Origin of the sequence: Halomonas sp. HP20-15 (genome assembly GCF_033446685.1) — a bacterium.
Classification (GTDB): domain Bacteria; phylum Pseudomonadota; class Gammaproteobacteria; order Pseudomonadales; family Halomonadaceae; genus Modicisalibacter.
The window spans coordinates 57,522-172,864 of record NZ_JAWQLY010000004.1 but is presented as its reverse complement, the minus strand read 5'-3'; the positions used below and the strand labels follow the sequence as shown (position 1 = coordinate 172,864).

Annotated in this window: 100 protein-coding genes, 1 tRNA gene and 1 other RNA gene (2 of these 102 cut by a window edge); 40 read left to right on the top strand and 62 right to left on the bottom strand. The window is 65.5% G+C overall.

Annotated features, from left to right (window positions below; all coding sequences use genetic code 11):
* The 3 genes in view from R6258_RS07215 to R6258_RS07205 are tightly spaced (at most 16 nt apart) and all read right to left on the bottom strand, a layout consistent with a single transcriptional unit that may run on beyond the window.
* Positions 1–10: the beginning of a class II glutamine amidotransferase gene (locus tag R6258_RS07215; protein WP_318448989.1), read on the bottom strand. It extends 800 nt beyond the left edge of the window; only the first 10 of its 810 coding nucleotides appear in the window; it begins with the start codon at positions 8–10; the stop codon falls past the left edge of the window.
* Complete coding sequence (locus tag R6258_RS07210) at positions 3–1,826, bottom strand: vWA domain-containing protein (protein ID WP_318448988.1); 1,824 nt, start codon at positions 1,824–1,826, stop codon at positions 3–5. The genes R6258_RS07215 and R6258_RS07210 overlap by 8 nt, the downstream gene beginning before the upstream one ends.
* 16 nt (positions 1,827–1,842) lie before the next feature.
* Positions 1,843–2,265 (bottom strand): hypothetical protein, encoded by a 423-nt coding sequence (locus tag R6258_RS07205; RefSeq protein ID WP_318448987.1) that lies wholly within the window; start codon positions 2,263–2,265, stop codon positions 1,843–1,845.
* 52 nt (positions 2,266–2,317) lie between these two features.
* Between R6258_RS07205 and R6258_RS07200 the strand changes: the two genes are divergently transcribed.
* Positions 2,318–4,477, top strand: a complete 2,160-nt coding sequence (locus tag R6258_RS07200) for a S9 family peptidase (protein WP_318448986.1) — start codon at positions 2,318–2,320, stop codon at positions 4,475–4,477.
* A 10-nt stretch (positions 4,478–4,487) separates the two neighbouring features.
* On the opposite strand, the gene R6258_RS07195 is transcribed toward R6258_RS07200, so the two are convergent.
* The 7 genes from R6258_RS07195 to ffs all read right to left on the bottom strand — a co-directional run bounded on the left by R6258_RS07195 (position 4,488) and on the right by ffs (position 9,930).
* Complete coding sequence (locus R6258_RS07195; RefSeq protein WP_318448985.1) at positions 4,488–4,940, bottom strand: YcgN family cysteine cluster protein; 453 nt, start codon at positions 4,938–4,940, stop codon at positions 4,488–4,490.
* Between the two features lie 40 nt (positions 4,941–4,980).
* Entirely contained in the window at positions 4,981–5,271 is a 291-nt protein-coding gene (locus tag R6258_RS07190) for a YcgL domain-containing protein (protein WP_318448984.1), read from the bottom strand.
* 22 nt (positions 5,272–5,293) lie between these two features.
* Positions 5,294–6,442, bottom strand: a complete 1,149-nt coding sequence (rnd, locus tag R6258_RS07185) for a ribonuclease D (protein ID WP_318448983.1) — start codon at positions 6,440–6,442, stop codon at positions 5,294–5,296.
* Between the two features lie 32 nt (positions 6,443–6,474).
* Positions 6,475–7,080 carry a recombination mediator RecR gene (recR, locus tag R6258_RS07180; RefSeq protein ID WP_318448982.1) on the bottom strand — a complete coding sequence of 202 codons (606 nt, stop codon included), beginning with the start codon at positions 7,078–7,080 and terminating at the stop codon, positions 6,475–6,477.
* Positions 7,080–7,406, bottom strand: a complete 327-nt coding sequence (locus R6258_RS07175) for a YbaB/EbfC family nucleoid-associated protein (RefSeq protein ID WP_318449170.1) — start codon at positions 7,404–7,406, stop codon at positions 7,080–7,082. The genes recR and R6258_RS07175 overlap by 1 nt, the downstream gene beginning before the upstream one ends.
* A 59-nt stretch (positions 7,407–7,465) precedes the next feature.
* The gene (gene dnaX, locus R6258_RS07170; RefSeq protein ID WP_318448981.1) at positions 7,466–9,667 is read right to left on the bottom strand and encodes a DNA polymerase III subunit gamma/tau; all 2,202 of its coding nucleotides are present in this window, start codon (positions 9,665–9,667) and stop codon (positions 7,466–7,468) included.
* Positions 9,668–9,833: 166 nt separating this feature from the next.
* Positions 9,834–9,930: signal recognition particle sRNA small type (ffs, locus tag R6258_RS07165), an RNA gene on the bottom strand.
* A gap of 229 nt (positions 9,931–10,159) precedes the next feature.
* On the opposite strand from ffs, the gene R6258_RS07160 reads away from it, so the two are divergent.
* Positions 10,160–11,383: a carboxylate--amine ligase gene (locus R6258_RS07160; protein WP_318448980.1), complete on the top strand. Its 1,224-nt coding sequence runs from the start codon at positions 10,160–10,162 to the stop codon at positions 11,381–11,383.
* Positions 11,384–11,416: 33 nt separating this feature from the next.
* Positions 11,417–13,438 carry a hypothetical protein gene (locus R6258_RS07155; RefSeq protein WP_318448979.1) on the top strand — a complete coding sequence of 674 codons (2,022 nt, stop codon included), beginning with the start codon at positions 11,417–11,419 and terminating at the stop codon, positions 13,436–13,438.
* A 34-nt stretch (positions 13,439–13,472) separates the two neighbouring features.
* Here R6258_RS07155 and R6258_RS07150 read toward each other — a convergent pair whose 3' ends face one another.
* From R6258_RS07150 to R6258_RS07135, 4 genes are all read right to left on the bottom strand, one after another.
* Positions 13,473–14,507: an AbrB family transcriptional regulator gene (locus R6258_RS07150; protein ID WP_318448978.1), complete on the bottom strand. Its 1,035-nt coding sequence runs from the start codon at positions 14,505–14,507 to the stop codon at positions 13,473–13,475.
* Between the two features lie 116 nt (positions 14,508–14,623).
* Positions 14,624–16,135 (bottom strand): tripartite tricarboxylate transporter permease, encoded by a 1,512-nt coding sequence (locus tag R6258_RS07145; RefSeq protein ID WP_318448977.1) that lies wholly within the window; start codon positions 16,133–16,135, stop codon positions 14,624–14,626.
* Positions 16,135–16,587: a tripartite tricarboxylate transporter TctB family protein gene (locus R6258_RS07140; protein ID WP_318448976.1), complete on the bottom strand. Its 453-nt coding sequence runs from the start codon at positions 16,585–16,587 to the stop codon at positions 16,135–16,137. Before R6258_RS07140 ends, R6258_RS07145 begins: the two co-directional genes overlap by 1 nt.
* On the bottom strand, positions 16,587–17,573 hold the full coding sequence (locus R6258_RS07135) for a Bug family tripartite tricarboxylate transporter substrate binding protein (RefSeq protein WP_318448975.1): 987 nt from the start codon (positions 17,571–17,573) through the stop codon (positions 16,587–16,589). Before R6258_RS07135 ends, R6258_RS07140 begins: the two co-directional genes overlap by 1 nt.
* Before the next feature lie 217 nt (positions 17,574–17,790).
* On the opposite strand from R6258_RS07135, the gene R6258_RS07130 reads away from it, so the two are divergent.
* From R6258_RS07130 to R6258_RS07110, 5 genes are read left to right on the top strand one after another with little or no spacing between them, the layout of a single operon-like run.
* Complete coding sequence (locus R6258_RS07130; protein WP_318448974.1) at positions 17,791–18,411, top strand: helix-turn-helix domain-containing protein; 621 nt, start codon at positions 17,791–17,793, stop codon at positions 18,409–18,411.
* Positions 18,411–19,079 carry a response regulator transcription factor gene (locus R6258_RS07125; RefSeq protein WP_318448973.1) on the top strand — a complete coding sequence of 223 codons (669 nt, stop codon included), beginning with the start codon at positions 18,411–18,413 and terminating at the stop codon, positions 19,077–19,079. The genes R6258_RS07130 and R6258_RS07125 overlap by 1 nt, the downstream gene beginning before the upstream one ends.
* Complete coding sequence (locus R6258_RS07120) at positions 19,076–20,473, top strand: sensor histidine kinase (protein WP_318448972.1); 1,398 nt, start codon at positions 19,076–19,078, stop codon at positions 20,471–20,473. The genes R6258_RS07125 and R6258_RS07120 overlap by 4 nt, the downstream gene beginning before the upstream one ends.
* The gene (locus R6258_RS07115) at positions 20,470–21,621 is read left to right on the top strand and encodes an ABC transporter substrate-binding protein (RefSeq protein ID WP_318448971.1); all 1,152 of its coding nucleotides are present in this window, start codon (positions 20,470–20,472) and stop codon (positions 21,619–21,621) included. Before R6258_RS07120 ends, R6258_RS07115 begins: the two co-directional genes overlap by 4 nt.
* On the top strand, positions 21,618–22,385 hold the full coding sequence (locus tag R6258_RS07110; protein ID WP_318448970.1) for a TlyA family RNA methyltransferase: 768 nt from the start codon (positions 21,618–21,620) through the stop codon (positions 22,383–22,385). The genes R6258_RS07115 and R6258_RS07110 overlap by 4 nt, the downstream gene beginning before the upstream one ends.
* Positions 22,386–22,554: 169 nt before the next feature.
* Here the strand turns inward: R6258_RS07110 and mscK are convergent, their stop codons facing one another.
* Complete coding sequence (mscK, locus tag R6258_RS07105; protein WP_412176363.1) at positions 22,555–25,878, bottom strand: mechanosensitive channel MscK; 3,324 nt, start codon at positions 25,876–25,878, stop codon at positions 22,555–22,557.
* 186 nt (positions 25,879–26,064) lie between these two features.
* Here mscK and R6258_RS07100 point away from each other — a divergent pair, with 186 nt between their 5' ends.
* The 4 genes from R6258_RS07100 to R6258_RS07085 are packed head-to-tail and all read left to right on the top strand — an operon-like array spanning position 26,065 to position 28,079.
* Complete coding sequence (locus R6258_RS07100; protein ID WP_318448968.1) at positions 26,065–26,988, top strand: phospholipase A; 924 nt, start codon at positions 26,065–26,067, stop codon at positions 26,986–26,988.
* A 59-nt stretch (positions 26,989–27,047) separates the two neighbouring features.
* Entirely contained in the window at positions 27,048–27,389 is a 342-nt protein-coding gene (locus tag R6258_RS07095) for a glycine zipper domain-containing protein (protein ID WP_318448967.1), read from the top strand.
* Positions 27,389–27,781 (top strand): phage holin family protein, encoded by a 393-nt coding sequence (locus tag R6258_RS07090; protein WP_318448966.1) that lies wholly within the window; start codon positions 27,389–27,391, stop codon positions 27,779–27,781. Before R6258_RS07095 ends, R6258_RS07090 begins: the two co-directional genes overlap by 1 nt.
* Positions 27,782–27,788: 7 nt before the next feature.
* The gene (locus R6258_RS07085; protein ID WP_318448965.1) at positions 27,789–28,079 is read left to right on the top strand and encodes a YqjK-like family protein; all 291 of its coding nucleotides are present in this window, start codon (positions 27,789–27,791) and stop codon (positions 28,077–28,079) included.
* Positions 28,080–28,199: 120 nt separating this feature from the next.
* Here R6258_RS07085 and R6258_RS07080 read toward each other — a convergent pair whose 3' ends face one another.
* The 3 genes from R6258_RS07080 to R6258_RS07070 form a co-directional block, all read right to left on the bottom strand.
* Positions 28,200–30,059, bottom strand: a complete 1,860-nt coding sequence (locus tag R6258_RS07080) for a DUF3413 domain-containing protein (RefSeq protein ID WP_318448964.1) — start codon at positions 30,057–30,059, stop codon at positions 28,200–28,202.
* Between the two features lie 208 nt (positions 30,060–30,267).
* Positions 30,268–31,584: an ergothioneine biosynthesis protein EgtB gene (gene egtB, locus R6258_RS07075; RefSeq protein ID WP_318448963.1), complete on the bottom strand. Its 1,317-nt coding sequence runs from the start codon at positions 31,582–31,584 to the stop codon at positions 30,268–30,270.
* A gap of 121 nt (positions 31,585–31,705) precedes the next feature.
* Complete coding sequence (locus tag R6258_RS07070; RefSeq protein ID WP_318448962.1) at positions 31,706–32,887, bottom strand: NAD(P)/FAD-dependent oxidoreductase; 1,182 nt, start codon at positions 32,885–32,887, stop codon at positions 31,706–31,708.
* A gap of 269 nt (positions 32,888–33,156) precedes the next feature.
* On the opposite strand from R6258_RS07070, the gene R6258_RS07065 reads away from it, so the two are divergent.
* The 3 genes from R6258_RS07065 to R6258_RS07055 all read left to right on the top strand — a co-directional run bounded on the left by R6258_RS07065 (position 33,157) and on the right by R6258_RS07055 (position 37,825).
* Positions 33,157–34,215 carry an efflux RND transporter periplasmic adaptor subunit gene (locus tag R6258_RS07065; protein ID WP_318448961.1) on the top strand — a complete coding sequence of 353 codons (1,059 nt, stop codon included), beginning with the start codon at positions 33,157–33,159 and terminating at the stop codon, positions 34,213–34,215.
* Positions 34,215–37,316: an efflux RND transporter permease subunit gene (locus R6258_RS07060; RefSeq protein ID WP_318448960.1), complete on the top strand. Its 3,102-nt coding sequence runs from the start codon at positions 34,215–34,217 to the stop codon at positions 37,314–37,316. The genes R6258_RS07065 and R6258_RS07060 overlap by 1 nt, the downstream gene beginning before the upstream one ends.
* A gap of 92 nt (positions 37,317–37,408) precedes the next feature.
* Complete coding sequence (locus R6258_RS07055) at positions 37,409–37,825, top strand: STAS/SEC14 domain-containing protein (RefSeq protein ID WP_318448959.1); 417 nt, start codon at positions 37,409–37,411, stop codon at positions 37,823–37,825.
* Between the two features lie 26 nt (positions 37,826–37,851).
* Here the strand turns inward: R6258_RS07055 and R6258_RS07050 are convergent, their stop codons facing one another.
* Genes R6258_RS07050 through R6258_RS07040 form a run of 3 tightly spaced genes read right to left on the bottom strand, consistent with a single transcriptional unit; the run spans position 37,852 to position 40,059 of the window.
* The gene (locus tag R6258_RS07050; RefSeq protein WP_318448958.1) at positions 37,852–39,093 is read right to left on the bottom strand and encodes a Ku protein; all 1,242 of its coding nucleotides are present in this window, start codon (positions 39,091–39,093) and stop codon (positions 37,852–37,854) included.
* Positions 39,086–39,859, bottom strand: a complete 774-nt coding sequence (locus R6258_RS07045) for a Ku protein (protein ID WP_318448957.1) — start codon at positions 39,857–39,859, stop codon at positions 39,086–39,088. Before R6258_RS07045 ends, R6258_RS07050 begins: the two co-directional genes overlap by 8 nt.
* Positions 39,859–40,059: a hypothetical protein gene (locus R6258_RS07040; RefSeq protein WP_318448956.1), complete on the bottom strand. Its 201-nt coding sequence runs from the start codon at positions 40,057–40,059 to the stop codon at positions 39,859–39,861. Before R6258_RS07040 ends, R6258_RS07045 begins: the two co-directional genes overlap by 1 nt.
* A gap of 231 nt (positions 40,060–40,290) precedes the next feature.
* On the opposite strand from R6258_RS07040, the gene R6258_RS07035 reads away from it, so the two are divergent.
* Complete coding sequence (locus R6258_RS07035; protein WP_318448955.1) at positions 40,291–41,940, top strand: FMN-binding glutamate synthase family protein; 1,650 nt, start codon at positions 40,291–40,293, stop codon at positions 41,938–41,940.
* Positions 41,941–41,954: 14 nt separating this feature from the next.
* On the opposite strand, the gene R6258_RS07030 is transcribed toward R6258_RS07035, so the two are convergent.
* The gene (locus R6258_RS07030) at positions 41,955–42,548 is read right to left on the bottom strand and encodes a DUF4202 domain-containing protein (RefSeq protein WP_318448954.1); all 594 of its coding nucleotides are present in this window, start codon (positions 42,546–42,548) and stop codon (positions 41,955–41,957) included.
* A gap of 115 nt (positions 42,549–42,663) precedes the next feature.
* Between R6258_RS07030 and R6258_RS07025 the strand changes: the two genes are divergently transcribed.
* A complete protein-coding gene (locus tag R6258_RS07025) occupies positions 42,664–43,692 on the top strand; it encodes a potassium channel family protein (RefSeq protein ID WP_318448953.1) in 1,029 nt (342 codons plus the stop codon).
* Here R6258_RS07025 and R6258_RS07020 read toward each other — a convergent pair.
* The 6 genes from R6258_RS07020 to R6258_RS06995 form a co-directional block, all read right to left on the bottom strand.
* Positions 43,683–45,272, bottom strand: coding sequence for an ABC-F family ATPase (locus R6258_RS07020; RefSeq protein ID WP_318448952.1), 1,590 nt, complete (start codon positions 45,270–45,272; stop codon positions 43,683–43,685). The two genes, R6258_RS07025 and R6258_RS07020, sit on opposite strands and share 10 nt — an antisense overlap.
* A gap of 150 nt (positions 45,273–45,422) precedes the next feature.
* Positions 45,423–46,328 carry an ectoine hydroxylase gene (gene thpD / locus R6258_RS07015; protein WP_318448951.1) on the bottom strand — a complete coding sequence of 302 codons (906 nt, stop codon included), beginning with the start codon at positions 46,326–46,328 and terminating at the stop codon, positions 45,423–45,425.
* Between the two features lie 188 nt (positions 46,329–46,516).
* Positions 46,517–48,364, bottom strand: coding sequence for a protein kinase domain-containing protein (locus R6258_RS07010; protein WP_318448950.1), 1,848 nt, complete (start codon positions 48,362–48,364; stop codon positions 46,517–46,519).
* Positions 48,365–48,386: 22 nt separating this feature from the next.
* Positions 48,387–49,688 (bottom strand): 2-oxo acid dehydrogenase subunit E2, encoded by a 1,302-nt coding sequence (locus tag R6258_RS07005; RefSeq protein ID WP_318448949.1) that lies wholly within the window; start codon positions 49,686–49,688, stop codon positions 48,387–48,389.
* Positions 49,689–49,718: 30 nt separating this feature from the next.
* On the bottom strand, positions 49,719–50,696 hold the full coding sequence (locus tag R6258_RS07000; RefSeq protein ID WP_318448948.1) for an alpha-ketoacid dehydrogenase subunit beta: 978 nt from the start codon (positions 50,694–50,696) through the stop codon (positions 49,719–49,721).
* On the bottom strand, positions 50,689–51,894 hold the full coding sequence (locus R6258_RS06995; protein WP_318448947.1) for a thiamine pyrophosphate-dependent dehydrogenase E1 component subunit alpha: 1,206 nt from the start codon (positions 51,892–51,894) through the stop codon (positions 50,689–50,691). The genes R6258_RS07000 and R6258_RS06995 overlap by 8 nt, the downstream gene beginning before the upstream one ends.
* 350 nt (positions 51,895–52,244) lie before the next feature.
* Between R6258_RS06995 and R6258_RS06990 the strand changes: the two genes are divergently transcribed.
* Positions 52,245–54,179 carry an aconitate hydratase gene (locus R6258_RS06990; protein WP_318448946.1) on the top strand — a complete coding sequence of 645 codons (1,935 nt, stop codon included), beginning with the start codon at positions 52,245–52,247 and terminating at the stop codon, positions 54,177–54,179.
* Here R6258_RS06990 and R6258_RS06985 read toward each other — a convergent pair.
* The 6 genes from R6258_RS06985 to topA form a co-directional block, all read right to left on the bottom strand.
* The gene (locus tag R6258_RS06985; RefSeq protein ID WP_318448945.1) at positions 54,164–54,664 is read right to left on the bottom strand and encodes an NYN domain-containing protein; all 501 of its coding nucleotides are present in this window, start codon (positions 54,662–54,664) and stop codon (positions 54,164–54,166) included. The two genes, R6258_RS06990 and R6258_RS06985, sit on opposite strands and share 16 nt — an antisense overlap.
* Positions 54,665–54,693: 29 nt before the next feature.
* Positions 54,694–55,524, bottom strand: coding sequence for a transglutaminase family protein (locus R6258_RS06980; RefSeq protein ID WP_318448944.1), 831 nt, complete (start codon positions 55,522–55,524; stop codon positions 54,694–54,696).
* Positions 55,525–55,606: 82 nt separating this feature from the next.
* Positions 55,607–56,734: a cobalamin-independent methionine synthase II family protein gene (locus R6258_RS06975; RefSeq protein WP_318448943.1), complete on the bottom strand. Its 1,128-nt coding sequence runs from the start codon at positions 56,732–56,734 to the stop codon at positions 55,607–55,609.
* Positions 56,735–56,858: 124 nt separating this feature from the next.
* A complete protein-coding gene (locus tag R6258_RS06970) occupies positions 56,859–57,104 on the bottom strand; it encodes a hypothetical protein (protein ID WP_318448942.1) in 246 nt (81 codons plus the stop codon).
* Positions 57,105–57,219: 115 nt separating this feature from the next.
* Positions 57,220–57,678, bottom strand: a complete 459-nt coding sequence (locus R6258_RS06965; protein WP_318448941.1) for a DUF6586 family protein — start codon at positions 57,676–57,678, stop codon at positions 57,220–57,222.
* Positions 57,675–60,323: a type I DNA topoisomerase gene (topA, locus tag R6258_RS06960; RefSeq protein ID WP_318448940.1), complete on the bottom strand. Its 2,649-nt coding sequence runs from the start codon at positions 60,321–60,323 to the stop codon at positions 57,675–57,677. The genes R6258_RS06965 and topA overlap by 4 nt, the downstream gene beginning before the upstream one ends.
* Before the next feature lie 442 nt (positions 60,324–60,765).
* Between topA and pyk the strand changes: the two genes are divergently transcribed.
* Positions 60,766–62,238, top strand: coding sequence for a pyruvate kinase (gene pyk / locus R6258_RS06955; protein WP_318448939.1), 1,473 nt, complete (start codon positions 60,766–60,768; stop codon positions 62,236–62,238).
* On the top strand, positions 62,235–62,720 hold the full coding sequence (locus R6258_RS06950; RefSeq protein ID WP_318448938.1) for a methylglyoxal synthase: 486 nt from the start codon (positions 62,235–62,237) through the stop codon (positions 62,718–62,720). The genes pyk and R6258_RS06950 overlap by 4 nt, the downstream gene beginning before the upstream one ends.
* Before the next feature lie 108 nt (positions 62,721–62,828).
* Here R6258_RS06950 and R6258_RS06945 read toward each other — a convergent pair whose 3' ends face one another.
* From R6258_RS06945 to R6258_RS06930, 4 genes are all read right to left on the bottom strand, one after another.
* A complete protein-coding gene (locus tag R6258_RS06945) occupies positions 62,829–65,273 on the bottom strand; it encodes a DUF3141 domain-containing protein (RefSeq protein ID WP_318448937.1) in 2,445 nt (814 codons plus the stop codon).
* A 274-nt stretch (positions 65,274–65,547) separates the two neighbouring features.
* Positions 65,548–65,934 carry a DUF533 domain-containing protein gene (locus tag R6258_RS06940; RefSeq protein ID WP_318448936.1) on the bottom strand — a complete coding sequence of 129 codons (387 nt, stop codon included), beginning with the start codon at positions 65,932–65,934 and terminating at the stop codon, positions 65,548–65,550.
* A 156-nt stretch (positions 65,935–66,090) separates the two neighbouring features.
* On the bottom strand, positions 66,091–67,893 hold the full coding sequence (oadA, locus tag R6258_RS06935; RefSeq protein ID WP_318448935.1) for a sodium-extruding oxaloacetate decarboxylase subunit alpha: 1,803 nt from the start codon (positions 67,891–67,893) through the stop codon (positions 66,091–66,093).
* A 39-nt stretch (positions 67,894–67,932) separates the two neighbouring features.
* Entirely contained in the window at positions 67,933–69,348 is a 1,416-nt protein-coding gene (locus tag R6258_RS06930) for an acetyl-CoA carboxylase biotin carboxylase subunit (protein WP_318448934.1), read from the bottom strand.
* A 178-nt stretch (positions 69,349–69,526) separates the two neighbouring features.
* Between R6258_RS06930 and R6258_RS06925 the strand changes: the two genes are divergently transcribed.
* Together R6258_RS06925 and lipA are read left to right on the top strand one after the other, a co-directional pair.
* On the top strand, positions 69,527–70,522 hold the full coding sequence (locus R6258_RS06925) for a LysR family transcriptional regulator (RefSeq protein ID WP_318448933.1): 996 nt from the start codon (positions 69,527–69,529) through the stop codon (positions 70,520–70,522).
* A 111-nt stretch (positions 70,523–70,633) separates the two neighbouring features.
* The gene (lipA, locus tag R6258_RS06920; protein ID WP_318448932.1) at positions 70,634–71,686 is read left to right on the top strand and encodes a lipoyl synthase; all 1,053 of its coding nucleotides are present in this window, start codon (positions 70,634–70,636) and stop codon (positions 71,684–71,686) included.
* A 64-nt stretch (positions 71,687–71,750) separates the two neighbouring features.
* Here lipA and lipB read toward each other — a convergent pair whose 3' ends face one another.
* The 11 genes from lipB to R6258_RS06865 all read right to left on the bottom strand — a co-directional run bounded on the left by lipB (position 71,751) and on the right by R6258_RS06865 (position 82,191).
* Positions 71,751–72,452 (bottom strand): lipoyl(octanoyl) transferase LipB, encoded by a 702-nt coding sequence (lipB, locus tag R6258_RS06915; protein ID WP_318448931.1) that lies wholly within the window; start codon positions 72,450–72,452, stop codon positions 71,751–71,753.
* Positions 72,453–72,480: 28 nt separating this feature from the next.
* Positions 72,481–72,792, bottom strand: coding sequence for a DUF493 domain-containing protein (locus R6258_RS06910; RefSeq protein ID WP_318448930.1), 312 nt, complete (start codon positions 72,790–72,792; stop codon positions 72,481–72,483).
* 96 nt (positions 72,793–72,888) lie between these two features.
* Positions 72,889–74,130: a D-alanyl-D-alanine carboxypeptidase family protein gene (locus R6258_RS06905; protein WP_318448929.1), complete on the bottom strand. Its 1,242-nt coding sequence runs from the start codon at positions 74,128–74,130 to the stop codon at positions 72,889–72,891.
* 50 nt (positions 74,131–74,180) lie between these two features.
* Positions 74,181–75,164, bottom strand: a complete 984-nt coding sequence (locus R6258_RS06900; protein ID WP_318448928.1) for a septal ring lytic transglycosylase RlpA family protein — start codon at positions 75,162–75,164, stop codon at positions 74,181–74,183.
* Positions 75,161–76,207, bottom strand: coding sequence for a lytic murein transglycosylase B (gene mltB, locus R6258_RS06895; protein WP_318448927.1), 1,047 nt, complete (start codon positions 76,205–76,207; stop codon positions 75,161–75,163). The genes R6258_RS06900 and mltB overlap by 4 nt, the downstream gene beginning before the upstream one ends.
* A 65-nt stretch (positions 76,208–76,272) precedes the next feature.
* On the bottom strand, positions 76,273–77,418 hold the full coding sequence (gene rodA, locus R6258_RS06890; RefSeq protein ID WP_318448926.1) for a rod shape-determining protein RodA: 1,146 nt from the start codon (positions 77,416–77,418) through the stop codon (positions 76,273–76,275).
* Positions 77,402–79,297 (bottom strand): penicillin-binding protein 2, encoded by a 1,896-nt coding sequence (mrdA, locus tag R6258_RS06885; protein ID WP_318448925.1) that lies wholly within the window; start codon positions 79,295–79,297, stop codon positions 77,402–77,404. The genes rodA and mrdA overlap by 17 nt, the downstream gene beginning before the upstream one ends.
* A gap of 79 nt (positions 79,298–79,376) precedes the next feature.
* On the bottom strand, positions 79,377–79,841 hold the full coding sequence (rlmH, locus tag R6258_RS06880; RefSeq protein ID WP_318448924.1) for a 23S rRNA (pseudouridine(1915)-N(3))-methyltransferase RlmH: 465 nt from the start codon (positions 79,839–79,841) through the stop codon (positions 79,377–79,379).
* Positions 79,838–80,200 carry a ribosome silencing factor gene (gene rsfS / locus R6258_RS06875; RefSeq protein ID WP_031382947.1) on the bottom strand — a complete coding sequence of 121 codons (363 nt, stop codon included), beginning with the start codon at positions 80,198–80,200 and terminating at the stop codon, positions 79,838–79,840. Before rsfS ends, rlmH begins: the two co-directional genes overlap by 4 nt.
* A gap of 55 nt (positions 80,201–80,255) precedes the next feature.
* Positions 80,256–80,933: a nicotinate-nucleotide adenylyltransferase gene (gene nadD / locus R6258_RS06870; RefSeq protein ID WP_412176360.1), complete on the bottom strand. Its 678-nt coding sequence runs from the start codon at positions 80,931–80,933 to the stop codon at positions 80,256–80,258.
* A complete protein-coding gene (locus tag R6258_RS06865; RefSeq protein ID WP_318448922.1) occupies positions 80,914–82,191 on the bottom strand; it encodes a glutamate-5-semialdehyde dehydrogenase in 1,278 nt (425 codons plus the stop codon). Before R6258_RS06865 ends, nadD begins: the two co-directional genes overlap by 20 nt.
* A gap of 150 nt (positions 82,192–82,341) precedes the next feature.
* Here R6258_RS06865 and R6258_RS06860 point away from each other — a divergent pair, with 150 nt between their 5' ends.
* Genes R6258_RS06860 through R6258_RS06850 form a run of 3 tightly spaced genes read left to right on the top strand, consistent with a single transcriptional unit; the run spans position 82,342 to position 85,556 of the window.
* Positions 82,342–83,202: a hypothetical protein gene (locus R6258_RS06860; protein WP_318448920.1), complete on the top strand. Its 861-nt coding sequence runs from the start codon at positions 82,342–82,344 to the stop codon at positions 83,200–83,202.
* A complete protein-coding gene (locus R6258_RS06855; RefSeq protein WP_318448918.1) occupies positions 83,203–84,153 on the top strand; it encodes a diguanylate cyclase domain-containing protein in 951 nt (316 codons plus the stop codon). It abuts the gene before it with no gap.
* A 2-nt stretch (positions 84,154–84,155) separates the two neighbouring features.
* Entirely contained in the window at positions 84,156–85,556 is a 1,401-nt protein-coding gene (locus R6258_RS06850) for a bifunctional DedA family/phosphatase PAP2 family protein (protein ID WP_318449168.1), read from the top strand.
* 16 nt (positions 85,557–85,572) lie between these two features.
* On the opposite strand, the gene R6258_RS06845 is transcribed toward R6258_RS06850, so the two are convergent.
* Genes R6258_RS06845 through mpl form a run of 3 tightly spaced genes read right to left on the bottom strand, consistent with a single transcriptional unit; the run spans position 85,573 to position 88,179 of the window.
* On the bottom strand, positions 85,573–86,196 hold the full coding sequence (locus R6258_RS06845; RefSeq protein WP_318449167.1) for a LysE family translocator: 624 nt from the start codon (positions 86,194–86,196) through the stop codon (positions 85,573–85,575).
* Complete coding sequence (locus R6258_RS06840) at positions 86,196–86,819, bottom strand: flavin prenyltransferase UbiX (RefSeq protein WP_318448916.1); 624 nt, start codon at positions 86,817–86,819, stop codon at positions 86,196–86,198. The genes R6258_RS06845 and R6258_RS06840 overlap by 1 nt, the downstream gene beginning before the upstream one ends.
* Positions 86,812–88,179 (bottom strand): UDP-N-acetylmuramate:L-alanyl-gamma-D-glutamyl-meso-diaminopimelate ligase, encoded by a 1,368-nt coding sequence (gene mpl, locus R6258_RS06835; protein ID WP_318448914.1) that lies wholly within the window; start codon positions 88,177–88,179, stop codon positions 86,812–86,814. Before mpl ends, R6258_RS06840 begins: the two co-directional genes overlap by 8 nt.
* Before the next feature lie 200 nt (positions 88,180–88,379).
* Here mpl and R6258_RS06830 point away from each other — a divergent pair, with 200 nt between their 5' ends.
* Positions 88,380–89,639 carry a 6-phosphofructokinase gene (locus tag R6258_RS06830; RefSeq protein ID WP_318448912.1) on the top strand — a complete coding sequence of 420 codons (1,260 nt, stop codon included), beginning with the start codon at positions 88,380–88,382 and terminating at the stop codon, positions 89,637–89,639.
* Positions 89,640–89,800: 161 nt separating this feature from the next.
* On the opposite strand, the gene R6258_RS06825 is transcribed toward R6258_RS06830, so the two are convergent.
* The gene (locus R6258_RS06825) at positions 89,801–91,513 is read right to left on the bottom strand and encodes a protein kinase domain-containing protein (RefSeq protein ID WP_318448910.1); all 1,713 of its coding nucleotides are present in this window, start codon (positions 91,511–91,513) and stop codon (positions 89,801–89,803) included.
* A 156-nt stretch (positions 91,514–91,669) separates the two neighbouring features.
* On the opposite strand from R6258_RS06825, the gene ppa reads away from it, so the two are divergent.
* The gene (gene ppa, locus R6258_RS06820; RefSeq protein ID WP_318448908.1) at positions 91,670–92,200 is read left to right on the top strand and encodes an inorganic diphosphatase; all 531 of its coding nucleotides are present in this window, start codon (positions 91,670–91,672) and stop codon (positions 92,198–92,200) included.
* Positions 92,201–92,300: 100 nt separating this feature from the next.
* Here the strand turns inward: ppa and R6258_RS06815 are convergent, their stop codons facing one another.
* On the bottom strand, positions 92,301–93,527 hold the full coding sequence (locus R6258_RS06815; protein WP_318448906.1) for a DUF2333 family protein: 1,227 nt from the start codon (positions 93,525–93,527) through the stop codon (positions 92,301–92,303).
* 204 nt (positions 93,528–93,731) lie between these two features.
* On the opposite strand from R6258_RS06815, the gene dsbD reads away from it, so the two are divergent.
* The 7 genes from dsbD to purH all read left to right on the top strand — a co-directional run bounded on the left by dsbD (position 93,732) and on the right by purH (position 101,981).
* The gene (gene dsbD / locus R6258_RS06810; RefSeq protein WP_318448904.1) at positions 93,732–95,609 is read left to right on the top strand and encodes a protein-disulfide reductase DsbD; all 1,878 of its coding nucleotides are present in this window, start codon (positions 93,732–93,734) and stop codon (positions 95,607–95,609) included.
* Between the two features lie 387 nt (positions 95,610–95,996).
* Entirely contained in the window at positions 95,997–96,473 is a 477-nt protein-coding gene (accB, locus tag R6258_RS06805; RefSeq protein ID WP_318448902.1) for an acetyl-CoA carboxylase biotin carboxyl carrier protein, read from the top strand.
* Between the two features lie 29 nt (positions 96,474–96,502).
* Positions 96,503–97,843 carry an acetyl-CoA carboxylase biotin carboxylase subunit gene (gene accC, locus R6258_RS06800; RefSeq protein ID WP_318448900.1) on the top strand — a complete coding sequence of 447 codons (1,341 nt, stop codon included), beginning with the start codon at positions 96,503–96,505 and terminating at the stop codon, positions 97,841–97,843.
* A 109-nt stretch (positions 97,844–97,952) separates the two neighbouring features.
* Entirely contained in the window at positions 97,953–98,870 is a 918-nt protein-coding gene (gene prmA, locus R6258_RS06795; protein ID WP_318448898.1) for a 50S ribosomal protein L11 methyltransferase, read from the top strand.
* A gap of 95 nt (positions 98,871–98,965) precedes the next feature.
* Positions 98,966–99,988 (top strand): tRNA dihydrouridine synthase DusB, encoded by a 1,023-nt coding sequence (gene dusB, locus R6258_RS06790; RefSeq protein ID WP_318449166.1) that lies wholly within the window; start codon positions 98,966–98,968, stop codon positions 99,986–99,988.
* On the top strand, positions 99,985–100,290 hold the full coding sequence (fis, locus tag R6258_RS06785) for a DNA-binding transcriptional regulator Fis (protein ID WP_318448896.1): 306 nt from the start codon (positions 99,985–99,987) through the stop codon (positions 100,288–100,290). Before dusB ends, fis begins: the two co-directional genes overlap by 4 nt.
* Positions 100,291–100,388: 98 nt before the next feature.
* Positions 100,389–101,981, top strand: coding sequence for a bifunctional phosphoribosylaminoimidazolecarboxamide formyltransferase/IMP cyclohydrolase (gene purH, locus R6258_RS06780; protein WP_318448894.1), 1,593 nt, complete (start codon positions 100,389–100,391; stop codon positions 101,979–101,981).
* Between the two features lie 116 nt (positions 101,982–102,097).
* Here purH and R6258_RS06775 read toward each other — a convergent pair whose 3' ends face one another.
* From R6258_RS06775 to R6258_RS06755, 5 genes are all read right to left on the bottom strand, one after another.
* A complete protein-coding gene (locus tag R6258_RS06775; RefSeq protein ID WP_318448892.1) occupies positions 102,098–102,301 on the bottom strand; it encodes a putative motility protein in 204 nt (67 codons plus the stop codon).
* 114 nt (positions 102,302–102,415) lie between these two features.
* A complete protein-coding gene (locus tag R6258_RS06770; RefSeq protein ID WP_318448890.1) occupies positions 102,416–103,873 on the bottom strand; it encodes an NAD-dependent succinate-semialdehyde dehydrogenase in 1,458 nt (485 codons plus the stop codon).
* A gap of 48 nt (positions 103,874–103,921) precedes the next feature.
* Entirely contained in the window at positions 103,922–104,458 is a 537-nt protein-coding gene (locus R6258_RS06765; RefSeq protein ID WP_318448888.1) for a hypothetical protein, read from the bottom strand.
* Positions 104,459–104,522: 64 nt separating this feature from the next.
* Complete coding sequence (locus R6258_RS06760; protein ID WP_318448886.1) at positions 104,523–105,506, bottom strand: serine/threonine protein kinase; 984 nt, start codon at positions 105,504–105,506, stop codon at positions 104,523–104,525.
* Positions 105,507–105,580: 74 nt separating this feature from the next.
* Entirely contained in the window at positions 105,581–106,261 is a 681-nt protein-coding gene (locus R6258_RS06755) for a ComF family protein (protein WP_318448885.1), read from the bottom strand.
* A 370-nt stretch (positions 106,262–106,631) separates the two neighbouring features.
* Here R6258_RS06755 and R6258_RS06750 point away from each other — a divergent pair.
* Positions 106,632–106,716 (top strand) — tRNA-Leu (locus tag R6258_RS06750).
* Positions 106,717–107,044: 328 nt separating this feature from the next.
* On the opposite strand, the gene R6258_RS06745 is transcribed toward R6258_RS06750, so the two are convergent.
* The gene (locus R6258_RS06745) at positions 107,045–107,335 is read right to left on the bottom strand and encodes a hypothetical protein (RefSeq protein ID WP_318448882.1); all 291 of its coding nucleotides are present in this window, start codon (positions 107,333–107,335) and stop codon (positions 107,045–107,047) included.
* Positions 107,336–107,776: 441 nt separating this feature from the next.
* Here R6258_RS06745 and R6258_RS06740 point away from each other — a divergent pair, with 441 nt between their 5' ends.
* The 4 genes from R6258_RS06740 (at position 107,777) to R6258_RS06725 (ending at position 110,409) form a co-directional block, all read left to right on the top strand.
* Positions 107,777–107,926, top strand: a complete 150-nt coding sequence (locus R6258_RS06740) for a hypothetical protein (protein ID WP_318448880.1) — start codon at positions 107,777–107,779, stop codon at positions 107,924–107,926.
* A 206-nt stretch (positions 107,927–108,132) separates the two neighbouring features.
* Positions 108,133–108,402, top strand: coding sequence for a hypothetical protein (locus R6258_RS06735; RefSeq protein WP_318448878.1), 270 nt, complete (start codon positions 108,133–108,135; stop codon positions 108,400–108,402).
* A 721-nt stretch (positions 108,403–109,123) separates the two neighbouring features.
* Entirely contained in the window at positions 109,124–109,528 is a 405-nt protein-coding gene (locus tag R6258_RS06730) for a hypothetical protein (RefSeq protein WP_318448876.1), read from the top strand.
* Between the two features lie 98 nt (positions 109,529–109,626).
* Positions 109,627–110,409, top strand: coding sequence for a DUF1206 domain-containing protein (locus tag R6258_RS06725; protein WP_318448874.1), 783 nt, complete (start codon positions 109,627–109,629; stop codon positions 110,407–110,409).
* An 81-nt stretch (positions 110,410–110,490) separates the two neighbouring features.
* Here the strand turns inward: R6258_RS06725 and R6258_RS06720 are convergent, their stop codons facing one another.
* On the bottom strand, positions 110,491–111,618 hold the full coding sequence (locus R6258_RS06720; protein WP_318448872.1) for a GGDEF domain-containing protein: 1,128 nt from the start codon (positions 111,616–111,618) through the stop codon (positions 110,491–110,493).
* A gap of 131 nt (positions 111,619–111,749) precedes the next feature.
* On the bottom strand, positions 111,750–113,558 hold the full coding sequence (locus tag R6258_RS06715) for an acyl-CoA dehydrogenase C-terminal domain-containing protein (RefSeq protein ID WP_318448870.1): 1,809 nt from the start codon (positions 113,556–113,558) through the stop codon (positions 111,750–111,752).
* Between the two features lie 394 nt (positions 113,559–113,952).
* Here R6258_RS06715 and R6258_RS06710 point away from each other — a divergent pair, with 394 nt between their 5' ends.
* Positions 113,953–115,343, top strand: the 5' portion of a protein-coding gene (locus R6258_RS06710; protein ID WP_318448868.1) for a BCCT family transporter. The gene runs 277 nt beyond the window's last position; 1,391 of the gene's 1,668 nt are visible here — the first part of the coding sequence; the start codon lies at positions 113,953–113,955; its stop codon lies off the right edge, out of view.

Here is a 115,343-nt window from a genome sequence, read left to right as displayed (position 1 = left end):
GCTCACACATGCGGCTCCTCCCGCTCGACGTGGTGCCGTTGCCTACGCGACCGATGCCGGCGCCGCTGGGCGCTGCGGCGCCGGCGCCAGAGCAGCAACAGCACGAGGAGCGCAGCCAGCAGCCACCACAGCGGATGCTGACGTGTTTCGCGGGCGGCCTGATGCAGGCTCGCCGGCGCCTTCTCCCAGAGCGACTCGACCCTGGACGGCAACGACCCCAGCCATTGGCCCAGCTCATTGCCCAGTGCATCGAGCGACGAGCCGGACTTTGCGGGCTCCTCCTCTTGCCCGCCCCCCTCAAGGACCTCGACCTCGGGCCGATCGAGGCTGGCACCGCGCAGGCCGGTATCGGCCTGCGGGTTGAGTATCAACGGCGGCAGTTCGATGGTTCGCGTCTCGCCGTCAAGTGTCACGGTGGCCGTCAGCGCCAGCGGCAGTGAAACCGACTCGTCGACCTCGGGTAGTGCGATCCGCCAGGTCTTGTCGTCCTGCGCACGGACCGACAGTGACTCGCCCTGCAGTGTGGCGGCGATCTGCGTGTTGTCGCTATTCAGTCGCGGGTGCTCGGCGTGCAGCTTGACGTTGCCGCCCCCGCCATCCAGCTCGGCGCTGATCGGCGCCAGCACATTGACCGCCTGGCGCCGCTCGCGAACGAACCGATCGTTCTCCGCGACCACCGCCAGGCGTGCATTGCCGACCTCGCGCGGCGGCGCCAGGACACCGCGAAAGCTGTCGCCATCGCGCTCGAGGGCGACCGATTGGCGCACCCGGCCGTCGATGTCACGCAGTTCGGCGCGCATCTCGAGGCCGGGCGGCGGCGCGTCGGACGCCGCATCCGACTGGCTCAGGCCGGCCTCGATGGGCGTTGCGAACCCCTGGTAGAGAGTCGTCGGCAATTGCGGAACGCGCAGTGCCAGGTCCGACTCGACGCTGACCCGGCTGTCGGGTCCCACGTCGCCCTCGATACGCCACTGCCCCGCTTGCGGCCGCGGAACGTGGATGATGTCGAAGCGCGGCTGATGCTGCCAACGGATCGCAGGCGAATGCTCCTCGAGCGTGTGGCGCTTGCCGTCGGGGCCGATCAGCACCGGTGCCGGCGAGTCGGGGCCGTGGAACAGCAGTGCCGAGAACGCATCGACGCGTTCGTCGATTGGAAAGCTTTGTGCGTCGAGCGGCACCTGGTCGCGCGGGAAAATGCGATCGAACACATCGAGGAAAGCCCGCAGCAGCGCCTCGGGATCCTCGGCGACCGCATTGAGGCCATCGGTCTCGCGGGACAGGCCCTCGAGCAGGCTCGAATCCACGCCCGAGGAAAAGGCAATGGTGTGGATCACCACCGACTCGTCGGCCAGGGTGGGCGCCAGCTGCTCCATCAGGCGTCGGCGAGAAGCCTCGTTGCGGACACGCTCGCCGCCGCTGCCGGGTATGTCGATCATCCCGTCGGTGAGTAGTATCAGGTGCCGCTTGCCATCGGCGGGGGCTGCGTTGGCAGTCTCGCGCACGGCCTGCTCGATATCGGTATATTGCTGATAGTCGGATAGCGCCGGTTTCAACGCCAGCGCCCGTTGGCGCCAATTCTCGTCGACCGTCGCGCTAGGCAGTGGGTTGGCCACGCGGCTGCCGAACGTCCACAAGCCGCCACGCGCGCCTGCAGGCAACAGCGTCACCATCAGTTCCAGCGCACTGTCGCTGAGACGGTTGGGATCGTTACGCTTCATGCTCCCCGATACATCGAACAGCAGGCGTACGTCGGGGGGAGCCGACTCCGCAGCCTGCAGCGTCCCGCACAGCAGTAGCGTCAAGGCCGCAGCAATCAACCCTCGCATGGCGATTCCTTAGGCCTTAGCCAATGACCGGTTCACGGCGCGGAGCCGGCGCCTGGTCGCGATCCTCGCCCGCGTCGTCGTCGTGTTGGCTAGCGCGGCGACGCAGCCCCCACCAAGCCAGCACGCCGAGCGCCGCGCCCAGCGCCATACCCAGCAGCAACAGCATGGCGGCTCCTCCCAGCGCAGCGACGTCGTGCTGCAGGAAGGCGATGCCGGCTACCACCACCGCCGGGGCCATGCCATGATAGGTCGCATCCGCATCAAGCAGCGGCAGGGTGAAACTACAGGGCATCCAGATCAGCCCCGCCACCACACCGGTGACGACGAACCGCGGCAACCTGGGCAACCAGCGTATCGCCAGGTAGCCCGTGATCAGCACGACCAGCGACAATGCCACATAGCTGCACCAGAGAAGTGGCATCGAGTCGGAAATCAGCATTGCTCTAGGTTCTCCCTCTACACGTTTTGTTCATCATGGTACACCGCGTCCAATGAAAGCACAGCAGCCCATTCCAACGTCGCCCGACGCCCCGATTACGCGCTTCAGGCGCCCCGCGGATCTTTACTGGCACTGGCTCGAACAGCGCGACGATCCGCAGGTAGCGGCTTTCCTCGAAGCCGCCAATCGTGAGTGCGACGACTGGTTCGAGCCGCTCGAGCCACTGGTCGAGGCGCTCTACCAGGGCCACCTGGCGCGCCGGGAGCTCGCCGTCAGCGGCCTGCGCACGCCCCTCGAACGCTACACCTACTGGAGCGAGACGGCCGCCGACGCCGATTACCCGGTGTGGTGGCGCCACCCCAATGACCACGCCGAACGCCAAGAGTGCCTGCTGAATCTCGAGGCGCGTGCCGGCGAACGGCATTTCCTCGAGCTCGGCGACCTGGCGATCTCTCCCGCCGAGGACCGCCTGGTCTGGACCGAGGACAGCCGCGGCGACGAATACTTCGATCTGTATCTGCGCGTCCTGCCCGACGGCGAACCGCGCCTGGTGCTCGAAGGCATCGGCCCCGAGCTGACCTGGGCCGAGGACGACCGCACCTTGCTGTTCACCCGCTACGACGCCACCCAGCGCCCGGCCAGCGTGTGGCGGCTGGACATCCATGGTGGCGAACCCGTCATGCTGTTCGAGGAGCCCGACGTCGAATTCTGGGTCGGCCTGGGCAAGACCCGCTCGCGTACCTGGCTGGTACTCGAGAGCGCCTCCAAGGACACCTCCGAGTGCCATCTGATTCCCGCCGCCGCGCCGCATACCCGGCCCCACTGCGTGCGTCCCCGGGAAACCGGCGTCGAGTACGCGCTCGAGCATCGACCGGGGTATTTCTACATCCTGCACAACCGTGAGGCGACGCACTTTTGCCTCGATGTGGCCGACGAGGACAACCCCGAACGCTGGCAACCGCTGATCGCCCATCGCGACGACCAGACCCTGGAAGGCGTCGACGCCTTCGCCTGGGGCCTGGTGATCACCGAGCGCGATCACGACCAGGCCCAGGTTCAGGTGCGCGTCGTCAGCCTCGACGACCGTCACGCCATTACCGGCGACCGTCGCCTGCCGCTTCCCGAGGCGCCGTGCAGCGTGGCGCTCGGCGACATACCCGACTTCGCCACGCGCCGTCTGCGCCTGCGCGAGGAATCGTTCACCCTGCCGCCACGCTGGATCGAGCACGATCTGGACGGCGACAAGCGGCGCCTGCTCAAGACCCAGCCGATCCATGGCGACCTGCCGCCCGAGCAACTGGTCTGTCGGCGCCTGTGGGCGACCGCTCACGATGGCGAGCGCATCCCGGTATCGGTGATGGCGCGGGCCGACCGGCTCGGCTCGGAGCCGCTGCCCACGTTGCTTTACGGCTACGGCGCCTATGGCGCGGTGCTCGACCCATGGTTCTCGGTGGCGCGCCTCGAACTGTTGTCGCGCGGGGTGGCCTTCGCCGTCGCTCACGTCCGCGGCGGCGGCGACCGCGGCGAACCGTGGTACCTGGCCGGCAAGCTCGAGCACAAGGAGAACAGCTTCCGCGACTTTCTCGCCGCCCGTCAGGCGCTGGTCGAGGCCGGTCTCGCCGACGAGCGACGGATCGCCGCCTACGGCGCCAGCGCCGGCGGCCTGCTGGTGGGGGCGAGCCTCAATCTCGATCCCGGCGCCTTCTGCGCGGCGGTTCTCGACGTGCCGTTCGTCGACGTGCTGCGAACCATGGAAAATCCCGACCTGCCGCTGACCACCGCCGAATACACCGAGTGGGGCAATCCCGACGAGCCCGATGCGCGGCGGCGCATTCGCGACTACTCGCCGCTCGACAACCTGAGCGACCAGCCCTACCCGGCGATCTTTCTGCAGGGCAGCTGGCACGATTCGCGGGTGCCCTACTGGGAACCGGCCAAGCTCTATGCGCGGCTCAACGAGCTACGCGCCGCGCACCAGAACGCCGAGGGGCACGCCCCTGCGGCGGAGCTATCGGAGAAGCGCCCGACGGATCGCCGTGCGGATGGCCGCCCGACGGAGGGCCGCCCCGCGGATCGCCGCCCCATCCTCCTACGTAGCGACATGATCTCGGGACACGGCGGTGCCTCGGGGCGCTTCAAGGCGTGGAAGGACAACGCCCGCCAGGACGCGTTCCTGCTCTGGGCGTTGGGCCTGGCGGAGAATCGCGGCTAGCCCAGCGAAATCACGGCTCGTCGATCGACAGGATGTCGATGATGCGGTCTTCCCAGTCGGCTTCATCGATGGCGTCCTCGGCGATCGCGAAGCTGGCCACGCCGATCCCGGCACGCTGTACGCTACCGGGATCGCCCGAGATCAGCGGATGCCAATCGGCCAATCCTCGCCCCTCCTCGAGGCGGCGATAGGCACAGCTCGACGGCAGCCAGCGAAACTGCGCGACGAGCTCGCGGGTCAGCGGCACGCAGCCGGGTACGCGTGCACTGCGGTTGGCATAGTCGCCGCATCGGCACGCCTTGATATCGAGCAGTTGGCAGGCGACATCCAGCGTGGCGATGTCACCGCTCTCCTCGTCCTCCAGCTTGTGCAGGCAACAGCGCCCGCAGCCGTCGCATAGCGCTTCCCACTCCTCGCCGGTCAGTTCGGCGAGCGGGTAGCGCTCCCAGAAACGCTCTCGCAACTCATCACTCCCGACCGGATGCTAATTCCGGCCCTACTGGCTAGTCAGGCAATTCGGTGGGCACCCGATACAGATCGAGCAGATAATCTTCCTTGCCCGGCGGCATCTGCAGGTAGTAGCCCTTGTCGGCGATGGCCGCCAGCACCTCGCTGGCATCGGCCCGCGCCAGTCGGCGTCCGGGGCCCAGCAGCAGGGTCAATACCGGCTGCGGCTTGCCGAAGCGCTCGAGCAACGCCTCGGGCACCGCGTCGAAGCCCTGGCGCTTGTCGACGAAGAGATACATCTCGTCCTTGCGCGGGCTACGGAATATCTCGCATAAACGCTTGTCCATCGTGGCGATCCTCGTGGCCCTGCTATACCGTCCCCTGGGCATCGACAGCGGCGCCATCGAGCGCTTGGCGCAGCTGCTCGGCGAGCAGTTCGCCGCGCCAGCCATCGGGCAGCGGCAATGCCCGGCCCTCGAGATCGGCGGCGACCAGCGCTTCCAGTTCGCGGCGCCGGGCCAACACCTCGGGTGCCACGCCGAGTCGCTCGGCAGTCTCGCCGACGCAACGCTTGAGCAGTTTGAAACGCTTCTTGAAGGGCCCCGACAGCGGCGAAGGCAGGGCCGGCGGCAATTCGGCTTCATCGAGCTGCGTCGCTGCGCGGACCAGCCCCAGCAACACATCGCCCTCGCGCTTGACCAGGCTCGGCTTGATGCCCTCCACGGCCGCCAGTTCATAGCGGTTGGTCGGCATGCTCTCGGCCACGGCGAACAGCACCTTGTCGCTGACCAGCCAGTTGCGCGGCAGATTGCGGCTACGCACCTCGGCTTCGCGCCAGGCGGTCAGGCGCTGGTAGGCGGCGATCGAACGCGGCGTGAGCCGCCATAGCTGGCGATGGCGGCGAAACCATTCACCGTCGCTGTCCAGGCCGCGCTGCGCCTGGTTCACCAGCGCGGCGCAGTCGGCTTCGAGCCAGGTCAGCCGCTGGCGTTCGAGCAGTGCCTCTCGCTGCGCCTCCCAGAGCGTCGGCAGATAGATCACGTCGAGCGCGGCATAACGACACTGGGCCTCGCTGAGCGGTCGTACCAACCAGTCCGAGCGAGTCTCGTCCTTGGGCAGGTTATCGCCGGTCCAGTGCTCGACAAGCCGTTGATAGCCGATCGCCGGATCCTCGGACAGCAACCCCTGGGCCAGTTGGGTATCGATCAGCGGCTGCACTACCACCCCGCTCCAGTTGAACAGCACTTCGAGGTCCTCGCTGCTGGCGTGCAGCAGCTTGACAGGCCCCTCGGGGCCCAGCAGCCGGCATATCGCCGGCGTCGCGGCGAGTGCCTGCGGGTCGATCAGGTAGGCGTGCTCGCCGGCCGAGAGCTGAATCAGCGCGGCCACCGGATGAAAGCTGGACTCGCGGAAGAATTCGGTGTCCACGGCCAGCCAACGGGCGTCGGCGAGTTCGTCGCAGATCGCATCGAGGGCATCGGGGGTATCTATCCAGTGACTGATCGGTTCCTGGGGCATGAGCGTCCTGCGGTGGATGAAACGGAAAGCGGTCAGTCGCCCTGGAAGGGCAAGCGACCGTTGAAGGCGCGGCTGAGGGTGCCGCCGTCGACATATTCGAGCTCGCCGCCCATGGGCACGCCATAGGCCAGACGCGACAGCCGCAAGCCGCGCTCGCGGATCTGTTCGGCGATGTAGTGTGCGGTCGCCTCGCCCTCGACCGTGGGGTTGGTGGCGAGGATCACCTCCTCGACGCCGCCCTCGTCGAGCCGGGCATCGAGCAGCTCGAGACCGATGTCATCGGGCCCGATGCCATCCAGTGGCGAGAGATGCCCGTGCAGCACGAAATAGTGGCCGTGATAGCCACCGGCATCCTCGATCGCCAGCATGTCGGCCGGCGATTCGACGACGCACAGCAGCGCGCCATCACGCCGCGCACTGCGACACAGCACGCAGGTCGGCTCCTCGGTGAGCGTCCGGCAGCGTTGGCAATAGCCGACTTGCTCGAGCGCCGTGCCGAGCACCTCGACCAACCGGCGTCCGCCGTCCCGCTCACGCTCGAGCAGGTGCAACGCCATACGCTGCGCCGTTCGCGGACCGACGCCCGGCAACACTCGCAACGCTTCCAGCAAGCGATCGACCAGCGGTGAAAAGCTCATTAGAACGGCATCTTGAAGCCGGGCGGCAGGTTGAGCCCCTCGGTGGCTTCCTCCATCTTGGCGCGGGAACTGGTCTCGACCTTGCGCACCGCGTCATTGACCGCGGCGGCCAGCAAATCCTCGAGCATCTCCTTGTCCTCTTCCATCAGGCTCGGGTCGATGACCACCTTGCTGACGTCGTGGCGCCCGTTCATGGTCACCGAGATCATCCCGGCGCCGGCTTCGCCGGTCACCTCGGACTTGGCGATCTCTTCCTGGATGCGCTGCATCTTTTCCTGCATTTCCTGAGCCTGCTGCATCAGGTTGCCCATTCCGCCCTTGAACATGGCGATCACCTCGTGGCTGTCGGTTGACGTGGTTGGCACTTCGGGTCGTGGCGCCGTACTTACTGGGCCGCCGGTGTCCCGGCTTGAGCGGTCTGCGGCGCGACGGTCTGTTCGAGCAGTCGCGCGCTGAACGCCTGCTCCAGTTCCTGGATATGCGGGTCACCGCGCAACGCTTCAACCGCCCAGGCATGACGTTCACGCGCCTCGCGATCGCTACGCGACTTGGGGGTTTCGATAGCCCCCGGCAACTCGGCGGGCTCGATGCTGACCCGCCGCTCGATGCCTGCCGCCGCCAGCGCCTTGCGCACCCGCTCGACATGAACCTCGGCGTTCATCGCCGCCTGGCCGGGGTCGAGACGCAGCTGCAGCGCCTGGCCATCGTCGTGCTCGACCATGCAGTGCGCAGCCAGGTTGCGGGTCAGCCCGGAAAGCGAAAGGCTCGGGAACAGTTCGAGCCAGTCGGCATGGTCGAAGGCACCCGGCTCGGCCGCGACGGCGGGCGCATGGGCCTGGGCGTAGCCGACATCGGCCTCGTCCGCCGAGACGGCTGAGGTGTCGGGTGGCAACGCCACGTCGGCACTCATGTCCGGTGCCGTCAGCGTATCGACGACGGACTCGCTGGCCAGACCCTCGCCGGGCGCCGCCTCCCCGGTATCGAGCCATGCTTCGCCGGGTTCCGATGCGTCGCTGGGCTCTGGCTCCGCGTACTCATCGCCTAGGTACGTTTCAGCGTCTTCCAGAGCCGCGACATCCGATCCTTCAGGGCGCAATGGAGCGGCCTCGTGGGAGCCATCGGCCTGGTCGAACGCGGCCTCTTCGCGTGGCTCGGGATAGCCCGGATTGTGCGCTATCGCCGGCTGAGGCTCGGTCGGTTGGGAGGCCGCGGGTGCCTGCGCGACAGGGACCTGATCAGGCACCTGCTCGGCAGTCTCCCAGGGCGGACGCTCGGCAACCGGGCCGCTGGCGGGCGGCCCGGCGGATGCCTGAGGAGATTCGCTCGGCGCGTCCGGCGTCGAGCGTGAGGCTGACGTGCGTTCCCGCCGACTGGCTGACGACTGCGCCATGCTCCCCGCGTCCGCCTCGACGGGCGTCGACTCGCCGGGCGACGGCTCGCCGTTAGCCTGCGGGGTCGAGTCGCCACGCAACGGCAATGGCGTCTGCGGCGGCTTGGGCACGCCCTGCGGACGAAAGGCCAGCATGCGCAGCAGGGTCATTTCCAGTGCGGTGCGCGGCTCCGGCGTACTGTCCATGTCGCCGCGCCCCTGCAGGCCGATCTGGTAATAGAGCTGAACGTCCTCGGCGGTGAACCGTGCCGCCAGCGCCAGCAGGGTGTCACGATCGCCATGCCCGTTGTCGAGCGCATCGGGCACCATCTGGGCGATCGCCAGGCGATGCAGGATGCCGGTCAGGTCGTCGAGCACGCCGGCGAAGTCGGGCCCCTGCTCAGCCAGGCTGGCGATTTCGGCGAGTACCCGCGCCGCATCGACCTCGGCCAGCGCCTCGACCAGCGCCACTAGGTGACGGTGATCCAGCGTTCCGAGCATCGCCGCCACGTCGTCGTGCTGGACGCGGCCCTGACCGAAGGCGATCGCCTGATCGGTCAGGCTCATGGCGTCACGCATCGAGCCCTCGGCGGCCTTGCCCAGCAGCCACAGCGCGGGCTCCTCGAAGGGCACCGACTCGGCCTCCAGCACTTTGGCCAGGTGCTCGACGATCCGTTCGGGCGGCATGTTCTTGAGCGCGAACTGCAGGCAGCGCGACAGCACGGTCACCGGCAGCTTCTGGGGGTCGGTCGTGGCGAGCAGGAACTTGACGTGCGGCGGCGGCTCCTCGAGCGTCTTGAGCAGCGCATTGAAGCTGTGCGTCGAAAGCATGTGCACCTCGTCGATGAGGTACACCTTGTAGCGTCCCTGCGACGGTGCGTATTGCACGTTGTCGAGCAGCTCGCGGGTATCCTCGACCTTGGTCCGCGAGGCCGCATCGACCTCGATCAGGTCGACGAAACGCCCGTCGTCGATATCCCGGCAGGTCGAGCATTGGCCGCATGGCGTCGAGGTTACGCCACCCTGGCAGTTGAGGCACTTGGCGAGGATGCGCGCCAACGTGGTCTTGCCGACCCCGCGCGTGCCGGTGAACAGATAGGCATGATGAAGACGCCCCTGGTCGAGGGCGTTGATCAACGCCCGCTGGACGTGCTCCTGACCAACCAGTTCATGGAAGGTGCGCGGCCGCCATTTGCGGGCCAGTACCTGATAGCTCATGCAGCGCGGAAGTCCTTGCGGCTAGGTCGGGCGGCCTTAGGCCCCCAAAGATAGCGCGAACAATGTGGCGACGCTTGGCGACGATGTATTCGCGTCGAATCGACTTATTCTAGCGGTTCGCCGCAGGGGGGAAAAGCGAGGTTTCCGGGGCCGGAAATGGAGGCGGCCCCATCAGCCACATCCCGGCACACGCAGCCACCACTACCGTTGCTCCCTTCCGGGCCTGGCGGGGTTTGCGGTTTAGCGTTGCGGGAGGACCGATAGGGCCACCATAGACGACTGATCGAGGGGCCTGCGGAATACCTGCACAACCCTTTCGTCAATCCCGCGAACCGGCAGTCTGTTCAAAGACTTGCCTGAACGCGAGGCGCACTATAACAGTGGCCTCTAGCCCTCGCAAGGGTAAACCCGAGACGAGCAAGAGGCATGCTTTGTAGTCTAGGCTAGGGGGAACGAACATCGTCAACGAACAGCCCACGGAGGGCATGGACCATGGATAAGAACCCGAACAAGGGGTATGTCGCATTGCTTGGCTGGAGCCTCAACGCCGTCGAGGCCGCCGACAACTTCGATCGGCGTTACGTGGTCGTCGCACCGGAATGGGCCGAAGACTACTGCAAGCAGCACGACATCCCCTATGTCCCCTGGAACTTCGAGCGTCTCAACGATCGTTCGATGGAAATCGCCGAGACGCTCAAGGAGATGGGCGTCGACGTTGCGATACCGCTCTATGAGGAAACCGTGGAGTGGGCCGGGGCGATCAATTCGGTGTTGCTCGACAATCCGCGCCTGTATGGCCAGGCTCTGCTGTTGCGCGACAAGGCACTGATGAAGCGGCGCGCTCAACTGGGCGGCATCCGCGTGGGGATCTTCGAGGAAGCGCACGACCGAGACGACGTGATCCGCTTTCTCAAACGCGTCAATCAGACGCTGCTCAAGCTCGACGGCGACCCCAACGACCCCATCCACCTCAAGGCCTTCGACAAGGCCGGCTGCCTGGGGCACCGGGTGATCCGGACGCCCGACGAGGTCGATACCATTCCGGACGAGGAATTCCCGGTACTCATGGAATCGCATCTCGATGGCTGGGAATTCGCCGTCGAGGCGTGGATCCACAACGGCAAGATCCGCTTTCTCAATATCTCCGAATACGTGACCCTGGGCTACTCGGTGTTCGTCCCGGCAACCCCCGAGCTCGAGAAGTACCGCGAGTCGATCACCCGGCAGATCGAGAAGCTGATCAAGACCTTCGACATCGACTTCGGCTTCGTCCACCCGGAATACTTCGTCACCAGCGATGGCGAGATGTACTTCGGCGAGGTCGCCTACCGTCCGCCCGGCTTCAAGGTCTTCGAACTCCTCGAACGGGCCTACGGTTTCAACGCCTACCAGGGGCTGATCTTGTCCTTCGACCCCAAGACCACCGAGCAGGAGATCACCGACTTCTTCCCCCGCGAAGTGGTCGATGCCAAGGGCGTCGCCGGCTGTTTCGGCGTCTACCCGCGCCGCCGCGTGGTCAGCCGTCTGGAGATGCCCGAAGAGACCGAGGATCACCCCTACTTCGAGTCCCATGAACTGACCGCGCCGCTCGAGGAAACCGTCACCAAGCGGACGGCGTTCGGCACGCACTGGGGCCTGCTGTACTTCTTCGGCGACGATCCGCACACCATGCGCGACCTGCTCAAGCGCCAGGAAGAGCTGGATTTCTATGTATAATCGCGCCCGTACCTCTGGGCACAAGGAGCCCTTGTGACGAGCCACGACGAACATACTGCGGACAGCGCCAAGCTGGACGATCTGCTGGCGAAACTCGACGAGGCCATCGAGATCCTCGCCAAGGCGCGTGACTTCGCCAAGCCCGGCAAGGTACGCCGGGTCTTCGACAGCGCCCGCAAGGTGATGCTGCAACCCGGCGGCTGTGCCGCCATCGAGGCACGCGCCCAGGCGATCGAAGCGGCCGGCGTCTTCAACGGCTCCGACTGGGCCCAGCCACAGATCCTGGTGCCTTCGCTGACCGTGCATTCGCTGCAGAGCGGGGCGAGCGATACCGTGGTACTCGAGGCGCTGAGCGAGTTGCGGCTGCTGGCCGTGGCCCATGGCCGCTACGAGCACTCGCTGATCTCGGCCGAACAGGCCCACCACTATCTGACCCAGGTATTGGCGATCAACCTGGAGCTGCTGTTCACCGCGCCCAGCGAGGTCGAGCGCGAGACCCAGGGGCGACTGGCACTGCTGACTCGGGCGCTATTTTCGTACCTGGCCGAATCCATCGGCTACGAGCATGTCATCGACCAGTTGATCGACGAGATCTGGCGCATCCTTCAGCAGCGCCCGATCCAGGTCGACTCGATCAAGCGCATGATCACCCAGATCGCCATCTGCCAGGCCAACCCCGAGATCGATCTGGGCAACAGTGGCCAGGGCGCCGACCGCCTGGTCAGCAGCCTGTTCGGCGCGACCCAGGCGTCGCGCGAGGACCCCGGGGTCGAGGTCTACCTCGAGCGCCTACAGGCGATGGATAGCGGCGCCCTGCAGTACGAGGCCACCGGTTTCGCCCGCGCCATGCACGATACCGGGCTGGTCTCGGCCTATCATGCGGTGCTCCTGCGGCACCTGCTCGAGCATGGGGATCACTTGCTGTCCGAAGCGCTGGGACTTTCGGCCACCGGCCGCGACTGCCTGCTGTGCTATCGCCAGCTGATCCAGGCCCTGATCGAACAGAGCGTCTTTGCCGCCACGCCGCAGGCGGTCTACGGCCTGGCGCTGATGCTCGAACGCGGCATCCTCTATCAGCCACCGGTCGCTCCGGCCTTGTGGCGCCAAATCGGCCTGCCGCTCTCCGCGTGGTCGCAGGAGCGCATTCGCATGGCCTATGGCGATGAGGTACCGCCGCGCGCGCGTCTGCTCGAGGGCGTACTGTGCATGCTCGGCCTGCCGCTGGGCGTCGGCCAGGGCAACAACCCGACCTGCCAGTCGGCGCGGGCGCTATCGATGTGGGCCTACAACGACCCCGACTATCTACTGCAGATGGTCGCCTGGGCGGCCCGCGATGACGAGATCATCATGCACTTCGAGGGCATGCCGCTGTCGTCGATGGCCAGTCTGTCCGGCGTGGCCTCGAACCTGCCGCTGGATCTCGACCCGGTGTCGCTGATCGTCGTGCCGCATCTCGACCGGATTTATGCCGAGATGGGCCGGCGCTGCATCGGCCGCGAGGGCGATCCTCACCGTTGGGTCAATCCCGAATTCCATGGCTGGTGGGCCGGTCGCGGTTTCCGCATCAACGTCGACGTGGAAACCGGGCAGCTCCATGATCTCGAGAAGTTCCTGCGCCATTTCTATGCCAGCTATCACCCCTATTACAACGGCAACCAGCCATTAATCCATCCGCAGCCTGCCGGCATCGCGGTGACCGACAGCGCGGCGCGCTTCATCGGCTGGCACGCCATCACCCTGCTCCGGGTCAACCTGGATCCGCAGGATGTGATGCGCGCCTACTTCTTCAATCCCAACAACGACAGCGGCCAGGACTGGGGCGACGGCACCAAGGTCAGCACCTCGGGCTGTGGCGAGCGCTTCGGCGAGGCATCGCTGCCCTTCGAGCAGTTCGCCTCGCGCCTGTACATCTTCCACTACGACCCGCTGGAGCATGGTGAGCTGGCCAACATTCCCCAGGAGCAGCTCGATCGGGTGATCGGGCATGTGTATCGAAGCTGGGGTGCCGACCGGGTTCCGGCCGTCGAACTCCAGGCGCACACCAGCCCCGGATGAGTTTTCACCGAAGCGCCGCTCGCTCAAAGAGGACTTATAAGAGGTTTCGCGAGCGGCGCTTGAGGTGCTTTGCCCAGAACGGTGCCACGATCATCAGCGCCACCATTCGCAGCAGATGGTGGAAGGCCACAAACACCGGATCCAACCCCAGCGCCACCGCAACGATCGCCATCTCGCCGATCCCGCCCGGCGCCAGCGCCAGCAGCGCCACATCGAGCGGCACGTCGACGGCCCGGTGGATGAGTTCGGCGAAAATGCCGAGCACCGCCAGCGCCAACGCCGTGGCGACACCTGCTTGCAACGCGTAACGCCCCAAGCGCTTGCCGGTCAGCCCCTTGAAGCGTGCGCCGATCGAACTCCCCAGCACCCAGAGCATGCCATTCATCGCCCAACTGGGCAGATTGAGATTGCCCAGGCCGGCCACGCCGAATGCCGCCGCCAGCAGCAAGGGCGCCAGCAACGCGGGCGTGGGCAGTCGCAACAACCGACCCAGCGGAATCGCCAGCGGCAACGTGAGCAATAGCCACAGGTCCTGCGCCGAACCGCCACGCGCCGCCATCGCCGATGTCCCGGCGTCTTCAAAGATCCAGAACAGCGGCGGCAGCAGCAGGATCACCATCACCACTCGCAGCGACTGAGCGATGGCGATGCGTTGCGGATCGCCGCCCACCTTGTCGCCGAGCAGGATCATCGCCGTCATCGCGCCCGGCGCCGAGGCGAACCAGGCGCTCACCGGATCGAAGCCGCAGCGCCGATACCAGGCGGCGGCCAGCGAGGTCGACAACGCGACGCCGACGAGCAGCAAGCCCGCCGAAACCGGCCAGTCGAGCATGCGATGAGCGAGCTGAGGGGTGACCTGGCTGCCCAGCACCAATCCCAGCATGCCCAGAAAGACTTGTCGGAATCGCTCGGGAACGCGCACATCGACGCCCCGCGCGGAGACCACCAGGTTGGCGACCAGCGGCCCCAGCATCCAGGCCAGCGGCAAACCGGTCAGCTGGAATGCACCGCCACCCACGGCGCCGACCGCCAGCGAGCGCAGCAAGGCGATCGATACGATCCTATCCACCCACTCTCCTTCTTCGTGCGTTGATCTATACGCAAAACCCCCGGCAGCGCGGGGCTGCCGGGGGTTTTGTGCATCCTGATCCGGTACTCAGCGCGCCATCTGGCGCGCCGCTTGGATCAATCCGGTTGCTTGGCACGCATCCGGCGACGCAGTATCGGCCCCACGATGACCGGCAATATCAGGCCGACGATCGCGACCACCCACAAGGTGATGGAGAGCCCGCTGCTCCACAGAATCGTCCAGTCGCCATCCGAAATCTGCATTGCATGGCGCAGGTTCTTCTCCATTTCCGGCCCCAGCAGCAGCCCCAGGATGACCGGGACCAGCGGGATCTCGAGCTTGCGCAGAATATACCCGCCGACCCCGAAGGCGACCATGAAATACAGATCGAAGACCGAATGACTGATCGAATAGACGCCGACGAAGGCGACCATGGTCACCACCGGCAACAGAAACATCGGCGGTACCGAAAGCAGCTTGACGAATACCCCGACCAGCGGAATGTTGAGCAACAGCAGCAGGAAGTTGCCGATCAATAGCGCGGCGATGACACCCCAGACGATGTCGGCGTTCTGTGTGAACATCAACGGCCCGGGAGTGATATTGAAAGAAATCAACATCGCCAGCAGTACCGCGGTGGTACCGCTGCCCGGCACGCCGAGCGTCAGCATCGGCACCAGTGCGCCACTCGAAGCACCGTTGTTACCCGCCTCGGGGGCCGCCACGCCGCGCGAATCCCCTTCACCGAACGTAGCCTTGCTACCCAGGTATTTCTTTTCCAAGGTATAACTGATGAAGCTACCCAGCGAAGCGCCGGCCCCCGGCAGCACCCCGGCGATAAAGCCGATCACGCCACCACGTACCGTCGTCGGCAGGATGCTAGTAATATCTCGCCAGGAGAGCTTGAGCTTGTTGACCTTGATCATCTCGCGGCCGGCACCGGCCTTTTCCTCGATGAACACCAACAATTCGGATATCGCAAATAGGCCGACAATGGCGATGATGAAGTCGACACCCTCGTAGAGCTCCAGCGTACCGAACGTGAAACGCTGCACCCCGGTCGACATGTCGATACCCATGGTGGCAATGATCAAGCCGATCGCCGCAGCCAGGATCGTCTTGACAGGATTCTTGCCGGTAATCCCGCCCAGGGTGGCGAAAGCCAGCACAAACAGCGCAAAGTACTCGGCCGCGCCGAAGGTCAGCGCGAACTTGGCCAGCAGCGGAGCCAGCAAGATCAACCCGACGGTGGCGATGAGGCTGCCCATGAAGGAGGCAACCGCGGATATAGCCAGTGCCTCGGCGGCCCGACCATTCTTGGCCATCGGATAGCCATCGAGACATGTCATCATGGCCGGCTCGTCGCCAGGTATGTTGAGCAGAATCGACGAGATACGTCCACCGTACATGGCACCGGCGTAAACCGAGGTCAGCATGATCAATGCGGTTTCGGGGCGTAGCCCGAGGGTAAACGCCAACGGAATCAGTATCGCCACGCCATTGGCAGGCCCGAGGCCTGGCAGCGCGCCGATCAGCGTGCCCAGAAAGGCGCCCAGCAAGGCAAACATCAGGTTGTGCGGCTGCAGGGCGATGCCAAACCCATCCATCAGATAGTTGAGCGTGTCCATCAACTCGCCTCCAGGAAAGACAATATGCCCAGCGGCAACGGTAACTCGAGTACGTAGTTGAACAAGGCGAATACCACGATGCCGCCGAGCAGGCCGGTCAAATACCCCGGCAGAACGCGGGCACCCATCCGCCAGCACAAGGTACCCACGGCAAGCATGGTGGCCACGATAAAGCCCAGCGGCTCGAGAATCAGGATATAGGCGATCAGCGTGCCAATCGCGATCAGTATCTCGACCGCAGTCTGCCCCTTGGGCCAGGCATTGCTCGGGTCGGGTTTCACGATCAGGTAGATGCTGGATAGCGCCAGCACCACTGAAAGAATCGTCGGGAACGTCTCGGGACCGACAGCCTCGGACCCGCCGAACGGTTCGGGAAACTGCTGAGCGCCCCAGCCGTACGCGACGGCCAGGACGAACATCAACAGACCGAAGATACGGTCGTTGAGCCTCATTACTTGATCAATCCGATTTCTTTGGAAAGTGTTTCGATGTCACTGATCTGAGTCGTTACATACTCCTCGAACTTGCCGGCTCCGGGATGGAACGGCATCAGGCCGTTTTTCTGCATGACCTCCTTCCACTCGTCGCTCTTGTACAGCGTATCGACGGCGTTGACCCAGTATTCCTTGGCCTCGGCGGAGATATCGCCCGGCATGTAGAAGCCGCGCCAGTTGGCACCGATCGAATTGATTCCCTGCTCCTTGGCGGTGGGGATATCAGAAAACTTGCCCGGTAGACGCTCGTCTGCCAGCACCGCGAGGATCCGCAGATCGCCGGATTCCATGAAACCCTGCGCCTCGGAAATATCACCGGTAAAGGCATCGACATGACCACCAACCACCTGGGTCATTGCCTCGCCGCCGTTGTTGTACGACAGGTAGGGAATCTTCGGCAGATCGTCCACACCCGCCTTGTCGGCGGTGATCAGCACCTTGAGATGATCCCAGCCGCCATTGGCACTACCGCCGGCGAACTTGACCGACTTGGGATCCTTCTTGAGGGCCTCCATCAGCGCCGGCAGATCCTGATACTTGGAATCCTTGCTGACGGCGATTACCCCGTAATCGGCACCCACGGCACCGATCCAGTTGACCTGATCGGCGGTCAGACCCGGAAACTGTCCCTGGGCCAGGCGCGTTGTGGTGGCCGTGGAAGCAGCCACCAGCAACTGCTCGTCGGAAGACCGCTTGCTGACCGTGTGCGCATACGCCACGCCGCCACCGGCGCCGGCCATGTTGATGGTCTGTACGCTAGCCGGTACCAGATCGAGTTGCTCGAGCACGCGGCCCACACTGCGACAGGTGAAGTCCCAGCCGCCGCCCGGATCGGCCGGCGCGATGCAGTCGACCTTGCCGGTCGGCTCGAAGGCCATGGTCATGCTGCTGACCAGAGTCAGCGAGGCAGCGGCAAGAAGCTTGAGAGGCGTTCTCATCGACATTGTTGTAGTCCCCTTGGAAAGAAATGAGCGAAAGGATCGCTTGCAGGAACTTGACCGGCAACCTTACAATTCTGTAAGGAAGAACGGCGTTCCTTAGGATGGAAATTAGGCGGATGACTTTCGTGAGTCAACGCCTATTCAGGGGCTTAATACCAAAGTTTAACCCAGCGAAACGCATACAGACGCCCGCGAAGCGCACAGAGAGGAAGGCATACACATGGCACAGGACCGGGTTGAAGCGGTGGAGCGAGCGCTGACGATACTCGACGCCTTCGACTCGCCCCAGGAGCGGTTCTCGTTGGCCGACCTGGCCGGCGTCACCGGCTTCTACAAGAGTACGCTGCTGCGTCTACTGGGCTCGCTGGAGCGCTATGATTACGTCCAGCGTGGCAGCGACGGACGCTACCAGCTGGGCCATAGCCCGGTACGCCTGGCGCGGCGCCACCCACCCGGCCGCCAGCTGGCGGCCTGGATCCAGCCGGCGCTCGACGCGCTGGCCGAGCACAGCGGCGAAACCGCGGCTCTGCTGGAAGTCGCCGCCGGACGCGCCGAGTGCCTGCTCGTCGCGGTCCCCAGTGTGGCGCTGCGCCACGAGTTGCGACCCGGCGAGCGCTGGCCGCTCAGCGATCCGCGCTCGCCGGCGCTTGATTTCGCCGGCGGCGTCATGGTCTGCCGGGCGCTGGATACCGCACGGGAACCGCGCGCCTTGTGGCTGTCGCTGTCGGGCCCCACCGGCCGTCTGCAACCGCCGCAGGCCGAGGCGCAACTCGTCGCGGCCCTGGGCGAACTGACTCGCGGCCCCGACTCCCGCCAGGCCGCCGTATCGGAGGCTCGCTGATGCAACTGCTACTGGTCGAAGACGATGCCCTGCTCGCCGAAACGCTCCAGGATGCCCTGCGGCTCGAAGGCTACGCGGTGCTCGCCATCGCCGATGGCGAAGCCGCCTACCAGCGCCTGGTCCGTCCCGATCCTCCGCATGGCCACGAGCTGATCCTGCTCGACCTCAACCTGCCGGGACGCAGCGGGCTCGAGATCCTCGAAGCCTTGCGCCATCACGACAGCGCCACGCCGGTGCTGATTCTCACCGCCCGCGGCGCCATCGAGGATCGCGTGCGCGGACTCGACCTGGGCGCCGACGACTATCTGGCCAAGCCGTTCGCGCTCGACGAACTCGAGGCGCGGGTTCGCGCGCTCCTGCGTCGCCAGAAACCCGGCGTGCGCCTGCAGGTCGGCAGCCTCGCATTCGACAGCCTGGCGCAACGCTTCACGCTGAGCGGTGAACCGCTCAGCCTGCCGCCGCGGGAACAGCGCCTGCTGACCTGCCTGATGCGCCGCGCCGGCGAGCCGGTCGACCGCCAGCAACTCGCCAGCGAAGCCTTTGCCGGCGAGGCGCTCGGCGACAACGCCATCGAGGTCTATGTCCACCGTCTGCGTCGCCGGCTGACCGGCAGCGACGTCACGCTGCACACGGTACGCGGCCTCGGCTACCTGCTCGCGCCGACATGACTCGCACCGACATGGAAAACGCCGGCATGGCGGGCGGCGGCAGCCTCTACCGGCGGCTGATGGCCTGGTTGCTGCTTCCCCTGCTGGGGCTCGGCGCGCTGATGCTCGTCCAGGCCTACCTGGGCGCGCGCGACACCGCCGACCGGGCCTTCGATCGACTGCTCGAGGCCGCTTCGCTGGCGATCGCCGAGCAGGTCAAGAAGCAGGACGACCATCTGTGGCTGGACCTTCCCCCGGCGGCGCTGGAGATGCTCGCCACCGATGCCGAGGAACGGGTCTTCTACGCGCTCTACAACGAACGTGGCGATTTCGTCACCGGCAACGCCGAATTGCCGGCTCCCTTCAGCCAGGGCGACGACCGCCAGCCACTGCACTACAGCGATGCCAGCTGGCATGGCATGGCACTGCGCGTCGGCGTGCGCACCTCGCAGCTCGAGGGCTGGAGCCAGCGCGAACGCTTCGAAGTGCGCGTCGCGCACACCCGCGAAGGCCGCGAACGGCTGACCCAGGCGCTGTTCCAGGGCAGCCTGGGGCGCATCGCCGCCATGGCCCTGCTCGCCGTGGGCGTGGTGCTGCTGGCGGTTCGCGTCGCCCTGGCTCCGCTGACCCGGCTGCGCCGGGCGATTCGCGAACGCGACCCGCGCACGTTCGCCCCGCTGTCGCTCGAACTGCCCCGCGAGCTGGCCGAGCTGCGCGAAACCCTCAACGAACTGCTGGCACGGATGCGGCGCGTGCGCGCCAACCAGGAGCGCTTCATCGGCGACGCCTCGCACCAGTTGCGCACGCCGCTGGCGGGGATCTCGGCACGCGCCGAGCTGGCGCTGCGCCAGAACGAGCCCCAGGCCTGGCACAGCGCCCTGGAAACCATCCAGGAGGCCAGCGCACGCACCGCCCGGCTGGCCGTGCAGCTACTCTCGCTGACCCGGCTCAACAACCCCGAGGCCAGGCCCGAGCTGAGCCGCCTGGAGCTGACCGCCATCGCTCGCGAGGCTACCCGCAGTGCCCTGCACGCCTGCTACCGCGACGGCGTCGACCTGGGCCTCGACGCGCCGGACGAGCCCATATTCATCGAAGGCATCGACTGGCAGCTCGAGGAAGCGCTCGCCAACCTGATCGACAACGCGCGGCGCTACGGTGCGCGTCGGATCACCGTCCGGGTCAGCGCCGACCCGCCCGCCCTAGAGGTCGAGGACGACGGCCCGGGCATCGCCGCCGAATGGCGCTTGCTGGTACTGCGCCCCTTCCACCGCGGCCGCAACGGTGGCGAGGGTTCGGGGCTGGGCTTGGCGATCGTCGATGGCATCGCCCGCGCCCACGCGGCTCGGCTGACCCTGCACGAAGCCAGCGGCGGCGGACTGCGCGTAGCCATGACCTTCCTGGGAGACCGTGCATGACCCCCCCCCGCAACCATCGACTGGTCGCATTGCTGGCCGGCATCCTGCTGAGCAGCCTGAGTCTCGGCGTCATGGCCCAAGCGCGGCTACACTATCCGGCTCTGCATGACGGGCCGACTCAGGACGGGCGGGCCAATTCACGCCTGGTCATTCACGCCGCGCTCGATACGCCGCTGATCGCACCGCTACTGGAGGATTTCCAGCGTCGCAACCCGGATATCGAGATCGATTATCGCAACCTCTCCACCCTGGCGGTGTACCGCACCTTTCTCGATGGGCGCGATGACCAGCGAGCCGACGTGGTCATGTCCTCGGCGATGCCTTGGCAGTACCGGCTGGCCAACGACGGCTATGCACAACCGCTCGACAGCGCCGCGGCACGTGCCTGGCCGGCCTGGGCGCGCTGGCGCCACGAGCTGTTCGCGATCACCTTCGAGCCGGTGGTGATCGTCTATCGCCGCGACGTCGCCGAGCACTTCGGCGCGATCGACAGCCACGCCGACCTCCTCGAGCGCCTCGAACGGCATGCCGAAGCGCTGCGCGGGCGCGTCGTCACCTACGATCCGGCGGCGAGTGGCGCCGGCTACAGCTATGCCATCGAGGAGGCACGACTTTCGCCACGCTACTGGGAACTGGTGGCCGCGCTCGGCCGGGTCGACGCCGCGCTGGTCGGCACCACCCGCGAGATGCTCGAGGGACTCGCCACCGGCCGCTACTGGATCGGCTACAACCTGCTGGGCAGTTATGCCCGGGAGTTCGCACGCGAGCACCCCGAGCTCGAAATCGTGGTACCCGAAGACTACGCGCTGGTGACGCATCGGCTGGCCTTCGTCGCGCGCGACGCCCGCCATCCGCACGCCGCACGCCGCTTTCTCGATTACCTGCTGAGCGAGCACGGCCAGCGCGCGATCGGCGAGCTCACGCCGCTGGGGACGATCCATCCGGCGCTGCACGGCCCGGGGAGCGCCAATGCCCTGCGCGAGCGGCTCGGCGATGCACTGCGTCCGATCGACATCGGCCCGGGCCTGCTGGCGACCCTCGACGATCTCAAGCGCGAAGCGCTGCTGAGCCGCTGGACCCGCGAGTTCCAGCGCGCGGCCCAGCCTGCAGATACGCCCGCCGCACCACCCAGCGAGACTTCCCCATGATGCGACTCGACCAGCTGTTGCTGACCCGCGGCCTGGCCCGCTCGCGCACCCGCGCCCAGCGCCTCATCCGGCACGGCCGGGTGACCCTCGAAGGCGCCCCGCAGCGGGCGCTGACCAAACCCGGCGAGAAATTTCCCGACGACAGTCGCCTGGTGGTCGCCGAGGATGCCGAGGAGCGCTATGTCTCGCGTGCCGGACTCAAGCTCGAGGCCCTGCTGGACGCCCTGGAGCTGCGTCTCGACGGGCGTGTGGTACTCGATGTCGGCCAATCCACCGGCGGCTTCACCGATTGCGCGTTGGCACGCGGCGCGGCCCTCGTGATCGGCGTCGAGGTCGGCCACGACCAGCTCGACCCGACGCTGCGCGACGATACGCGCGTGACCTGCATCGAAGGCCTCAATGCCCGGGCAATGGCCGGCGACGCTCGGCTGCACGCCGCCATCGAGCGATGCTCGCCGCTGCGCCCGACGGCGGCGGTCATGGACGTTTCGTTCATCTCGCAGACGCTGATCGTGCCACAGCTGGCGCAGTTGCTGGCCATTGGCGGCGAGCTGCTGTCACTGGTCAAGCCACAGTTCGAGGTCGGCCCCGGCAATGTCGACGCGCGCGGCATCGTCACCGATGCGCGCCTGTATGCCGGCGTCGAGGCACGCATCCGCGACTGCTGCGACGAGCATGGCTTTAGCGTCGAAGCCTGGCGCGAGAGCCCGATTCGTGGCGGCGACGGCAACCGTGAATTCCTGCTGCATGCGCGGCGCCGCTAGGGAAGCGCCGAACAAATAGGGGAGCGGAATGAGGCGCAAGGCGCCCGGAGCCCAGGAACCGGAGCCTATGGGGTATAGGTGAGGATTTCGACCGGACTGGCGCTCCAGCACCGCGCAACGCAGCGATTCGCCCGCGCAGGCATTTGTGCAGTGTTTCCTAGACGGCTGCTCAGTTATCGCCGTCATCCGCATCGTACTCCCCGCGCGTGCCCGGCCTGGGGCTCGTTGGGCCCTCACCCAGCGGCTGGCCGACCGGTTGCGAGACAACTCTCGCCACCTGGCCATCGCTGTTGTGCAGCCAGACATCCATCTGGTTGAAGGCGATGCGAATGCCGTGCTCGCGAAACAGCACGTCAAGCCGGCGATTGATCTCGTCGGCCGCATAGAGTCGATCGAGCAGGTCGTTGACGAAGATGCGTAGCTCGAAGTTGAACGCCGTCGACCCGTAGCTGGTGCAGAAAACCTGCGGCTCGGGGTCCTTGAGCACGCGCTTGTTGGCATCCGCCACCTCACGCAGCAGCCGGTGCACCGTATCCAGGTCCGAGCCGTGCGCCACGCCGTAATTCAGCACCACCCGTGTAATGTTGTCCGACAGCGACCAGTTGATCAGTTGGTCGGTCACGAACGTCTTGTTGGGGATGATGATCTCCTTGCGGTCGAAGTCGGTCACCGTGGTCGCGCGGATGCGAATGCGGCTGACCGTGCCGTGCAACTGGCCCAGCGTGATGGTGTCGCCGATCCGCACCGGGCGCTCGAAAAGGATGATCAACCCCGAGACGAAGTTGGCGAATATCTCCTGGAGACCGAACCCCAGCCCCACACCCAGCGCCGCCACCAGCCACTGCAACTTGTCCCACGACACGCCCAGCGTACCCAGCGCGACGACGATGCCGGTGCCGACGATCACATACGAGAGCAGCGACGAGATGGCGTAGGCGCTGCCCTGTTTGAGCGACAGTCTTGAGAGCACCATCACCTCGAGCAGGCCGGGCAGGTTACGCGCCATCAGTGAGGTCAGAATGACCGTGATCAGACTGGTCAGCACGTCGGCGATGGTGATCGGCGTCTGGCTGAGCGTCTCGCCGCTGCCCTGCTCGATCGTCCACACGGCGATGTTGTCGAGATACGCCAACGCCGTCAGCAGATCGGCCCAGACCAAGTAGAGCACCAGCGTGAAGCCCAAAAACAGAATCAGCTTGGAGAGCCGCAGCGACTGCTGGTTGACCTGGTCGAGATCCAGCGGCGGCTCCTCGACCACCTCCAGCCCGCCCTCGGCGCCCTCCTGGGCCTGAGCGCGACGCCGCGCCACCGCGCGCCGGTAGGCCAGGCGCCGCGCCGCCACCGCCAAGCCGCGCACCACCGCCGCTTCGATGAGTATCCAGGCGCCCAGGATGTACAGGCTGATCACGAAGCGGCCGACCAGCCGGAGCGCGGTGTATTCGTAGCCCATCACGATCAGCCCTGCGAGCACCAGGGACACCAGCGACAGCGACAGTCCCAGCAACAGCCGGAACACCTTGGTGCCGAAAAACGGTATGTGGGCCAGGATCAAGCGGGCGATCAGCACGCTCAGGGCCAGCAGCCCACCCAGCAGCAGAAACAGCGCGATCGGTTGCTCGGCCAGCGTCGGACCGCTGTCGCGCGCCAGGGTGCTGATCAGCAGCACCGGAACCAGCGCGACGCCCAGCCACCACAACAGCCGTCTCAATCGCGAGGCATAGCCGCCCGGCCAGTGGAAATGGCGCACCGCGACGCCATCGCCGATCAATAGCCGACGCGCCAGCTCGATCACGCCCCAGGCCAATGTCAGTTGCAGCAGGGCCATGCCCAACAGCTGTGCGTCACCCTCGGTGCCCTTGGCCAGCGCCAGTCCGGCGCCGGCCAACGCCAGCGGCCACGGCGCGGCGAGCAACGCATTCATGGCGATCGCCCGCGGGGTATGCATCTGGGTGTCGCGCTTGAGCCGTCCGATCTCGTCGTGCAGCGCCAGCAGGCGTTGCTTGATGCGCCGACGACGCAGCAGCAACGCACCCGCCAACAGCCATACCGGCAGCGCCCACAGGGCCTTGGCCTGCAACGGCTGCCATAGCGCCGCGAGACGCTCCTGCCAGTCGGCAAAGCTGGCGTTGGTGGCCAGCGTGGCGGGCAGCTTGCGTAGCCAGCCGACGTCGAGCGGACTGCGATTGGCCACCCAGAACAGCTGTTCTTCGATGGTCGAACGCAGCGAACGACTGATCGACAGCAGTTGTTGCTGAGTAAGCTGCAGATCGACCGCCGTGGTCAGTAGCTCGCCATACTCCTGCTCGAGCTCGTCGATGAGTTCGCGACGCGACTGGTAGAGGCGCGACAGCGAATCGAGCAGCGCCGGGGTGGCTTCGACGCCGGCATCGTCGAGACGCTGTCTGGCAAGGGCCTCGACATCGCGCAGCGCCTCGCGCTGACGGCCCAGCTCGAATTGCTCGAGGCGTACGTCGGCGATCACCTCCTGCAATCCGTCGTGGGCATCGATCGAGGGTAGCGAACCGCGCTGTTCACGCAGGATGCGCGACAGCAGCAGGCTGCCGCGAATCGCCTCGATCTGCTCGTTGAGCGTGCGCTGCACCTGCCGCACCCAGTCCAGTTGGGTGCGCACCTTGCTGGCTTGGCGCTCGTAGCGATGGTGGCGATCGATGGCGTCGAGCAGCGACTGGCTGAGTTCGCGGTTGACCGATTGGGCGCGCATCACCACCGGGTTTCCGTTGGCGATTAGCGGATCGCGACTGATGGCTTCGGTAATCGTCGATTCGAGCTTTTCGCGACGGCGCTGGTCGAGCACCGCCTGCAATAGATCGAGCCGGTCCTGGAGCGCCTCGATCTGCTTTATCAGCGCGTCGCGACGCTGCTCGGCGAGTTCGTGGCTACGGGCGTTGGTCTCCAGCTGGCGACGCTTGAAGGCCAGCTCGCGCTCGGCAAGCTGCATCTCGGCCCCGATCTTCCAGACCTCGGGGCCGTCCGCGCCGGCGGGCAGCTGGTCGCGGGCGAGACGCAATTCTTCGATCCTGTCCAGCGACTCGCTGATCGTCGTCTGGGCGCGTTCGGGCAGGGTCTGAGTGGCGATCAGCCGCGAATTGGCATCGGCGAGGCTTTCCCGCAGTTTTTGCAGCCGATCGAGCATCTCGCTGACATCGGCCTCGAGTTCTTTGCGGGAGACATCCTTCAGCGCCTCGGCGCTGGTCACCTCGGCGCTTTCGGCTTGCCGGGCGGCACGCCGCAGCCGTTCAATCTCCTGGGGTCCCTGCTCGAGACGCTGTTCGAGTTCGGCGCGCTCCTGGGCGATGTTCTCCAGCTTATCGAAAGAATCGAGCACGCCGCGCAGGGTTTCCATGGTTGCCTGCTCGCTGCTGTCGGGCTTGTCGATCGCCTTGAGGGCCTCCAACCGCTGGGAGACCCTGTCCCGATCGGGCAGCGCGATGTCGTCCTGCGCCCATGCCGGGCCGCCAAGCAACACGATCATCGCGATCGCCGTCAGCCATCCTGTCCACCACCGCTGGTTCGCCACGCCTGCCCGCCTTTGCCGCCGATTGTTCGCCGTGGCGATTGTGCGGCGATGCGCGACCCATGGCAATTGCCGCCGGGAATTGACTTGCCGGCAAGTCATGGTAGAAACGAATGTCCGAATGTCTTCCTACAGGATGTCTCTATGGCTGTGCCGATCGCTCTGCCGATCCTTCCCTTACTGGCCGCCTCACTCGCCTTACTGCCCGTGGCGGCGATCGCCCAGGATACCGAGCCCGACAGCCCCACCGAATCGGCACTCGAGCAGGCGCAAACGCGTCGCCAGTACGAGGACGAATCCAACCGCAACCCATTGGCCATCACCGCCTATCGGCGTAATTATCTGCTGCCTTGGACTTACAATACCGATCCCAATCAGGGTGATTTCGACGAGATCAGCGACGACGCCAACGCCGACAACGCCGAGGTCAAGTTCCAGCTCAGTCTCAAGATCAATGTGCTCGATGATCTCATCGGCGACAACGGCGATCTGTATTTCGCCTACACCCAGCGCAGTTGGTGGCAAGCCTATAATTCCGATGCCTCGGCGCCGTTTCGCGAAACCAACTACGAACCCGAAGTCTTCGTCAGCTTCGACAACGATTTCTCGCTGCTGGGCTGGACCAATACCCTGAATCGCGTAGGTTACGCCCATCAGTCGAATGGCCGTTCGCAGCCGTTGTCGCGCAGTTGGAACAGAGTCTACGTCGACATGCTGTTCCAGCGCGGCGACTGGGCCATAAGCATCGCACCGCACTGGCGGGTACCGGAAAGCAAGAATAGCGACGACAATCCCGATCTGGAAAACTACATCGGCTACGGCGACATCACCGTCGTACGCGCCTTCGGCGATCAGGAATTGTCGGTGATGACCCGAGGCAACCCCGGCAAGCACCACTATGGTGTACAGCTCGATTACTCGTTTCCGCTGGCCGGCAAGATTCGCGGCCACGTGCAATATTACGATGGCTACGGAGAAAGCCTTATCGACTATGACAACGACGTGCAGCGTCTGGGCATCGGTTTCAGCCTCAATACCTTCCTGGCCGGTATACCCGGCAGCCGTTGATACACTATTTCATGCTGCTATGATGAGTACGTTATTCACAGTCAAAGGAAGACAGCAAAATGGCCATGTTCCCCATCGGACAGCATGATAACAACGCCAGCACTGCACAGTTGAAGGAAGACCTCCGTCATCTGTCCCGTACTGTCGAGGAGTTGGTCAACGCTACAGCCGAAGACTCCCGCAGCAACGTCAAGGAAATGCGCGACCGCGCCCAGCGGAGCCTCAAGGAGACCCGTGGACGGCTCGAGGCCCGCGGCGAGAAGCTCTATCACGATACACGTGACGGTGTCCTCGATAGCGCCGACCTGTGCGATCGTTATGTCCACGAGAATCCCTGGACCAGCATCGGGGTTGGTACCGCTGTCGGTGTCGTGATCGGCCTGCTGCTCGGACGTCGCTGATGACCGATAGCCAGGGACCGGCAGAGCGTGTCATTTCGGCGGCACGACGCCTGCTCGGCAATGTCGTCGCCATGGGCGAGACGCGTCTGCGTCTCGCCGTTCTCGAACTCGAACTCGAACGCGACCGCCTGCTTTCGCTACTGTTGATTGCCGGAGCCAGCCTGATCCTGTTCTCGTTCGGCATCGGCATGCTGTTGTTGCTGGTCGTCGTTCTCTATTGGGACGATCATCGTCTGTTGGCCATTACCCTGTGCTCGCTGGCGCTGTTGCTGGGCGCCGCATTGCTCGCGATCAAGGCCAAGCGAATCGCCAACCAGCGCAAGCTGATGGAATCGACCCTGCACAGCATGCAGCAGGATCGTCAGGCACTAGAGTCATCGCATGATGCATAACGGTCGCATGACTCATAACGATCGCCTGGCGCGACGCGACCAGCTCGAGGCGCAGATCCTGCAGCAGCGCCTCGACATGGGCATGGCCCTGCGCGATTGGCGCGAGGCCACAGCCCCCATCGACCACGGCTGGCGGAAACTCATGCAATGGCGAGCACCGACCATTGCCGCCCTGGGCCTGGTTTCGTTGCGCGGAGTCACCCGGCCACGCTCGACCGGCCGGGTGATACGCCGCGTGATGACGGGCTTGCTGCTGGCCAACCGGTTAAGAGCGGTTTACCGCGCCATCAGTCGCTGAGCCGAACGCGACGATAGGCGATAGCCGGAAACGCAAAAACCCCGCCTCGCTGGCGGGGTTTTTGCGTGCTGGCTTGTGCTCGTTGCCAGGTTCCTCGGACGAATCAGTCCACCGCGGAAGCTAGGGCCGGTAGAAACGGCGCATCGTCTGCATTGCCTCACGAACCGCCGGTGAGATGCTTTCCTCGAGCGGTTCGAGTTGACGATCGACGACCCCCCAATCGCCAGCGCCATCGATGACCGTGATGCGATCATCCTCGATGATGCCGGTATTCAGGTAGCTGCTGGCCATCACCCAATCGTGATCGAGCTCGCCGTCGAGCATGTCCCGGCCCTGGCTGTAATCGCCGAACGGATTGCTGCAGCCCAGCGCATGGCGCATCAGTGTCGGTGCGACATCCAGGTGGCTGGTCGTGCCGTCATGCCTTCCCGGCTCGACACCCGGGCCGTGCAGAATCATCGGCACCTGGGTCTGGGGTGAGGCGAAATGACTGTTGTGCCCCCAGTAGTTGCGCCCGAAGTCGTTGAAAGATTCGCCATGGTCGCCGGTAACGATCAACAGGGTGTCGTCCCATTCGCCATGGCGCTTGAGGTCCTCGATTACCCGCCCGACCAACTTGTCGTCGTGATAGACCGCATTGCGATGCAGATTGTGGTAGGGCTCGGGATCGGTCTCGGGCCCCAGATCGAGATAGTTCATCGCCTCGGCCGATGGCTGGAAAGGCTCGGCGTCGCCTGCGGGCACGCTATAGCCATGCGGCGCATCGTAGAACAGCATGCCGAACCAGGGGCGCTGTGTATCGCCCTGACGGCGTTGCTGCTGCCAGTCGAGCCAGTTCACGGTCATCTGGCGGTCGCGTTCGGCCGGCGTATCGCCTGCCGGAGTGGGCGGCAGTTCAGGGACCGAGGCGAAGACCGAACGATCGAAGCCGACGCTACTGAGGCTCGCCGAGGCGAACAGGCCCAGTCGATAGTCCTGCTCCTGCAGCTGTTCGATCAGCAGCGCGGGCGTCTGTGAATTCTCGAGCTGATGATAGTAGTTGCCGGTAAGTCCGTAGAACAGACTCATGATCCCGGTGCGGGTGCTGTTGCCGCCGCTATAGTGGTTCAGGTAGTGGCGCCCCTGTCCCTCGAGCGCCGCCTGCATCTGTGGCGTGACCCGCGGGCCGAACTCGTCGGCACGCCAGCTGTCGAGGACGATCAGCAAAATGTTGGGGGCGTCCTTGCCGTTGCGGCATGTCAGCGGCTCCTGCGGCCAATTCAGGCTATCGGGTACGTCATGGTTGATATCGACGCGCTCGGCCCGCATCGCCCGTGGATCGAGCCAGCCCTGATCCTGCATGAAGTCCTTGGCGGTCGCCGGAAACAGTAGCGGAAAGATTCCGGTCTGCTGGGTAACGCTGCGCTGATAGCGCGCATCGGCCACCACGTGGATGGCGTGGCTGGCCACCAATGCCAGCAACAGCACCCCGACAACCCGCCACAGCGGCCACTGCAGGATGCGCGGCGAGCGCAGCAACCGCGCGGCGAGCCAGCCTTCGAAAGCCAGCAACGCCCCCACCACGCCGGCCACGATCAGCCAGGTCGAGGTGGTAAAGCTGAATATCTCGCCGTTCTTGTCGTTGAGAAACAGCGAGACCATGAAATGATTGAGATGGAAGCGATACTGGGCATAGACCACGGTATCGATCAACAACAGCCCCAGCCCCGCCGTTGCCAGCAGGCTGGCGGGCAGCCAAAGGAGCTTGCGCGGCACGATCAGCGAGAGTAGCCATAGCGGCATCCCGAACAGCAAGGCCAGCAGCCCGAAATGGCCGATCCAGGTGACGATCAGATAGGTAATGCCCAGGCCGTCGTGAGGCACCGCGAGAAACGGCACATAACGCAACGCGATGAGCCATACCAGAAGCAGGTTGATCAGCGTGAAAGCCAAGCTGCCATGCAGCCGTCGGCGGGAACGGTCTAGATACGTCGAATTCATAAGCGCGCAACGCTAGCGTCACAAAAGGGGCCGCTATTGTGCCACGCCTCTTGGACACTTGCAGGAGGCGCAGACAGCCGGTTACGCAGACCGTTGGGCCATGCGGGGCTGCATCACCCCACATGGCTCACTGGCCTCCTGCAGCTAGATGCGCATCAACGGGTTGCCGAATGAATCCGCGGTGAGCTTCGTCGCTACACGCTTGCGCTCAGGCGTCCCGGGCCAGGCGAAAGCCAGAAAACGCCCAGCGTGCCTGGGGCGGAAAGAAGTTGCGATAGCTCGCGCGGATGTGCGAGCGCGGCGTGGCGCAACAGCCGCCACGCAGTACCATCTGCCCGGACATGAACTTGCCGTTGTACTCGCCCAGGCTGCCCGGCAGCGTTCGAAAGCCCGGATATGGCCGATAGGCGCTGCCGGTCCATTCCCAGACATCACCGTATAGCTGGCTCGGCACGGTGCCATCCGCGGCGCTCGCCACTGGCTGAAGGTGATCGCTTTCGACGAAGTTGCCGCGGATCTCCACGCCTTCGGCGGCGATCTCCCACTCGGCCTCGCTGGGCAATCGCGCCCCGGCCCAGCGTGCATAGGCATCGGCCTCGTAGAAGCTGACATGGCACACCGGGGCGTGCTCGTCGACCGCCACCAGGCCGCCCAGCGTCATGTGATACCAGCCTTCATCGCGCTGTACCCAGTAGAGCGGCGCCGTCCAGCCCTGGTCCTGGACCTGCTGCCAGCCATCTGACAGCCAGTGGTCGGGGCGCCGATAACCGCCATCGCGGATAAACGCCAGAAACTCGCCGTTGGTCACCGGACGGTCGGCGATCTCGAAGGCCTCGACGAACTGCCGGTGACGCGGCATCTCGTTGTCGTAGGCGAAGCCGTCGGTCTCCGAATCATGGCCGATCCGCCGCACCCCGGCCGGATAACTCAGCCACGCGAGTTCACCGGGCGTAGCCACCGGCGGCGTGGCGGGATCGTCGCGCAGGTCATCACGATAGGCCGGGCACAACGGGTTCTGCGCCAGGATATGCTTGATATCCATGACCAGCAGTTCCTGATGCTGCTGTTCGTGATGGAGCCCCAACTCCACGCGGCGGAGGATCTCGTCGGCATGCTCGGCGGGCGGCGCTTCAAGCAATCGGGCCATGGCCTCATCGACATGGGCACGATAACGGTATACGTCATCCACCGTGGGCCGCGAGATCACGCCTCGGTGAGGGCGCGGAAATGGCGTGCCATGGGTCTCGTAGTAGGAGTTGAAGAGGAAGTCGTAGGCCGGGTCGAGCGACCGGTAATCCTTGAGGAAGGGGGTGAGCAGAAAGGCTTCGAAGAACCAGCTGACGTGGGCGATGTGCCATTTCGGAGGACTGACATCGGGCATGCTCTGGACCATGTAGTCCTCCCGATGCAGCGGGGCGCACAGGGCTTCGCTAGCGGCGCGGACCCGCTGATAGTCGCGCAGCCACTCCTTGGTATGTCGATTCTCGAGGGTATCGTTGGCAAGCTGGTGGGCGAGCGGGACCATAAGAACACTCCTTTGCGCTGAACCACATCCGTTTGGATATTGCATTCAGCGTAGGCAGCCGTAGCCACTCTTCAAGCCCTTTGGCGGCCCAGTGCATAACACCGGGTAAACGACTAGGCGATTACAACGCCAGCCCACAGGCCACCGCCGAGGCCCAGGCCCACTGGAAGTTGTAACCGCCCAGCTCGCCGGTTACATCGAGTACTTCGCCGATGAAGCGCAACTGTGGCAGCTCCTTGACCGCGAAGGTCTTCGACGACAAGGCGGCGGTATCGACGCCGCCCATGGTCACCTCGGCGGTGCGCCAGCCCTCGGTACCCGCCGGCTTGATGCGCCAGCCATTGAGCCGCTCGGCCCACGCCTCGAGCTGGGCGTTGGAGCGCTCGGCGAGCACCCCATCGTCGCCATGCCATTCGACCAGGGCCTGGGCCAGACGCCTGGGCAGTTGTTCGGCGAGCCAGGTCGATACCAGCCGGCGCGGCGTCGACTGGCGTGCCTCGCGCAGCGCCGCATTGGCGTCGAGTCCCGGCAGCAGGTCGATGGCGAGTTCGTCACCGGGCTGCCAGTAGCTCGAGATCTGCAGCATCGCCGGCCCCGAAAGCCCGCGATGGGTGAACAGCAGCGGCTCGCGGTAGTGCCCGCCGCGACAGCTCACCGCGACCTCGCAGGACACTCCGGCCAGCGCGGCGGCACGCGCCTTCCACTGCGAGGTCAGGGTGAACGGCACCAGTGCGGCACGCGTCTCGGTCACCGCCAGGCCGAACTGGCGGGCGACGTCGTAGCCGAAGCCGCTCGCCCCCAGCGTGGGAATCGACAATCCACCGGTGGCGATCACCACCGCCCCGCACTCGATCCGCCCTGCCGCGGTGGTCAGGCGCATGCCCTCGGCATGACGCTCGAGGCGTTCGATGGGTGTGGCGAGGCGAATCTCCACGCCGGCCCAGGCGCATTCGGTAAGCAGCATGTCGAGGATCGGTCGCGACGAGTCGGCGCAGAACAGCTGGCCCGGCGCCTTCTCAACTGGCTCGATGCCGTGACGCTCGACCAGCTCGAGAAAGTGCTCGGGCCGGTAGCGCTTGAGTGCCGAGATGCAGAAGTGCGGATTGGCCGAGAAGAAATTGCCCGGTCCGGTGTCCATATTGGTGAAATTGCAGCGCCCACCGCCGGACATCAGGATCTTCTTGCCCGGCTTGTTGGCATGATCGAGCACCAGCACGCGCTTGCCGGCGTAACCGGCGGTCAGCGCGCACATCAGGCCGGCGGCGCCGGCGCCGATGACGACCACGTCGGGATGGGTAGGCATGCAGGACTCCGGGCGATTCGCTTCGAGACGGGCGTGCATTCTAGCAGTCGGCCGCCGCCGGGCCACCCGCTGCATGACCGCCGAGGCGGCTTGTAGCTTCCAACGTATATCTTCCAATGCAGAGTCTCGGCATACTCGCCTGAACCGCCCCGCACGACGAATGCCATCGGGCGCCATCGCGCCCGCGAGCCAAGGATGTCATGACCGACCACTCTCGCCCGCCACATGCGTGGCCCCGCTTACGACACCGCACGATCGGTTGGCTGACGATGGCTCTTCTCGCGCTCGCCGCCACCGGTGTCGACGCGGCCGAGAGCCCGCCGGTGATCGCCGCGCACGCCGAACTCCGCGACTGGACCACCCCGCTCGAGGCGCTGGGCACCCTGCGCGCCGACGAGAGCGTGACGCTTTCGGCCACCCTCACCGAGGTCGTCGCCGAGATCGACTTCAGCGATGGCCAGCGCGTCGAGGCCGGCCAGTTGCTGGTGCGCCTCGACGACAGCGAGGTCAGCGCCGATCTGCGCGCCGCCCAGGCCCAGCGCGCCGAGCGCAACAACGTGCTGCAGCGTTCGGTCCAACTGGAAGCGCGCAATCTCGCGCCGCGCGCCGACGTCGAGGACAATCGCGCCCGGCTGCACCAGATCGAAGCCCAGATCGAGGCCATCGAGGCGCGCCTGGCCGACCATCGCATCCGCGCCCCGTTCGCCGGGGTCGTCGGCTTTCGCAATATCAGCCCCGGCACGCTGGTCACGCCGGGCATGGCGCTGGTCACCCTCGACAAGCTCGACGTGGTCAAGCTCGACTTCAGCGTGCCGGCCGTACACCTGGCCGAGCTGCACCCGGGACTGGCGCTGCGCGCGCGTACCGAAAGCTACCCGGACAGTGTCTTCGCCGGCAAAATAGACAGCATCGGCATGCGCATCGATCCGGTCAGCCGCAGCGTCCCGGTGCGCGCCGTGCTGGCCAACCCCGACGGTCACCTGCGTCCCGGCATGCTCATGGAGATCGTCCTCGACCGCCGCCCGCGCCAGGCCCTGACGATCCCCGAGGAAGCGCTGATTCCACAGGGCGCCAAGCAGTTCGTGATGGTCATCGATGACGACGACGGCAATCTCATCGCGCGTCGTCCGGTCAGCATCGGCGAACGCCGTGCCGGCGAGGTGGAAATCCTCGAAGGGCTGCAGGCCGGCGACCTGGTGGTCAGCCACGGTACCCAGCGCGTGCGCGACGGCGATACGGTGAGCCTGCTGGGCATCAACGACGACGATACCGACATCGCCGAACTGCTCGAGCGCAGCCGTGTCACCAGGCCGAGAGACGCCAGCTGATGCGGCTGTCGGACCTCTCGATCCAGCGCCCGGTATTGGCCAGCGTGCTGGCGCTGCTGCTGATCGCCTTCGGCCTGTTGGCGCTGCAGCGCCTGCCGCTGCAGGAATACCCGGCCATCGATCCGCCGATCGTGAGCATCGACACGCGTTACCCCGGCGCCTCGGCGAGCGTGGTCGAGACGCGCATCACCCAGGTGCTCGAGGACAGCATCGCCGGGATCGAGGGCATCGCGGCGATCGAGTCATCGAGCAGGGACGGCAGATCGTCGATCAACATCGAGTTCGCCCTGTCGCGCGACATCGAGGCCGCCGCCAACGACATTCGCGACCGCCTCTCTGGCGCCGCCGACAATCTTCCCGACGAGGCCGACCCGCCCGAAGTCGAGAAGGCCGACTCGAGCGAGGAAGTGGTGCTGTGGCTGAGCCTGTCCGGCGAACGCTATTCGATCGCCGAGCTCACCGACTACGCCAACCGCTACCTGGTCGACCGCTTCTCGGTGCAGCCCGGCGTGGCCCGGGTCCGGGTCAGCGGCGATCAGCAATACGCCATGCGCGTCTGGCTCGACCGCAACGCCCTGGCGGCGCGCAACCTGACCGCCGGCGACGTCGAGGACGCGCTGCGCGCCGAGAACGTCGAACTGCCGGCCGGCGCCATCGAGTCCGAGGAGCGACAGTTCATCGTCCGTCTGCCGCGCAACTTCGCCACCCCCGACGACTTCCGTTCGCTGGTGCTTGCCCAGGGCGACGACGGCTACCTGGTGCGCCTCGCGGACGTCGCGCGGGTCGAAATCGGCGCCGTCGAGACGCGCACCCTGTATCGCGGCAACGGCACGCCGATGGTCGGGCTGGGTATGATGCGCCAATCCACCGCCAACCTGCTGACGGTCTCAGAGGGGGTCACCGCCGAGCTCGAGCGCCTGCAGTCGACGCTTCCCGAGGGCATGACGCTGGCGCTCAACGTCGACTCATCGATCTTCGTCGCCGACGCCATCGACCAGGTAGTGACGACGCTATTCATCGCCATGGCGCTGGTGGTCGCGGTGATCTTCCTGTTCCTCGGCAATGTCCGCAGCACCCTGGTGCCGGCGGTGACCGTGCCGATCTCGGTGATCGCCACCTTCATCGCCCTGGCACTGTTCGGCTTCACCCTCAATCTGCTGACCCTGCTGGCGCTGGTACTGGCGATCGGGCTGATCGTCGACGACGCCATCGTGGTGCTCGAGAACATCCATCGGCGCATGCGCGTGCATGGCGAGACGCCACTGGTCGCCGCCTATCGCGGCACGCGCCAGATCGGCTTTGCGGTGATCGCCACCACGCTGGTGCTGATTGCGGTGTTCGTGCCGTTGAGCTTCCTGCAGGGCGACATCGGCCGGCTGTTCTCGGAATTCGCCCTGACGCTGGCCGCCGCGGTGGCCTTCTCCAGCTTGCTGGCGCTGTCGCTGGCGCCGATGCTGGCCTCCAAGGTCCTCTCCCGCGAGATGCACGAGGGCCATCTGGCGCACGCCGTGCACGCCCTGCTCGATTTCAGCCAGCGGCTGTATCGCGCGGCGCTGCTCAGGGCCCTGAAGCTGCGGCTGGCGATGGTTGCGATGTTCGTCGCGCTGATCGCCGCCAGCGTATGGCTGGCCGGGCAACTGCCCAACGAGTACACCCCGCGCGAGGATCGCGGCAACTTCTATATCCTGGTCAACGGCCCCGAGGGTGCCAGCTTCGACTATATGCTCGACTACATGAACGAGATCGAGGCGCGCCTGCTGCCGATGCGCGAAGCCGGCGAGATCGAGCGCATCGTGGTCCGCGCGCCGCGCGGCTACGGCAATCTCGAGACCTTCAACAGCGGCTTCGCGATCGTCAACCTGAGCGACTGGAGCCAACGCCGTGCCGCCTGGCCGATCATGGACGAAGTCCGCGAGCGCCTCTCCGGGTTGCCCGGCATCCGCGCCACGCCGGTGATGCGCCAGGGCTTCGGCGGCGGCATCGAGAAGCCGGTGCAGTTCGTGCTCGGCGGCGGTACCTACGAGGAGCTCGCCGCGTGGCGCGACACCCTGTTCGCGCACATTCGCGACGACAATCCGGGGCTGCTCGATCTCGACAGCGACTATCAGGAAACCCAGCCGCAACTGCGCATCGCCATCGACTACGACCGCGCCGCCAGCCTGGGAGTGACCGTCAGCGAGATCGGCCGCACCCTGGAAACACTGCTCGGCGGGCGCAACGTGACCCGTTACGTCGACGACGGCGAGGAGTACGACGTGATCCTCGAAGGCCAGCGCGACGAGCAGCGCAGCCCGCGCTCACTGGACAACATCCAGGTACGCTCGGCGCGCAGCGGCGAGCTGATTCCGCTGGCCAGCCTGGTGAGCTTCAGCGACTTCGCCGGCGCGAGCACACTCAATCGCTTCAATCGGGTACGCGCCATCACCCTCGAGGCCGATCTCGCCGACGGCTATCCGATCGGCGAGGCCTTGGCCTACCTGGAACGCAGCGCCGACGCGTTGCTGCCCGCCGAGGCGCAGACCGACGTCAAGGGCCCCTCCCGCGACTACCGCGAAGCCAGCGGCGCCACCACGTTCCTGCTGATACTCGGCACACTGGTGGTGTTCTTGGTGCTGGCCGCCCAGTTCGAGAGCTTCATTCATCCGCTGGTGATCATGTTCAGCGTGCCGCTGGCGATGTGCGGCGCACTGCTCGGCCTGTGGCTGACCGGGCAGTCGCTGAACATCTACAGCCAGGTGGGGTTGGTGATGCTGGTCGGACTGGCCGCCAAGAATGGCATCCTGATCGTAGAGTTCGCCAACCAGTTGCGCGACGAGGGGCTGGCCTTTCACGATGCGCTGGTCGAGGCCGCGGTGACCCGGCTGCGGCCGATCCTGATGACCGCGGTGACCACCATGGCCGGCGCGGTGCCGCTGATCGTGTCGACCGGCGCCGGCGCCGAAACCCGCGCCGTGCTGGGCACGGTGATCCTCTGCGGGGTCGCCGCGGCGACCCTGTTCACGCTGTTCGTGGTGCCGGTGGCCTACGACCTGCTGGCCCGCCATACCGGCTCGCCGGGGGACGTGAAACGGCGTCTTGAGCGCGAACTCCCCCAGGCGTGAGGCAGGGATCGAAGCGACCGGGCGTATTCGGCATGGCAAACGCTCGTCGAGTGCTACGCTTGAAAGGCCCTTGCCCATTCGAGGAAATCGCCATGCTCGAATTGCTTACCGCCCCGGCTGCGCACGTTGTCGCGCTGCGCGTCAGCGGCCGGCTCGACGCCCACGAACTGCAGACCGCGATCGATGCCATCGAGGCGGCCAAGCAGGCCCACCCGCGCGTCAGCCTTTACGGCGAAATCGATGCGCTGCGCTGGATGAGCGCCTCGGCGCTACTGCGGGACCTGGGCTATGGCCTGACCCAACTCGGCCAGCTGAGCCATTTCCACCGCGCCGCGGCGGTGACCGACCAACGCTGGCTGCGCCCGCTGGTCGCCGTCGAGAATCATCTGTTCAAGCCGCTCGAGGTGAGACTGTTCGCCAACGCCAGAAAGGCCGAGGCGATGGCCTGGGCCTGCGAGTTGCCGGTAATCCACGCGGCGGACATGAGCGACCGGCGCCGGGCGGGCTAGGAGTCCATGGGTTTATCGACAGGCTCCTAGGCTGCGCTCTGGATGGCCTTGATGAGTTCAGCCTTGGTCATCTGGCTACGCCCGGCAATGTCCATCTCCTGGGCGCGCTGGTATAGCGCCTGGCGCGTCAACTCGCTCAGTTGGCCATCGTCAGACTGGCGGCCGCGGCGCCGGCCGGACCGGCGACGCTCGCCGGCATCGTCGCCCTTGGACTTCCGGGCCCGAGCCTCGCTCCTGCTGCCCGAGCCGGCCTTGCCGGCGGTCCGCTTGCTGCCACTCTTGCGCGGCTGGTCCCGGCTCTCCTCGCCTTCGGCCTCGCGCTTGGTCTCGCGCTGCTTGCCGGTCTCGCGCGCCTCCCGTCGGCTTGGCTTGTCGGCCGACTGCCGGCCCCCGGCGCGCTGCGCAGCGGGCGAGCGCCCTTCGGCAAGGCTCTGCTTTAGCACCTGCATCAGGTCGATGACCTCGCCGCCCTCTTCGTCCTCCACGTCCACGTCGTCAGGCCAGACGACATCCTCGTCGCGCTCGAGCTTGGCATCGATTCGCTCGAGGATGCGCTTGGCATCGGCGTTTTCCAGCCAGCTACGTTCCAAGCGGCGGCTGGCACAGGCGTCGATCGCCTGGCCGATGCGACGCCGCGCCTCGCTCGATGCGGCCCGGCGTTCGGGCAGGCCGATCGACTCGGGGGTGCGCAGCTCGTCGTGGTAACGCAGCGTCTCGGCGCGCAGTATGCCGCCTTCGGCGATGATCGCCACCAGATACTGCTTGCCGCGCATCACGAAGCTGGCGATGCCCGCCCGCGAGGCGGCCTCCATGCTGTCCGCGAGCAGCCGGTAGGCGCGCGTGGCGCCCTCCTCGGGAGTAAGAAAATAGGCCCGCTCGAAGTAGATCGGGGGAATCTCGTCGAGGGCCACGAAGCGCTCGAGATCGATCTCCTGGGATTTCTCGGGCGCCAGCGCCTCGAGCTCGTCGTCCTCGACCAGCACATAGTCGTCGCGCTCGACTTCATAGCCGCGGATCAGCTCGCTGCCGGTGAGGATCTTCGCCTCCTTCTCGCAGTAATAGCGACGCGCCAGCGGCGTGCCCTGATCATCGACCATGCGCAGGCGCACCGGCTTGCCGTGCTGCGCCGGGTACAGCCCCACCGGCAGGTTGACCAGGCCGAAGCTGATGGTTCCCGACCAGAACGGCCGCGGTCCGCGCACCGCCGACGCCTCCCTGGGGCGCTTGTCATCCTCGCTTTTCTTGGTCCGTCGCCGCGAATCAGCCATGGCCGACCTCCTTGAGGCTGGCTTCCAGCGCCTGGGTGAGATCCTTGGATGGCTTGGGCCGGCGCAGCGGAGTGACCTTGACGTGCTTGCCGCGCCGCTTGTCGTCGATCATTTCGAGTACCCGCTCGCGGTAATCGTCCTGATACTCGGTCGGCTCGAAGGGTGCCTCGAGGGTATCGATCAGCTGCTGCGCCATGCGCAGCTCCTTGTCCTTGAGGGTAGCGCCGGAGGGGGCCTGCAGCGTATCCGCCGAGACCACCTCATCGGCATGGCGAAGCGCGATCAGCATCGGGTAGCCGTCGTGAAGGCGCAGCGCCCCATGATAGGTCTTGCGGCGCATCACCCAGCTTGCCAGGCCTTCGCGCCGACTGTCCTCGAGCGCCTCGATCAACGCGAAATAGGCGTCCTCGTCACCGTCGGGGCCCAAATAATAAGGCCGGCTGTACCAGCGATGGTCGATACTGTGGGCCGGCAGGAAATGCTCGACGGCGATCTCGCGCGAGGATTCGGGCTCGAGTTCGGCGAGTTCGTCGCGGCCTAGCATCACCAGGCTGCCCTGCTCGGTGGGATAGGCGCGCTGGCTCTCGCCATACGGCACGACCTGTTCGGCCTCGGGCTCGACCATGACCTGGCGGACCGGGGCGCGGTCCTTGCGGTGCAACAGGCGAAAGTGCACGCTGCGATCGGCCACCGCGGCGTAGAGCTTGACCGGCACGCATGCCTGGCCGAAGCGCAGCGTGCCACGCCACATCGCGCGAGCGGCCATTACGCCTCCTCCTGGCAACCGGGGCAGACGGTCTCGCGGCTTTCACGCAACTCGACCACGCAGAACGGGCAGATCGGCTGGTCGCAGTGGACACAGTAATAGCCCGCATCGACGTGGTAGCGACGCAGACAGGAGGGGCACTCCTCGTCGCCGGCCTGTAGCCACCAGGGCGATGCCGGGGTTGTCGAATCCTGGGTCATCGTGACGCCTCCGCGTTGTTGCGCCTAGTTGTTTCGCCGAATAACGGTCGTCATCAACAAGGCTAGCCGAGCCAGCAAAGCGCGCAACCATCGGCGCAGGCGGCAACGGCACACGCGTAGGCAATGTGCGAGTAGCTGCGCATCGAGCCGGCCGCCGGCGCAGCGAGCTTGCATTAGCGAGCATGCTGCATTTGACTGGTCGGCTCATTCACCGACTGGAGACACCGCCTCATGACCGGCCCCTCGCTGCTGAGTCGCCTGCCGTTACGCTACGCCACCTACCTGGCGAGCATCGTCGGGCTCGTCGTGTCGTTGGCGGCAAGCATGCTGTCGTCCACTTGGGGCTGGGCCGCATTGGCGTTCGCGCTGCTCGTCGCGCTGGGCAGCTACGATCTGCTGCAGCGGCGTCATACGGTGAGCCGCCTGTATCCGATCCTCGCGCATATCCGCTATTCGCTCGAGGCGATCGGCCCGGAAATCCGCCAGTACCTCATCGAGTCCGATACCGACGAGCGCCCGTTCTCCCGCGAGCAGCGCTCGGTGATCTATCAGCGCGCCAAGAACGTGGTCGACAAGAAAGCCTTCGGTTCGGTGCAGGACCTGTACGCCGAGGGCTACGAGTGGATCAGCCCCTCCCTGCAGCCACACCATCTCTCGGCCCACGATTTTCGCGTGACCATCGGTGCGGCGCGTGCCAGGCCCTACTCGGCGAGCGTGTTCAACATTTCGGCGATGAGCTTCGGTTCGCTGTCGGCCAACGCGATCAGCGCATTGAACGGTGGCGCGCGGCTCGGCGGCTTCTACCACGACACCGGCGAGGGCGCGATCTCGCCCTATCATCGTCGCGGCGGCGACCTGGTCTGGGAGATCGGCTCGGGCTACTTCGGCTGTCGCAACGACGACGGCAGCTTCAGCGAGGAGCGTTTCGCCGAGAACGCCACGCTCGAGGCAGTCAAGATGATCGAGATCAAGCTCTCGCAAGGCGCCAAGCCCGGCCACGGCGGCATCCTGCCGGCAGCCAAGGTGACCCCGGAAATCGCCGCCACCCGCGGCGTGCCGGTGCATCGCGACGTGATTTCACCGGCCGGACACACCGCCTTCACCACGCCGCGCGAGATGCTGGCCTTCATCGAGCGGCTGCGCGAGCTGTCGGGGGACAAGCCGGTGGGCATCAAGCTGGCCATCGGCCACCCATGGGAGTGGTTCGGCCTGGTCAAGGCCATGCAGGTGACCGGCACGCACCCCGACTTCATCGTCGTCGACGGCGGTGAAGGTGGCACCGGGGCCGCCCCGCTCGAGTTCATCAACCGCCTGGGCATGCCCTTGACCGAGGCGCTGCTGCTGGTTCACAACACCCTGGTGGGTGCCAATCTGCGCGAGCACATCCGTGTCGGCGCGGCCGGCAAGATCGTCAGCGCCTTCGACATCGCGCGGACCATCGCGCTGGGCGCCGACTGGTGCAATGCCGCCCGCGGCTACATGTTCGCGCTGGGCTGCATCCAGTCGATGTCCTGCCATACCGACCGTTGCCCGAGCGGCGTGGCGACTCAGAACCCGCGCCGCGGTCGCAAGCTCGATATCGAGGACAAGACCCAGCGCGTTTACCATTTCCATGCCAACACCCTCGCCGCGCTGGCCGAGATGCTCGGCGCGGCGGGCCTCAACAGCACCGAGGAGCTGGGGCCGGAACACGTGCTACGCCGGGTATCGCGCTCAGAGATCCAGTCGCTATCGATGCTCTATTCCTACCTCGAGCCGGGCGAACTGCTGCATGGGACTCCCGAGCACAGCGTCTTCCAGCGCTTCTGGCAAAATGCCGACCCCGACAGCTTCCACCCGCCGGCCGAGGTCGCCGAACTACGCCTGACCAAGCTGCGCTGAGCGGCGCTTGAGGCTCAGGCCAGGGCGCGCTCGAGCAACTGACGCGAACGCGGCGACAGGGTGATGGTCAGCGCCAATTCATGGCCGCGCGGCGACATCTTGTGCCAGGTCTTGCGCAGAATGCGGATCAACTTGTCGTCGTCGTGGCGGCTGGCGAAGTCCTCGAATTCGCGGTCGAGAAACACCAGGCAGGCGGTATCCTCGAGCGCCTGGGCATCGGGGTCACTGCGCAGACGTTCCTTGCGGATCATCTGCGCGACGTGCTCGCAACTGGCCTCGTCATAGCCGCTCTCGCGCAGCACCGCGGCGGCAGTCTCGGCCTGGCAACGCCCCAGTTCGCGGCGCCAGGCAAGATAGCCCGGGCGATCGCGGGGATAGTCGTCGCGCGGGATCTGCCAGCGTTGCAGGTGCTGGGCGCGCACCGCCAGTTGCAGCGCCTCGGAAGCCTCGGGCGCGACACGCTCCAGCCACTCGCTCATCCAGCGGGCGTAACGCAACTCGTAGGGAAGCTGTTCGCCGTCGGCGGTCCGCTCCAGTCGCGGGTCTTCGGCATGCAGGGCGTCCAGCCGCTCGAGGGCGGCTTGAAAACGAACTCTCTGATCGGTCACGGTTGGCTTTCCTTCGGCTTGATTCTACGGTTCACCATACGCTGTGGCGCACAGGACGCGCCAATATCCTTCACGCGACACGCGCATCATGGATAAACGGGCAAGGAGGCCTTAAATGATCGGAAGTACGCTAGCCGGCAGTCTGGGCGCTGTACTCATTCTACTGGTCCTTTACGATGCCATTCGTACCACCCTGTCGGCATCGAGTGCCGGCCCCATTACCAATCACCTGATGAACGCCGTATGGCTCCTGTTGCTGCGCATCAGCCGTCGCTATGACAGCCACGCGCTGCTGGCCGCTTCCGGAGCGTGGATCACGGTTTCGCTGATCGTTTTCTGGCTCTTTGCCGCCTGGCTCGGTTGGTTCCTGCTGTTCTGCGGCTCGCCACAGGCCGTGGTCAACTCCACGTCGCAGGTGACGGCCGATCTTTTCCAGCGGGCCTACTACGCCGGCTACACCCTCACCACGCTGGGCTATGGAGATTACGTACCCGGCAATGACGCATGGCGCATTCCGCCCGCGCTGGCCGCCGCCAGCGGTTTCTTCCTGTTCACACTGGCCATTACCTACATTCTCAACATCGTCTCGAACGTCACCCAAAAGCGCCAGGTGGCGCTGGCGATCAGCGCATTGGGGCAAACACCGCAGCGCCTTCTCGAATCGACCGCCGACGAAGGCACATACCAGAGCCTGAGCAACCAACTTCAGCAGTTGCAGCAGTCGATCGGCCTGGTGGGACAGCAACACCTGGCGTTTCCCATCCTGCACTATTATCACGCCGCCGATAGCGACAAGGCGCTGCCCCTGGCCCTGGCGCGGCTTTATCAGTCGCTGTCGCTGGTCTGTTTCGCCTGCCCCGAAGTCGACTCGACGACGCGCACGCAACTCAAGATCACCCAGCAGGTACTCGATCAGTTCCTGGATACGCTGGGCAGATCGTTCATCCGCCCGGCCGGCGAGGCGCCGCCGATTCCCGAACTCGAGGCCTACGCGGCCTTGCCAGGGGTCGCGAAGAGCGCCGCCGAGCTACACGACTACCTGACGTCGCTGGAGCGCCAGAAGCTGCTGCTGGCCTATGTCAGAGAGGATGGCTGGGAGTGGCACGACGTCTGGCACGCCACACCCGGTAACGATCAGCCGTAGACGCCCTGACTACGCAGGTAGTCTTCGTAGCTACCGGTGAAGTCGGTGACGCCCTCGCCGCTCATGTCGAGAATGCGGGTGGCCAACGACGAGACGAACTCGCGATCGTGACTGACGAAGATCAGCGTACCGGGATAATGTTCGAGGGCCAGGTTGAGCGCTTCGATGGATTCCATGTCGAGGTGGTTGGTGGGCTCGTCCATCACCAGCACGTTGGGCTTTTCGAGCGCCAGCTTGCCGAACAGCATGCGGCCCTGCTCGCCGCCGGAGATCACCTTGACCGACTTGCCGATGTCGTCGCTGGAGAACAGCATGCGCCCCAGCGCACCGCGGATTGCCTGCTCGCCGCCGTCGGTCCACTGGGCCATCCAGTCGTAGAGCGTGGCATCGAAGGCGAAGGCATCGGCGTGATCCTGAGCGAAATACCCCACCTCGGCGGCGTCGGTCCACTTCACCTTGCCGCTATCCGGTGCCAGCGAACCGGTCAGGCAGCGCAGCAGCGTGGTCTTGCCGACGCCGTTGGGGCCGATGATCGCGAGGCGCTCGCCGGCCTCGATCTGCAGTCCCAGCTTCTCGAACAGCGGCGTATCGCCATAACCCTTGGTCAAGCCCTCGACGCTGAGCGCGCCGCGGTGGATCTTGCGGTTCTGCTCGAAGCGGATGAACGGACTGACCCGGCTCGACGGCTTGATCTCGTCGAGCTTGATCTTGTCGATCTTGCGCTGGCGCGAGGTGGCCTGCTTGGCCTTGGAGGCATTGGCGGAGAAACGGCTGACGAACTGCTGCAGCTCGGCGATCTCGGCCTTCTTCTTGGCGTTGTCGGCGTGCATGCGCTCGCGGGCCTGAGTGGCCGCGGTCATGTACTCGTCATAGTTGCCGGGGAACAGCTGAATCTCGCCGTAATCGAGATCCGCCATATGGGTGCAGACGCTGTTGAGGAAGTGGCGATCGTGGGAAATGATCACCATGGTGCTGCTGCGCGCGGTCAGTACGCCTTCCAGCCAGCGGATGGTGTTGATGTCCAGGTGGTTGGTCGGCTCGTCGAGCAGCAGCACGTCGGGATCGGAGAACAGCGCCTGCGCCAGCAGTACGCGCAGCTTCCAGCCCGGCGACACGGCGCTCATCAAGCCGAAATGCTGGGACTCGGGAATGCCCAGCCCGAGCAGCAGCTCGCCGGCACGGGCCTCGGCGGTGTAGCCGTCGAGCTCGGCGAACTGGGTTTCCAGGTCGGCGACGCGCATGCCGTCGGCCTCGCTCATCTCGGCCTGGGCGTAGATCGCCTCGCGTTCGGCGGCGACCTGCCAGAGCTCGACGTTGCCCATGATCACGGTGTCGATGACCCGATGTTCTTCGTAGCCGAACTGGTCCTGGCGCAGCTTGCCCAGGCGAGTGCCCGGCTCGAGCATGACCTGGCCGCCGGAGGGTTCCAGCTCGCCGCCGAGGATCTTCATGAAGGTCGATTTGCCGCTACCGTTGGCGCCGATCAGGCCGTAGCGATTGCCATTGTTGAACTTGACCGAAACGTTTTCGAACAGGGGCTTGGCCCCGAACTGCATGGTGATATTGGCTGTGGAGATCACTGAAGGGTCCAATCGAAGAGGAGCCGGCGCGAGAATGGCCGAGCGGCAAAAGTGCGCGATTGTACCGATTCGCCACGATTTCTTCATCCGTGGTCAGCCAACCGAGCATAAAAAAGGCACCCCGGCGGGTGCCCTTGGAAGCTGCCGCGCTTACTCGGCCGGCGTCAGCGGCCGCCAGTCCTTGCGGTTGGCCAGAAACTCGGGGCGCGGACGGTTGCCGCAGTACGGATCGTGCAGCGTGTTGTCGACGCTGTTGTAGACGAAGAACAGGTTACTGCGCGGCCAGCACGACATGTTGATGTTCGAACCGTGCATGGTGTTGCACTCGAACATCACCAGCGAACCGGCGGGCCCCTTGGGCGCCTCGATATCACCCAGGACCATCAAATCGCGCAGGCTGGCGTCGTCCGGCACGCCGATGTCCTGGCTCTTCAGCGACTCCTTGTAGTTGTCCTCGGGCGTGCGCCCTACACACGGCACGAAGTACTTGTGAGAGCCGGGCACCAGCATCAGCGGGCCATTGAACTCACCGTTGTCGGTGAGGATGATCGAACAACTCACCGAGCGCATGCGCGGCATGCCGTCCTCGCTGTGCCAGGTCTCGAAGTCCGAGTGCCAGTCGAAGCCCTTGCCCTTGAAGCCGGGCTTGTAGTTGATGCGCGACTGGTGGATGTAGGCGTCGCCGCCGAGGATCTGCTGGACCATCGCCAGCAGGCGCGGGTCGCGGGTCAGGCGGCTGAAGCGCTCGGACACCTCGTGGATGCCGAAGATCGAGCGAATCTCCTCCTTGCCGGGCTCGAGGACGGTGCCCTCGGACAGCTTGAGGTCTTCGTCGCTCTCGTAATCGCGCAGCTCCTGCAGGAAGGCTTCCATCTCCTCCGAGCTGAAAAAGCTCTCGAAGGACAGAAAGCCCTTGCGGTCGAACTCGTCGAGCTGCTCTTCGCTGAGCGGGCCCTTGCGTTGCTCGCCTTCGCTATGGACCACCGGGTCGATACGCTCGAACATCCCCAATTTGCGCTCCAGGCGAGTCGGGAACAGGTCTTGAGTCTCTTTCATCGCAAACTCCTCCATTAGTCTGCTGTGATGCGGCGCCGCCGTTCGTCCTGTAAACGTAGATGGGGAGGCAGGCCCCAGCAACGCCGTCTCGTCATTGCCTGTCGCCCTCCTGGCGACTCGCCTGAGGCTACGCTTCCCCCGTGCGCATGTATTTAGCATGAGTTAAATCGGCGGGCAGTCGGTTCGCATCAAGCGTTCGCCAGCGGCGCTTCGTTACGCGGATCCCTGGGGTAGAAACGCGCCGGTAGCCGCTCGATATGCGAGAACACCTTGGTGTCCTTGTAGGGCATCTTCATGTAGCCCGACACGCCCAGCCCGTTGATGCTCGGCACCGCCGCCAGCATCGCATCGAGACAGGCGCGGAATTCGGCCTCGCGGGCAGGATCGAGCAGCCGGTAGTAGCTGTGGATCTTGAGGTGGGTGGGCAAGGCCTCGAAGATGATCAGCCCGGTGTGATGGATGGCGTTGAGCGCCTCGAGCTGAGCCATGATCGCCGCCGGCAGTTGCAGGAACTCCTCGGGATCGGGGCCATCCTCGAAATAGGAGTGGACCCGGGTGTGATCCTCGAGATCGGGCGCCGCGCTGACCTCGTAGGGCAGCGCCAGCCCCGTTTCGGGCTCGAAGGGCGCCTGCGGCGTGGCGCGGTCGATATGCAGGGTGTCGCGGGCGTTGAACAGGCAGCTCTTGAATACCCCGCGGCGATAGATCGCCCGCGCCAGCGAAACCATGTTGTTGACCGCCGCGACGAACGCCGTCTTGAGCTCGAGATCGTGCAGGTTGAGCACGCTGTCGATGTACACGCCGTCGCTTTCCCAGCGCACCGCCAGGCCGCCGACCACCGGATAGCGACCGAGCCGGCTGACCGCGGCGAGGAACGCCTTCTCGGTCTCGCCCATGCCCTGCATGAAGTTCTTGTAGTAGCGGTCGAGTTGGACGTCGTTGACCGCGCTCAGGGTGTCGCTGGCGGCCTCCTCGCGCAAAAAAGACTTGCGCGAGCTGTAGACCACGGTATCGATCTCGCGGTTGCTGGGCCTGACCCACACCGGCACCCGCGCAGTTTCCGCCGGCTCGGCCAGGTCAAGCATCACCAGCCGCGCCAGGCGAGGCATCTCGCTGATGAAATAGTCGCCGGCCCGGTGACGTCGCGCCGGATCGGGCTCGAGCATCGCCTCGAGCATGCGTGCGAACTCCACGGGCAGGCCCAGCGCGGTGGGCGGAATCGCCCGGTGACCGAAGCGGCACGACTGCGCCGAGGCCAGCGCATACAGCGTGGCCGCCACGCCCTGCTCGTCAAAGCGCGGCGACGACAAGGCGCCGTTCAGCTGCTCGTCGCCGATGAAGTAGACGTCGCCGAGCCGCGCGTTGGTGTGCTGCAGATCGGCGGACATCAACTGCATGACGTTGGCGGTCACGAACTGCTGGGCGGCGTCCAGCTGGGCGAATACCGACGAGCCCCAGTCGATCAGCGCGATGCGCTCGGTGGCCGGGTCGAAGACCAGGTTCGAGGGCTTGATGTCGCCATGCACGATCGGCCGCGCGTGCGGGCCGTTCTCGCGGCGCAGATGTCGCAGGATGTCGGCCAGTTGGGCGGCGATGCGCACCACCAGTCGCGGCGACAGCCGACCGTGGCGCAGCGAGTACTCCTCGAGATTGATCCCCGGCGCGCGCTCCATGACCAGGATCGACTGGCGATTGAGGCGCTGGTAGGCGATCAGCCGGGGCACCCGGGGATGATCGACCTGCTCGAGCATGAACGCCTCCTCCTCGAGGCGATCCTGCAGGTGTTGCGGCAGGGTGATCCGCGAGAACTTGAAGACATGCTCGGCGTCGCGCCCTTCATTCTGCGGCAGCGACCCGGCGAACACGAAGCCGTAGGCGCCCTTGCCCACCAGCTCGATGTCACGATAGCCGAGCTGTTCGAGCTGGCCACGGCACAGCGCCACCCAATCCTTGAGCTTGCGGGCGTCGTCATGGCTGAGCAGATAGATCGACTGCTCTTCGGGTATGTAGAACTGCTCCAGGGTTTCCTTGGCCATGACGACGCTCCGGGTGAGCGGCTCAATGCATCTCGAGCAGCATCGCTTGCGGGTCCTCGAGATAGCCCTTCCACTGGTTGCAGAAGCGCGCGATGGTGCCGCCGTCGATAATCCGGTGATCCCCCGACCAGGTGATGGTCATGATCGCCCGCGAGACGACCTGTCCGGCCTCGTCGAAGCGCGGCAGCCACTGCGTGCGGCCCAGTGCGACGATCGCCACCTCCGGCGGATTGATGATCGGCGTCGCGTAGGTGCCGCCCAGCGCGCCGATGTTGGAGATGCTGATCGTGCCGTCGGCGAGATCCGCCTGGCTGACCCGGCCCTCGCGGGCGGCCTCGGTCAGCCGCGCCACTTCGCGGGCGACATCGAGCAGGCTCAATTGCTCGACGCGCTTGACGTTGGGTACCAGCAGGCCGACCCGGCTGTCCACCGCCATGCCGATATTGCAGTGCGGCTGATAGTGGATTTCGCTGACTGCGTCGTCGACCCGGCTGTTGAGGATCGGATGGGCCTTGAGTGCCAGCGCCAGCGCCTTCATTACCAGCGGCATCAGCGTGAGCCGCGTGCCGGCCGCCTCGGCCTGCGCCTTGAGCCGCTCGCGCAGCGCCAGCAGCTCGGTGACGTCGACCTCGTCGCCATAGCTGAAATGCGGGATCGTCGTCGCCGCCTCGACCATGCGCTTGGCCATCACCGCGCGCATGCCGCGAATCGGCTCGACCCGCGCCGTGTCCGTGCCTGTCTCGGGCGCGTGCCGCGGCGACGCCGCCGAGGGTTCGCCGGCGCCACGCTTCTCGTAGGCCAGCACATCCTCCTTGAGCACCCGGCCGTGCTTGCCGGACCCGGGGATCGCCGACAGCGACACGCCAAGCTCGCGCACCAGCCGGCGTACCGCGGGGCTCGCCGGAATGCGCCCGTGCGGGCCGGCGCCGGGTTTGGGCGCGCTGTCCCGCGTCATTTCGGCACCGGCCTCGTCCTGGCGCGCCGGTTCGTTCGCGGTCGGCGAGTCAGCGACCGCCGCGGCGTGTCCGTTCTCGTGCTCGGCATCATCCGGCGTCGCTGCATCGCCCGCCTCGGCGGCGTCGGCCCGATCCAGCGGCGTGTAGGCGAACAGCGGCGAATGCACCCGGGCATTCTCCTGCTGCTGGTAGTAAAGGCGCGTCACCCGCCCCGCCTCGGGAGCGGTGATCTCGACCAGCGCCTTGTCGGTCATCACCTCGACCACCGGCTGATCTTCCGCGATGGTGTCGCCTTCGCCGACCAGCCACTTGACCAGCTCGCACTCGACGATGCCTTCGCCGATGTCCGGCAGTATGAAATCGCTCATGGTTGTCTCCTGAATCGCCGGGCTGTCGGTCTAGAACTCGATGGTCTGCTTGATTGCTTCGAATATCTTCAGATGATCGGGCAGATACTCCTTCTCCAGCGTCAGCGGGAACGGCGTATCCAGGCCGGTCACCCGGGCGATCGGCGACTCCAGGTAGAGAAAGCAGCGGCTCTGCACGGTGGCGGCGATCTCGGCGGCGAAGCCGCCGGTCAGCGGCGCCTCGTGAGTGATCACCAGCCGGCCGGTCTTGAGCACCGACTCGACCACCGTCTCGGCGTCCCACGGCAGGATGCTGCGCAGGTCGATGACCTCGCAGGAGATCCCCTCCTTGGCGGCGAGCTCGGCGGCCTTGCCGGCCACCTCCATCTGCGCGCCCCAGGCCAGCAGGGTGATGTCGTCGCCCTGCTGGGTGACTTCCGCCTTGCCCAGCGGCAGCTGGTAGTCCTCCTCGGGAACCTCGCCGGTGGAGGCGCGATACAGCCGCTTGGGCTCGAAGAACAGCACCGGATCCGGATCGCGGATCGCCGCCAGCAGCAGGCCCTTGGCCTGGTGCGGATTGCGCGGAACGACGATCTTGAGCCCCGGGGTGTGGGCGAAGTAGGCCTCGGGCGACTGCGAGTGATAGAGCCCGCCGGAGATACCGCCGCCATAGGGCGCGCGCAGGGTCAGCCCGCCGACGTTGAACAGATTGCCCGAGCGGTAGCGGAACTTGGCGGTCTCGTTGACGATCTGGTCGAAGGCCGGAAAGATGTAGTCGGCGAACTGTATCTCGGCGACCGGCACCGAGCCCTGCGCGGCCAGGCCGTTGGCGAAGCCGACGATACCCTGCTCGACCAGCGGGGTATTGAAGCAGCGATCGCGCCCATACTTGTCCTGCAGGTGGCTGGTGGCGCGAAACACCCCGCCGAACACCCCCACGTCCTCGCCGAAGCAGATCACCTTGTCGTCGGCGGCCATCGCCGTGTCCAGTGCCTGGTTGATGGCCTGCAGCATGTTCATGTTAGGCATCGCGAGTGCCTCCTTGCTCGGCGTCGAGGGTGGGCGCACTTTTGGGATAGGCCTCGGGATACTTGCGGATGTGCGTCTTGAGCGCCTCGAGCTGATCGGCGAGCGCCGGCGTCAGCTCGTGGTAGACGTCGCTGACCAGGCTTTCGAGCGGCGGCGGCGGCCGCTTCTCGGCGCGTTTCATGGCCTCGAGCACCTCGCGACGCCGGGTTTCCTGCTCCTGCTTTTCCGCGTCCTCGCTCCACCAGCCCTGGCCCTCGAGCCACAGCTTCATGCGCAGGACCGGGTCCTTGTCGCGCCAGGCTTCCTCCTCCTTGCGGCTGCGATAGCCCGAGGGATCGTCCGACGACGAATGTGCGGCGAGCCGGTAGGTCATCGCCTCGATCAGCACCGGCTGGTTGTGCTCGACCGCCAGCTTGCGCGCCTCCTGGGTGGCCTGGTAGACGGCGAGGATGTCGTTGCCGTCGACCCGGATCACCTTCATGCGGTAGCCGAAGGCGCGCGGCGCGATGCCATCGGCGGAAAACTGCTCGATCGCCGGCGTGGAGATCGCGTAGCCGTTGTTGCGGCACAGGAAGATCACCGGCACGCGATGCACCGAGGCCATGTTGAGCGCGGCGTGGAAATCGCCCTCCGAGGCGGCGCCCTCGCCGAACACGGTGATCGTGCAGCGCCCCTCGCCGGCCAGCTTCTGGCCGTAGGCGTAGCCGGTGGCCTGGGGAATCTGGGTCGCCAGCGGCGACGAGATGGTCAGGTAGTTGAGCGTCTTGGAGCCGTAGTGCACCGGCATCTGCCGGCCGCGGCCGTAATCGCGATCGTTGCCGAAAAGCTGGTTCATGAACTCGTCGACACCAAAGCCGCGATAGGCCAGCGCGCCCTGCTCGCGGTACTGGGCCATGATCATGTCGTCGTCGTCGAGCGCCGCGGTACTGCCGATCACCGTGGCTTCCTCGCCGGTGGACTGCATGTAGAAGCTCAGCCGGCCCTGACGCTGGGCGGCGAGCATGCGCTCGTCGAGCACCCGAGTGAACAGCATGGCGCGGTAGATGCGCAGCGCCTTGTCCTTGTCGAGTGGCGGAAGCTTGGCGTTCTTATAGGGCGTGCCGTCCTGCTTGAGCAGCTTGAAGATGGGGATCTGAAATTCGTCGCCGTTCATGAAGTCGGGCCGGTGAACGACGCTGGGCCTTGTTGTTGTGCTCATCGGATCTTTCCTTGTCGTCGCCCGGATCGCGGGCGAGTGGTCGCGCGATAACGCCGTGCCGGCGCGGTCGCCTTGTGGGCCTGCGCGCCGGAGAGCGAGCCGGCTCGCCCCGAATCACTTTAAAGCAGTCACCGGGCATCCGGGATCGGCGCTTGGTCGTAGGCGCCGGGGTGAGCCGAAGCGGCTAGTTGACGTTAACGTAAGATAGAGGATCGGCGCGGCAACGTCAGCCGTCGCGGCATGCAACGTTAGTCGGGTGCCGCAGGTTTTCTACACTGATTGGTACGGCGGCCGAGGCCGTCGGTCACATCGCATGCGCGGCACAGGATGCGAGCCGCGAGGGAGGCAAGATGGCCATGAACGTGGCACACAAACTGATCGACGCCCACCTGGTCGAAGGCCACATGGCGCCGGGCGAGGCGATCGCGCTCGCCATCGACCAGACGCTGACCCAGGATGCCACCGGCACCATGGTGATGCTAGAGCTCGAGGCGATGGGCCTCGAGCGGGTCAAGACCGAAGTTTCGGCGCAGTACGTCGATCACAATCTGATCCAGGGCGACAATAAGAACCCCGACGATCACCGTTTCCTGCAGAGCGCCGCCGCGCGGCTGGGCGTATGGTTCTCGCGCGCCGGAAACGGGGTCAGCCACCCCACCCATCAGCAGCATTTCGGCAGGCCGGGCAAGACCCTGCTGGGGGCGGACAGCCATACTCCGGCCGCCGGATCGATGGGCATGCTGGCGATCGGCGCCGGCGGGATCGACGTGGCGATGGCCATGGCCGGCGAACCCTTCCACCTCAAGATGCCCGAGATCTGGGGCGTCAGGCTGACCGGCGAGCTGCCCGACTGGGTCAGCGCCAAGGACGTGATCCTCGAGATGCTGCGCCGACACGGCGTCGACGGCGGCATCGGCCGGATCATCGAATACCACGGCCCGGGCCTTGCCTGCCTGTCGGCGATGGATCGCCACGTGATCGCCAACATGGGCGCCGAGCTGGGCGCCACGACCAGCGTGTTTCCCGCCGACGGCGCGGTGCAGCGCTTCCTTGCGGCGGTGGGTCGCAGCGACGACTGGCAACCGCTGGCCGCCGACGATGGCGCCCGCTACGACATCGACGAGGAGATCGACCTATCGCAGCTCGAACCGCTGATCGCCAAGCCCTCGAGCCCCGGCAACGTGGTGCCGGTACGCGAAATCGCCGGCGAGAGCCTCTCCCAGGCGTATATCGGTTCGTCGGCCAACCCGGGGTATCGCGATTTCGCGGTCGCCGCCGAGATGGTCCGCGGTCGGCGCGTCGACGACTGGGTGTCGTTCGACGTCAACCCCACTTCGCGCTCGATCCTCGAGACGCTCGACCGTGACGGCCATGTGCTGAGCCTGCTGGCTGCCGGCGCTCGCCTGCACCAGGCCGGCTGCAACGGCTGCATCGGCATGGGCCAGGCGCCGGCCAACGACAGCAACAGCCTGCGCACCACGCCGCGCAACTTCCCCGGCCGCTCGGGCACCCGTGAGGATCGGGTCTATCTGTGCAGTCCGGAAACCGCCACCGCCTCGGCGCTCAACGGGGTGATCAGCGATCCGCGCGATCTCGCTTTCGATTATCCGCGAATCAGCGAGCCCGACGACCCGCTGATCGATGTCCGCGATCTGATGCCGCCGCTGGAGCCCGGCGCGGCACGCGAAGTCGAGTTGATCAAGGGACCCAACATCGCCTCGCTGCCCGAGTTCGAGGCGATCGGCGAGCACATGGAGCTGCCGATCGTGCTGAAGATGGGTGACGACGTGTCCACCGACGAGATCATGCCGGCCGGCAATGAAGTACTGCCGTATCGCAGCAACATTCCACGCATCGCCGAGTTCTGCTTTCGCGGCATCGACGAGGAGTATCCGCAAAAAGCCCGGTCCAGCGGCGACCATTGCATCGTCGGCGGGCGCAACTACGGCCAGGGCTCGAGCCGCGAGCATGCCACCATCGCACCGCGCTACAACGGCCTGCGGATCGCCATCGCCAAGAGCTTCGCGCGCATCCACTGGCAGAATCTGGTCAACTTCGGCGTGCTGCCGCTGCGTTTCGACGATCCCGCCGACTACGACGGGCTGGAGACCGGCCAGACGCTGATCTTCGACGATCTGCACGAGGCGCTGGCGCACGGCGATCGCATCACGGCCAAGAGCGATAACGGCGAGATCACGCTGCGCCACGACATGACGCCGCGCCAGGTCGAGATGCTGCTAGAGGGTGGACTGGTTAACTGGATGAAGCGTCATCGCGAAGGCTGAGCCGAGCGCGCCGCCAGCAGCAGCGGCGCCTCGATGGCGATGAACGGCGAGGCCGAGCGCACCAGCGCCTCGGCAGTCAACCGCGCGACGCCGTAGACCTCGACCGGAATCGCGAAGCGCTGGCCGACACGCTGCACCAGCAAGGCGAAGTCGCCGTCGCCGGATACCAGCACCAGGCGGTCGACGCGCTCGGCGAGTTCGATGGCATCGAGGGCGATGCCGACGTCCCAGTCGCCCTTCGCCGAGCCGTCGCTGCGCTGTATGTAGGGCTTGAGCTTCACCTCGAAACCGATGGCCCGCAGGATCGTCTGAAACTGACGCTGCTTGTCGTCGCCACGGTCGACGGCGTAGGCATAGGCCGCGACCACCTCGCGCCCGGCGGTGGCCTGCGCCCAGAAGGCGTTGTAGTCGAAATGCCGGCCGAAAGCCTGGCGGGTGGTGTAATAGACGTTCTGTACGTCGACCAGTATGGCCACGCGCTGCATGTCGTTGCCTCGTTGATTGGCGCCCGGCATCAAGGAGCCCCGACCGGCACCGGCCCGGCGTTCTCGTGCGTCCAGACCCGAAACGAGACCAGCGTGTTGGGCCCGAAAGTGTTGGCGATCGGCACATCGGCGGCGTCGCGGCCGCGGGCGATCAGCACCCGGCCGACGCGCCGGTCGTTGTTGCGCGGGTCGAAGGTGTGCCACGCGCCGTCGAGATAGGCCTCGAACCAGGCGTGGAAGTCCATCGGCGCGTGCGGCGGCGGGATGTCGATGTCGCTGAGATAGCCGGTGCAATAGCGCGCCGGAATGTTCAGCGCCCGGCACAACGTTACCGCCAGGTGGGCGAAATCGCGACACACCCCGGCGCGCTCGTTGTGAACGTCCCAGGCCGACTTGGTGGGCCGTGCGTACTGATAGCCGAAAGTGATGTGGTCGTGCACGTAGTCGCAGATCGCCTGCACCCGCTGCCAGCCGGTCGGGCCATTGGCGAACTGCTGCCAGGCGAATTCCGAGAGCCGGTCGGTTTCGCAGTAGCGGCTGCCGATCAGGTAGAGCAGCGTGTCGGCCGGCAGTTGCTCGACCGGCAGTTGGCGCGCGTCGAGGTGTTCCGGTTCGGGCTGCCGGGACACGTTGAGCACCGCATCGGCGCTGATCGTGGTGCGCCCGGCAGGCGCGACCAGCCGCACGCACCAGTTGCCGAACGAGTCGCGATAGGGCTCGCTGGGCAGCGACGGCGAGGTGATCAGATGGTCCGGCGCCAGCAGATCCGAGGCCCGCGAATAATGGACGTGGGTCATGAGGATCATCGGCACCGGTTGCGGACATTCGTAGACGATTTCATAACCGATGCGCAGATGCATGGCATTACCTCGGGTCGGGGCGGATTGCTTTTTTGCAGGGCCTCTTTGCAGCATAGTCGTTGTACCGCCCCCCGCCTGCGAATCAGGCGTCGTCCCAGACGCGCCGAGCGACCTCGACGACCCGCGCGAGCTTCGCCCACTGCTGCTCCTCGCTGAGCAGGTTGCCCTCCTCGGTGGAGGCGAAGCCGCACTGCGGGCTCAGGCACAGCTGATCGCGGGCGACGAAGCGGCTCGCCTCGGCGATGCGCGCCTCGATCGCCTGCGCGGACTCCAGCTCGCCGCTCTTGGTGGTGATCAGCCCCAGCACCGCCTGCTTGTCGCCTTCGGGCAGAAAGCGCAGCGGCTCGAAACCACCGGCACGCTCGGTGTCGTACTCGAGGAAATAGGCATCGACATCAACCTTGCCGAACAGCGTCTCGGCGACCGGCTCGTAGCCGCCTTCGCTGATCCAGGTCGAGCGGAAATTGCCGCGACACACATGCAGGCTGACGTGCAGATCGTCGGGGCGGCCGGCAAGCGCGTGATTGAGCACTTCGGCGTAGATCTGCTGCAAGCGGTCGGGATCGTCGCCACGCTCGCGGGCGGCCTTAAGTTCCTTGGCCGAACACAGGTAGGCCCACACGGTATCGTCGAGCTGCAGGTAGCGACAGCCCGCGGCGTAGAAACCATGTATGGCATCGCGGTAAGTGTCCGCCAGGTCGGCGAAGAAGCCGTCGAGGCTCGGATAGACGCTCGAGTCGATGTTCCTGCGCCCACCCCGGAAGTGCAGCACGCTGGGGCTGGGGATGGTCATCTTGGCAATCGCCTCGCGCGTAGCCCCGTCGAGGAAACGGAAGTCGTCGAGCATCGGATGGTCGTCGGCGAAGCCCAGCTTGCCGGTGACCCGCACGCTACGGGCCTTGGTGGCCATGCCCTGGAACTGGATGCCCTGCTCGGCCTCATAGCCCTCGACGCCGGTCAACCCTTCGAGAAAATCGAAGTGCCACCAGGCGCGCCGGAACTCGCCGTCGGTTACCGCCTTGAGGCCGAGCTGCTCCTGCCTGGCGACGATGCGCCGGATCTCGTCGTCCTCGACGCCGCGCAGCGTGGCGGCGTCGAGGACGCCGGCCTGATGGTCGCGGCGCGCCTGCTTGAGCGGCTCGCTGCGCAACAGGCTGCCCACGGCGTCGGCGCGAAAGGGCGCCCGGGCGGATCTATCATGGCGAGTCATAGTGCAGCTCCCTGAATGAAAGGTCGATCACACTATGCCGGGGCTATCGTGAGTTGACTAACGGATACCGCTCAGGTCCTGCATGAATTTCACTCATGACCGGACGAAGCGAAGCGCCCCACCCTCAATGCATCGTCTCGGGAAGCGACGTTTCGTCCTTTTCGCCCTCCCACAGGGTGGTCTGGGTTATCGCATGATCGATCATCTTCCGCGCCACCTCGAAGCGACTCTGACGCAGCAGTTCGGCGGCCTCCTCGGAGATGCGGATGCTCAACAGCGGCTCGCCCTCGCCTTCATCGGCGGGACGCAGCACGAACTCGCCATCGGCGAGTTCGACGATTTCCAAAACGGCGGTCTCTGACACGGTCACCTCGGCTCATTGCGCCATGGCGACTGATTGCGCCACGGCTACAAAAAAACGACCACGGCATACGGCCATGGTCGTTGTTCTATAACGACAGCCTAACACTTACCGCGCCTGGGCGTCACCACTCGACGCTGGTTTCGCGCAACGCGGCGAGTTCGTCCTTGAAAGCGCGCAGGCACCAGCGCAACTCGTCGCCCAGCGACAGCCGGTCGACGGCGACGATCAGCGAATCGCTCGCCTCGCGCCGCGCCGCGCCCTCGACACCGTGAAGCGCGTGCAGCCGCTGACAGAGCCTCGCAAGCCAGCTTTCGGGATCGTCGCGCAACACCCGCAGCCGGCGCAGCTCGGCGACGCCCTCGCCCTGCCCTTCGAGCAGCTCCCGCCAGTCGTGACGCTTAAGCGCGGCATGCTCGGTAAGTTCGCGCAACGCCGCATTGAGCGCCTGTTCGGCCAGCCCCAGCGCGCCCTCCTCGACGGCCATACGTCGCGCCACGGCATGCTCGTCGTCGCCGGCCTCGCAGGCCAGCAGCAACTCGGCCTGGTAGAGCAGCTGATTGGTGCGTCCCCGCGGGGTCACTTGCGCTTGTCCTCGACCTGCCAGCGACCATCATCAAACGTCGCCTTCCAGCCGGTCGCCTTGCCCTCCTCGTCGGTCATCACGTACTGGCTCTTGGTCTTGCGCGAGAAGCGGATCTGCGCCGGCCGACCGTCGGGATCCTGGGCCGGGGCATCGAGCAGGAAGTGGTACTTCTCGGGCAGTTCCTTGGCGTGGGACTTGAGTTCGGCGACCAGCGGCGCGCGGGTCTCGCGGTTCTTGGGAAACTGGCTGGCGGCGAGAAACAGTCCACTGGCGCCGTCACGCAGCACGTAGTGGTCGTCGACCTTCTGGCAGGCCAGCTCGGGCATCGGAATCGGATCCATCTTGGGCGGCGCCACCTCGCCGCTTCTGAGCAGCTTGCGGGTATTCTTGCAGTCCTCGTTGGTGCAGCCGAAGTACTTGCCGAAGCGGCCCGACTTCAACTGCATGTCGCTGCCGCACTTGTCGCATTCGATGGTCGGCCCTTCGTAGCCCTTGAGCTTGAACTTGCCGGTCTCGATCTCGTGGCCGTCACAGTCGGGGCTATTGCCGCAGATATGCAGCTTGCGGGTCTCGTCGATCAGGTAGCTGTCCATCGCCGTGCCGCACTTGGGGCAGCGGTGCTTGGCGCGCAGCGCATCAGTCTCGGCGTCCTCGCCCGCCTCGGCGGCGACCGCCTCTTCGCCGGGGATCAGGTCGATGGTGGTCTTGCAACGCTCCTTGGGCGGCAGGTTGTAGCCCGAGCAGCCCAGGAATACGCCGGTCGAGGCGGTGCGAATCTGCATCTTGCGCCCACACTTGGGACAGTCGATATCGGTGGGCACCGGCTGATTGGGGCGCATGCCCTGTTCGCCCTCGGCCGTTTCCAGCTTGGCCCGGAATTCGGCGTAGAAGTCGTCGAGCAGCGCCCGCCAGTTGCGCTCGCCTTCGGCGATCTCGTCGAGGCGGTCCTCCATGCGCGCGGTAAAACCGTAATCCATCAGGTCGCTGAACGACTCGGCCAGCCGGTCGGTGACGATATCGCCGAGCTTCTCGGCATAGAAGCGCCGGCTTTCGAGCTTGACGTAGCCGCGATCCTGAATGGTCGAGATGATCGAGGCGTAGGTCGATGGGCGACCGATGCCGCGCTTTTCCAGCTCCTTGACCAGACTCGCCTCGGTGTAGCGCGCCGGTGGCTTGGTGAAGTGTTGCTGCGGGTCGAGTCGCTCGAGACTCATCGCGGTGCCCTCGGCCAGATCGGGCAGCGTCTGGTCTTCATCCTTCTTGCCGAGCGGCTTCATGACCCGGGTGTAGCCGTCGAACTTGAGCACGCGGCCCTTGGCGCGCAGCTCGAAGCCCTGGGTCTCGACGGTCAGCGTGGTCGACAGGTACTCGGCCGGGGTCATCTGGCAGGCCACGAACTGGCGCCAGATCAACTCGTAGAGCCGCTCGGCATCGCGCTCCATGCCGGCCAGGTCGGTGGCGGTGCGCGTCACCTCGGAGGGACGGATCGCTTCGTGGGCCTCCTGGGCGCCCTCCTTGCTCGAGTAGCGCAGCGGCGCCTCGGGCAGGTAGCGCTTGCCGAACTGACCCTCGATATAGTCGCGCACGCCATTCACCGCTTCCTGCGAAAGGTTGGTGGAGTCGGTCCGCATGTAGGTGATGTAACCCGCTTCGTAGAGACGCTGGGCCAGGGTCATGGTCTTCTTCACCGAGAACCCCAGCCGGCCGCTCGCGGCCTGCTGCAGGGTCGAGGTGATGAACGGCGCATTGGGCTTGGAGCGGGTCGGCTTCTCCTCGCGTGCGGTGATCGCCAGCTCGGCCTTGTGAAGCGGTGCGATGCGCTCTAGGGTCTCGGCCTCGGAAGTGGGCCGGAACGGCTTGCCGTCCTGGCGCGCCAGTTCGAAACGCACCGGCTCGGCTGTGTCCTTGCCGGCCCCGCCCCCGGGGACCAGGTCGGCATGCACGTCCCAGAACTCTTCGGGGACGAAGGCGCGGATCTCGCGCTCGCGCTCGACGATCAACCGCACCGCCACCGATTGCACCCGGCCCGCGGAGAGGCCGCGGGCGACCTTGCTCCACAACAGCGGCGAGAGCATGAAACCGACCACCCGGTCGAGGAAGCGCCGCGTCTGCTGCGCCTCGACGCGCGGCATGTTGAGGCTGCCCGGTTCCTTGAAGGCCTCCTGGATCGCGTTCTTGGTGATCTCGTTGAACACCACCCGCTTGTAGCGGGTATCCTCGCCGCCGATGGTCTCGCGCAGGTGCCAGGCTATCGCCTCCCCCTCGCGGTCCAAGTCGGTAGCGAGATAGATGGTGTCGGCCTTCCTGGCCAGTTTGGCCAGTTCTTCGACGACCTTCTCCTTGCCCGGCAGGACCTCGTAGTTGGCCTGCCAGCCATGCTCCGGGTCGATGCCCATGCGCCGTACCAGCTGATGCCAGGACTTCTGCTTCTTGTAGACGGCCTTCTCCTCGGGCGACATCTTGCGTGTCGCCGCCGCCTGCCTGGCGCGCTCCTTGGGATCGCTGGCGTTCTTGCCGGAGCCGCTGGTCGGCAGGTCGCGGATATGGCCGACGCTCGACTTCACGATGAAATCGTTGCCGAGGTACTTGTTGATCGTCTTGGCCTTGGCTGGCGACTCAACGATGACCAGTGACTTGCCCATAGTGCTCCACTTTCTACGTGTCGAGTCCGCATGCATGACGCGGCGACGTGTGCGACGTACCGAACGCGAACGCCGGTGACAAAATGCGCTTACCCTACCCCAGCCATTCGCTTGGCGCCAGTCGCTGCACGGCGGCGCGTTCGAGTCGGGTCCGGCGCGGGTTTTCATGACACTAGCCGCGCTGCCAGGCATCGCGCAAGCTCGTGTCGACGACCGGCATGATCCCGGCCTGCCTTTAACCGGACCTGTCGGGACATGGTCGCGGACGGCTTTCACGTTAGGCGGCAACGTGCTGTACTATGATGTAGTAAAATGACTACATGTTGTCGAAGGCACGAGCCGCCGGGCTTTCATAAACGGCTTTGCGCGCAAAAAAGCTTTGCATGGCGGTCGATCGTTGCCACCTTTACAGAGACAGTACCCGAGCAGTAAGGAGCTTCTCATGCCGGACGCCTTGCACGGCCACGCCCCCCTTCGCCGCACCAAGATCGTCGCCACCCTGGGCCCCGCCAGCGATCGCGAGGGCGTGCTCGACGAACTCATCCGCGCCGGGGTCGACGTGGTGCGGCTGAACTTTTCGCACGGCTCGCCCGAGGATCACCGCCGCCGCCTGAGCGAGGTGCGCGAGGCCGCCGAACGTCACGGCCGCAGCGTCGCGGCGCTCGGTGACCTGCAAGGCCCGAAGATTCGCATCGCCCGCTTCGCCGACGGTCCGGTCACGCTCGTCGAGGATCAGACCTTCATCCTCGACGTGTCGCTCGAGCGCGATGCCGGCGACGCCACCCAGGTCGGCTGCGACTACAAGACGTTGGCCGACGACGTCAGTGCCGGCGACGTGCTGCTGCTCGACGACGGCCGCCTCGAGCTGGAAGTGGTCAAGGTCGAGCCGCCGCGGGTCCACACCAAGGTGCGCGTCGGCGGCAAGCTGTCCAACAACAAGGGCATCAACAAGCAGGGCGGCGGCCTGTCGGCGGCGGCCCTCACCGACAAGGACCGCGAAGACCTCAAGACCGCCATCGACATCGGCGTCGACTATCTCGCCGTATCGTTCCCGCGCTCGGCGGCCGACATGCAGCTGGCCCGCGAACTGCTCGGCGAGGCCGGTGCCGAGATCGGCCTGGTGGCCAAGATCGAACGCGCCGAGGCGGTCGCCGATCCCGAGGTGATGGACGACATCATCCGTGCCTCCGAGGCGGTGATGGTGGCGCGCGGCGATCTCGGCGTGGAGATCGGCGACGCCCAGTTGATCGGCGTGCAGAAGCGTCTGATCCAGCGCGCGCGTAGCCTCAACCGGGCGGTGATCACCGCCACCCAGATGATGGAGTCGATGATCACCTCGCCGCTGCCGACCCGCGCCGAGGTGTTCGACGTCGCCAACGCCGTGCTCGACGGCACCGATGCGGTGATGCTCTCCGCCGAGACCGCCGCCGGCGATTATCCGGTCGAGACCGTCGAGGCGATGCAGCGCCTGTGCCTGGGCGCCGAGCGTGAACGCAGTATCCAGGAGTCCAAGCACCGCATCCACGAGGACTTCACCCGGATCGACGAAACGGTGGCGCTGTCCGCCATGTATGCCGCCAACCATCTCGCCGGCGTGGCGGCGATCGCCTGCATGACCGCCACCGGCTACACGCCGCTGATCGCGTCGCGGATCCGCTCGGGCCTGCCGATCGTCGGGCTGGCCCACAGCCCCATCGCCCAGCGACGCATGGCGCTTTATCGTGGCGTGGTCTCGCTGCCGTTCGACACCACCGACATCCCCGCCGAGGAGCTCGACGCCCGCGCACTGCGACTGCTCCGCGACCGCGGTATCGCCGAGCCCGGCGATCACGTGATCCTGACCCGCGGCGATCACATGAATGCCCACGGCGGAACCAACTCGATGAAGATTCTCGACTTGGAAGCGCTGGCATGAACGGTGTCGTTACCGGCCCCGAGCGCCCCAGGCGCCAGGTACAGCGGACGCTGCCGGCGCGAAAGCGCATCGCGCTGATCGCCCACGACGCCAAGAAGGCGGAGCTGCTCGAATGGGCCGGACGCTGGCGCGAGACCCTCGCCGGTCACGAGCTGGTGGGTACCGGGACCACCGCCAAGCGCGTTGCGGCGGCCTTGGGGCTCACGGTCGAAGGCTTGATGAGCGGTCCGCTGGGCGGCGATCAGCAGATCGGCGCACGCATCGCCGAACAGCGCCTCGATCTGCTGGTGTTCTTCTGGGACCCGTTCTCGCCGATGCCTCACGACCCCGACGTCAAGGCCCTGCTGCGGCTGGCCGCGCTGTGGAACATCCCGGTCGCCTGCAACGCCGCCAGCGCCGATTTCATGATCAGCTCGCCCCATCTGGCGCAAGATTACGACATCTACACGCCCGATGCCGGCGATTGGCTGGCCGCACGCTGAATCCGGCATGTTCCGGGCGGCCCTGAGCCACGCAAAACGCCCTGACCCGTGCTACGGGTCAGGGCGTTTTCCGAGCGCCTCGTTACACCGGCCAGCCGGCGCGTATCATCAGCTGTCGTCGCTACCCGACGACTTATCGCCACGTTGGGCGGACGGACTGGCCGTCCCGCGCCGTCTGCTCTTCGAGCCGCGTCCCTGGGCCTTGCCGCGCTTGGTCGATGCGCTGCCGGCCGCCGGTACTTCGCTCGCCGCCTCGGCCCTTGAGGCACTTGTAGACGCGGCGCTATCGCCGATCGGCTTGGTTGGGAGCGTATTGGCACCATCGCCGCTTTGCCGTTCGACCGCCGGCTCGGGTGCCGTTTCCGGCTTGGCCCGCCCGAACAGTTCGCGCACCCGTTCGAGTCGAGCCTGGGTACGCTCGGATAGCGGCGCACTGGCTGCGACCACATCCTCGATATGCGCCAAATGCGCATCGATGGCTTCCGCGCCCTGGCCCGCGAGCAGCCTCGGCAGTGCCTCCAGCGCCGCCAGCGAATCCAGCTTGAGAATGAAGAACTGCTCGCGCACCAGCGCCTTGAACGCGGTCAGGTCGATATCCGGCTCGATCTGGGCACGGGTCTCCTTGAGCCGCTGAAAGTTGCGCTCGTCGGTGGACGGCGCGCCACCGAGCACGAAGATCAGCGCGCGCATCACCGCGTGGTGGCTGTCGCCCTCGGCGATCTTCCCGCGCAACGCCTCCATGCGCTGGGCGATGAAGCGGCTGTGCTCGGGCTCGAGCCCCGGGCGGCGATTGGGCACCTCGCCACGATCGACACCGAGCCCGGCCAACGTCTGCAGCCAGGGCTGACCGTAGGTCTTCAGAAACAGCTTTTCGATGCCCTGGTCGCGCACATCGCGGAAGGCGTTCAGGGCGTTGACGATCTGGTCCGAGACCATGCCCTCGGCGACCCGGAACGGGTTGTCGTTGCCGACCGGGGCGCGGTTGGCCTTGACGAAATCGGCCATCACCGGCAGCGGAACGCTGGCCGGATTGCGATCCGAGAGCAACTTGTAGCCCAGCCGGATGGGGTGCATGCGGCGTATCCAGCGCGCCGCCTCGGGGGTCATGATCGCCTGCATCCAGGGCTGCGCATAGCGCTGGTACAAGCCCAGGTTGATCTCCGAGACCCTGGCCAGGGTGGCGAAGCGCCGCTCGTCCTCGTGAAGCGGCTGGACGATGGCATTGATGTCATCGAGATCGCGCGGGGTGAATTCGAGCAGGTAATCGCCATCGACATGCTGCGGTGCGGACTCGCCGGCGGGACGCTCGTTGACCGTGGTTTCGTAGAGCCCCGGCGGCAGGATGTCGATGTAGTCCATGTTCGCCGTGAACTCGGTATGCTCCTTGCGCGAGACGCTGCCCGAGACGAAGATGCCCAGATGACCGGTGGTGTCGTGGACGCAATAGACGATGGTCTGTCCGTTGGCCTGGATGTCGTCGACACTGCCGTAGAGGTCGGGAATCCAGCCCAGCGCCTGGGGCGGCGGCGTGATGTCGTCGCCCTTCGAGCAAAACACCACGATCGGCGAGCGCACGTTGCGCAGATCGATGCGTCGACCGTCGCTTGTCTGCAGTTGGGCGCTGCTCAAGCGATTGCCGATGAACAGGTTGTCGACGATGTACTGGATTTCGGCGCCGTCCAGGACCACGTGTCCGCCCCACCAGCGTTCGAACTCCAGATAGCGATGCGCCTCGCTGTCGACGTTGGCGAACAGGTTGTACTGCTTGCTCCACAACGTATTGGCCGGGTTGAGCTTCTCGAAATTCTGCACCAGCCAGGCGCCATCGAAATTGCCCGCCCCCAGGTCGCTGGCGAAGACGGTCAGCCAACTGCCGCCGAGCATCCCGCCGGAGTAGCGCATCGGCGCCTTGCCGCGCTCGCCGGCCCAGTAGGAGAGCGGCGCACCGGCGATCAGGATGGGCCCGAAGCAATCGGGCTCGAGCGCCGCGGCCATCATCAGTTGCCAGCCCGCCTGGCAGTTGCCGACGACCATCGGCTTCTCGTCGGTCTGGGGGTGACGCTCGATGATCTGACGCAGGAAATGTGCCTCGGCCTCGACGACGTCCTCCACCGTCTGCCCGGGTACCGGAAACGGCAGGAAACCGATGAAGTAGCAAGGGTGACCGGCACGCAGCGCCACGCCGATCTCGCTATCGGGCTTGAAGCCACCGATACCCGGCCCATGGCCGGCGCGCGGATCGACGACGACGAACGGACGCATGTTGTCGTCGATGACCACGCCCTCGGGCGGCAGCACGCGCATCAGCTCGTAATTCACCGGGCGCGACAGGTCACGCCCGTCGGACAGCATCTCGGTCTCGAAGCCCAGTACGCTGGGGCGGGTCTTTTCCATGTGCTCGAGGTACTGGTTTCCTCGCTGTCGCATGACGTCCAGATAGAGCACGCCGCGCTCGGCGGTGTCACGCCAATAGTCGATGGCGGCGCGACCGATCCCTAGCGGATCCCAAAAGGTCGAGGCCGCCTGCGCCATGGAGGCATAAAGAGGCAACATGGTGAAAGCTCCCGTGGTGGCTTTGCTGCACTGCAAGATAAGGGTAACGCCATCTTGCTCGTCATGCAGCCAACAAAAGCATTCGATTGCGGGTTCATTTCGGGTCATGACGGGCCGACTCGCCTGCGGCAACGTCAGAAATAGGTCTGGATGGCCAGGAAAGGCGGAGGCGCGACGCTCGGATTACGGGCGTCACGCCAGGGCGGGATACAGCGTCAGGAGCGGACGCCGAACACCGTCGGCGACCGCCCGGCAATGAAAGCCAGTTGCGCGATCAAGGCACCTGCGGCGGCTCGGCGTCGTCCTGCTGCGTCGCGAAGGATCCGACCGGCTTCCCGGCGACCGGCTTCCCGGCGACCGGCGTCCCGGCGACCGGCGTCCCGGCGGGCGGAGCGCCATCGTCGGACCGCGTCCCCACGAGGTCCTGCGAGCGCAACGCGGCACGCTCGCGTTCGCTGCGCGCCTGCCAGGCCAGCGCTCCGACCCCGGCCACGACGCCGTATTTGAGGGCCTTGCCGAGCACGCCACGCCCGTGGCGGCTACTCAGCAACAGCCCGAGCGCACCGCCCATCAGCGCGCTGCGGCCATCGACGCGGCGCGCCTGGCTGTACCATTGGTCGACCAAGCGGGCCAGCTCGTCACTACGGTGCTTGTCATCCATGCTGTCTTCTCCAAGGTGGGCGGACGAATGCTTATCCTTAACTACTAGCCGGCCCAGCGCCAGTTGCAAGTCCGGCGACACGCCGCGGCTCGACGAGCATAGCCGTACGGGCCCGCCCGTCACTCGTCCGCAACCGCCTTGGGCGGGTGGCGCGACTCAATCGATCTCGATCAGCACTTCGCCCGGCGTGACGCGATCGCCCCGCGAGACATGGACCGCCTGCACGGTGCCGCTCACCCGGGCATGGACCTCGGTCTCCATCTTCATCGCCTCGGTGACCAGCACCGGCTGGCCGGCCTCGACGCTATCGCCGACGGCGACCAGTACATCGACGATGTTGCCCGGCATCGACGTGGTGACGTGCCCCGGCGCGCTGGCCTTGGCACGCCCCGGCGTCGCGGCGCCGACATAATCGTCTTTGGCCTCGAAGACTACTTCCTCGGGCATCCCGTCGAGGGTCAGGTAGACCTGGCGCTTGCCGCCGGTATTGCGTCCCACGCCGGTGATCTGCACTTCGTAGGACTCGCCGTGCACATCGATCACGAACTCGGTCGGCACGCCCTCGGTCGCCGGGCGCCCCGGCGCGGCATCGGGCGCGGGCAACGGCTCGGGACTGAGAGTGCCGTCGCGACGCCCCTGCAGGAAATCGCGTCCCAGTTCGGGGAACATGGCGAAGGTCAGCACGTCCTCCTCGCTCTCGGCCAGCTCTCCGGTCTCGCGGCCCAGGCGCTCCATCTCGGGCGCCAGCGCATCGGCCGGGCGCCCCTCCTCGACCGGCTGGTTGCCGATCGCCCGGCGACGGATCTCGGCGTCGACCTCGGCCGGCGGCTGGCCGTAGCCCCCCTGCAGGTAGCGCTTGACCTCGTTGGTGATGCTCTTGTAGCGCTCGCCGGTGAGCACGTTCATCACCGCCTGGGTGCCGACGATCTGCGAGGTCGGCGTGACCAGCGGCGGGTAGCCAAGGTCTGCGCGCACCCGCGGAATCTCGGCGAACACCTCGCGAATCCGCGATAGCGCGTTCTGCTCCTTGAGCTGATTGGCCAGGTTGGACATCATCCCGCCGGGCACCTGGTTGATCTGCACCGAGACGTCCTCGCGGGTGAACTCGCTCTCGAAGGCGGCGTACTTCTTGCGCACCTCGCGGAAGTAGTCGCCGATCTCCTGGAGCGCCTCGAGATCCAGGCCGGTGGCGTAGTCGGTGTCCTGCAGCGCGGCGACCATCGATTCGGTCGAGGGATGACTGGTGCCGCCGGCGAAGCCGGAGTTGCAGGTGTCGATGTGCCGACAGCCCGCCTCGATCGCCTTGAGATGACACAGCGACGACAGCCCCGAGGTGGCATGGGCATGCAGGTGGATGGGCACCTCGACCGCCTCGACCAGCGCCGCCACCAGTCGTTCGGTGGCATAGGGGGTCAACAGGCCCGCCATGTCCTTGATGGCGATCGAGTCGGCGCCCATGTCGACCAGCCCGCGCGCCTGCTCGACGAACATCGCCAGGGTATGCACCGGGCTGACCGTGTAGCACAACGTGCCCTGGGCGTGCTTGCCGCTGGCCTTGACCGCGCGCATCGCGGTTTCCAGGTTGCGCAGGTCGTTGAGCGCGTCGAACACGCGGAATATATCGACGCCGTTGTCGGCGGCCTTGGCGACGAAGCGCTCGACCACGTCGTCGGCGTAATGCCGATAGCCCAGCAGGTTCTGGCCGCGCAGCAGCATCTGTAGCGGCGTGGCGGGCAACGCTTCCTTCAGCGCACGCAGCCGCTCCCAGGGGTCCTCCTTGAGGAAACGCACGCAGGCATCGAAGGTCGCCCCGCCCCACATTTCCAGCGAGTGGAAGCCGATCGCATCGAGCTTTGGACAGATCGGCAGCATGTCCTCGGTGCGCAGGCGGGTGGCGATCAATGACTGGTGGCCATCGCGCAGCACGACGTCGGTGATGTTGACGCGTTCGGGTTTCATCCAAGACTCCTTATTATCCGCTGTTTATAACCCACTGTTTTATAAACCACTGTGGGCGGCGATGGCGGCGGCGATGGCCAGCGCGACCTCCTCGGGGTTGCGCTTCACCGAGTAGTTGAGCAGTTCCGGGTGCGCCGGGACGAAGCCGGTGTCGAACTCGCCGCGCCGGAAATCCGGGTGGCGCAGGATCTCCTGGTAATAGGGCGCGGTGGTCTTGACCCCCTGCAGGCGCATGTCGTTGAGCGCGCGAATGCCGCGATTCAGCGTCTCCTCCCAGGTCAGTCCCCAGACGATCAGCTTGAGGCACATCGAGTCGAAGTACGGCGGGATGGTGTAGCCGGTATAGATCGCGGTATCGGTGCGCACACCCGGGCCACCCGGCGCGTAGTAGCGGGTGATCCGGCCGAACGACGGCAGGAATTCGTTCTTGGGGTCTTCGGCGTTGATGCGAAACTGGATCGCATAGCCGTGGTGGCGGATATCTTCCTGGCGGAACGCCAGTTTCAGGCCGGCCGCGACGCGGATCTGCTCGCGAACGATGTCGACCCCGGTGATCGCCTCGCTGATGGTATGCTCGACCTGGACCCGGGTGTTCATCTCCATGAAGTAGATTTCGTTGCCCTTGACCAGGAACTCGACGGTTCCGGCATTCTCGTAGCCCACCGCCTCGGCGGCGCGCACTGCCAGTTCGCCGACGTAGGCGCGCTGCTCGGGAGTCAGCTGAGGACTGGGGGCAATCTCGATCAGCTTCTGGTTGCGGCGCTGGATCGAGCAATCGCGCTCGAAGAGGTGAATGACGTTGCCCTGGCGATCGGCGAGTATCTGCACCTCGATGTGCTGCGGCTCGACCACGCACTTCTCCATGAACACGTCGGCGCTGCCGAAGGCCTTGGTGGCTTCGGAGATCACCCGCTCCCAGGCCTGGCTCAATTGGGCGGCGTCGTCGCAGCGGCGAATGCCCCGCCCGCCGCCCCCGGAAGTGGCCTTGAGCATCACCGGATAGCCGATCGACTCGGCCAGCGCCAAGGCTTCGTCGCAACTGGCCAGGTTGCCCTCGGAGCCCGGCGTGACCGGCACGCCGGCCTCGCGCATTGCCGCACGCGCCGCGGTCTTGTCGCCCATCTGCGCGATCACCGCAGCCGATGGGCCGACGAAGGCGATACCGGCCTCGCTGCAGATTCGCGCCAGATCGGCATTTTCCGAGAGGAAGCCATAGCCGGGGTGGATGGCGTCGCAACCGGTCTCGCGGGCCAGGTCGACGAGACGCTGCGGATCGAGATAGCCGGCCAGCGGGTCGTCGCCGACGAAGTGCGCCTCGTCGGCGCGCTTGACGTGCAGCGCGAAGCGATCGGGCTCGGTATAGACGGCGACCGAGCGGATGTCCATCTCGGCACAGGCGCGCACGATACGCACCGCTATCTCGCCGCGATTGGCGATCAACAGTTTCCGGAACACAGGCGGTCCTCCCGGGTTGCGTCCACGGTGGCCATGCGAAACACTAACGGGTTGCTCGCACGCGGCAGCGACCGTGTTGGGTGTGCATTTACGCTACCCCGAGGGCCACCAATAGAAAAATTGATATTTTTTTGCCAACCTATAAGGGACGGCTTATACCTCTACTGCGGAAATCGCCATGTCGCGTCCCCATCTGCTCAATCGTCTGACCTTTCGCCAGCTCCAGGTCTTCCAGGCCGTGCATCGCCAGCAGTCCTATTCGCGTGCCGCGGAGCAACTGGGCCTGACCCAGCCGGCGGTCAGCGCGCAGATCCGCCAGCTCGAGCAGGCGCTGGAACAGCCGTTGTTCAAGTACGCCGGCAAGACGCTGCATGTGCTGCCCGCCGCCGATGCCCTGGCGGCCACGGTCCAGTCGATATTCGGTCAGGTGTCGAGCCTGCAGATGGAACTCTCCGAGCTGGCCGGGACCATTCGCGGCGAGCTCAACCTGACGGCGGTATCTACCGCCCAATACGTCGTGCCGCATATCCTGGCGCGGTTTCGCGCCCGCTATCCCGAAGTACAGATCCGCCTGCACGTGTGCAATCGCGGCCAGGCCCTGGAGCGTCTCGCCGAACGCCGCGACGATCTGGTGTTGATGGGCATGGTGCCGGATGACGCCAACCTGGCGTTCATGCCGATCCTCGACAATGAAATGATTCCCGTGGTCTGGCCCGGCCATCCCCTGCTTACCGACGACAGGCCCTCCTTCGAGGATTTCGCGCGCCACTACGTGTTGATGCGCGAGCCCGGCTCGGGCACCCGCACCGCCTTCGAGGAGTACGCCTCCCGCGAGCGGGTCTCGCTGGCGCACACCATCGAGCTGGGTACCAACGAGGCGATCAAGCAGGGCGTCATGGCGCATCTCGGGGTGTCCGTGCTGCCCCGCCTGGCGGTGCAGTTGGAGCTGGCCTCGGGTCTGCTGGCCTCGCCCGCCCTGCCCGGCTTTCCGCTCAAGCGCTCGTGGTGCGCCGTATATCCCAAGGATCGCTATCCGACCCCGGTGACCGAACTGTTCATGCGCTTTTTGCGCGAGCTGCTGCCCGAGCTGAACGCGCACTTCAAGGCGCCGCTCGAACCGATGCCCGGCCACTCGGTGGTCTGCCTGCCGCTGCCCGTCACCCACGGCGGCTGATGTGATAGCCCTGGGGTGAGTGTGGTAAATTGAGCCCCATAGACGCGCCGAGCAGGGCATTAATGTGCAGCCCACCTCGCCGAGCAGGCCGATTAGAGAGTCAGGTCCGATATGAGTGATAAGTCTTCGCAGTCCGTATCCAGCGGTGAGAAGTACCGCAACGAACGCGGCATGTCCGTGATCAAGGACGGCATGAAGCAGCGCAAGCAAGCTGAAGAGAGCGCCGCCACCGGGCGCAAGCCGCCCTGGCTGCGCATCCAGATGCCGGGGGGCGAACGTTTCGATGCGGTCAAGCGCAACGTCAACGAGCATCGCCTGAGCACCGTCTGCGCCGAGTCCCACTGCCCCAACATGGGGGAATGCTGGAGCAACGGCACCGCCACCATCATGCTGATGGGCTCGGTATGCACCCGCGCCTGTCGTTTCTGCGCCGTGGATACCGGCAACCCCAGAGGCTGGCTGGATCACGAAGAGCCCGAGAACACCGCCAAGTCGGTCGAGCTGATGGGCCTGCGCTACATCGTCCTGACCTCGGTCGATCGCGACGATCTGGACGATGGCGGCGCCGCCCACTACGCGGCCTGCATCCGCGCCATCAAGACGCGCACCCCCGAGGTGGTGGTCGAGGCGCTGACGCCGGATTTCGACGCTCGGGAACCGGACGTGGAAGCCGTGGTGGATTCGGGGCTGGAAGTCTTCGCCCAGAACGTCGAAACCGTGGAACGGCTGACCTCACGGGTTCGCGACCCCAGGGCCGGCTACCGCAAGACGCTGGACGTACTGGCCCACGCCAAGCGCCATCGTCCGGACGTGCTGACCAAGACCAGCCTGATGCTGGGGCTGGGCGAAACCGACGATGAGATTCTAGCTACCTTCGACGATCTCAGGGCCATCGGCGTGGATATCGTGACACTCGGCCAGTACCTTCGCCCCACCAAGAATCATCTGCCGGTGGAACGCTGGGTCACCCCGGACGAGTTCGAGCGCTACCGCCAACTGGGGCTCGAAAAGGGCTTCATGGAAGTGGCCGCCGGTCCGCTGGTTCGCTCCAGCTACCGGGCCGACCGGGTGTTCGAGAAGAACAACCTGGGGCTCGCCGCACCCGCCGCGGTGCCGGGTCAGGAACCCGACCCCGATATCATTCCCGCCATCAATGTCGGCTAGGCGCGCTGTTCGGGGGCGCTCTGCTTGGGCGGCTTTAAAAACGGCCTGACCGGCGCCTGCCCGGTCAGGCCGAGGCCTTGCTCGATAGCCCCTGCGCCAAGCAGTGCGCGGGCAATTCGCCGGGCATTGCCGCCTCGGTGTCGCGGCCCAATAACCGGGCGAGATGCGCGACCAGGCGCTGAGCCACCGCTGACAAGCAAGGCCCCTCCACGAAATCGGCAAGCCGGACCATCCGCATCCCTGCATAGCCACAGGGATTGATGCGCTGGAAGGGCGCCAGGTCGCCCGTTACGTTCAGCGCCACTCCATGAAAGCTGGCCCCGCGCCGAATGCGCAGGCCCAGCGAAGCGATCTTGGCCTCGCCGACATAGACTCCCGGGGCGTCGGGGCGCGCATGGGCCTCGATTCCCTCGTCGGCCAGCACCCCGACCACCGCCTGCTCCAGGGCGGTAACCAGATCGCGTACGCCTATCTTGCCGCGCCGCACATCGAGCAGCGGGTAAAGGACCAGTTGTCCGGGCCCATGGTAGGTGATCTGGCCACCCCGGTCGGTCTGCACGACCGGAATATCGCCAGGCATCAGCAGATGTTCCGGCTTACCCGCCTGGCCCTGGGTAAAGACCGGCTCGTGCTCCACGACCCAAAGCTGATCCTGGGTCTCGGCATCACGGGTATCGGTCAGCTCGCGCATCGCCTGCCATACCGGGAGATAAGCTTGGCGACCGAGCTGAAACACTCTTATCGGCGCCGTCGACGCTTCGTCCATCACGACTCCAGGGCTTCGGTCATCGGCGTCAAAGCACCATGTGCACGCGACCGGTTTCCTTGAGCGAGGCGAACAGCGCCTGCAGTTGGTCCTGCCCGGTAGCGGTGATGGTCACCCGTATTGAACGGAACTTGCCATTGCGGCTGTCGACGGCGTTGACGGTGCGCCGATCGATGCCCGGCGCATGTTCTTCGATCACTTCGATGACGGTGGCTTCGAAATCGGGAGCGGCGTCACCGACGACCTTGATCGGGTAGTCGCAGGGAAACTCGACCTTGGGAGCGGATGGCGCTGCTTGCGGGTCCGAGACGCGCAGGTCCCGGAGGGAGTTGTCGGTCATGACGTTAACTCGGCGAAAGACATTTCCGAGTATTCTACTCAACCTATTCACAGCGACCAAGGGTGGCGCGACGATAGCCGCGCCACCCGCGGGTCGTCAGTCGAACAGGCCGGTGACGAACTGCAGGATGGTGTCCCAGATACGCTTGAAGAAACCGCCCTCCTCGACCGTCTGCAGCGCTATCAGCGGCTGCTCCATGAGCATCTTGTCGCCGAGCTTGACGCTCAGCGTGCCAAGCTGCTGGCCAGCCTGAACCGGGGCTTCGAGCGTCTCGGGCAGGTTGATCTGCGCGGTCATCTCGTCACGACGGCCCTTGGGCACGGTCAGGTAGATATCCTCGGAAACCCCGATCTTCAACTGATCCTGGGTGCCTCCCCAGATGCGCGACTGGTTGAGAACCGCGCCACGCTGATAGAGACGGAACGTGTCGAAGAAGCGAAAGCCGTAGCTCAACAGCTTCTGGGTTTCCTGCGCGCGCGCCTCATCGGAGTTGGTGCCCATGACCACCGAGATCAGCCGCATGGTGTCCTGCTTGGCCGAGGCCACCAGGCAGTATCCAGCTTCTTCGGTATGCCCGGTCTTGAGTCCGTCGACCGAGGCGTCGCGCCACAGCAGGCGGTTGCGGTTGGGCTGACGAATGCCGTTATAGGTGAAGTGCTTCTCCGAATAGATCTCGTAATGGTCCGGATAGTCCTGAATGATGTGCTTGGCGATCGTCGCCAGGTCGCGCGCCGACGAATAGTGCTCGGGGTTCGGCAGGCCGGTGGCGTTGACGAAATGACTGTTCTGGAGCCCGAGGCGCTGCGCCTGCTGATTCATCAGGTCGGCGAAGGCCGATTCAGAGCCGGCGACGTGCTCGGCCAGCGCGACGCTGGCATCGTTGCCCGACTGGATGACCACGCCGTGCAGCAGGTCCTCGACGCTGACCTGAGTCCCTTCGCGGACGAACATCCGTGAGCCACCGGTCCGCCAGGCATTCTCGCTGATCGTCACCATGTCCTGATCGTTGATATTGCCGTCATCGATCTCCTTCTCGACGATATAGGCCGTCATCATCTTGGTCAGACTGGCCGGCGGCAGCCGCTTGTCGGCCTCGTGTTCAACCAGCACCTCGCCACTGTTGGCGTCGACCAGAATCCATGACGAGGCATTGAGATCCGGCGGCGAGGGGATCATCGGCTCCGGCAGGGTCTGCTGCAGCGCCGAGTCGGGTTGAGGAGCCGAGTCAGGCTGAGGCGCCGAGTCCTGAGCCTGGACGGGCTGAACCGCGATGCACAACACGGAGACGGCGGCAGTCAGCCAATGCCAGGATGGTGACGGTAAAGCAGGCAATCTCATGACAATGTTTCTCGTGGCTTAATTCGGTGGATGGTGATGGTATAGATGCTTCAACGGCTAGCGCTCACCGAAAAGGCTTGCGCATAACCCGCCTCGCGCAGTTCGCTGCGCAAAGCCTCGAGAGCCGGTCGACCGGTGACCGGACCGACCTGGACCCGGTACAGGCGATCATCGCTGGCGATGCGTACCGGTCGCGCCAACTGCTGCTGCAATCGTGCCTTGAGCCGTTCGGCGCTGCTCGCCGAACTCAGCGCCGCCACCTGCAGGTAGGTCAACGGCGATGCACTGCCGAGCGTCTGCTCTGCGGTGGGTTGCGATGCCGCATTGGCCGGCATCGCCTTGGCGACTTCACCAACCGCGCGAGCCGTTGCATCCGGCGCCTTGGGTTCGGCGCGCCCCGAGCGCTCCATGGGTTTGTTTCCTGGCGGAGTCTCGCTACTCGCCAAGGCCTTGCCCGCGCCATCCTGGCGATGCTCGGCCTGCCAGGCGACGGGATCGATCGCCTCGACGCGTACATGGCCGGTTCCGTTGCGCAGGATACCCAGCCGCGCCGCCGCCGCATAGGACAGATCGATCAAACGATTGCCGTGAAACGGGCCGCGATCGTTGACCTTGACGATCACCGTGTGGCCATTGTCGAGATTGCTGACCCGCGCATAGGTCGGCAACGGCAACGAGCGATGCGCCGCCGACATCTTGTACATGTCGTAGGGTTCGCCGCTGGCCGTGTCGTATCCCTGGAACTTCTTGCCGTACCAGGAGGCCTTGCCCTCCGCTTCATAACCGCTGGCATCGTCCATCACGTGATAAGTGGTGCCCCAGACCTGGTAGGTCGAGCGGTTGCCGCTCGCCGCCCGCGGCTCGACCCGGGGTACGGCATCGGGGACCTGTGACACGTCGGGCGGTTCGCCGGGGTAGGCATCGTGCGCCAAGGCATAGCGTCCCGAGTTCGCATCGGGGCGCGAGCCGCCACCGCCGGCGCAACCCGCCAGGACCAGGCAACTGCCGAGCAGCAGCAACCAGCCCCACCTCATGCCTCACCCTCGAGCGCCGACCGAATTCGTTCGGCCAGCACGCTCACCGCCATCGCATAGAGATGGCTATGGTTGTAACGCGTGATCACGTAGAAGTTCTCGTAACCCAGCCGATAGCGGGTCGCGCCCCCAGCGAGCTCGAGAGCCAGCGGAATCACCGCCCCCTCGGCGGCGCCGTGCGCGGTGCCCTGCGGCTCGATGCCCTGCGCGGCCAGCTCGGCGAGACCGGCATAGGGACGGCGGGTGCGATTGAACTCGACGCTCGCAGGCGGCGTCGCCGGTCCTCGCGCCTCGACGTAAAGCGGACCACCGGGCTGCCAGCCGTGACGCGCGAAATAGTTGCCGACGCTTCCGATAGCGTCGACCGGGTTGTGCCACAGATCGCGCTTGCCATCGGCGTCGAAGTCGACGGCGTAAGCCTGATAACTGGTGGGGATGAACTGCGGGTAGCCCATCGCGCCGGCATAGGAACCCTGCAAGCTGGCCGGGTCGACATCCTGTTCGTTGCTGATCTCGAGCAAGGCGGCCAACTCGCCGCGGAAGAAATCGCCACGCGAGGCGTGGTGGAAAGCCAGCGTGGCCAGCGAATCGAGCACCCGGTGCGACCCGGTGTACCGCCCGTAAAAGGTCTCGACACCGATGATCGCGGCGATGATCTCGGCGGGCACGCCGTATTCCGCCTGGGCGCGCTCAAAAGCCTCGCGGTGTGCCGCGATGAACTCGACGCCGCCCTGAATTCGCTCGGGCTTGATGAAGATATCGCGGTACTCGTCCCAGCGCAGATGATGCTCGGCCGCACCGGCCATGGCGTCGAGCACCTGCTGGTTGAATTCGGCGCGGGACAGCGTGGCGGTGAGCCAGTCGCGAGGCAGGCCGCGCGCCGCCAGCTCATCGACCAATGCCTGCACGCGGGGATGACTATCCGGCGCGAAGTCGTCCGCCGCCACCGCCGGCAGGCCAAGACCCCATAGGCAACCGCCAAGCACGACGATCGCCATCTTGAAAGACCGGCGTTTGCGCTGCTGACGAAGGGCGATGCTCATCGTCCCGTTACTCCTGGTTGCATATGCTATTTCCGGCCCGACAATCGTTTGCGACACAAAAGCCTTCAACGGGGCAGCAGCCGTCGGTGGCTGTGAATCGACATGAGAATACCGAAACCGGCCATCAACGTCACGCTGGAGGTCCCGCCGAAACTGACCAGCGGTAACGGCACGCCGACGATCGGCAGGATGCCGCTGACCATGCCGATATTGACGAATACATAGATGAAAAACGTCAGGATGATGCTGCCGGCGACCAGCCGACCATAGGTGTCATGGGCCCCATTGGCCATCAACAGACCGCGTCCCACGATCAGTAGATAGAGCGTCAGGATCAGCAGCATGCCGACCAGGCCGAACTCCTCGCCGAGTACCGCGACGATGAAGTCGGTATGCCGCTCGGGCAGGAATTCCAGCTGCGACTGGGTGCCCAGCGTCCAGCCCTTGCCGGTAAGCCCGCCGCTGCCGATCGCCGTGGTCGACTGGATGATGTTCCAGCCCGAACCCAGCGGGTCGCTCTCGGGATTGAGAAAGGTCAGTACCCGTTGGCGCTGGTAATCGTGCATGTTGATCCACAGCAATGGCAGCGCCGCTCCCGCCAGGACCACCAGACAGCCGATCAGACGCCAGGACAGCCCGGCCAGCAACACCACGAAGAGCCCGGCGCAGGCTACCAGTAGCGAGGTGCCCAAGTCCGGCTGCTTGGCGATCAACAACACCGGTACGGCCATGATCGCCGCACAGACCGCGATGTCGCGCAATCTCGGCGGCAACACCTGTCGCTGCAGGTAGGCGGCGACCATCATCGGCATCGCCAGCTTCATCAGTTCGGAAGGCTGGAAGCGAACCAACCCCGGGATCTCCAGCCAGCGCTGCGCCCCCATGCCGATGTCGCCCATCACCTCGACGGCCACCAGCATCGCCAGACCGACGCCGTACAGTACCGGCGACCATCGGCAGAGCGTCTTGGGCGACAACTGGGCGAGCATCGCCATCGCCACCAGTGCGATGCCCAAGCGACTGGCCTGGGCGACGACGACCGACATATGCTGGCCGCTGGCGCTGTAGAGCACGATCAGCCCGGCCCCCAGCAACACCAGCAGCAATCCGCTCAGCCAGGGATCGATATGGATACGCAACCAGAGAGTGCGACGACGGCGAACGCTGGCGCGGCGCGGGTAGTGGAGCATGGCGCTATCGCGTCGATTCATGATCTTCTCGCTGTACGATCTCGTTTTCAGCCTGCTCGAGCGCCTCGTTGTCGGGCAGTAACCAGGCGTCGATCAGCTCGCGGGCCAGCGGCGCCGCATGCGAACTGCCACCGCCGGCGTTCTCGATGACCACCGCCACGGCTATCCGCGGCTCGTCGATCGGCGCGAAGGCGGTGAACAGAGCGTGATCGTGGAGGCGCTCCTCGAGTTCGTCGGCGTTGTAGCGCTCATCGTTGTCGAGGGTGAACACCTGTGCGGTCCCCGACTTGCCGGCCATGCGATACTCGAGCCCCTGCCCGGCCCGCCGCGCCGTACCCTCGTTGCCGGACATGACGTCTTCGAGGGCACCGTGCACGAGATCCCACCACTCATCGGGCAGCTCGATATCTTCCTTGGCGGGGGGCGGCTTGACGATCTCGTCGCCGACCTTGCGAGCGAGATGCGGGGTCACCCAGTCGCCGCGGTTGGCGAGTACCGACATCGCGGTCGCCATCTGCAGGGGCGTGGCCAACCAGTAGCCCTGGCCGATGCCCACCGAGAGCGTCTCGCCGGGAAACCATACCTGATTGCGGCTCTCGCGCTTCCATTGGCTCGACGGCATCAAGCCTTGTGCGGCGCCGTTCACATCGTAGCTGGTCTCCTCGCCGAAACCGAAGCGATGCATGAAGCTGGAGAGCGCATCGATTCCCAGCAGATGCGCCAGATTGTAGAAGTAGGTGTCGTTGGAGACCTCGATGGCGCGATGCATGTCGACCCGGCCGTGTCCCCAGCGCAGCCAGTTGTGGTAGCGCCGTGAGTGCTCGGGCAGCTTGTAGTAACCGGGGTCGTAAATGGTCTTCTGCGGCGTGATCACATTGTTTGCCAACCCTGCCAGCGCCATGTAGGGCTTGACCGTCGAGGCCGGTGGATACTGCCCGCGAACCGCTCGATTGTAGAGCGGCAGATCGATGTCCTCGCGCAACGCACGGTAGTTGTCGTAGCTGATGCCGGTGACGAACAGGTTGGAATTGAAGCCCGGCGACGAGGCCATGGCGAGAATCTCGCCGGTCGGCGGTTCGATGGCGACGATCGCGCCACGGCGCCCGTCGAGAAGGTCGTAGGCCAACTGCTGCAGCCGCTCGTCGATGGTCAGGGCGATGTCCTGGCCGGGTTCCGGGTCGGTGCGGCCGAGCTCCCTGAGCACCCGCCCCCGGGCATTGGTCTCGACCTGGCGCAGCCCGGCGTCGCCGTGCAGTTGTTCCTCGTACTGCTTTTCGATGCCGGTCTTGCCGATGAAGTGCGTGCCGGCGTAGTCGCCGCTGTCCAGCTCGGCGAGCTCCTCGACGTTGATCCGGCCGACATAGCCAAGCACGTGCGACATCAGCATCGGGTCGGGATAGTAGCGCAGCAGTTGGCCTTCGATCTCGACCCCGGGCAAGCGATAACGGTTGACCGCCAGCCGCGCGATCTGGCGCTCGTCGAGCTCACTCATCAGCAACGCCGGCTGGTACGGGCGCTGACGCTGATAGGCCCGCTTGCGAAAGACCGCCTCCTCCTCCTCGGGCAGGTCGAGAATATCGACCAGCAGGTCGAGCGTCGCGCTCAGGTCATCGACCCGTTCGGGGACGATGGTCAGGTTATAGGTCGGCCGGTTTTCAGCCAACAACCGGCCATTGCGGTCGTAGATCAAGCCACGGGTCGGCGGTAGCGGCTCGACGCGTACGCGATTGTTCTCCGAGCGGGTGGTAAAGACCTCGTGCTGGAATATCTGCAGGTAGACCAGGCGCGCCACCAGGCAGCCCGACATCAGGATCACCAGCGCCACCGCCAGCAACGAGCGATTGCGGAAGATGCGCACTTCCTGTTCGGGGTTCTTCAGTGCGGAACGGGGTTTACGCATGCAAAGGCAACAAGGCGAGGGTGACGTGTCGAGGCGGCGATGCGGGCTCGTGGCGTGGATGCTGCATTGCGTCCATCAGTCAACGGTGATAGGGGTGGCCGACCAGCAGCGTCCAGGCGCGATAAAGCTGCTCGGCGATGATCAGCCGCACCATCGGGTGCGGCAAGGTCAAGGGTGACAGCGACCAGCGCTGCTCGGCGGCCGCCGAAAGTTCCGGTTCGAGCCCCTCGGGACCGCCCACCAGCAGCGCCACGTCGCGTCCCGAATGGCGCCAGCGGTCGGCCTCGACGGCAAGCCGCTCGGTCGACCAGGCCTGGCCGGTGACTTCCAGCGCCACGCACAGCTCGCCGTTCAGGCGCTCTCGCATGCGCTGACCCTCGAGCGCCACGGCACGCGCCACATCGGCATTCTTGCCGCGTGCCCCGGGGGCGATCTCGACCACTTCGAGGGCGAAATCGCGCGGCATTCGCTTGCGATATTCCGCAACGCCGCGCTCGACCCAGTCGGGCATCTTGGTGCCGACGGCCAGCAGCTTCAACTTCACGCCCGGCCCCCGCGCACCTCCTCCTCGCTGTCGGCGGGTAAATCGGCCCACAACCGTTCGAGATCGTACAGCCGCCGCGTCTCGGGCTGCATGACGTGGACCACCACATCACCCAGGTCGATCAGTACCCATTCGGCACCGTTCTGCCCTTCGACGCCGAGCGGCCGTACCCCGGCATCCTTGGCCCGCTCGACCACGTTGTTGGCCAGCGCCGCCACATGACGTGACGAGGTACCGCTGGCGACTAGCATGACATCGGTGACGCTGGTCAGCGCCGCGACGTCGAGTTCGGCAATATCCTGCCCCTTGAGTTCCTCGAGGGCATCCACTGCCAATGTCTTGAGTGCGTCGATCTGCATAGCTCCTCTAAAGAAACAGTCTTGTCAGACCGCCATTCTACCCCGACGGTTCCAACTACCGGTAAAGATTGCGTGAGCGAATATAGTCTTCCACTGCCTCAGGCAACAGATAGCGCACGCTGCGGCCTTCGGCCAGGCGTGCGCGCAACCCGGTCGCGGAGATCGCCATGCGGCTGGGCAATCGCAGATGCAGAACGCCGCCCGCCGGGCGGCGAAACAGCGCCTCGGCATCCATGGCTTCACGCCCTTCGACGAGCCGCGCCAAGGCATCGGGAAGCGGCCCCCGATGGCCGGGACGGTCGATCACCACCACATGCGCCAGTTCGAACAGTCGCTGCGGCTCGCGCCATTGGTGCAGCTTGAGGAAGGCATCCATCCCCACGCTCATCACCAGGCGCGCCCGTTCGCCATAGTCGCGACGCAGCGAAGCCAGGGTCTCGCCGCTGTAGGAAGGGCCGTCACGATCCAGCTCCTGCGCGTCGGCGACCAGCCCCGGGGCATCGCCGATGCCGGCCTCGAGCATTGCCAGGCGCTGGGCGGCCGAAACTCCCGGCGCTTCACGGTGCGGCGGCACATGGGCGGGCATCATGTGGACCCGGTCCAGCGCCAGGCATTCGCGCAGTTCGACGGCGCTGCGCAGGTGCCCCAGATGCACCGGGTCGAAGGTTCCGCCGAACATGGCGACCCGCGGCGCGGTGTCGCCCGGGCCGTGCTCACTCACGAATCTGACCATCGCCCAGCACGATGTACTTGCGGGTCGTGAGGCCTTCGAGACCCACCGGGCCTCGGGCGTGCAGCTTGTTGGTGGAGATGCCGATCTCGGCGCCCAGGCCATATTCGAAACCATCGGCGAAGCGCGTCGAGGCATTGACCATCACCGAGCTTGAGTCGACCTCGGCGAGAAACCGTCGGCTCAGCGTGTAGGACTCGCTGACGATGGCATCGGTGTGGTGCGAGCCGTAGCGTTCGATGTGCGCGATGGCGGCATCGATGCCATCGACCACCCGGATCGCCAGCACCGGAGCCAGGTATTCCGTCGACCAGTCGGCCTCATCGGCGGCCTTGATCCCCGGCAGCAGCTCACGGGTCCGCTCGCAGCCGCGCAGCTCGACGCGATGCTCGGCATACGCCGCGGCCAGTTCGGGCAATAGCTCACCGGCCAGTGCGGCATCGACCAACAGCGTTTCCATGGTATTGCAGGTGCCGTAGCGATGCGTCTTGGCGTTGACGGCGATCGCCAATGCCTTGTCGCGATCGGCACTGGCATCGATGTACACATGGCACACTCCGTCGAGGTGCTTGATCACCGGCACCTGCGCGTCGCGCGCCACACGTTCGATCAGCGACTTGCCGCCCCGCGGAATGATCACATCGACATAGTCGGGCATCGCGATCAACTGGCCCACCGCGGCGCGATCGGTGGTCGCCACCACCTGTACCGCGCTTTCCGGCAGCCCGGCATCGGCGAGTCCGGCGACGATGCATTCGGCGATCGCCGCGTTGCTCTCGCGGGCCTCGGAGCCGCCGCGCAGGATGCAGGCATTGCCCGACTTGAGGCACAGGCTGGCCGCCTCGAGCGTGACGTTGGGACGCGACTCGTAGATGATTCCGATTACCCCCAGCGGCACGCGCATCTGGCCGACCTGGATGCCGCTCGGTCGGGTGCGCAGGCCGTCGATCGCCCCGACCGGGTCGGGCAGTGCGGCGACCTGATGCAGGCCTTCGATCATCGCCTCGATGCGCGCGTCGCTGAGTGCCAGCCGATCGAGCAGCGCCGCGTCCAGCCCCGACTCCCGCGCGCGCTCCAGGTCGCGTGCGTTGGCGGCCAGCAGCGCCTCCCGCGAAGCCGCGATGCGCTGTGCCATGGCCGCGAGCGCGACGTTCTTGGCGGCGCTGGTGGCGCGGCGCAATTCGCTGCTGGTGCGGCGCGCCTCGCGACCCAGCTGCTGCATGTAGGTAGCGACGTCGGTCGTCGCGAACTGTCGTGACATGCCCGGAAAGTCTCCATCGGCTCGCCGCACGCAACCGAGGCCGGTACGGTGGGCGCAGTGTTGGCGAAAAAGTCAGATACGAGTCGTCGCCGGGGGGGCGGGTATCGTACAGTGTCCGCTATTCGGTAAGGAGAACAATAGTAAGCCACCATGGAGCGCAAGTTCAAAGAAGGTCCCTATCGGCTGATCGTCTGGCTTACGGCCCTATCGATCCTCGCGCTGGCGCTGGTCTCCCCGGGCGAGTCGGCGGCGCTGGTATTGATCGTCGGCGCACTGTTGCTGGTGATAGTCACCCATGTCCGCCCGGGCGGCATACGCCTCGCCAGTGCCTGGCTACCCGCCCTGCTGGCGCTGGTGTTGACGCTGGTCCTGGCGCTCGATCCCCAGCACTTCCTGCTATGGCTGTGGGCCTGGGCGGCGGTGCTCGCCTTGCCGCAGCCGCTGTGGTTGCTGGCGCTCAACGCCGTCCTCGCGACGCTCACCTACTTCGACAGTCGCGACGTATTTCCCATCGAGCAGGGGGTCCTCGCCGGGCTGCTGCTGGCCACCCTGGGGCTGCTGGCCATCGCGCGCAGCCTGAATCTGCAGGCCAGCCGGCGCAGTCGGCATCGCTATGCGGACCGCATCCCGGACGCCATGCTCTGGTCGCGGCATCAACTCGAACAGGACCTGCCCGAGGAGATCGTGCGCTGCCAGCGTGAGAAGACCCATGGCATGCTGGTCCTGCTGCGTTGCCGCAAGAGCCGCCCATCGTCACTGGCACGCCTGCTGGCCGACCATACCCGCGGTTACGAAAGCTGCTATCAACTCGACCGCCACGTCCTCGCCGCGCTGCTGATCAGCCGCGACGCCACCGAAGGACACCAGCGACGCGAGGCCTTGAAAGCGGTGCTGCCGAGCACCAGCCAGGCTCGTTTCGTCACGCTGGTGCCAGGGCTCGACCTGGCCGGACAGCTACGCGCCCTGCCCCATCAATCGCGACCGCTGATCGTGCTCGAGGAGTCACCCTGAATGGCTTACGACGACCGCTCGCGCCTGGCCGATTGGCTATTTCGCCTGGTCTATGTCAGCGGTGTGGCGCTGATGGGGAGCCATGCCCTGTGGCAATACATGATGGGCCACTACGGCGATATCCTGTTGCCGGCGATACTGACGCTGGTGCTCGGCGGAGCGCTGTTCGTCCGTTGGGTCAATCCCGAGTTCCGCCGTTTGTCCGTCTATCTGATGCTGATCAGTTGCTATCTGATCATCGCCACCGATCTGGCCCACCAAGAGGCCGCGGTGTCGTTGTTCTGGCTGGGCATGCCGCCGGTGCTGACACTGCTGCTGCTGCCGCTCGCCCCGGGGTTGCTGTTGAGCCTGTTCCTGACCCCGGTGTGGCTTACCATCGCCAGCCCCGACCTGGCCCTGGGGCCGGCGACACTGGCCTACCTGGCGTTGGTGGGCATGGCCTCGCTGCCCGGCTGGCTGGGTCACCGCCATGCCCAGCAGCGCGATCGCTCGGTGCGCAGGGATCGTGATTGCAGCGCGCTATCGCGCGAGACGCTGGAACGCCGGCTGGCCGCCGAGGTCGAGCGCGCCAAGGCGCTAAAGCGCCCGTTTGCCACCCTGGTCATCCACCTACCACAATTGGAAATGGCCGACGAACAGTTCGGTCGCCCGCTGCTGCACGCCCTGCTCGACCGTATCTGCCAGACGATTCAGGCCAACTCGCGCCAGCATGACCTGCTGGGCCGTGAGCAAGCCTCGCTATTCTGGTTGCTGCTGCCGGATACCGGCGAGGCCGGCGCGCTGATCGTTCGCGAGCGACTGCTGCATGCGCTGAATCGCGAGGTCATCGCCGAGACCGGCACCCTGCAGTCGCGGATCCGCGTTTGCCGCCTACACGCCGGTGAAACTCGCCAGCATTTCGAACAGCGCCTGCTGAGCGCCGGTCTCAAACTGATGGAGCCCACCCCTTGAGCATGACCGACTGGATGACCGCCTTCACGCCCTCACCCAGCTGGCTGTTCCTGATCATCGCCGCCATTTCACTGATCGAATCACTGGCCGTCGTCGGCCTGGTGGTGCCCGGCGTGATCCTGATCACCGCCGCTGCTTCGCTCGCCGGCCACCACGACCTGGCGATCTTCGCCCTGCTCATCGCCGCCTTCATCGGCGCGGTCATTGGCGACGGCCTGAGCTTCCTGTTCGGTTACTATCAGCGTCATCGCATTCCGCACATTCGGCCGTTTCGCAGCCATCCGGAGTGGCTGGACCGCGGAGTGAATTTCTTCGAGCGCTACGGCGTGCTGTCGGTGCTCATCGGTCGCTTCGTCGGCCCGGTACGCCCGATCATCCCGCTGGTCGCCGGAATGCTGCACATGCGACCGGCCACGTTTCTGTGGTCCAATCTCGGCTCGGCGCTGCTCTGGGCACCCGTCTATGTGCTGCCGGGCTACCTGCTGGGCAGCACCTGGCAGCAGCTATTCGACCTGCCCAGCGGCAGCCAGCGCTGGCTGGTGTTGCTGGCGGCATTGGTGGTCTCGCTGATCATCGTCTTCTCGTTGCTGCGCAGCCAGCTTACCCGTCAGGGTCGCGGCTACCGGCTGCTCGCCGGGCTGGCGCGTCGCCACCCGCGACTGCGCCGTCTGTGGCTGGCACTACGCACGACACGCCCCGAAGCGGAGCTACCGTTGGCCTCGCTAGCGCTGTTTCTGATCAGCCTGGCGGCGCTATCGGGCTGGACGCTATGGGTCCTGAACCAGGACGGCCCGCTGGCCATGGACCAGCAACTCCAGGCGCTGCTGCTGAACCTGCCCCTCATTCCCCTGGCACAGGTCGCCGAGTGGCTGGCCAAGGCCGGCGACACGTTCGGCGTGCTCGCCCTGACGGCGCCCTGGGCGGTGTGGCTGGCATACCGCCGGGCCTACGCCGTATTGCTGCATATGGCCGCGGCCCTGGGCGGCATCGCGTTGGCCAATACGCTGTTCAAGCAGATTGCCGGGCGTGTGCGGCCCGACATCCCCGATTACCTGAGCGGTTCGTTTTCCTACCCAAGCGCGCATACCTCGACCGCCGTGGTGCTCTATGGCCTGACGGCGGCGTTCGTCGCCGATCGGCTTCCCCCGCGACATCGGGCACCGGCCTACTGGCTGGCGATCCTGATCTGTATTCCGATGGCGCTGTCGCGGCTGGTGATCGACGTGCACTGGCTCAGCGACCTGGTCGGCGGTGCCCTGCTCGGGCTGGTGGCCTGCGCGCTGGTGCGACTCAGCTATCACAGCTTTGCGCGTCAAAACCCGCCACCGGCACCCTGGAAGACCCTGTCGCTGGCCTCGATAGCGCTATTGGTCGGTCGCATCCTGTGGCTGCCGCACGCCTGACCGGCGCCAGGGCCCGCTAACCCAGCGCCAGCCACAACCCGACCCCCACCATCAGCGTACCGGCGATGCGGTTGAGAAGCCGGACGCTGCCGCCCTTGGCGAGTAGATGGCTGGCGGTGCGTCCGCCAGTGGCGTAGAGCAGCAGGCAGCACAGCTCGAGCGTCAGGATCATCCCGACCAGTACCGCCAGTTGCGGGGCCAACGGCAAATCGGTGTCGAGAAACGGCGGCAGCAGGGCGATGAAGAACGCCCAGCCCTTGGGATTGGCGACCGCGGTGACGAACCCCTGGGAAAGCAATTGCCAGCGCGAGACATCACGCGCCGCGGTCGGCTCGCTGGGTATCGCCATGCGCCCGCGCGAGCGCCACATCATCACCCCCAGATATACCAGGTAGGCCCCGCCCAGCCACTTGAAGGCGGCGAACATCAGCGGCTGGCGCAGCATCAGTGTCGCCACCCCGGCACCCGCCGCCACGGCCACCAGGCCGACCCCGACCAGTTCACCGGCCATCATCCACAGCGCGCGGCGAACGCCGACGGTCATCCCCAGCACCATCGACAGCGTCATGCACATGCCCGGGGTCAGCGAGACCATGAAGAAGGTGGGGATGAATACCGACAGCAACGACAGGTTGACGATCACTGCGGCTCTCCCCAGCGCGGCATCAAATGATGCTCGATGCCCAATTGATTGAGAATCCGTGCGACGATGAAGTCGATCAGCGCCTCGACACTGGTCGGCCGATGGTAGAATCCCGGCGCCGCCGGCAGGATCACCGCGCCAAGCCGGGTCAGCGCCAGCATGTGTTCGAGATGGATCGCCGACAACGGCGCCTCGCGCGGCACCAGGATCAGTTGGCGGCGCTCCTTGAGCGCGACATCGGCGGCGCGCTCGATCAGGTTGTTGCTGGCGCCGGTGGCGACCGCCGACAGCGTGCCCGTCGAACAGGGACAGATCACCATCGCCGTCGACGCACCCGAGCCCGAGGCCACCGGCGCCATCCAGTCCTCGCGCGCGAAACAGCGGATCTGCCCGTCGGCGGCATTGCTGCGGGCGATCAGCGCCTCGGCGAGCCTCGCCGGCTGAGCCGGCAGGCGCTCGTCGGTCTCGGTGACGATCACCATGTGCGCCGCCTTGGAGATCATCACCCAGACCTCGTGCTCGGCCGCCACCAGGCACTCGATCAGGCGCAGCCCGTATTGCGCGCCGGAGGCCCCGGTCAGCGCGACGGTCACCGGGGGCTTGAAAGTCGCGTCAGCCATGGCGCGCCTCCAGGGCCGCCAGCAGCTTCTCGTGGATGCCACCGAAGCCGCCGTTGGACATCACCACGATGCGATCGCCGCGTTGCGCCTCGTCGACCAGCGCGGCGACCAGCCCATCGATGTCGCCGATCCGCCACGCCGGCACCGGGCTGGCCTCGAGCAGCTCGTCCAGCGACCAGTCGAGTTCGGGCGGCTGATACCACCACACCCCATCGGCCTCGGCGACGCTGTCGGCCAGGCGAGAGCGCAGCGTGCCCAGGCGCATGGTGTTCGAGCGCGGCTCGATCACCGCCAGCAGGCGCCCCAGCGGCGTCGCGGCTCGCAAGCCCTGGAGCGTGGTGGCGATCGCCGTGGGATGGTGGGCGAAGTCGTCGATGACCTGGATCCCGGCGACCTCGCCGCGCACCTCCTGGCGTCGACGCGGCGACTGGAAACGCGCCAGCGCGGCGCAACCGCGCGCCAGATCGACCCCGCAGGTCGCCGCGGCGGCAAGCGCAGCGAGCGCGTTGCGGGCGTTGTGCACCCCGGTCAATGACCAGTCGACCACCGCATCCTCGCCGTCGTGAATGATCCGGAAACGACTGGCGTCGTCACGCTCCAGCGCCAGCCGCCAGGCGCTTTGCGTCGAGTCGCCGAAGCGCTCCAGGGGCGTCCAGCAGCCCATCCCGACGACCCGCTCGAGCGCCGGTTCGCCGTCGGCGACCAGCAGCCGGCCGTCGCCGGGTACGGTGCGCACCAGGTGATGGAATTGCCGCTCGATGGCCGCCAGATCGGCAAAGATATCCGCGTGATCGAACTCGAGATTGTTGAGTACCGCGACATCGGGGCGGTAATGAACGAACTTGGAACGCTTGTCAAAAAACGCCGTGTCGTATTCGTCGGCCTCGATCACGAACGGCGCGCCGGCCCCACCGAGACGCGCCGAGACACCGAAGTTGCGCGGCACCCCGCCGATCAGAAAGCCCGGCGCGAGCCCCGCCGATTCGAGCAGCCAGGCCAGCAGGCTGGCCGTGGTGGTCTTGCCGTGGGTACCGGCCACCGCCAGCACGCGTCGTCCGGGCAAAACGTGCTCGGCCAGCCATTGCGGCCCCGAGACATAATCGAGGCGCGCGTTGAGCAGCGCCTCCACTTCGGGGTTGCCGCGCGACAGGGCGTTGCCGACGATCACCTGGTCGGGGCGCGGCTCGAGGTTGGCGGCGGCGTAGCCGTCCATCAGTGCGATGCCGGCGGCCTCGAGCTGGGTACTCATCGGTGGGTAGACGTTGGCATCGGAACCGCTGACGGTGTAGCCCAACTCGCGCGCGAGCAGCGCCAGACTGCCCATGAAGGTGCCGCAGATTCCGAGGATATGCACGTGCATGAAGGGGTCTCCAGCCCTGAAATATGGCTCGCCTCAGCGAACCGCTCACCGGCGCGTGAGCCTAGCATGGCGCCAATGCCGCTGCCATACGCACCCGCCCGGTCCGCCGCTGTCGTGCAGCAGCGGGCGCTTTCGGCTATGATGCACAGCCATCCCACCGCACGTAATTACCTATAAAAGCAGGAGCAAAGGAAGCCCCTATGGCCCAGCACAACGCCTTCTACGCCCAGTCAGGCGGGGTAACCGCCGTGATCAATGCCAGCGCCTGCGGCGTGATCGAGACGTGCCGTCGCCACAGCGACCAGATCGGCAAGGTCTACGCCGGACACAATGGCATCATCGGCGCCCTGACCGAGGATTTGATCGACGTTTCACAGGAAAGCGACGAAGCCATCGCCGCCTTGCGCCACACACCGGGCGGCGCATTCGGCTCGTGCCGCTACAAGCTCAAGGACATCGAGAGTCACCGCGCCCAGTACGAGCGCCTGATCGAGGTGTTCAAGGCCCACGACATCCGTTATTTCTTCTACAACGGCGGCGGCGACAGTGCCGATACCTGTCTCAAGGTCTCGCAGCTTTCCGAGAAGATGGGCTACCCGCTGACCGCCATTCATGTGCCCAAGACGGTCGACAACGACCTGCCGATCACCGACAACTCGCCGGGCTTCGGCAGCGTCGCCAAGTACATCGCCACCTCGACCCGCGAGGCGGCGCTCGACATCGCCTCGATGTGCGCCACCTCGACCAAGGTATTCGTACTCGAGGTGATGGGCCGCCATGCCGGCTGGATCGCCGCCGCCGGCGCCCTGGCGGGTAACGGCGAAGGCGAGCCGCCGCACCTGGTGATATTCCCCGAGATTCCCTTCGAGCGGGCCAAGGTGATGGCACGTGTCGAGCAGGCGGTCAAGGATTACGGCTACTGCGTGATCGTGGTTTCCGAAGGCGCCCGCTACGACGATGGCACCTTCCTCGCCGACGCCGGCAATACCGACGCCTTCGGCCATCGCCAGTTGGGCGGCGTGGCGCCGACGCTGGCCGGCATGGTCAAGCAGGACCTAGGCTACAAGTATCACTGGGCGGTCGCCGACTACCTGCAGCGCGCCGCACGCCACCTGGCCTCGAAGACCGACGTCGAGCAGGCCTATGCGGTCGGCAAGAAGGCCGTGGAACTCGCCCTCGACGGCAAGAACGCGATGATGCCGGCGATCAAGCGCCTCAGCGACTCGCCCTATGAGTGGCGCATCGAGGCCGCGCCGCTGGCCGAGGTCGCCAATAAGGAGAAGTACATGCCGCGTGATTTCATCCGCGAGGATGGCTTCGGCATCACCGACTCCTGCCGGCGCTATCTTTCGCCGCTGATCCAGGGCGAGGACTTCCCGCCGTTCGAGAACGGCCTGCCCAAGGTCGCCTCGCTGAAGCTCGCCAAGGTCGAGCGCAAACTGCCTGACTTCACGCTGTAAGCGTCGCAACGTCCGAGCGCCCCGGTTATCAGCCGGGGCGCTTTCGTCTATAGGCATTATCCGCCCGAAGCCCCTTAGCTCACGCTTCGGGCCACGAATCCAAAACTCACAGCGCTTATCGTAGCCCTAGTAGCCCTAGTAGCCCGTAGCCCGTAGCGGGCCTATTTCAGCAACCAGGAAAGCACCAGCAGTAGCAGCAACAGCCCGGCGATGCCCTGCCAGAGACTGGCCGGTGCGCCGGTCGTTGCTTGCTCGTCGTCGCTGTGCTTGCGCGGATCGCGCAGCGCCAGCAGAAATTCGGACAGCCGCCGGAAACGCAACGCGCGCTGCGGGTCCAAGGCTCGACACAAGGCGTCGTCGAGCTCCGCCGATACCGCCGGGTTGCGGGTGCGCGCGCGGCGATAGCGCATCTGCTCGAGGCCGGTGTGACTTCGCAATTCATCGGGCGACTGGTCGTAGGGCAAGTCATCGGTCAACAGCCAATAGACGGTCGATGCCAGCGCGTACTGGTCGCTGCGCCGGCCAATCTCGTTGCCCAGCGCGTATTCCGGCGCACTATGGACGGTGAGACCCACTTCGCGAGCCAGCTCGCGCGCCTTGCCGCTGTCACCGTCGCGCCGAAAACAGGCGCTGAAATCGCTCAGCACCACCTGGCCGTGCGGGTCGATGAGGATCGTGTCGGGATGGATCTGCTGGTGCAGCACGTCGCGACGATGCAGTGCCTGTACCGCCTTGGCCAGCTGGCGAGCGATATCCAGCCGCTGGGCCAGGCTGGCCTGCGGATGGCGATGCAGCCAGTCGCTGAGCGACTCGCCGCGCACGTCCGCCATCAGGTAGTAGAGATGTCGACGCGGCCGCGGCAATTCGATCAGCTTGGCGATGAACGGCGAGTTGACCCGCTCGGCGACCCATTGCTGCAACAGAAAATGCTCGAGATAGGCATTGCGGCTGGAAAGCTCGGGGCTCGGCGCACGCAGCACCATCTCGGCGCGACTGCGATCGTCGCGCACCCGATAGACCCGCGACTTGGCGCTGCGCGACAGGACTTCCAGCACTTCCAGCCCGTCGAGGCGTTCGCCGACCGCGAGCTCCGCAGGCACCGGCAGGTTGCTGACGTGCGTCTCGGACGGGTCCGATTCGGCCTCGGGCAAGCGATCGATGCGCACCAGCTGAAAACAGAATTGTTCGGCGCCATAGCCGCGCTCGCCGGCCCGTGCCTGGGCGGCCTCGGCCAGACGCTCGCAGGCGGCGTCGAGGTTGCTGACATCGGCACGAATCAACTGCACGAAATCCGACGGCATCAACGTGCCGCGCACCGCCTGGGTGGTGAACAGGAACAGGTCGCCCTGCTTGAGCGGCATCTGCGCATAATCGATGTCCAGATTGCCGTCGAGCCCCAGGGCCCGCGAGGGGTAGCGATAGCCGCCCAGGTCGGTGACGTGATCGCGGGTGAGCTGCTCGAATTCGGCGCCGCGCAGACGAAAGAGCAGCGTATCGCCCATATGGAAGAGATGCGCATCGCGGCCACGCAGTACCATCAGCGACATCGAACTGACGTAGCTGCCACCCTCGATGTAGCTGCTCTGGCTGTAGCTCCAGCTGTTCAGGGCCCGCAGCACGCGCGTCGCCGAGGTCTTGACGTCCCAGTGCGACGGCGTGGAATAGTAGTCGGCGAGAAAGCCGCGCACGCTGAGGTCGCCGGCCTGCTTGGCGATGGCATTGCGCCAGATGGAGTCGCTGATCAGCGCGCTGACGCCCTTGCTCTGCAGCAGTTCGCCCTCGGGGATCAAGACCGACATCGAGCTGCGATGGCGCCGCCGTTCGGGGGCGACGAAGGCCTGGCCGTAACTCAGGGACAGCGCTTGTTCCGCCAAGTGTCTTTCTCCTTGCAGGTGGCCGCGGCGCACCCATCATACACTGTGAGAGAGTCGCCTTCGCCTCGTCCCTTCGATGGATTGGTAATCCCCGGGGGCAGTTCGTATAATCCGCCCCATTTCTCGCCTTCAAGCCGCAAACGCAAGGATTCGACGATGAGTTACAATCAGATTCCCGCTGGAAAGGACCTTCCCAACGACGTCTATGTGGCGATCGAGATCCCGGCCAATCACGCCCCGATCAAGTACGAGATCGACAAGGAAATGGACGCCCTGGTCGTCGACCGCTTCATGGCCACGCCGATGTTCTATCCGGCCAACTACGGTTTCATCCCCAACACCCTGGCCGATGACGGCGATCCGCTCGACGCTTTGGTCGTCACCCCGCATCCGGTACAGCCGGGCAGCGTGATCCGCGCGCGTCCGGTCGGCGTGCTCAACATGACCGACGAAGCCGGCGAAGACGCCAAGCTGGTGTGCGTGCCGCATCAGAAGCTGTCATCGCTGTACGACGACGTGCATGAAGTCACCGACCTGCCCGAGCTGCTGCGCCAGCAGATCGCCCATTTCTTCGAGAACTACAAGGACCTCGAGAAGGGCAAGTGGGTCAAGGTCGAGTCCTGGGACAACGCCGAAGCCGCGCGCAAGGCCATCGAGAAATCGGTCGCCGCCTACGCCAAACAGTAAGCGTCACCGGCCAGCCGTTAGCCCAGCCGTTAGCAAAGCGCCGCTCCCGGGAGCGGCGCTTTTTTGGTTCCGAATCAACCGGGCAGCCGGTGAATAGCGATCATTGCTGCGTCTGAGGCGGTGCGGCCATGTCAGAGCCGCCGCTATCGTCGCCGGCATTGCTCTGGGCACCTTCACCTGCACTGCCGCCTGAATTGCCGCCGCCCGCGGGGGCGGCTTGCGCCGAACTGCCCGTCTCGGCATTCGTCGATGCCTCGGAGGCGCCCGGCGCGCCGGTGTTATCGTTACCGCCCGTACCGACTGCCGTCGTTCGCGTGCCGCTTTTCGGCGCCGTCACCTCGACGCCCTGCACGCTACCCGCGAGCTGTCCCGCCAGTTCGGCGATGGCCTGGGTATGGTTGGCGAGTACCAGCGAATGGTTGGCGAAGATGCCGAAGCCGGAACCGTTGAGGATCACCGGGCTCCAGACCCGTCGCTGAGCCAACTCGAGCTCGGCGATCAGCCGCTCCAGCGTGGCGTTGCCATTGGCCTTGCCGAGCACGTCGGCGTAATCGAGCCGGGCCGCCTTGAGCAATTGCAACAGGCCCCAGGAATCGCCACGGGCCTCGAAGAACACGTTGTCGATACGAAACCATGGCGTGGCTTCGGGCAGCGCGGCGTCATCGACGCCCAGCTCGCGCAGCGCCTCGGGGTCATCGACGCTCGCCAGCAACTGCTGGGTCAGGCCCGAGAAACGCCGGCTGACGGCATCCAGCCAACTGGCCAGGCCATCGCCGTTGGCGGTAAAGCCATCGGCACCGCGAGCGATACCCGCCAGGTAGCTTGCGAGCGCGCCCTGAGCCTGGTTGTAACGCTTCTCGGCCGCCGGGTAGAGCCAGTCCTCGCTATCCGATTGCAACGCCTTGTTGGCGCTTTGCAGCGCGTCCTCTCCCGCGGGGCTCATCGCCGGCAGGGACTTGCCGAGGAGACGCAGTTGGGTAAGCACGCCGTATTCCCAGCTGGGCACGTTATCCAGCCAGACCCCGGGCAGCAGCATGTCGTTGCGCAGCCAACCACCCGGCTTGTCCAGCAGGGTTTCCAGGGACGTCAGCATGCTCGCCGTCAACCGCGCCCCGCGTGGCAACGCGGCGTCGGCCGGCGCCCCCAGCCGCTGCGTGGTGGCCTGGGCGACATCGAAGGGTTCGGGGCGCTGGCTCCACCAGATGCCCAAAACCAGACAAACCAGCAGATAGACCACCAGCAGGGCCAGCAAGGGTTTCCAGATCCAGCCGTATTCCGGGCGCTCGAGTACCTCGGTGCGGCGCTTGCGGTTGCCAAACAGGGCCATGGGCACGACGTCCTTGGGCGTGACGGTTGAGAATATGGGGTTTACTCGCAGGGTATCCTATCATGGCGCCTGCGGCGTACCCGCCCGACCAACGCAGCGCTTTCGCCGATGCACCCCGGCCCGCCCGGCCTTGCCGCTGGACGGCGGAACTCGCCGACTCCGCCGCGGTCGCATGCTGGCCCTGAGCTCAAGGACTCTCTGTCAATGCCTCGCCTGTTGTTCCCGCTACTGACGCTTTTCACGCTATGGATACTCGCCCTCCCCGCGCAGGCCGGCTATTTCGATGACACCCTGGACCAGGACGGTTTCCTGCCCGTCGAGCGCGCCTTCCAGGCCAGCGCCTGGCGCGACGACGACACGCTGTACGTGGGCTTTCGCAATGCGCCCGGGCATTACCTGTACCGCCAGCGTTTCGCCGTCGTCAGCGACGCCCCGGGGGTCACCCTCGGCGAGCTGCAACTGCCGCCCGGCACCGCCAAGACCGATGAATACCTAGGCCAGGCGCAGGTCTTCTACGACCCGGTCGTCATGCGCGCGGCGATTCATGGCGAACCGGATGGCCCATTGCCCGTGCGCGTGAGCTTTCAGGGCTGCGCCGACGCCGGCTTGTGCTATCCCCCGGAGCAGTGGTCGCTGAACGCCTTGCCCGGCTCGCCGCCGGCGGCATTCGCCGAAACCGTCCGTTCGAGCATCTCCGCCTCGTCACCGGGCGACGCCGCGTCCGTCGCCACGAGCGAGCAGCGTCAGGATCCGGCCCCGGCTCCCAGCGAGGATAGCCGCTTCCAGGCGTTGCTCACCGAGGCGTCGCTGCCGGTGGTGTTGGGGCTGTTCTTTGTCGCCGGACTGGGGCTGACCTTCACCCCCTGCGTGTTGCCGATGCTGCCGATCCTCGCCGCGCTCGTGGTCGGCCGACGCCCCGGCAAGGCCCGCGGGCTGGCGCTGTCGACGAGTTATGTCGGCGGCATGGCGGCGAGCTATGCCGCCGTCGGCGTATTGATGGGGCTGTTCGGCGCCGGGCTCAACCTCCAGGCGCGGCTGCAATCGCCCTGGGTACTGGTGCCCTTCGCGCTGGCCTTCGTGCTGTTCGCGCTGGTGCTGTTCGACCTGCTCACGCTGCGCATGCCGGCAAGCCTGAGTGGGCGCATCGACGCCTGGCAGCAGCGCCTGCAGCGCAGCGGCCCGCTGGGCCTGGCGCTGGCCGGCGCGCTATCGGTGGTGGTGGTCTCGCCGTGCGTCTCGGCGCCGCTCGCGGGGGCGCTGGTATTCATCTCGGCCAGCGGCAATGCCTTGTTCGGTGGCCTGGCGCTGCTTGCCCTGGCGCTGGGAATGGGCGTCCCGCTGTTGCTCGTCGGTACCTTCGGCAGCAGCCTGCTGCCCCGTGCCGGCCACTGGCTGCAGAGCGTCAAGAGCGCCTTCGGCGTGCTGTTGCTGGGGGTAGCGATCTGGCTGATCGAACGCTTACTGCCCGGACCGCCGGCACTATTGCTATGGGCGGCGCTGACGCTGGGCAGCGCGCTGGCGTTGGGTGCCTTCGAGCGCGGCACCCGGCCGGGCTGGCCTCGCCTACGCCAGACCGCTGCGCTGATGCTGCTGGCCTGGGGCTTGGCGCTGGTGCTGGGCGCCGCCCAGGGCGGCAGCGACCCGCTGCGCCCGCTGGCCCTGGGCGACGCTGCGACGGATCCCTCGACGGCGGAGTTCACCCGCGTCGCCAGCCTTGAAGAGCTCGCTGCACAGCTCGAGATCGCCGCGCAGCGCGATCGGCCTGCGTTCGTCGATGTCAGCGCAGCCTGGTGCGTGACCTGCCAGATCATGGAGCGTGACGTCTTCCCCGATCCGGCGGTGGCCTCGCGGCTCGCCGATTATCATCGCATCCGCGCCGATGTCACCGCCGGCGATGCGCAAAGCCGTCGGCTACTCGACCACTTCGGGCTGTTCGGGCCGCCGGGGCTGCTGTTCTTCGACGCCGGCGGCCGCGAAGTCGAATCGGCGCGCATCCAGGGCGAGATCGGCGCCGAGGCCCTCGCCAGCCGCCTCGACCGTCTTGCTGCCAAGTCGCGCTCTAGCGCCGGCGGTAGCGGCTGAGCGCGCCTTTTATCCCAATCCCTCGCCAAGGAAACGCTGTTCACGGCTGGCTGGACAATGCCGGGGTTTTTCGGCAAACTTCGCCGACATCGGCATAAACGGCGTTCGCAAGCGCGATCTTGTCAACAACTGACGTGATCTGAGCGAATTTCGGACAAGTTAACAGCGTCACTTGCGGCTTTTTTGTCGAGCTGATTTTTAGCCGGTTTCACGTCCGCGAGCCCTTCCGTCAGTGCTTCTTTTCATCCGACGCGGCGGTGGACGTGATCGGCGGATTTGGCGCCGAATCCGAGGTTTCGAAAACTCTGGCCCGGCGCCGGAAGCGATACCGGCTCGCCCAGGCGGGTCGACGTCGCCAGCCTCACTCACCGAAATAGAGACACCGACATGGATATTCGCAAGGTCAAGAAACTGATCGAGCTGCTGGAAGAATCCAATATCAGCGAGATCGAGATCCAGGAAGGCGAGGAATCGGTGCGCATCAGCCGTCACCCCAACGGCACGCCCAGCCAGCCGGCGATGTATCAGCCCCACTGGGGCCCGGCGCCGGGCCAGCCGCACTATTCGGCCCCCAGCGTTGAAGCGGCTTCGAGTGCGCCCGCTGAAGCCCCGGCACCGGCGCAACCGGCCGGGCATGCGGTGACCTCGCCAATGGTCGGTACCTTCTATCGCTCGCCGGCGCCGGGTGCCAAGGCGTTCGTCGAAGTCGGCCAGAGCGTCAAGCAGGGCGAGACGATCTGCATCGTCGAGGCGATGAAGATGATGAACCAGATCGAGGCCGACAAGGATGGCGTCATCGAGGCGATCCTGGTCGAGGACGGCGAACCGGTCGAATTCGACCAGCCGATGCTGCTCATCTCCTGATCCATTCGACAACTCTGGCGGACCCCATCATGTTGGACAAGGTACTCATCGCCAACCGCGGCGAGATCGCTCTACGCATCCTGCGCGCCTGCAAGGAGCTGGGCATCCGCACCGTGGCGGTTCACTCCAAGGCCGACCGCGAACTCATGCATGTGCGCCTGGCCGATGAAGCGGTGTGCATCGGCCCGGCCTCCTCGGCGCAATCCTATCTGAACATCCCGGCGCTAATCAGCGCCGCCGAGGTCACCGACGCCAGCGCCATCCACCCCGGCTACGGCTTTCTCTCGGAAAACGCCAATTTCGCCGAGCAGGTCGAACGCTCGGGCTTCGCGTTCATCGGCCCGCGCGCCGAGACCATTCGCCTGATGGGCGACAAGGTCAGCGCCATCGAGTCGATGAAGAAGGCCGGCGTGCCCACCGTCCCCGGTTCCGACGGCGCCCTGCCCGACGATGACGATGCCGTGCTGGCGACCGCGCGGCGAATCGGCTATCCGGTGATCATCAAGGCCGCCGCCGGCGGTGGCGGTCGCGGCATGCGCGTGGTGCACAGCGAGGCCAACCTGCTGTCGGCGGTCAGCGTGACCAAGAGCGAAGCCAACAGCGCCTTCGGCGACGGCACCGTGTACATGGAGAAGTTCCTCGAGGAGCCGCGCCACGTCGAAGTTCAGGTGCTCGCCGACGGCCAGGGCAACGCCATCCACCTCTATGATCGCGATTGCTCGCTGCAGCGCCGCCACCAGAAGGTACTCGAGGAGGCTCCCGCCCCGCACATCGACCCCGAGGCCCGTGCTCAGGTGCTCAAGGCCTGCACCGACGCGTGTCTCGAGATCGGCTACCGCGGCGCCGGCACCTTCGAATTCCTCTATGAGAAGGGCCAGTTCTTCTTCATCGAGATGAACACCCGCGTGCAGGTCGAGCATCCGGTCACCGAGATGGTCACCGGCGTGGACATCGTCAAGCAGCAGTTGCTGATCGCCTCCGGCCAGCCGCTGTCGATCCGCCAGGAAGACGTCGAGGTCAAGGGCCACGCCTTCGAGTGCCGCATCAACGCCGAGGACGCCCGCACCTTCATGCCCTCGCCCGGCAAGGTCACGCTCTATCATGCCCCCGGCGGGCTCGGCGTACGCATGGACTCGCACCTGTACACCGGCTACACCGTGCCGCCGCACTACGACTCGCTGATCGGCAAGCTGATCACCTGGGGCGCGGATCGCACCAACGCCTTGACGCGCATGCGCAACGCCCTCGACGAGCTGCTGGTCGAAGGCATCAAGACCAACATCGATCTGCAGAAGGACCTGGTCCGCGACAGCGCCTTCCAGCAGGGCGGCGTCAATATCCATTACCTGGAAAAGAAACTCGGCGGCTAAAGAGCCGGTCGTCAGGAGCCTGTCGGGTTGTCCCCAGGCGCCTCGAAGGCGGCGCGGCCCTGGGCCTCGCCGCCTGCGTTTTCAGACTCACCGATTAGGAGCGGCCACCATGTCCTGGTTGCAACTCAAGGCCCGTATCGCTCCCGACCAGGCCGAGCTCCTCGAGGAGCTGCTGCTGGACGAGGGCGCCTCGGCGATCACCCTACAGGACGCCCATGACGACCCGGTCTTCGAGCCCGAGCGTGGCAGCACCCCGCTGTGGCAGGAAACCGTGCTGACCGGGCTTTACGACGATCTCGAAGGCATCGACGCCATGCTCGAGCGCGTCCATCACGGCTGGTCGCTGGCGATGGGCGACGAGCCCTGCCCGACCATCGAGTACGAGCTGCTCGCCGATCGCGACTGGGAGCGCGAATGGATGGACAGTTTCGAACCGCTGCCAATGGGCGAACGGCTGTGGATCGTGCCGAGCTGGCACGACGCTCCCGACGCCGACGCGGTCAATCTGCGCCTCGATCCGGGATTGGCCTTCGGCACCGGCACGCACCCGACCACCGCGCTGTGCCTGGGCTGGCTCGACGAGCAGAGCGTCACCGGTACTCTCGAGGGCTGCCGGGTGCTCGACTACGGCTGCGGCTCGGGCATCCTGGCGATCGCCGCGCTCAAGCTCGGCGCGCTAAAGGCCGCCGGCACCGACATCGACCCCCAGGCGCTCACCGCCAGCCGCGACAATGCCGAGCGCAACGCCATCGCCGAGACGGACTTCACGCTGTGCCTGCCCGAGCGGCTGCCCGACGAGCGCTTTGACATCGTGCTCGCCAACATCCTCGCCGGCCCGCTGGTCGAGCTGGCCGCGGCGATCGCCGGCCACGTCGAACCCGGCGGCCGGCTGGTACTCTCGGGCATCCTCGCCCACCAGGCCGATGAAGTGCTCGACGCCTACCGCGACCAGGGGCTGATCATGCACGAGCCGCGCGAGCGCGACGGCTGGGTGTGCCTGATCGGCGAGCGCCCGACCGGCGACTGAAGCGAGCCGCTACGCGTTACGTTGGCGACCAGCCTTCAATCTGGCCCGTCAGGTGGGTATCATAGGCGGCCCGCTTGAGCCGAGTCCCGATCACGATGCCCGCTACCGCCTGCGTCGAGCCGCCCGCCATAGGTCACTATCGATTGCCCAACCGGGTGATCCTGGCGCCCATGGCCGGCGTCACCGACCGCCCGTTCCGCCAGCTCTGCCGACAACTGGGCGCGGGACTGGTGGTCTCCGAGATGGTCACCTCGGACCCGCGGTTGTGGCATACCCGCAAGTCGCGCCTGCGCCTCGACCATCACGGCGAACCCGGTCCGCGCAGCGTGCAGATCGCCGGCGGCGACCCTGAAATGCTCGCCGAGGCGGCACGCCTGAATGCCGAACAAGGCGCCCAGATCATCGACATCAACATGGGCTGCCCGGCCAAGAAGGTCTGCAACAAGGCCGCCGGTTCGGCGCTGCTGCGCGATGAAAAACTGGTCGCGGCGATTCTCGAGGCGGTGGTCGGCGCCGTCGAGGTCCCGGTGACGCTGAAGATACGCACCGGCTGGTGCGATGCCAGCCGCAATGGCGTGCGCGTGGCGCGCCTCGCCGAAGCCGCCGGTATCCGTGCGCTGGCCGTGCACGGGCGAACCCGCGAGCAGCGTTACAACGGGTTCGCCGAGTACGACACCATTGCCGAGATCAAGTCCGCCGTGGACATTCCGGTGTTCGCCAACGGGGACGTCGATAGCCCCGCCAAGGCCGCCGAAGTTCTCGACTATACTGGTGCGGATGCGGTCATGGTGGGTCGTGGCGCCCAAGGCAATCCCTGGATCTTCCGCGAGATCGACCACTACCTGCGCACCGGCGAAATCCTGCCGGCGGCCTCGCTCGACGAGCGGCGGACGGTCATGCGCGACCATCTCGATGCGCTGCATGGCTTCTATGGAGAGCACATGGGCGTGAGGATCGCACGCAAGCATATCGGCTGGTACCTCGCCACCCGCGAGGACGCCAAACCGCTGCGACAACGTTTCAATGCCCTGGACAGTGCAGAGGGGCAACGTTGTTTCGTGGATGAACTGTTTCGCCGGGCCACGGCGCCGGCAATCGAAGGGATCAGTGCAGCATGAACAGCAGGCAAGCCATCACTCCCGAACAGATCGTGGGCGAGGAAGCGCCGCTTTCCGCCACGCCCGCGCCCCGCGGTCAGACCCTGCGCGAAGCGGTCGACGATGCCATGCGACGCTACTTCAGCCATCTCGAAGGTGAATCCGTGACCGACCTGTACGCCATGGTCATGGCCGAAGTCGAGGCGCCGCTGCTCAACGCCGTGCTCGACTACGCCGGCGGCAACCAGACCCGCGCCGCCGACATGCTGGGACTCAATCGCGGCACGTTGCGCAAGAAGCTCAAGCAGTACGACCTGATCTGACCGTCAGTTGTTTTCACGGGGGAGCCTGGCGGCTCCCCCGTCGCGTTTCAAGCCCAGGCCCTCGCCGTCGGCGGGGCCGATATCGAAGAGTGACTCTCATGGCCGAACAGCCCTCCCCATCCCGCTCCCTGCCGGTCCGCCGTGCCCTGATCAGCGTCTCGGACAAAACCGGCATCGTCGACTTCGCCCGCGAACTCGCCGATCGCGGCGTCGCCCTGCTTTCCACCGGCGGCACCTACCGCCTGCTCAGGGACAACGGCATCAGTGTCGGCGAAGTCTCAGAGCATACCGGCTTCCCGGAGATCATGGATGGCCGGGTCAAGACCCTGCACCCCAAGATCCACGGCGGCATCCTCGGTCGCCGGGGCCAGGACGACGCGGTGATGGCCGAACACGACATCGCGCCGATCGACATGGTGGTGGTCAACCTCTACCCGTTCGCCCAGACCGTCGCCCGTCCCGATTGCACCCTGGATGAGGCGATCGAGAACATCGATATCGGCGGCCCGACCATGGTCCGTGCCTGCGCCAAGAACCACGCGCACACCAGCATCGTCGTCAATGCCGACGATTACCGCCGGGTCCTCGACGACATGGCGGCCAATGACGGCGCGGTCGGTGGCGCGCTGCGCTTCGATCTCGCCGTGAAGGCCTTCGAGCATACCGCCGGCTACGACGCGGCGATCGCCGACTATCTGGGCAGCCGCGTCGAGGGCGGCGAGGACGGCTTCCCGCGCACCTATAACCTGCAGTTTCACAAGAAGCAGGCGATGCGCTACGGCGAGAATCCGCATCAGGCCGCCGCTTTCTACGTCGAGGCGGACGCCAGCGAGGCCAGCGTGGCCACCGCCGTACAGCGCCAGGGCAAGGCACTGTCCTACAACAATGTCGCCGACACCGATGCCGCCTTCGAATGCGTCAAGGCCTTCACCGAGGCCGCCTGCGTGATCGTCAAGCATGCCAACCCGTGCGGCGTGGCCACCGGCGAGTCGCCCCGCGAAGCCTATGAAAAAGCCTTCGCCACCGACCCGACCAGCGCCTTCGGCGGCATCATCGCCTTCAACCGGGCGCTGGACGCCGACACCGCGCGAGCGATCATCGACCGTCAGTTCGTCGAAGTGATTATCGCCCCCGGGGTCAGCGACGAGGCCGCGGCAGTCGTCGCCGACAAGAAGAACGTGCGTCTGCTCGACGTCGGCGCCAACTGGCCCGGCGAGCGTGCCCATGCCCATGACTTCAAGCGCGTCACCGGCGGCCTGCTGGTCCAGGATCGCGATCTGGGCATGGTCGGTCGCGACGAGCTCGAGGTGGTCACCGAGCGTGCGCCCAGCGAGCAGCAACTGCGCGATCTGGCGTTCGCCTGGAAGGTCGCCAAGTACGTCAAGTCCAATGCCATCGTCTATGCCAGGGACGGCCGCACCATCGGTGTCGGGGCCGGTCAGATGAGCCGCGTCTACTCGGCCCGGATCGCCGGCATCAAGGCCGCCGACGAAGGCCTCGAAGTGCCCGGCTCGGTAATGGCCTCGGACGCCTTCTTCCCGTTCCGCGATGGCATCGATGCCGCCGCCACCGCGGGTATCAGCGCGGTGATCCAGCCTGGCGGCTCGATGCGCGACCAGGAGGTGATCGACGCCGCCAACGAGGCCGGCATCGCCATGGTCTTCACCGGCATGCGCCACTTCCGTCACTGAGGCGCGTTGCCTGACGATGAGGCACAACAAAACGCCGCCCCTCGAGAGGGGCGGCGTTTTGCGTCCTACGGCCCAGCGGCCCGCGCTTGTCGGGACGCTGGAGCATGTAGCATCACTCAGGCATAGGTATTGAGCTGCGTACCGACACTGCCGACGCTGGCCAGTTTCGGCGCGTCGCCGACCGACTCCATCAGCTGGGCGATTTGTGCCCCCTGGGTGTCGAGCGATTGCCGGAGCAGCGACATCTGGGCGCTCTGATCGGCGTTGTACTGCTGTAGCGCGACGGCGGCACCGACGGTGTTATTGATGCTCAAATCCATGCGCATGACCCTCGGGTAATGGAAAAGTTCTACCAAGTTACCATTCTTACGCAGCAAGGCAAGAACGCGGCAGGCGGCCTCGTCAACGCTTGGCCGCCCGCCGTAGTGCCGGAATCAGCCCAGGTCGAGGCACAGGTACTTGGTTTCGAGGAACTCCTCGAGCCCCTGATGGCCCCCCTCGCGACCCAGGCCCGACTCCTTGACCCCGCCGAACGGCGCGGCGGCATTGGAGATCAGCCCGGTATTGATGCCGACGATGCCGTATTCGAGCGCCTCGGAGACCCGCCACACCTGGCTCAGGTCGCGCGAGTAGAAGTAGGCGGCGAGGCCGAATGGCGTGTCATTGGCCATTTCCACGGCGTCCTCTTCGTCGTCGAAGGGGAATACCGCGGCCAACGGACCGAAGGTTTCCTCGCGGGCGACCAGCATCTCGCTGGTCGCCTGATTGACCAGCGTCGGGGTGAAGAAGTTGCCACCCAGTGGGTGCGGATTGCCGCCCAGCATCAACTCGGCACCCTTGTCGACCGCATCACGGATATGCCGACTGACTTTCTCGACGCCATCGCTGTCGATCAGCGGACCGATGTTGACGCCCTCCTCGGTGCCGTCGCCGACGGTGAGCTCGCTGTTCATGGCGGCGGCCAGCTTCTCGCAGAAGGCGTTGACCACGCTCGACTGGACCAGGAAGCGGTTGACGCATACGCAGGTCTGGCCGGCATTGCGGAACTTCGAGGCCATGGCCCCCTCCACCGCCGCATCCAGGTCGGCATCCTCGAAGACCAGGAACGGCGCATTGCCGCCCAGCTCCAGCGATATCTTCTGGACATGCTGCGCGGCCTGCTCCATCAACCGCTGGCCCACCTCGGTGGACCCGGTGAAGGTGATCTTGCGCACCAGCGGCGACTCGGTCAGCGCACCGGCGATCTCGCTGGCACGCCCCGGCACCACGTTGAAGACTCCGCGCGGCACCCCGGCACGCTCGGCGAGCAGTGCCATGGCGGTGGCCGAGAACGGCGTCTGGCTGGCCGGCTTGACGACGATCGGACAGCCCGCCGCCAGCGCCGCACCGACCTTGCGGGTGATCATCGCCGCGGGGAAGTTCCATGGCGTGATCGCGCCGACGACCCCGACCGGTTGCTTGATGACCATGATCCGCTGGTTGCTCTTGGCGCCGGGAATGGTCTCGCCGTAGATGCGCCGCCCCTCTTCGGCGAACCAGCGCAAGAAGCTCGCCGCGTAGACGATCTCGCCGGCGGCTTCCTTGAGCGGCTTGCCCTGCTCGAGGGTCATGATACGCGCCAGCTCGTCCTGATTCTCGAGCATCAGCTCGTACCATTTCATCAGGATGTCGCCGCGCTCCTGGGCGGTGTGCGAGCGCCAGGCCGGCAGTGCGGCATAGGCCGCGTCGATTGCCCGCTCGGTCTCGGCGCGACCCAGCCGCGGCACGCTGCCGATGATCTTACCGGTGGCCGGGTTGTCGACTTCGATCTGCTCACCGCTGTCGGCGGCGACCCAGCTGCCATCGATGTAGGCGAAGGGCCGATACAGCGAATAGTCCTGCAGCGATTCCATGGTGTTCTCCTTCCAGTAGGACCCCGCTATGGCGAGCGACCTAGCGTGTTACCCGGCCTGCGTGACTCCGGGCGTGACAATGGCTTGCGACTGAGAATGTAGATCCGGCAAGAGTGGTGACGTTATCGGTGGCTTTACCAACAAGCATAGCGTAGCAGCAAGCGCCGCGATGCCGAGCGCCACCCAGCCCAGTTGACGTCCGCGTAGATCGCGATCGTCGCGTCGCAACCTGTGGAGTGCGGCGACTGCCAGGCCTGTCGCGGCGAGCGCCAGCAGCAACGCCAACAAGCCGAGCCAGAGGCCGGCGATGGCCGTCAGGATGGCGACACTCAGCGCCGCGAGCGGTACCGCAGGGTAGCGGTTCGCGCTGGGAATGACTGCCCGCTGTGGTCGACGCTGCGACTCGGGACGGTTCATCACCTGCAGCGCCCGCGCTTCACGCACCTCGAAGCGCACCGCCGCGCCCGGACCGGGCATCCCGCGCCCGCGCCAGTCATTGAGGCCGAAGGCATAGTGATTGCCGTCCTGGGCGTCGATGACGCCCTCCTGTGCGGCATCGTCGAAAGTGATGATTTTCCCGTCCAACGTTTTTCTCCGTGGTAGCGGCCATTCATGCTAAGCGCTTTGGCCGACGGACACCAACCGCCGCTCAGGCCAGCCAGCGCGGCTGTTCCAGTGCGACGCGCTGCTGTTCGAGGGTGCGAATGTGCTGATCCCAGTACGCTTCGTCGGAGACCCAGGGAAAGGCGCGCGGGAAGGCCGGGTCGCGCCAGCGCGCAACCAGCCAGGCGCTGTGACGCATCAGCCGCAGGGTCCGCAGCGGTTCGATCCAGGCCAGCTCGCGGCGATCGAAATCGCAGTACTGCTCGTAGCCTTCCAGCAGTTCGGAGAGTTGCATCTGCCACTCCTGGTCATTCTGGGCAGTGAGCATCATCCAGAGATCCTGCACGGCCGGCGCCATGCAGCAATCGTCGAAATCGACCAGCGTGAACTGCTCATCGCGCCCCAGAATATTGCCCAGATGGCAGTCGCCGTGCACGCGGATCGCCGCCTGCGACGGCCAGGCGCGCTCCGCCAGGAGGGTTTCCAGCGCCTCGCTGATTCGTTGGTAAGCGCGACGTTGACGCTGGCTTAGCCATTCGCCGGACAGCACCTGCTCGCGGCTGCTCTCGGCCCAGCCAATCGGCTCAAGCGTGGGCCGCGTGTCGAACGGCTTCGCGCCAGACACCGCATGCACCCGGCCGATCAGTTCACCGAGGGCGAACAGATGAGCGGGATTCTCGAGTTCCGGCGCCTGACCGACGACATGCGGGAACAGCGCGAAGCGAAAGCCCTCATGATCGTGCAGGCTCTCGCCGTCGGCATCGCGCCAGGGCGCCGCCACCGGTACGTCGGCGGCCTCCAGTTCGGCAATAAAGGCATGCTCCTCGCGAATCTGGGCATCGCTCCAGCGTTCGGGACGATAGAACTTGGCGACCCAGCGGCGTCGCTCGTCATCGTGGATCAGAAAGACCCGATTCTCGTAGCTGTTGAGCGCGAAGGGCTCGCCGGGCAGCCAGAAGCCCAGCGCCTCGATGGCGGCGACGATGCGTTGTGGCGGCAAATTCTCGAACGGGTGCGGGTTGGCGGCCATGCGGGCCTCCTCGGTAAGCGATGCCCGCATGCTAGCAGATTGCTCCCCGCCAACGGCAGCGCCATGCCCGCCTCTCAATGGCCAAGCGGCGTGCGCGCCACCGCCCAGGCCTCGACATGACTGGCGCCAGCACCGCGGCAGGCAACGGCCAGCGCATCGAGCGAGGCACCGGTGGTCATCACGTCGTCGACCAACGCGACCCGCTTCGGCAACGCGGTCTCGACCGCGAAAGCGCCCTTGAGGTTGCGCCGTCGCGCCGCGCGGTCCAGGCCGCGCTGCGAGGGGGTGGCATGCAACCGCCGCGGCTGGCACCAGGGCAGCGCCAGCCGTGCGGCAAGGCGCTCGGCGAGCCAAGGACCCGGGTCGAAGCCCTGCTCGCGGGCACGCCCACGATGGCGCGGCAGGGCCACCAGCAATTCAGGCAATTGCTCCCTTTCGAGTCCTGCCAGCGTCTCGCCCATCAGGCTTACCAGCAAATTACCCGCACGCGGGTCGTAGCCGAACTTGAAGCGCTGCAGCAGCCGCGCAACCTCGTCTTCGTAGCGCAGGCCGATACGCGCTGCGGCGAACGCCGGCGGGCGTCGCAGGCAATGCCCACAGTAACGTGGCGCGGCTTCCGGCAAGGGTTCGGCGCACTGCGCGCATGCGTGACGATTCCACGGCAACGCCACCAGACAAGCGCCGCACCACGGCACGTTCGGCAGACAACGCGCCAGGCAGAACGCACAGCGACCGGGCAAAGCGCGGCGTAGCATCTTGTCAACGTAATTGACACCCAAGGTTGACTTAAAACCCGCGCGCCCTATCATCCTTGTTAACTTTTCCACTTATATAAGTTCACCATTCTTTCGACGAGTCCTGCCATGACCTTAACCGCCTCATTCTCCCGCGCCATGACTGGTCGCTCCGTGGCGCGTATTCCGATGCCGCGAAGCCACGTCAGACTCTCTGCCGGACGACGGATGAGCGACTCGACGCCAGGCCCCGCTCAATCAAGAGCGGCCCCGCTCCGATAGCGTGTAACCGCTTTACTACGACGCCGCAGCGGCCGAATGACCGATCCGCGCGGCGACGATTGACTTGATCGGAGCCGTCCGTACAATACGGGCGGTTCCTGCCCCTATTGCGGATGTGGTGGAATTGGTAGACACGCTAGATTTAGGTTCTAGTGCCGAGAGGCGTGGGAGTTCGAGTCTCCCCATCCGCACCATACAGCATCACCCAGCATCTCCTGACCTACCCCCGAAGCTGCAAGCCGCTCTATCATAGGCATTTCTTTAACCTGGCTAATCCGGGCAACCCGCAATAGCGCTTTGCGCGTGAACACCCACGTGTACTCTAAAGTTCCTGGATACATGGGGGACAAGCGTTGGGAAACGCACATCATGAAATGTTCGCCGATCAAGCGGCGGCCGCTGGCCGATACCGTGCTCCCTCGAGCCAGAGGACACCGACTACCGTGAGCTCGACGGCGCAAGCGTCCTAACAACAACGGAGTGAGGTCAGGGTGCGCCGGCGGGCCAAGCGGTTGGGCAAGCCTAGCCGAGCTTCTCTTCAGCCAGGCTTCGAAGGCGCTCAATGAGGTTCTTGTCTTCAATATCGGGCACTAAAACCTGTAGGACACTGATGGTCTCAGTCTCTTGGCCCGAACCGAACTGCAGGAACGAACCAAGGTCTCTGTCCGTCCAGAGATAGATCGCTCGGTCGTCATTGTCGGCTCCCACATCGCGACCATCCTCCGGCGCCGCCTTAATAACGTTGTAGCCCTCGATCTTCATCGACTCGAACTCCTCGATGGAAACCTTCTTGTACTGATTGACGTTTTTCATGACCTGCCCTGCGCTGGTTGTGAGCTCTCACCGTCTCGGGGCGGACGATAGCCGTCTATCCAACTGTCCACCTAAAACGGTGGTCTTTCTCGTTTCGTAAGAAACAAAAATGAACCTGAACCTGGGACTGTTCGGCCACGAGTTGGTCGTCGATAACTTGGCCGGGGGGCGGTGTCAGTCAAGGCATCCCCACCAAGTATTTATATTCAGTAGCTTGAGAAGCAGGGTCGGCTAAGCGGACTGTTAGCAGCATAGCCTGTCATACCTCGTCACGCCTGCAATTCAGCCAATCACCCTATTCAGCCTGTCTCTTGCTTGCTCGAATGCAGCCAACCCAGGCTCCGACCCTCGCTAGTGCAGGCACCGAATAGCGCTTGACTCAGCCCTACAAAGCCACCATATGGTTATGGACAGGCATCGAAGCATGACAAGGAGGTAGCCATGAAACGCATACTCGGCGCAGCCGTTGCCAATTGGCTCAGGAAGCCCCAGAACCGCGAGAAGGCCAAGCGCACGGCAAAGCAGTTGTGGAGCAAGTACCAGAATCGTAAGGGACCACCGCCGCCAGGCGGCAACACACCCCCAAGATGAAAATTCATCGGCTGCGCTTCGGCTAAGAGGTCGGGCGCAGCCGAGCGCTGGACGTGCAAGTCATCAACCTGACGAATTGCTGCCCGGGTGCCGCGCAAAGCGCGTTGTCTCATGCTTCTTCGATTTGTTCCAAGCTATTGATTATTAAACAATGGTTAATTAAGTTAACGCTTGCCATATAAATTCACCCACCACGCAGGGCTGTTATGGCAGTTTTTTTAATAACCTACGAATTGCACCTACCCATCGCCTACGATGAATTCCATAACCTTCTCGAATCCTTTCCCAACGCTACGGCGGTCGACTGCAGCGTACTCATAGAGACGGATGCCACGGCTACCGCCATCATCGAGCGGCTGCATCCCCACATCGGTGCCCACGATTCACTCTTCGTATGTCAGATCAGCCACGATTGGGCCAGCGTACAAGCGCGCTGCGGCAACTGGCTCGATGAGCCCGAGAGGGTCTATGGCTGAAATGGCCATGTCGGTTTATCAGGTTTTATAGGCAGGCGGGCCTGTCGCCGTCACCCTGCGGCAAGGCAAAGCACAAAAAAAGACCGCCGAGCAGTCGGCGGTCCAGGTATGCAGGAACTAACGGACATGAGACACCCCTAGGCGGGAAGTCGTTGGCCCGAAGGCCCGGAGTGGACGTGCCTCATCGTGTTGCCGTAGGCAGTCCACCCCGATTGCATGCCATATCGATCATGCAGCATGCAGGATAGGTGGCATCCTTGCCGGGGAATCCTTTCCCTAGACACCCTTCCTTGCCCGAAGGCGGTGCCGTCTCATCGCAACCTAAGTCACACATCGCATCGAGTGAGTCACCAAGATCGAGGCTTGCTACGTTGTCGAACTCGCATCGCGCCTCTCACAATGTTGCTCACTCACCCATAATATTGCGAAAAACGTGCCAATAATATTTATTAACCTTTAAATACATGCACTTAAACAAAATTCTCTTGCGTTTATGAGCTGTCCATTCTCGCTCTGGACGCTAAACTTTCATTAAACGTTGCTAATATCTGACGCTCACCATGAACGCGACGTTAACTTTAGTCTAATCAGCGCTCTACAGTGTCTCTTAATGGCGACAAAAGGGTGTTTAACGGATAAATCGACGTTTGTGGGCCGGTTGAGGTCAACGTACACTGGCGAAGCAAGGCGCCAATGCCGGTTATTCAGGAGGTGGTGATTCATGTTCAGAGACGATGTGCCAGGGTGCGGCGTTTACCGGCATACCGATGGCCGGCTGGTCAAACAAAGCAATATGTTGGTCGAGCTGCTTCATGGAGACCGCGCTAGCGCGCCGGAGACACTGGAGCGCTTTCTCAGAGAAGCGGGCTATACGGCCTATGAAACCGTTAAGGGCGTCTATACCATCTATGCGCCGGTGGAAGGCGCCATACTGAGCGATGCTTTTCGACATGCATTTGAGGGCGTGCGCTACCTGATCCAGGTCGAAACCGATCCCAAGTCGCACTTCTTCGTGCTGGTCAACGACAGCCTGGTCGACTACCTCAGCGTTCTCGCGCTGCTGCAACCATTGGCCATTCACAAGCGTATGGCAGCAGAGTCCGTCCAATCTGCGGACGAGGCATGAGCCTACAATCCCCTCCTGGCCGACAGTTAGGGCCGCTCTTGACGATGCTGGCGACCCTTTTCAACACGGTTCGCACCCTTAAGTCGCGCTCCCCCCTAGTGAGACGCACCGTTCGCGTCATCGCGCGCTGCGGCTATGTCGCCAAAGGCGTGGTCTTTTTGATCATCGGCGTCCTGGCGTCCCTCGCCGCCACCGGGCTGGGGGGCAACAATGTCGGCACCAAGGAGGCAATAACCCACCTGGCCAGCCAGCCGTTCGGCGGTCTCATGCTGGCGTTGCTGAGCCTGGGCCTGCTCGCCTATGCCGTGTGGCGTCTGCTGCAGGCCTTGATCGACACCGAGAACCTGGGTCTTGGCATGCGCGCCCTTGGTGCGCGCCTGGGTTTTCTGATCAGCAGCGGCATTTACATCAGTCTGGCGCTTTACAGTTTCAATCTGCTACGCAACGCCGCCACCGGCAATACCTCTCCAACCGATCGAACGGCGGAGTTGATGAGCCACCCCGGCGGGGTCTATCTGGTCTTTGCGGTCGGGGTCGGCTTTGCCTGTGTCGGCCTGCGCCAGATGTGGCGGGCCATCATGCGCTCCTATCTCGAGAACTGGCGTATGGTCGAGATGAGCGCCACCCAGCGCCGGCTCGCCGAGGCCGCGACCCGCTGGGGACTGAGCGCACGAGGCGTGGTCTTCATGATCATCGGCGGCTTTCTGTGTGTCGCCGCGGTACGCACCGACCCGAGCGAGGCCCAGGGGCTGGGCGGCGCGCTCAACGTGCTGGCTCGCCAGCCGTTCGGTCCCTGGCTACTGGGCACGGTCGCACTGGGCCTGGTCGCGTATGCCGTTTACTGCTTCGTCAATGCCCGCTTTCGCAACGTGGACCCGTGAGCGACACGGGCCCCGTGTCGAGCGGGCCCGCTAACTTGCACGGTCAGCAATCGTCTTCAGCTCACAGTCATATCGGTTGAGCTAGCGAGATAGGGTGAGCCGGTCGTCACTGACGATCAACCGGTCACGCCCGGCATGCTTGGCGGCATACAGCGCTCGGTCGGCCCGCTCGAACCACAGCGTCACCGAGCCCTCCTCGGGGGCCAGCGCGCCACCGCCACTGAAATGAATCTCTCCCTGGGCCAGCGGCTGTGAACAGCACCGTTCGCGAAGACGACCATCGAAGGTCTCGATCAATGCCTGCGAGGCGCGCGGCATCAGGACACAGAACTCCTCGCCACCACAACGCCCGACGATCGCATCATATAGCTGGGCGACTTCGCTGAGCAGCGCGGCGAAGTGCAGCAACACCTTGTCGCCGTATGGATGGCCATACTTGTCATTGACCTGCTTGAAGTGATCGAGGTCGTAGATCACCAGCGCCCAGCCCGGCGACCGATCGCCCGCCAGCGCCAGTCGTGCTTCGGCCGTGGCATGAAAGGCAGCGTGATTGAGCAGGCCGGTCAAGCTGTCGCGCCGCGCCTGTTCGCGCAAGCGCGCCGCATAGTCGCGACTGAGGCGCTGCTCGCTCTTCACGCGACGAATGTGCCCGCTGACCATGATCAGCAGGATAGCCACGTTGAGGTAATAGCTGACGATCAGGTCGGTGGCCCGCTGGGCGACGCTGGGATAGGCCTCAACCCAGCGCGGGTGGCGGCTTTCGAGCAGGATCATCAGCGCCGGCATGATCAGAAACCCGGCCAGGACCAACCAGCGCCGCCAGCCATGGGCGGGAATCACTCCCAGCGAGTAGGCCGCCGCCATCAGGAAGAACATCAGTGTCGGCCCCGACATGCCCTGGTTGAACAGCCAGTTGATCGGCATCATCACGAAGATGATCATCAGGCAGAACCACCAGGCCATACGCTCGGCATCGGCGCGCCAGCGCGAGCGATACCACATCCACAGCACGATCGAGGCAAAACCCTCGAGAGCCAGACCATAGAGCGGCGGGCTCAACGACAACACCACGTTGAATGCCCCCGAAAAAGCGCCGACCCAGGCAGCGAAGAAAAGAAATGCCAAGTGCATGCGCTGCAGTGGTGAATTGGCGTCTCCCACCACCACACGCCAGCCACGCGCCGCGAACCGCCGCCCCCATACCTTCATTCCGCGCTCGCCCGCCTTCGCCACCGCCCGATTAAATCGAATCGGCCACCGTGGGTACGGTGGCCTCGGCTGGTTATATCACGCTCTGCTATTGAAGTCTTAACGCATGATGGGACTCCCTCAGCGGCCATTCAACCCTGCGGATAGAAGTCCTCTTCGGCCAGATTCATCAACGGCTCGGCGCCCGCCTCGATCTGTCTCTCCAAGGCCTCGATGCGCGGCAACATGCGAGTCAAGTAATGGCGGCCGACCGCCAGCTTGGCACGGTAGAAGCGCTCACCGGCGCCGCCGCCTTCTTGTAGTCCGCGCTGTGCGGCACGCATCATCTTCCACCACATCCAGGCGTAGGCGACATGGCCCAGCAGGTTGAGGTAATCGGCCGCCGCGGCACCGAGTTCCTCGGGGTGCTTCTCGCCCCGCCCCAGCACGTCGGCCGTGACGTTCTCGAGCAGCACCAGGGCCAGCGAGATGCGCGTATGCGAGTCGTGCAGTTCGGGCTCGGCACGCTCGCCGAGATCATCGCGCATGGCCGCGATGAACTGTACGAGATAGCGGCCACGATTGCGGGCGAGCTTGCGACCCATCAGATCCATGGCCTGAACGCCGTTGGTGCCTTCGTAGATCATCGCGATGCGCGCGTCGCGCACGTACTGCTCGGCCCCCCACTCCACGCAATAGCCACTGCCGCCGTAGATCTGCTGGGCCTCGACCGTCGCCTCGAAGCCACGATCGGTCAAGAACGCCTTGGCCACGGGGGTGAGCAGTGCAACCAGCGCCTCGGCCTCGTCACGTACAGCCTCCTCGGAATGGAACTTGGCACGATCGAGCTGCTGCGCAACGAAGGCGGCAAAGGCACGCCCGCCCTCGTTCCAGGCACGCACGTTCAGCGCCATGCGCCGCACGTCGGGGTGCACCAGGATCGGATCCGCGGGCTGATCGGGGTGCTGGGCACCGCCCGGAGCGCGGCTCTGCCGGCGCTCGCGGGCGAAGTCCATGGCGCTCTGGTAGGCCACTTCGCCCAGCCCCAGCCCCTGGATACCGATCGACAGTCGCTCGTAGTTCATCATCGTGAACATCGTCGCCACCCCCTGATGCGGCTCGCCGATCAGCACGCCTTCGGCTCCCTCGAAGTGCATCACGCAGGTCGCGCTGCCCTTGATGCCCATCTTGTGTTCCAGCCCGCCGCAGCTGACCCCATTGGCCTCGCCCAGCGAGCCGTCCTCGGCGACCTTGCGCTTGGGCACCAGGAACAACGAGATACCCCTCGTGCCCTCGGGGGCATCGGGCAACTTGGCCAGCACCAGATGGACGATGTTGTCGACCATGTCATGCTCGCCACCAGTGATCCATATCTTGCTGCCGCTGATGGCATAGGTATCGTCGTCCGCGTTGGGCACGGCCCGGGTCTTGATCAATCCCAGGTCGGTGCCGCAATGCGGCTCGGTCAGGCACATGCTGCCCAGCCACTCGCCGGCGTACATCTTCGGCAGGTAGCGCTGCTTGATCGGCGCCGAGGCGTGATGGTCGAGCAACAGAGCCGCCCCGGTATTCAATGCCGGGTACAGCGCAAAACTGGCATTGCTGGCGTAGAGCATCTCCTCGAAGGCGACGGTGAGCAGCTTGGGCAGACCCTGGCCGGCATAGTCGGGGTTGCCCCCCAGGCCGAACCAGCCCCCCTCGGCCAGCGTCCGCTGGGCCTCCTTGAAGCCTCGCGGCGTGGTGACCCGGCCCGCCTCGAAGCGACAGCCTTCGGCGTCGCCGCTCTGGTTGAGCGGAAACAACTCGGCCCGTGTGACGCGCGCGCCCTCCTCCAGGATGGCCTCGGCAAGGTCGGGGGTGACCTCGGTGGTTCCCGGCATCGCGGCCCACTCCTCACCGGCCTGAAAAACCTCGTTGAGCACGAAGCGCATGTCGCGCAACGGCGCCTGATAACTGGCCATGAAACACTCCTGAAACGGTTGGCGGAAAGGTACGGTTTGCCTGAATACACGCGGCAGCACAAGGATTCAAACGATCGATTGGATACTAGTCCATTACCCCGGCCGGCTTATAGCCCGACCTTCGCCCGGGGCCGTTTGGCCGACACCCCCCGCCGGTGGCATGCTGGGCGCATGAACAAACGAACGCCGGACGGCGACAAAACCAGGCCCCGCTCCGGTGGCAACTGTCGCCACTTTGCGTCAGGATAAAGGCACCAATTGCGCTCTCATTTTGCAGCGTCGCGTGACATGACACACGACGCCATTGATGCTTTGTCAGTTGGTCGCGCAATCTCGGCCTGGCCGGCAAAGCCGCCAGATACGCTTCAAACTTCGCAACGAACGGAGATGCTCCATGGATGAAAAGCCCAACAGGCAGACCGAGTCGTCACCGCAGGAGAGCCAGGAAGGCATTCCCGCGCCGACCGGTCGCTCGGACCTCATCGATACCGATTACGTGATCGGTCAGGACAACATCACCACCCGCAGGTTTGGCGTGGACGTCGACCTGCACGGCAAGGTCTTCTCGATCTCATCCCTGCTGATCCTGTTCTTTGTGTTCATCACCCTGGCCCTGCCAGATCAGATGGGCCCAATCTTTAACGGCGCCAAGAGCTGGCTGACCGGCAACCTGACCTGGCTGTTCCTGTTCGCCGCCAATATTTTCGTCGTGCTCACGGTCGTGCTGATATTCACCCCGCTGGGCAAGGTGCGCATCGGCGGCATGGAGGCCAAGCCGGACTTCAGCTACGCCGGCTGGTTCGCCATGCTGTTCGCCGCGGGCATGGGCATAGGGTTGATGTTCTACGGCGTTTCCGAGCCGATAACCCACTTCGGCACCTCGATGGCGGGCACCAGCGCGGAAGGCGGTATGCGCACCGACTGGGCCCCGCTGGGCGCTGCCGCGGGCGATCAACAAGGTGCCATCTCACTGGGCATGGCCGCGACGATCTTCCACTGGGGGCTGCACCCCTGGGCGATCTACGCCGTGGTCGCCCTGGCCCTGGCGTTGTTCTCGTACAACAAGGGTCTGCCGCTGACCATGCGCTCGATCTTCTACCCGATCCTCGGCGAGCGGATCTGGGGTTGGCCGGGCCACGTGATCGACATCCTGGCGGTGTTCGCCACCCTGTTCGGCCTGGCGACGTCACTCGGCCTGGGTGCTTCGCAGGCCTCCGCGGGGCTGAGCTATCTGTTCGACACGCCCAACAACAACGTCACCATGGTGATTCTGATCATGGGCATCACTGCCGTCGCGCTGATGTCGGTACTCGCCGGTGTCGACAAGGGTGTGCAGCGGCTATCCCAGGTCAACATGGTCCTGGCCTTCCTGCTACTGGCCTTCGTGATCGCCGTCGGGCCCACGCTGATGATTGTCACGGGCTTTTTCGAAAATCTGGCGAGCTATGTGGCCCATCTGCCCGCGCTGTCCAACCCGTTCGGACGTGAGGATATCAACTTCAGCCAGGGCTGGACCGCCTTCTACTGGGCCTGGTGGATCAGCTGGTCGCCGTTCGTCGGCATGTTCATCGCCCGGGTCAGCCGCGGGCGCAGCGTGCGCGAGTTTCTGATCGCCGTGCTGCTGGTGCCCTCGCTGGTCTCGGTACTGTGGATGACCGCCTTCGGCGGCACCGCCATCCATCAGTTGGTGGCCAATGGCTTCGAAGGCGTCAAGGACGCCGCGCTCGAACTGCAACTGTTCGTGATGCTCGGCCAACTGCCGTGGACCAGCGTCACCTCCTTCAT

Coding starts and splice junctions, on each gene's coding strand:
- R6258_RS07210 (WP_318448988.1), bottom strand. CDS start 1,826: ATGCGAGGGTTGATTGCTGCGGCCTTGACGCTACTGCTGTGCGGGACG.
- R6258_RS07205 (WP_318448987.1), bottom strand. CDS start 2,265: ATGCTGATTTCCGACTCGATGCCACTTCTCTGGTGCAGCTATGTGGCA.
- R6258_RS07200 (WP_318448986.1), top strand. CDS start 2,318: ATGAAAGCACAGCAGCCCATTCCAACGTCGCCCGACGCCCCGATTACG.
- R6258_RS07190 (WP_318448984.1), bottom strand. CDS start 5,271: ATGGACAAGCGTTTATGCGAGATATTCCGTAGCCCGCGCAAGGACGAG.
- rnd (WP_318448983.1), bottom strand. CDS start 6,442: ATGCCCCAGGAACCGATCAGTCACTGGATAGATACCCCCGATGCCCTC.
- recR (WP_318448982.1), bottom strand. CDS start 7,080: ATGAGCTTTTCACCGCTGGTCGATCGCTTGCTGGAAGCGTTGCGAGTG.
- R6258_RS07175 (WP_318449170.1), bottom strand. CDS start 7,406: ATGTTCAAGGGCGGAATGGGCAACCTGATGCAGCAGGCTCAGGAAATG.
- dnaX (WP_318448981.1), bottom strand. CDS start 9,667: ATGAGCTATCAGGTACTGGCCCGCAAATGGCGGCCGCGCACCTTCCAT.
- R6258_RS07160 (WP_318448980.1), top strand. CDS start 10,160: ATGGATAAGAACCCGAACAAGGGGTATGTCGCATTGCTTGGCTGGAGC.
- R6258_RS07145 (WP_318448977.1), bottom strand. CDS start 16,135: ATGGACACGCTCAACTATCTGATGGATGGGTTTGGCATCGCCCTGCAG.
- R6258_RS07140 (WP_318448976.1), bottom strand. CDS start 16,587: ATGAGGCTCAACGACCGTATCTTCGGTCTGTTGATGTTCGTCCTGGCC.
- R6258_RS07135 (WP_318448975.1), bottom strand. CDS start 17,573: ATGTCGATGAGAACGCCTCTCAAGCTTCTTGCCGCTGCCTCGCTGACT.
- R6258_RS07130 (WP_318448974.1), top strand. CDS start 17,791: ATGGCACAGGACCGGGTTGAAGCGGTGGAGCGAGCGCTGACGATACTC.
- R6258_RS07125 (WP_318448973.1), top strand. CDS start 18,411: ATGCAACTGCTACTGGTCGAAGACGATGCCCTGCTCGCCGAAACGCTC.
- R6258_RS07120 (WP_318448972.1), top strand. CDS start 19,076: ATGACTCGCACCGACATGGAAAACGCCGGCATGGCGGGCGGCGGCAGC.
- R6258_RS07115 (WP_318448971.1), top strand. CDS start 20,470: ATGACCCCCCCCCGCAACCATCGACTGGTCGCATTGCTGGCCGGCATC.
- R6258_RS07110 (WP_318448970.1), top strand. CDS start 21,618: ATGATGCGACTCGACCAGCTGTTGCTGACCCGCGGCCTGGCCCGCTCG.
- mscK (WP_412176363.1), bottom strand. CDS start 25,878: ATGATCGTGTTGCTTGGCGGCCCGGCATGGGCGCAGGACGACATCGCG.
- R6258_RS07100 (WP_318448968.1), top strand. CDS start 26,065: ATGGCTGTGCCGATCGCTCTGCCGATCCTTCCCTTACTGGCCGCCTCA.
- R6258_RS07095 (WP_318448967.1), top strand. CDS start 27,048: ATGGCCATGTTCCCCATCGGACAGCATGATAACAACGCCAGCACTGCA.
- R6258_RS07090 (WP_318448966.1), top strand. CDS start 27,389: ATGACCGATAGCCAGGGACCGGCAGAGCGTGTCATTTCGGCGGCACGA.
- R6258_RS07085 (WP_318448965.1), top strand. CDS start 27,789: ATGACTCATAACGATCGCCTGGCGCGACGCGACCAGCTCGAGGCGCAG.
- R6258_RS07080 (WP_318448964.1), bottom strand. CDS start 30,059: ATGAATTCGACGTATCTAGACCGTTCCCGCCGACGGCTGCATGGCAGC.
- egtB (WP_318448963.1), bottom strand. CDS start 31,584: ATGGTCCCGCTCGCCCACCAGCTTGCCAACGATACCCTCGAGAATCGA.
- R6258_RS07070 (WP_318448962.1), bottom strand. CDS start 32,887: ATGCCTACCCATCCCGACGTGGTCGTCATCGGCGCCGGCGCCGCCGGC.
- R6258_RS07065 (WP_318448961.1), top strand. CDS start 33,157: ATGGCTCTTCTCGCGCTCGCCGCCACCGGTGTCGACGCGGCCGAGAGC.
- R6258_RS07060 (WP_318448960.1), top strand. CDS start 34,215: ATGCGGCTGTCGGACCTCTCGATCCAGCGCCCGGTATTGGCCAGCGTG.
- R6258_RS07055 (WP_318448959.1), top strand. CDS start 37,409: ATGCTCGAATTGCTTACCGCCCCGGCTGCGCACGTTGTCGCGCTGCGC.
- R6258_RS07050 (WP_318448958.1), bottom strand. CDS start 39,093: ATGGCTGATTCGCGGCGACGGACCAAGAAAAGCGAGGATGACAAGCGC.
- R6258_RS07045 (WP_318448957.1), bottom strand. CDS start 39,859: ATGGCCGCTCGCGCGATGTGGCGTGGCACGCTGCGCTTCGGCCAGGCA.
- R6258_RS07040 (WP_318448956.1), bottom strand. CDS start 40,059: ATGACCCAGGATTCGACAACCCCGGCATCGCCCTGGTGGCTACAGGCC.
- R6258_RS07035 (WP_318448955.1), top strand. CDS start 40,291: ATGACCGGCCCCTCGCTGCTGAGTCGCCTGCCGTTACGCTACGCCACC.
- R6258_RS07025 (WP_318448953.1), top strand. CDS start 42,664: ATGATCGGAAGTACGCTAGCCGGCAGTCTGGGCGCTGTACTCATTCTA.
- thpD (WP_318448951.1), bottom strand. CDS start 46,328: ATGAAAGAGACTCAAGACCTGTTCCCGACTCGCCTGGAGCGCAAATTG.
- R6258_RS07010 (WP_318448950.1), bottom strand. CDS start 48,364: ATGGCCAAGGAAACCCTGGAGCAGTTCTACATACCCGAAGAGCAGTCG.
- R6258_RS07005 (WP_318448949.1), bottom strand. CDS start 49,688: ATGAGCGATTTCATACTGCCGGACATCGGCGAAGGCATCGTCGAGTGC.
- R6258_RS07000 (WP_318448948.1), bottom strand. CDS start 50,696: ATGCCTAACATGAACATGCTGCAGGCCATCAACCAGGCACTGGACACG.
- R6258_RS06995 (WP_318448947.1), bottom strand. CDS start 51,894: ATGAGCACAACAACAAGGCCCAGCGTCGTTCACCGGCCCGACTTCATG.
- R6258_RS06990 (WP_318448946.1), top strand. CDS start 52,245: ATGGCCATGAACGTGGCACACAAACTGATCGACGCCCACCTGGTCGAA.
- R6258_RS06985 (WP_318448945.1), bottom strand. CDS start 54,664: ATGCAGCGCGTGGCCATACTGGTCGACGTACAGAACGTCTATTACACC.
- R6258_RS06980 (WP_318448944.1), bottom strand. CDS start 55,524: ATGCATCTGCGCATCGGTTATGAAATCGTCTACGAATGTCCGCAACCG.
- R6258_RS06975 (WP_318448943.1), bottom strand. CDS start 56,734: ATGACTCGCCATGATAGATCCGCCCGGGCGCCCTTTCGCGCCGACGCC.
- topA (WP_318448940.1), bottom strand. CDS start 60,323: ATGGGCAAGTCACTGGTCATCGTTGAGTCGCCAGCCAAGGCCAAGACG.
- pyk (WP_318448939.1), top strand. CDS start 60,766: ATGCCGGACGCCTTGCACGGCCACGCCCCCCTTCGCCGCACCAAGATC.
- R6258_RS06950 (WP_318448938.1), top strand. CDS start 62,235: ATGAACGGTGTCGTTACCGGCCCCGAGCGCCCCAGGCGCCAGGTACAG.
- R6258_RS06945 (WP_318448937.1), bottom strand. CDS start 65,273: ATGTTGCCTCTTTATGCCTCCATGGCGCAGGCGGCCTCGACCTTTTGG.
- R6258_RS06940 (WP_318448936.1), bottom strand. CDS start 65,934: ATGGATGACAAGCACCGTAGTGACGAGCTGGCCCGCTTGGTCGACCAA.
- oadA (WP_318448935.1), bottom strand. CDS start 67,893: ATGAAACCCGAACGCGTCAACATCACCGACGTCGTGCTGCGCGATGGC.
- R6258_RS06925 (WP_318448933.1), top strand. CDS start 69,527: ATGTCGCGTCCCCATCTGCTCAATCGTCTGACCTTTCGCCAGCTCCAG.
- lipA (WP_318448932.1), top strand. CDS start 70,634: ATGAGTGATAAGTCTTCGCAGTCCGTATCCAGCGGTGAGAAGTACCGC.
- lipB (WP_318448931.1), bottom strand. CDS start 72,452: ATGGACGAAGCGTCGACGGCGCCGATAAGAGTGTTTCAGCTCGGTCGC.
- R6258_RS06910 (WP_318448930.1), bottom strand. CDS start 72,792: ATGACCGACAACTCCCTCCGGGACCTGCGCGTCTCGGACCCGCAAGCA.
- R6258_RS06905 (WP_318448929.1), bottom strand. CDS start 74,130: ATGAGATTGCCTGCTTTACCGTCACCATCCTGGCATTGGCTGACTGCC.
- R6258_RS06900 (WP_318448928.1), bottom strand. CDS start 75,164: ATGAGGTGGGGCTGGTTGCTGCTGCTCGGCAGTTGCCTGGTCCTGGCG.
- mltB (WP_318448927.1), bottom strand. CDS start 76,207: ATGAGCATCGCCCTTCGTCAGCAGCGCAAACGCCGGTCTTTCAAGATG.
- rodA (WP_318448926.1), bottom strand. CDS start 77,418: ATGAATCGACGCGATAGCGCCATGCTCCACTACCCGCGCCGCGCCAGC.
- mrdA (WP_318448925.1), bottom strand. CDS start 79,297: ATGCGTAAACCCCGTTCCGCACTGAAGAACCCCGAACAGGAAGTGCGC.
- rsfS (WP_031382947.1), bottom strand. CDS start 80,200: ATGCAGATCGACGCACTCAAGACATTGGCAGTGGATGCCCTCGAGGAA.
- nadD (WP_412176360.1), bottom strand. CDS start 80,933: ATGGTCAGATTCGTGAGTGAGCACGGCCCGGGCGACACCGCGCCGCGG.
- R6258_RS06865 (WP_318448922.1), bottom strand. CDS start 82,191: ATGTCACGACAGTTCGCGACGACCGACGTCGCTACCTACATGCAGCAG.
- R6258_RS06860 (WP_318448920.1), top strand. CDS start 82,342: ATGGAGCGCAAGTTCAAAGAAGGTCCCTATCGGCTGATCGTCTGGCTT.
- R6258_RS06855 (WP_318448918.1), top strand. CDS start 83,203: ATGGCTTACGACGACCGCTCGCGCCTGGCCGATTGGCTATTTCGCCTG.
- R6258_RS06850 (WP_318449168.1), top strand. CDS start 84,156: ATGACCGACTGGATGACCGCCTTCACGCCCTCACCCAGCTGGCTGTTC.
- R6258_RS06840 (WP_318448916.1), bottom strand. CDS start 86,819: ATGGCTGACGCGACTTTCAAGCCCCCGGTGACCGTCGCGCTGACCGGG.
- mpl (WP_318448914.1), bottom strand. CDS start 88,179: ATGCACGTGCATATCCTCGGAATCTGCGGCACCTTCATGGGCAGTCTG.
- R6258_RS06830 (WP_318448912.1), top strand. CDS start 88,380: ATGGCCCAGCACAACGCCTTCTACGCCCAGTCAGGCGGGGTAACCGCC.
- ppa (WP_318448908.1), top strand. CDS start 91,670: ATGAGTTACAATCAGATTCCCGCTGGAAAGGACCTTCCCAACGACGTC.
- R6258_RS06815 (WP_318448906.1), bottom strand. CDS start 93,527: ATGGCCCTGTTTGGCAACCGCAAGCGCCGCACCGAGGTACTCGAGCGC.
- dsbD (WP_318448904.1), top strand. CDS start 93,732: ATGCCTCGCCTGTTGTTCCCGCTACTGACGCTTTTCACGCTATGGATA.
- accB (WP_318448902.1), top strand. CDS start 95,997: ATGGATATTCGCAAGGTCAAGAAACTGATCGAGCTGCTGGAAGAATCC.
- accC (WP_318448900.1), top strand. CDS start 96,503: ATGTTGGACAAGGTACTCATCGCCAACCGCGGCGAGATCGCTCTACGC.
- prmA (WP_318448898.1), top strand. CDS start 97,953: ATGTCCTGGTTGCAACTCAAGGCCCGTATCGCTCCCGACCAGGCCGAG.
- dusB (WP_318449166.1), top strand. CDS start 98,966: ATGCCCGCTACCGCCTGCGTCGAGCCGCCCGCCATAGGTCACTATCGA.
- fis (WP_318448896.1), top strand. CDS start 99,985: ATGAACAGCAGGCAAGCCATCACTCCCGAACAGATCGTGGGCGAGGAA.
- purH (WP_318448894.1), top strand. CDS start 100,389: ATGGCCGAACAGCCCTCCCCATCCCGCTCCCTGCCGGTCCGCCGTGCC.
- R6258_RS06775 (WP_318448892.1), bottom strand. CDS start 102,301: ATGGATTTGAGCATCAATAACACCGTCGGTGCCGCCGTCGCGCTACAG.
- R6258_RS06770 (WP_318448890.1), bottom strand. CDS start 103,873: ATGGAATCGCTGCAGGACTATTCGCTGTATCGGCCCTTCGCCTACATC.
- R6258_RS06760 (WP_318448886.1), bottom strand. CDS start 105,506: ATGGCCGCCAACCCGCACCCGTTCGAGAATTTGCCGCCACAACGCATC.
- R6258_RS06755 (WP_318448885.1), bottom strand. CDS start 106,261: ATGCTACGCCGCGCTTTGCCCGGTCGCTGTGCGTTCTGCCTGGCGCGT.
- R6258_RS06745 (WP_318448882.1), bottom strand. CDS start 107,335: ATGAAAAACGTCAATCAGTACAAGAAGGTTTCCATCGAGGAGTTCGAG.
- R6258_RS06740 (WP_318448880.1), top strand. CDS start 107,777: ATGAAACGCATACTCGGCGCAGCCGTTGCCAATTGGCTCAGGAAGCCC.
- R6258_RS06735 (WP_318448878.1), top strand. CDS start 108,133: ATGGCAGTTTTTTTAATAACCTACGAATTGCACCTACCCATCGCCTAC.
- R6258_RS06730 (WP_318448876.1), top strand. CDS start 109,124: ATGTTCAGAGACGATGTGCCAGGGTGCGGCGTTTACCGGCATACCGAT.
- R6258_RS06720 (WP_318448872.1), bottom strand. CDS start 111,618: ATGAAGGTATGGGGGCGGCGGTTCGCGGCGCGTGGCTGGCGTGTGGTG.
- R6258_RS06715 (WP_318448870.1), bottom strand. CDS start 113,558: ATGGCCAGTTATCAGGCGCCGTTGCGCGACATGCGCTTCGTGCTCAAC.